Source organism: Bartonella sp. SL317 (genome assembly GCF_059687655.1).
Map to the genome: position 1 here is coordinate 490,343 of NZ_CM185144.1, position 115,343 is coordinate 605,685.

The window sequence follows — 115,343 nt, forward strand, 5'->3', positions numbered from 1 at the left end:
ATGATGCTTTGGTGTAAAAGCCTCTCAATCATGAGGCTTATGCTTTTTTTAACAAGCCTTACCTTCTTTTCACAACAATGCTTATTTTTTTAATAAGAGAGATTTTCTTCAACAAGTGCGTGAATTAATCAATTTTTATATCCATAAATGCAGGCTCACCATCTTTGATATAGGTAATATCAGGCGCATATTTTATCCCCTCTGCTTCTATGACGATTGGTTCATCACTGACAACATATCCTTGTTTTCTTAATTCTTGTTTTTTCTCCTCGACTATTTTTTTATGAAACGCTCGTTTTTTATGACATAAATTAAGATCGACCGCTCTAAAAAGTTGATAGCCATTCACTTCTATGGAAAAGATCTTTGCCACCTGTTCCAGCAGATCATAACTGAATTTTCCTGCCTTTTTCACCTCTTGAGCCATCACCATCGCGCGTTCCAAATGGACTTTTTCAATGGTTTCATCAAAGTCAAGCATCTTGCCTACCGAAAAACTTTCATCATAAGAAGCTAACGTCTCCACATCCCCCAGCAAGGCAAGAGCAGCAAGATGCAGCAAAGCATAAGGAGCAAACTCAGCGTTACCCTCAGACCACACTAAAGAATCTTTTTCCCAAGGTGGAATGCTATATTGAGAACGAAACATTTCATGCAAACAATCACCTTCCATTGCCCATTTTAAAGTTTTGTCCAGTTCTTTCTTGAAACGCTGGGCACGCACTTTTTCTTCAAAAATTTCTAATCCATTGGGCACAAAATTCATAAATACCATTGGTAAAACACCAGAATTATGAGGATTAATCGTCCAACAAGCCGCGGCAAAAATACCACTCATCACGACAAGTCCACGATCAAAGGGGGAAAATTCTTCGATGTGTTTCTCGTTATAGAGAAACTGCACTTCGCGATCCGGCAAAAAGAGTATGGCCACATGATCGCCTTTTTGCATCAATTCCACGGACCACCCCAAGCTTTTTAACAGCGCTGTTGCACTTTCCATCGTAAGAATTTCATCATCATTAACCAAGGGTTCTTTCATCTCCGTACTGCCTTTTTCCTTTTGTTGTCAACGCTTCTCGAGCACCTCAGCTTCATCTTTCCAAAACTGCTGCCTTGCCAGATCATTTTCGTAAAGCACTCGTTCCAGCGCACCTTTCACTTGGGAATTCATTTTCATCCGTTTAAAGACAGAGGCATAAAAAGCCAAAACCAGCATGATAATGATCAGGAAAACCGCAACCATCACCCAAAACTCTAGATCTAAGAAAAGTACGGCGATAGGATTGCTGTTCATTCTTCCCCCTTACCTTTTTATTAAAGCCCATGCGACATAGCGTTTATGTACTCTCGCATACGGATTGCTTCTTCTAGTTTCTGAATATTTTGTTGCAATTCATTCGTCAGGTTGCGACGTACTGGAAATATAAACGGAATAAAAAGAATGGCACCGACCATTATGATTAATGTTGTCCTAAACAGAACGAAATGCACGGCATATTGCCACCCTGTCAGCTGCCAATTTAAAACATCTGGTATTTCTAGAATCATTCTCCACATGATAATAAGAACAGCAAGAGCGAAAATAACGATATAATCCTTTGCTGAAAGCAACGCTTGCTGCAACGAAAAAGAATGTGCTGCTTGATGTGTTTCTTGCTCTGATGCCCAATTTTGTTCCTTCATTTTTCCCCTCTTAACTCTTTGACAAAGCCCGCATACTAGAGAGCTTATAAGCTCTCATACAGAAATTACTTTTTCTCGTTTTTGAATCTTTTTTTCAGTTTACGTCATAATGATAATGCGCGCCCCCCTCAATATCACCGGAATCAAGAAAAGTGCACAGACGGTTTATGGTTTTTGTCATTATAAAAATCATCATATTCTTTTTGTATCTGCCCCCTCTTGCCTTCCTCACACCTCAAATAAAAAAGACTTTCAAACCGCGTTAATCTATTGGCAATAGTCACAATTTCGCTTTTTTTCAAGCAGATTTCTTGACATCCTCGCCTTCTATAGAATTTACTTCCAAGCTTCGAGCAACAAGGCGTCTTAAAATACGAAGAAAACACCCTAAAGATTCTGTCTCCATATCCCCACATTGAAGCGGTCTTGAAAGCACGACAAGCGACGACTTCAAGAAGATAAAAACCTCAGAAGCCAAAGAGCTTCAAACAATCCCAAACGGCTCTCATTTACCTTCTTTACATTTCAAACGATAACGTCCAGTCAAAAGATGAAATCAAACACCAAGTTCTTCCTCTAGGCTCTAGAGGCTCTCAATTCCACGCTCTAGATCTCACATGGCTTTAATCCATAACAGTCCACAATTTTGCTGTTTTCCCCCAAATGCCTACCTTTTTTCCCACCTTTGAGAACAATATTTTAGAGCAAACCATAAAGCCCCCCAACATCTCAGAGATAAAATGTTATAAAGAGCAATCCCCATAGATGCTTATTGCCCCCATGATAAACCATTCGTTCCTTGCTTATGACTTCTCACACACGGTATCTTGTTTTTTTCACCAAGATTTTTAGTTCTTTTCTTAAACAGCAATATTTTCTTACCTGCTTAAAGACACCATAATAAAGTTCCAAAATCATCATGGGAACAACAGCAAACCACATCACCACGAAAACAAATATTAAGACAAGAAGCTCGTCTACTTTTATTTTCACGCCCTTTTTATAGCGATCTTTTTGGTGCGTGGTTATTGCACCCCGTTGCTGATTGATTTTGTTCAATTGGCGCGTATTTTTGACCAATAAATGCCAAAATATGATACAGAATATCACCATAATAGGGATCAAAACCAAAACACACACGGTAATAATTTTCCAGAACGCACACACGAAAGAGAAAAAGAAGGTATCCTGCCATCCTATCAACTTCCCTTTTTCCAAGGAGGAGAGAAAAAAAATTCTGTTCCACAACTCAATAAAGAGTGAAAGAAAACAAATGACAAAATATTCTCGCACAGAAAAATATTCTTTTTCAAAAAAAGAGCGTAGTCCGTTATAAAATGCTGATTTTTTCCCCTTCATGACTCTTGCCTACACGACAAGCGCTTTTCTTTTCTCATCCCCGCTCTTTTTAAGGACCACTCTTTTTCAGCAGCACGAAAAGTGCGATGCATAGCTCTTGCCTTGTTTTCGCGTAAACCACCCCGCTTAAAAAAAACACACTCTTACATGCCAAATGATCAAGAGCACCCTCCTTATCACAAACGACCATAGGCTTATTCCCCCCTCTTTGCCTAACGCAACCCTTTGCGCGTTCTTTGTCACGCAAACTGCTAAACATGAGCTTTTTCCCTCACGGCGTTTTCCCCTCACGATTACGATTCAAGCGCTTTGTTCGGCTTTTGTCTCACATGTTTCAATTCTCGTTTTACGCAACAATACAGTCTCACGCGCTTGAAAACAAAATAATAAAATTCTAAAATGAGCATAATAATCCCCGCTGTAAAAGACAGTGTCAATAAAACGATAAAGCAAAGGAAGGCTATAAAAAAAGGGCTTATTTGTTCTCTATCGTCCTTTGACCGATTATTTTGTCGGCCCGTTATTCTCCCCCGTTATTTGACCCCGTTGCCGTAGAATCTCATCCAACTGCTGAATCTGTTTTTTTAACAAATGCGTTAAGATGAGATAAAGCCCCCCTAACACAGGCATCAAGACCAACACACAAACCATGATGACTTCACGCAGTATAAAAAGTGCCAACAAAGTGCTATCTTGAGCTGCGGTCAACGGCCACTTGAATTTCAAGGGGATCAAAAGACTCGCATGACAAATTTCAATAAGCAGGGATATAAGACCAATAATAAGATGATCTTTATAAGAAAGGAATGACTCTTCAAGAACAAAAGAGCACAGTTCTTGATCCCTCGTTGAATTTTTCCCCTTCATTGGTTCTGCCTTTTACACAACTGTTTATTGCTCCTTTTATGAAAACAGGCATAATCTTTAAAATCCATTATCCCAAAACCCGTTATTCATTGTCATCAAAAAAAACGCTCCATAAATACAATCATTATCCATATCTGTAATCCCCTTCCAAGCACTGTTTTTTAAAAAACATCTCCCAAAATACGCTCGCCTCTTTTGCAAAGTCGCGCATGAAAAAGAATATAATCCCCCACCTGATGAATAGGCAGCCCCCTCTATAAAATCTATCACGCTTACGGCTTTAATCATTTAATAAAATATGTCAGCCACCACCCTTCCATATGCCTCAGCGAACAAACCTTGCCTTCACGACAAACCTACACGCATGGCCACAAACACCCTCTCCGCACCACCACAGATAACCTCACCCCTAAAGACGCGCCTATACGGGCTTCCTCTGCGGTATCCGCCCCACCCACGAAGCGCCCTTCCGCATCGCCACAGCCCCCCGTATCCACCTCCCTATGCACCCCCCTATCCGCATTGCCACAGACAGCCATACCTGCCTTCACCGATAAGCCTCACCACCACCACGAAAACAACCTTTTGGAAATATTCATGAAAAGATATTCTTGTTCCATTTATTCTTTCCTCAAAAATTTTCCCCTAACCCTGCTTCATAAAAGGCAAGAAAGGGATTGAGGCACTCTAAAAAGATTTGCAATAAAAAATCTTAAAAACACACTTATTCAAACGAATAATCTTGCGCCCACCTACAGCCAACCTCACCCCGTGCTCCTATCACCCCAGCCGAATAAAGCTCGTTCTTTTTCTGCTGTTTTTTAATGCAGTTTTACGACTTTCAAAAGCATCTAGAGCCATATATTGCATGACAATTATGCCTTGCCTCACACTTTTATTTATCACGTATCTTTTATGCAATGATATCCTCCACAGATAGCCTCACCTCTAAAGACGAGCCTACACGGGCTTCCTCTGCAGTAGCCTATCCGCACCACCCACGAAACGCCCTTCCGCATCGCCACAGCTCCCCGTATCCGCCCCCTATCCACATCCCACGCCCCCTCTCCGCATTGCCACAAACAGCCATACCAGCCTTCACGATAAGCCTCACCACCACCACCACGAAAACAACCTTTTGGAAATATTCATGAAAAGATATTCTTGTTCCATTTATTCTTTCCTCAAAAATTTTCCCCTAACCCCGCTTCATAAAAGGCAAGAAAGGGATTGAGGCGCTCTAAAAAGATTTGCAATAAAAAATCTTAAAAACACACTTATTCAAACGAATGATCTTGCGCCCACCTACAGCCAACCTCACCCCGCGCTCCTATCACCCCAGCCGAATAAAGCTCGTTCTTTTTCAGCTGCTTTTTAATCAATATCCAAGCCCAACGCATCTATATATTTGAGATAAATAAGGTCTTCGTCCATAACACGCTGTATCAGTTTTTATCTTCCAGACCGAAGCAAGCCTATTCGTGTCGTTCTGTTTGAACAATCTCTGAAACTGGAATCCAGCCTAGGGAATGAAGCTCATAAAAGAAACAACCAATGTCCCCAAAAAACAATATCCAATCTGCTATCTCTTTTTCTGCTGTTTTTTAATGCAGTTTTACGACTTTCAAAAGCATCTAGAGCCATATATTGCGTGACAATTATGCCTTACCTCACACTTTTATTTATCACGTATCTTTTATGCAATGATATCCTCCACGGATAGCCTCACCCCTAAAGACGCGCCTACACGGGCTTCCTCTGCGGTAGCCTATCCGCACCACCCACGAAGCGCCCTTCCGCATCGCCACAGCTCCCCGTATCCGCCCCCTATCCACATCCCACGCCCCCTCTCCGCATTGCCACAAACAGCCATACCTGCCTTCACCGACAAGCCTCACCACCATCACGAAAACAACCTTTTGGAAATATTCATGAAAAGATATTCTTGTTCCATTTATTCTTTCCTCAAAAATTTTCCCCTAACCCCGCTTCATAAAAGGCAAGAAAGGGATTGAGGCGCTCTAAAAAGATTTGCAATAAAAAAATCTTAAAAACATGCTTATTCAGCTTAAAAAGGATCAAGGGTTATTCAAAAGAAGGCTCTTCTATTTTTCAAGATTTTTACCAATAACAGAGCACCTTTTAAGACCACTGTTCTTTTTGAACTCAAAAGTTTTTAAACTCTAAAGTTTCAGCCTTCACGACAAGCCCTCAAACACCCTATCCACCACCACCACAAAAAAACATCCCTACAAGCCTTTTAACGCATAACCCAGCGCGCCCTATAGCCAACCCTCAGAAACCCTTCCAAGTTTTAGGTATTGTTTTATCAACAATCTTGTTAGTATCCATTGATTCTATGATCCCGTGGATACAATCCACCATGGCGATTATTGTAGCAGAGCGTATTGATAAGCGTCATTCATTATGACTGAATGACTGATAATCCTTCTATAAATTTTGCGTATCTTTCTTAAGTCTTGCGTGAAATTTATCGAAAACAAAAGGAGAATTCTGTTGAATATAGCGATTATTTTGGGGTCTGTGCGTCAACCTTCCTTCACAAGAACGCTAGCCCGTTATTTAGCCGATTGCCTTGCAAAGCGAGGGGCATCACTCCATTGGATTGATTTGCGTGAACACCCCTTGCCGATAGCAGATCCAGATTATCATCATCAAGTTGAGAATCATCCAAGCACAGCAGTCCGTCAATTTATAAAAACCATTGCAGCAGCAGATGGCATTATTCTTGCAAGTCCCCTTTATCAAGGCTCATATTCGGGGGTTTTAAAAAATGCTCTTGATCATTTAGCCTCTAATGCCTTTTTCCACAAACCAGTGGGTCTCATTTCTCATGGGAGTAGCATCAAAAAATGCACACAACCGTGCCAACATTTACTTTTAGTGGTGCAAACGCTTTATGGTTATGCACTCCAATGTCAAATCGCTTCTTCCAATGAAGATTTTGCCTTCAATAATGAAGGAAATACTTGGCAAGTGATCAGTAAAGAGGTACAAACACGTTGTGAACGGCTTTCTGATGAAATGTGCACATTTTTAAAGCAACACGTTTAAAGTAAAGAGGTAGGATTTAACACAAAGGGGCGGGGAGCATGAGACAACATAACGCACGCTATCGTTATTTAATCTTAGGGGGAACGGGGATGCTTGCTCCTTTGTGTCAATCACTAAAGCCCCAAGAAGCTATTATTGCAACACGCTTTCTTTCGCAAAAAGTCCAGCTTGAAGCACGCCAAAAAAAACAGTTGTGCGTATTATTGGATTATGATTGTACAGCTTCACGGAGCAAATTTTTAGCAGCCATGAAACAATGGCGTGATCTAAAATATTGCATATTATGGCTTCATTCATCCGCTCATGCATTTTCTTGCGCATTAATTGAACAATTGGCTCTTTTGCCTAAACCACCGTGTGTTCTTCATGTTTTTGGTTCCAACACACATGATCAAATGATTACTGAGTGTGCACGCAAAAATAAGATTGATTTCATCCCCATTCATTTAGAACAAAAAACAACATCAAAAGGTGCACACTGTCTGCCCCATAAGAAAATAAGCCAACAGATCCTAGACATCATAAAAAATCATATGAAAGAACAAAACTTATAACCAATCCCTTCTTTTGCTTTTTCTTTCTCCCCTTACCGAGACCTCATCCTCCTTACCTCTCAGCGCCCCCACAATTTCCTCACACCTCATCCTCCCTACACGGCTTTCCCATCACTCAACTCCCCACACGATTTTTCAACGTATTTACAGCTCTTTTCTAAACGCTCTTTATCTTTCATCCACGAACTCCTCTCTCAAATATGCAGTCTCCATTCACCTCTACACCTCTATTCACCCTCTTTATCCCCCTTCTCACACCCGTCATGTTCTAAGCCCATCGCCTTTACAGTTCCATGCTTTTAAGATTATCATTATTTACAGAAAACTGTAAAAAAATTGATAACCAACCCAAACCTATTGATTAGCATCTGTCTTCCCCTGTTTCCCCCACCATTTCAGTCTTTACGCACTTTACAGTTCAATCTTTGATGCCCCTTATACTGCTCTCTTCTCTCGACCATTCTCCTCACAACCATCATGCTCCACACCCCTCATCATTACAGTTCTATGTTTTTACGATTGCGCTTATTTAAAGAAAACTGTAGAGAAGTGATAACCAACTAACGCCTGTTAATAGGCATTAATACCTTTCAAACAAAAATACCCATGAAATAAAAAAACACCGTAGTGCACCATCCCCCTATGCATGCCTTAACGTCGTGAAACAACGGTATGATCTAAAATGATGCCTTCTATGACGTGGAAATCCTAACCGCGCTTTTTCTAACGCTGCGTTTAATTGCCGCATGACATTATGATAAAAAAACCTTTGATAAAAGAGGTATACAGCACCGTATATGCCCTTAATCTTCTTTATCTTTTCAACACCTTTCCCCCCCTCTTCTCCCATTCTCCACACACGACTTTTCTATCACTCACTTCTCCCACACTATTCCAGCATATTGCTCTTTCCCCAAATGCTCTTTATCGTTTCACTCGCAAACCTCTAGCCTATTTCTTAAATATCCTATCTCCATTCTATCTCTACACCTCTATTTACCCTCTTTATCCCCCTTCTCACACCGACCATGTTCTTACACACCTCCACGCCTTTGCTTTTACAGTTCAACGTTTTTACGATTACGCTTATTTGAAGAAAATAATTAGAGCGCTGAGAACCAACCTCATTGAAGCCATTGATTAGCAAAAGCTCCCTTTAAACAAATACCAACGTCATAGGAAAATCTTCCATTCATTGATATGAAAAGATACCCCTCTTCAAATCATGCTATTGCCAAAACAATCCCCAATGGTAATTTTGAGAAAAAATAAAGACAATCCCTTTAAAAATCAAACCTTTCAATAAATAAAGAACAAACGCCTCCCCACACTTCCAATCTCTGCCCCCATTCTCCATACACGACTTTTTCATCACTCACTTCTTCCACACTATTCCAGCATATTGCTCTTTCCCCAAATGCTCTTTATCGTTTCACTCGCAAATCTCTAGCCTATCTCTCAAATATGCGGTCTTCATTCACCTCTACACCTCTATTCACCTTCTTTACTCTCTTCTCCTTACAACCGTCATGTTCTAAGCCCATCGCTTTTACAGTTCCATGCTTTTAAGATTATCATTATTTACAGAAATCTATAAAAAAACTGATAACCAACCCAAGCTGGTTAATGGGCATCTGTCTTCAAACAAAGGAAGACGTCATTTGTGATAGGAAAAAAGGAACCCCCTATGCATGCCTTAACGTCGTGAAACAACGGTATGACCTAAAATGATACCTTCTATGACGTGGAAATCCTAACCACTCTTTTTCTAACGCGGTGTTTCATTGCCATATGATATTATGATAAAAAAACCTTTGATAAAAGAGGTATACAGCACCGTATATGTCCTGCATCTTCTTTATCTTTTCAACACCTTTTCCCCTCTTCTCCCATTCTCCACACACGACTTTTCTATCACTCACTTCTTCCACACTATTCCAGCATATTACGCTTTCCCCAAATGCTCTTTATCGTTTCACTCGCAAGCCTCTAGCCTATTTCTTAAATATCCTATCTCCATTCTATCTCTACACCTCTATTTACCCTCTTTATCCCCCTTCTCACACCGACCATGTTCTTACACACCTCCACGCCTTTGCTTTTAAAGTTCAACGTTTTTACGATTACGCTTATTTAAAGAAAATAATTAGAGCGCTGAGAACCAACCCAAGCTGGTTAATGGGCATCTGTCTTCCCCAGTTTCCCCCACCATTTCAGTCTTTACGCACTTTACAGTTCAATCTTTGATGCCCCTTATACTGCTCTCTTCTCTCGACCATTCTCCTCACAACCATCATGCTCCTCGCCTTTACAGTTTCACATTTTTACGATTATGCTTATTTACAGAAAACTGTAGAGAAGTGATAACCAACTAACGCCTGTTAATAGGCATTAATACCTTTCAAACAAAAATACCCATGAAATAAAAAAACACCGTAGTGCACCATCCCCCTATGCATGCCTTAACGTCGTGAAACAACGGTATGATCTAAAATGATGCCTTCTATGACGTGGAAATCCTAACCGCACTTTTTCTAACACTACGTCTCATCGCCGCAGACCTAATAATGGGATCGTCATGCTCCACACCCCTCATCATTACAGTTCTACGTTTTTACGATTGCGCTTATTTGCAGAAAACTGTAGAGAAATGATAACCAGCCTATTGGTCTCATCCCCTTCAAACAAAGGCAGACGTCATTTGTGATAGGAAAAACAATAGCCCCCTATTGCATGCCTTAAAGCCATGAAACAACGGTATGATTTAAAACAATGCCTTCACGACGTGGGAATCCTAACCGCGCTTTTTCTAACGCTGCGTTTAATTGCCGCGTGACCTTATAATAGGAGATCAAACGCTTGATAAAAGAAATATACAGTGCCACAATGGGGATTATTAAGAAAAAATCCAAAAGCCCTCTGAACAAAAGCCATCAAAACGATCGTAGAAGCTGCCGCTATTTCATCATGCATTTTCTCCCCTTCCTTTTATCAATCCCCTTCCTGTTATCAATCAATTGATTGGAGTACTTCAGGTACTTTTTCCAATTGCTGAATCTTCTTTTTCAACCGAGATGTTAAAATTTCACGAAGGATCACAATAACAGGAACCGTTGCCAAAAGACATGCCGATAAAACAACAAAAGAAAAAAGAAAATATTCATAGAGATAAATTTCTTCTCATCGATTGCAACACTCACACCTTTATAGAAAGTCATATAGACTTTAAAAATCATAAGGACGCAAGAGAGGCATGAAAGAATGAGCGAGAAGCATGCATGAATGACATAATCTTTAGTGGAAAAAAGAGCCATTTTTTAAACGCCATCTTTTAAACGCTATTTTTAAAATGAATGAGAACTTATGTCTGTGTTCAGGGGTAAGTTTTTCTGCACGCCCTCTTTGAGGCTTTTTGTAGAAAAATAAAAACGCTGCGGCTGTTCTTTTATCAAACGTCTTTGTTTTTTCACTTTGAAAATAAGCCTCAAACGCTTGATTAAACAATAATAAGGCGTCACAATAACCCTATTGACAAAAAGAGCAAAAACCGTCACAGCCTCGAGAAAAAACAGCCAAACGACAGAAAAAAGGGGTATAACCTCACGTTTCATGGCGATCATCGCATCAACTGATTTGTGACAGCTTTGTTTCTTCTTCCCGTTTTTCCTGTGTTTTTTTCAATTTACGTTCTTTGAAACTACGCAGCCCCCAAAGGATCGGAAGCGGAGTTAAAAGACAAAACCAAATCAACACCGGTAAGAGGAAAATAAGGGAACCCATTCCCTCCCATCTGGCCCATTGTTCTGGCTCTATCAGAGACTTTGCACCCGCAGGAACTTCTAGAGCTACCATGATAAGGCCCGCATAAAACATTGTGTATCTCCCCCTGAAAAAAAACCTGCAAAACCCCGCGCAAAATATTGTGCAAAACATGATAAACAAGCAGCGCCCGATCATTTTGCACTGTTCTCCCCCTTTACAGCTTACCCCTGAAGATACCGTAATTTTTTTGCATGAAAAGAAAGACTCTTCAAATATTACGTTTTTCTGCTGCATTGATCCCCTCTGCTTTTTTTATTTTTATGCGTTCTTTTACGCTTTAAGCTTTTGTTAAAGTTATCTAAACTTTTTACTTTTTTCAATAGTTTATTTCATCAATTCCAATTTTTACATCCATATATCTTACCTCCCCATCCTTAATGTAAAGAATATGGGGACGAGCGGTTTTTCCATCAACCTCACAAATCGTGTCCTTTTCGTAAACCGTATAGCCCTGTTGCCTTAATTCTTCTCTTTTTTCCTCGATCAAATTCTCGTAAACAAACCGCCTTCTATTGCACAAATCGGGATCTGTGGCTTTGAAATAATCATAGCTCTCCACCTCTAAAAAATAGGTTTTTGCTGTCTGTTTCAGCAAATCGTAACTGGGTTGCTTTGCCTTTTCTACCGCCTTAGCAATGGCTATCGCGTGTTCCAGATGCTCTTTTTTAATGCTTGTCTCAAAGCCTAACCGCTCACCTTCTATAAAGCTTTTGTGATAAGAATCTAAAGTTTCAACATCCCCCAACAAGGCTAAAGCCGCAAGATAACGCAGCGAATAAGGTGTTAACTGCGGGACCGAAATTTTGTTTTCCCAAGGAAGTGTGCTGTATTGAGAACGGAGTATGTTGCCAAGATCAACCTCACTCATTGCCTTGTCTAAGGCTTTCTCAAGCGCAGAGCGTAAACGCGAGGCACTCACCTTTTCTTCAAAAATTTCCAATCCCTTCACCTCAAAACTCAACTCAAGAGCAATCAAACCTCCAGAGTTATAAGGGTCTATCGTTTGGCAAGCCGCCGCATGAATACCAGAGCCCACCGCAATTGCACAATCAAATTGCGGATAGCCCTTTTCAGCATTATAAAGAAACTGCACTTCACGGTCTGGTAAAAAGAAGGTGGCCAAATGATCCCCTTTTCTCGTCATTTCCACCCTTCCCCCCAAACTTTTTAACAGTGCCGTTGCGCTTTCCATGGTGAGAATTTCCTCATCCACAACTTGAGAAAAATCTTTGGTTTCTTTTTCCGCAGATGATGCTTTCATCATCGGCGCTTCCCCACTGGATGGATCAAGGCTGCTCGGTTGTTTACGCACGCGCTTTAATTCTTTGATCACTTGGCAATACAGTTTCACCCGCTTGAAAGCAGAATAATACAAAGCCCAAATAAACATCATGACCACAGCAGAAAGCATTGTAAAAAACGTCAAGCCCACACCCCATGAAAATATGACAAGGATATCTTTCATTTTCCCCTTCCCCTTAGCGCTTGTTTTGTTGATAAGGAGCCGCTATCGGCTGCCCCATTTCTTGCTCTAACTGCTCGATCTTTTTTTTCAACAAATGCGTAAAAATAATACGGACCACAAAAGCAATAGGGATCAAGATAAAAGTTAAATCTAATATAAGCAGCATGAAAAAGAAGAGAAAAGCCATGACACCCGCTTCCCCTTCTGTCAGCTTCCACCCCAGCAACGCCGGTACAAAAAGACCTGTTCTCACAGCAGCAAGAGTCAAAGTAATGCAAAAGATAACTTTATAATTTTTGCGTGTTAGAAACGCTTCTTCCAAAGAAAAAGACCGTATTTGCCTATCCAATGGTGCATTTTTTCCATTACCCCGCATTTTTACCCCTCATTTGTTTAAAATTTTAAAGCTATTTTCGTGGAATAAAAGCTTTTATCCGCACAATCAATGTTTGTTTTAAATCAACATCTCACGATCAAACGCTTTTAGACCAAGTGCTTTTAGATTCATTTATTTTCAACCAAGCGCTTTTAAACCAATTGCCTTGTCTTTGTCCCCGCTTTTATGGAAGAGAGTATCTTTTCCCTTCACATCAAACAGCACCCCCATAACAACACCCCGATAACGCATAAAAAGATATAAAACCCCGTATATTCATATTTCCCTCTCCTTTACGCACTTTTTATTCATAAGGTATTTTTTCTCCGCTTACCCATTGCTTGCTCCAACTGCTCGATCTTTTTTTTCAACAAATGCGTAAAAATAACACGGACCACAAAGGCAATAGGGATCAAAATAAAAAGAAGCACAGATATAAGACCCAATATCAATGTGACAATGAAGAGGCTATAATTCCACCACCCCGTCAAATCCCACTCAAATAACACAACAAGTGTCATTTTAAAAACCTCAAGAATAAAGGCAAGGCAGAAGATGACTTTATAATTTTTACGTGTCAGAAACGCTTCTTCCAAAGAAAAAGTCCGTGGTTTCCACGCCGCTATTGAATGTTTCCCCCTCTCTGATATTGAACTCCCCCCATTGTGCCTCATTTTTTATCCCTCATTTATCTAAAGTTTTAAAGCCATTTTTATGAAATAAAAACTTTTGTCCCGCACAATCAATGCTTGTTTTATACCCATTCCGCATGATCAAGTGCGTTTTAAATCACTTTCTTTTAAATCACTTCCTTTTAGATCAGGCGCTTATCTTACCCCATCTTTTATGGGAGAGAACATCTTTTCCCTTAACGTCACAGATTATATCTTCTCTCCACATCATATATCTCTCTTGATATATCGCACTTTTTTCATGCTTGCTTTTGTCTCCTCACCCCATTTTTATAAAAGACCTTTTGTCTTACATATGTGTCAATCTCTGGCTCTCAAGTTCTAAGTGCTTTTTATTCCCTCGGTGATAAGCTTTTTTCATAAGCTGCTTTCAAAAAGAAAAATAAACCGATTGAAAAAAAATCGGCACTGGATCGTTTTATCTTTATGACGGTTTAAGCCCTCACCAAAGCGCGGTCAAAATACATTCAATGCTTTTTTTAAACCCACTTACCTTCTCGTCAAAGCTTTTATCATCAGAACGCTTTAACATCCCTCCTCCATGTAAAAGCCCATAAGATAACGCAGCCCATAAAAAGAAAACAAAGAGATCACAATATCCTTTTGCCAAGAGAATATCCGCTCTTACAAGAAAGTATCTCCCTCTCACAAGCCAAGCCTATTGCGAAGATCAACATTTTCTCTCACCGTTAACATCTCCCTACTTAAAACCTGCGAGGGCTTTGCCTTTCCTGCAAAAGTTTTTATCCCTTTTGCCTTTAAATCCCCCTTTTGCCTTAAAACTAAATTATAGAGCAAGAGATGCCCTAAAATGAGAACCGTCTATCGCCTGTCAGGCGACAGCATAGATAAGACCACCACAATTCTATTGATCAAGTCGCACACAATCTTTTTTATCTTTTTTAACGATGAGCTGCAAGATTGTATTGCGTTCATTCAGCACGCATTTCAGCTCTTTTTTTCACGCAGAAATAGACCAGCATCCGCTAAAAAAGTAATAGCGACTGCACCATTTTTTTCAATTAACAAAACACAATAAAAAGCCACCCTCTTACCTTGCCCCCATATCCATTGATGCAACCACAGCAACTTTTCTTAAAAACATTCTGCTTAGATAAAAACATAAAAACACACCAGCCCCCATATGCCCTTCATGAATATACCAAAGGCCATCCATTTCACTGCTCTCTTGCGCACAAGTCAAAGCCCACTTTTTCACTTTTCTCTTTCATTTTCATGAATAAGAATGAGTGGGGATTTTTTCTGCTCAATTTCTTCTTCCAATTGTCGGATTATTTTCTTCAATTGACGATTTACAATAAAAAGCACCGTCAAAAAGCCACCCTCTTACCTTGCCCCCATACCCATTGATGCAACCACAGCAACTTTTCTTAAAAACATTCTGCTTAGATAAAAGCATAAAAACACACCAGCCCCCATGTGCCCCCTGCATAAACATATCAAAGACCCCCATTTCACTGCTCTCTTGCGCACAAGTCAAAGCCCACTTTTTCACTTTTCTCTCTCATTTTCATGCGTAAGAATGAGTGGGGATTTTTTCTGCTCAATTTCTTCTTCCAATTGTCGGATCATTTTCTTCAATTGACGATTTACAATAAAAAGCAGAATAAAAACAATTTGTTAAGAATAAAAAAGCACAGGCAAGAATCCAAACCAGTGGCTCTAATACAGCCGCAGAAAAAAGTCTTTCCTTCTCCATACCTTAACGATAATCGTTATAATCGTCGGCAATGTCACCATGACAGTTGAAAGATAGAATATTCTTTTATAGTCGGCCCAAGTAAGCAAAAACCCAAGTAAGCGAAAGCTTTTTTATCTCAAAAAGCGAATGGGATTTTTTCATTTTTGGGTAATCTGTTTTAAGGCGCTATCGCGTTCATGCAGCACACATTTCAGCTCTTTTTTCACGCGACAATAGAGCCTTGCACGCTTGATAAACAGATAATAAATGGTAAAAATTGGCACCCATATTAAAACATTTAAAAACGTAAAAAACAGAAAAGAAAAGGCTATCAATGTTATCAGACTACTGGTCATTTAATCCCCTCCTGCTATTGTTCATTTTGCGCATTTTTCATACGGATTACCTGATCGCGCTGTTCTATCGCTTCATCTAATTGTTGAAGCATTTTCTTTAATTTTCGCGTTAATTTTATGCCCATTATGGCAATGATCGGAAAAATAAGAAAAATCCCTAGCCATATAAGGCTATAAATAATGCTCATCCTTGAAAACGGCGTTATAACGCTGATCACATGATATTTCCACCATACCAATTTTGCGATAGAAAAAGCAAATTGTAGAAGAGAAATAAGAATAAAGATACAAAGGATTATCTTACATTCTTTTGGATAAAGAGGCAGAGATTCTTTGAAATTAAGCAAGCGTATCTTGGCATCCAAGGTTTCACGCACAAGATTTTGTCTTTTCATTTCTTCCGGATCATTACGCAATTGTTGTATGGTACCCTTTTGTTGCGTTGTACTCTTTTTCAATTCTTGCGCAAGCTTAAAGGACAAGCCCATATGCTTGACCAACAGGTAAGGAAGCCTGATCATGACCATCAACATTAAAATGACAATAATGATGCCCCCTAAAACAGCCAAATATTCTATCATAACGCTCTCTTTGTCCCCTAATCATTTGGATATGAAATCATCATTTTTATTCTTCTTCTCAAACCAATGTTTCTAATCTCTTGACTGTTTTTTTCACGCCATAATGAAGGAAACTATGGAGAATTAAAATGACCGGTAAAGTGAAGACACTAAAAAGCAAAATAAGCGCAAACGGCAGCCCACCAATAGCAAGAAAAGCCAATGCACCATTCTGTGGAACCGTGGTATATTTTGTAAGAAGAGATAACAACAGCGCACCACATGCGAAAAGAGCAATCACAATGAAAGTTATCCAAGAGATTATTTTATACTCTTTTCTTGAGAGGAACAAAGATTCTTTAAAAGAAAGGGCATTAAACTGTGTTGCAAGAACGATATTGGCCCCCCTGTTCTCTGCCTGATAATGGCGCAAATTCTGCGTTGCACTTTTTTTGAGTTTTCGCCGCATCTTCCATAACAAGATTGTCCGTTTTATCAAAGAAAAATAAAGTGCCAAAATAACCTTCACGGTAGAAAAGAGCACCATGACCCATGCGGCATAAATAAAGAGACCTATCCCGAAGGAGATCAATAATAAAATTATTAAAAAATTGCTCACTTTTCCCCCCTATCGTATTTTGTCAAGAGATTGCTTGCCGGAGTGTTGTTTCTCTGAAACTGTTTCCCATTGCAGCATCATTTCCTTTACATCCCGTTTCAATATGGCGTAAAAGAAAGAAAAGAGTGGAAAGAGCACCAAAAGCCCCCCTAAAATGACCTGCGGTAAAAAACAGAAAAAAGCCCAAACACTGTTCCACCCAACATTACGAAGAAATTCGATCGCAGGATTGTTTTGAAAGGACCGCATAAGACTTTCTTGCATCAGCTCTTCAAAACTTTGTTGCTTCATTGCTTGCAGCTGTTCTTTGGATATAAAGTAAAAAGAATCCCAAACCTTCATATAGACAGTCGCCGCAACAATCACCAACAAAAGGATAGCCAAGCCACAAATGATGACATAATCTTTTGTTGAAAAAAACATTCCTTTTTTGAAAGCGGACAATTGATCCAACATTGACTGTGAGATAGTAGGCTGTGAAATAAAAGCCTTATTTCCCTCATGGGCAGATTGGCTTTGTGCTTTATCTTTGATCATATGAATACCCCCACTTAATTAAAACGCCCGTAAAATACCCGCTTGTCATATTTGATAACACGCAAACCAGCGCGACGAAATCGCTTAGCATTCTTTTCACCATGAAGCAAGCGCTAATAATCCCTTGAAATATTTTCTTAAATTCTTAAACACGTTCAAAACCCTTTCACGCTGACAAGCGACAAGGTGCCCCTTTTCCCCTCAAGGTCGATGACACGAACCTCAAGGAACTGGAGACTTTTTACATCATCCATAACAGCTTAAGAGTTTTCAAATAAAAAACATCTCATGCATACAATAAAATCATGCATAAAATTGTACCGGTCCACCTTCCCCAACTCTATAAGATAACCCCGATCATTTTCAACAATGCCGGTTTATCCTCACCTAATCCTTTAAAGAGACAGCATAACGACATAAAGAGAAGAGAAACGAAAAACCATCCCCAAAATAAACAGCCCCCATCACAAAATCCCCCCACATTGTTACCATTCCGCACAACAAAATTGCACCCCCAGCAAAGCTTTGACCTCAAAGCTTTGGCCACCACGTCCTTCCTCATGAAACAGAAGCTCTCCACACCGCTCTCATACGTCTCAAAACCACCCTCTTGCTTTTCTCAAAACAGATCAGAGCTGCCGCTCCCACCCCCTTTGCCGATGGGCTTGTTGCCATTCCACACAAAAAAATTTCACCCCCAGCAAAGCTTTGACCTCAAAGCTTTGGCCACCGCGTCCTTCCCCATGGAACAGAAGCTCTCCACACCGCTCTCATACGTCTCAAAAACACCCTCTCCTGCTTTTCTCAAAGCAGATCAGAGCTGCCGCTCCCACCCCCTTTGCCGATGGCCTTGATGCCATTCCGCACAACAAAATTGCACCACCAGCAAAGCTTTGACCTCAAAGCTTTGGCCACCGCGTCCTTCCCCATGGAACAGAAGCTCTCCACACCGCTCTCATACGTCTCAAAAACACCCTCTCCTGCTTTTCTCAAAGCAGATCAGAGCTGCCGCTCCCACCCCCTTTGTCGATGGGCTTGATGCCATTCCGCACAACAAAATTGCACCACCAGCAAAGCTTTGACCTCAAAGCTTTTGCCAGCACGTCCTTCCTCATGAAACAGAAGCTCTCCACACCGCTCTCATACGTCTCAAAAACACCCTCTCCTACTTTTCTCAAAGCAGATCAGAGCTGCTGCTCCCACCCCCTTTGCTGGTGGCCTTGATGCCATTCCGCACAACAAAATTGCACCCCCAGCAAAGCTTTGACCTCAAAGCTTTTGCCACCACATCCTTCCCATGGAACAGAGGATCTCCACACCGCTCTCATACGTCTCAAAACCACCCTCTCCTGCTTTTCTCAAAGCAGATCGCTATTCCATACCTCTTTGCTTATGGTTTTTATATTCTTCTCATGAAGCTTGTGATCAGCCCTTCCCACAGGGCATCTCCAAGGTGCAATGCATGAACGGCGACAGAAGACTTCTACAAGCAAGATAGGGCCTAAAGGTCCACCCCCATAGGCCCCACTAAAAAATATCTCATGTGGAAAATAAAGACATCTCATGGAATAAATATGAGAGAGGCTTATATCTCAGCGTCTTAAACGATACCTTTTTTCCAGCATATGTTTTACACTATTTACAGCATATGCTTTACGGCACAAGTTTTACTGCGTATTCTTTACCGCGCAAGTTTTACCGCGCAGGGGATTTTACCGCACATTTACCACACAGTAGAAATTTTATTTTATATTACCTTTCAAGCTCTTCTCTCAGTGTCTTATCCAAGCTGTAATAAGCTTTTACCCGTTTGTAAAAAAAGTAATAAACACCCACAAGAACCATACTGTTTAAAACAGCAATGATAATAAGTCCAAAAAAAGCAAGAATGCCTAATAATATTGTAAAAGCAATCATTTATTCCCCCTATTTTGTTTGTGTACGAACAAGTTCATCTTGCTGGTTCGGTGTTTTTTCCAAATTTTGGATTATTTTTTTTAAACGACGATCCAATAGGAAGTGCAAGACCAAAACGATCGGTAAAAATATGATCGAAAGTTCCCAAATAAAAGTTGGTAAGAACAGAATAAAATCTGTAAAATTATCTCCCCCGCCATAAATGCCGCCAGCAAACAAATACAAGATTGACATTGGCAAATAGGCTATACGAAAAGCACCTAAGATTAATAAAACGATAGAGATACAAAAAATGATTTTATAATCTCTTATACAAAGCACCATAGATTTTTTTAAGGAAAAGAGCTGCGATTTTTTATCGAAATCTAAATGAGATATAGTCTCTGTATCTTTCTGCATCTGCGCAGATTGGTGTTGTGAATTATCTGTTGTCATGCCAGCATTACCCCGCTTTCTTATTTAAAAAACTGCCCATCTTAAAAGGCACGCTTAAAGCGCCTCTTGTCTTTCACATATCATTCATGTATTAGAAAAAAACTCCCCCATAAAATCATATGCTTGTTACACAAACAAAAGGCTGCCCCAAAATGCATAGCCCTCTTCGCACTACCCCCTTTGTACTGCCCCCTTTGCCTTGATAAATCAACCAAATACGATTCACATGGGGACCTGATCTACTTTTAGTATTATAGAATACCTATAGTAATCTTTACAAAAATTTTCAACCTATTCTTTAAATTTTTTTAATAAAAAATGAATATATTATCTCTTAACCGAAATTCTCCCGCCTTGATACCTTCCTTTCCCCCTATCAAAATAACTTCTTTTGAGACAAAATCCCTTTGATTTTGGATAACATTTCAGCCTCTTTTCGTTTTACCTCTTTATCATTGATGAGATCCATAAAAACAGCAACAGAGTTTTTTTCTCTATATTTTATTCTCTATAAAGGAGAGATAAAGAAAGATTCCAAACCAGATCACCAAACAAAATCACCGCCCAAATCATTAACCCTATCACCAAGCAGATCAGCCTGATCGCTTCCCGTTTATTTTAAGTTAACACACGATATTTTATTTGAAAATAGAGCCTTTCTTATGTTACAATAAGGAAAGTGGATAAATTTGTTTTTTATAGCTCTCAACCACGCAACATGAAGATAAAATACCACGCAGCGCCTGCAGATAAAGTCCTTTTATAAAGGGATAAAATCCTCTATAAAGGATATAAATTACAAAAGAGACGTTATAAAAGAGAACGATATACTGAACAATATGATGTGGAACAGACTTCTTGCTCCAGCACACAAGAATTAGGAATAAGACAACAAAATTAAAACAACAAGAAGAAAAACAAGACAACAGGGAAAGGAGAGAAAAGAAGAAAAAACGAGAATAAAATTCCCCCTACAAGAAGATTTCCCCCACAAAAATATCCCCCACAAGAACATTCAAGAATAACCCCAAAGAACAAAACAATATCTTTTCAAAGGAGAAGTAAAAATCAAAGGAGAAGTTAAAAAGTTTTCACAAAGTGCGCGTAAAAAAGGCGCCTTTAAAAAAGGTGCATTTAAAAAAGGGCGCGTGTACAAAAGCCTCATGCTCCTCCTAATAAGCTCCCCAATCATTTCCCCTAATAATCTCCCCAATAACTCTATGAAAAAAAACACCTCAAAAGGTAAGGAAAGCTCCATGAAACTTTATTTTTTACATTTGACAAAAATTTCTTTTCACTTTTTCCAGCAAGGTGTGAGAATTTTTTAGAAAGCCAATAATCAGCGATCAATAAAAAACAAGCAGAATAGAGGAAAAATAATTCCAGATAACATCAAAAAAAGGAGGGCTTTTTAAAGATGATTTTTTACTCCACAGCGTTGCTGTTCCCAATAACCTTCTACTTGCCGATAACGTTTCACTTCCCATAATGTTTCACCTCATTGTGCTTAAAGACTTCATTTTTTGTGCTCTGCAACGGCTCACATCCCCCCAGTGTTTTCTCCTCCCTAGTATTTTTCCCCCAGTATTTACTCAAAGTGCTTTTTACAATTCCTGTCCCCCAACAACAGACAGTTTATTTTTCATTCAAATGGTTTAAGTTCATGAAAATAAGTAAAAAACGCGGTAGACCGAAAATAACAGGTAAACTCAGAGAACCCAATGGCCGTATTTCGCGTGCCAAAAGCCCTCGCAAATCTGCGTCTCAATCAGCCCATCAATCAGCCCTTGAAATGCGTGCAAAACACTTTGGTTTAAGCCTCGAAGAAGCCAAAAACCCGCTTGTGGGAACCTATATTGGGCGTCTTTGTTTGCTTGGTTATAAAGAAGATTCATCCGGCATTAGTAAAGAGCAATATGACACAGCACAACAATACTTACAAATCAGAAACGACTATTTATGTGCCAAAGGTTTACCAAACGGCTATTATGACGGCTTTAAGCACAGTAGCTGTGATGAGAAAGCCAAAAAGCAATGGGTTGAAAGAGCAACACAACACTATGAAGAGATGCAAGAAGCAATTAAAGAAGCACAATATCAGCATCGTCAACACAACTTGCATGCGGCATTACAATATCTTGTGATAGAAGATCAACCCCTGCCAACGCTTGTTGGTTCACTGCGCATTATTCTTGATGCCCTTTATAAACATTTTGACTGTTCTAACAAAAAAAGCCTTTCTAACAAAAAGAAGCTTCGCTAAAAACACGCACTGTCTCCCCCTTCAAAGGCTAGAACATCTCAAAACCACGCCCGTAAAAAAACAAATCTAGACACTTGAGATCCACAAAGAGCCTCCCTTCTCATCCATTTTACAAATAAAAAAAACCCACGCCACAAACAAGCCTAAACACTGAGCCCCCACGCTCTAAAACACACCGTCAATCGGTCAAAGCTTTCCCCTCAAAAGAAAAAAAGAAAACCCTTTATGGCATGAACAAGACGAGTTCCCTCTCTGCAAACAGCCAACATTTTCCCTACCCCCCTATTGTAACACATCAGCCCCCTCACACACATCGCACTCAATAGTAAGGGTGTGATAAAATGCCAATCTAACGTTATTCAAGTTGAATAAGAACATTGAATATCGTAAGTTTTTCTCAAATCTGTTGAACTTAAAACAAGCAAAATCATATCGCTTGCACACCACAAGTGGGGTTTATGTGTGAGTAAAAACTGTACAAGAAAGCTGTACCTTTTCATGAAAAGTCGAGCAGTTCTAGGAGAGCACAACATTGGAAGTGAAGATATGTAATGGTATCTGCTTGCTCTTTTTATGACGCGTAAAGATGGGGCACTCCATAGATTTCATAGTATTTCATGGAGGCATTACCGTCCGTTTATTTAGGTCGACACCATAAAACCCGTCCATTCATAGTCAGCGCCATGAAATAGATTTGGTGTCTCTTTAAACAAGCTCGTGAATGTGCAACATACCTATATTTCATGGGAGGCATTCTATTTTACATGCAGGGTGTGGTCACCCCCCCCAAAAGATACGTGAAAAAAAGTGTGAGACCATACACTCTCTTTATTGATGTAAAGGACATAGGCTCTAAAGACTTTTACAAACTGTAAAGCTAACTTTAAAAATGATCGTAAATTTGATCTTTAAAACTTTATATTCTTCCAAAATTCAAGCTTTCTGCCCGTTTCAGAAATTATCCAAACAGACCCTATCCCTCATCAAACATTCTCCCTATCGCCCCCGATTGTAACACACGACATCTATCATACATGTTTTCCCAATAATAAGGTTTCCACAACCTTAACATTTAAGGCAGTTCCTTATAGGCCTTTTGAATCTTTTCTTATACAATTTTAATATAGATTTCTTTCTCTTAAAGGACGGACAAAAAACATGGCTGTGATTACAGCATAGATTTTCAATGAAAAACTTTTACGATATTTGGATCTCTCATGATAAATGAAGAAAAAAGTTATTATAACACCCTGAAGTTTTTATAAAATGACAAGCATGATCTTTTAAACCAAAGAAAACACCATCACCTTACCCCCAGCAACACCGCCCCCATACCGCCATTGACAAATCATCAATCCCAACACACACCTCCCCTCACACAAGCCATCACAACCACCAGTTGCCAACACAACCGCATAATCCATGCCTTGGCAATCACCCCAACACCTATCATCCCCCCAATAGCTGCCAACCAAAGGTTTCATGTCCTCCATAAAAGGAAACCACCCAAGAGCGTTTCACCACCCTATATCATCTCCCGCTTCTTATGCCTCCCTCCTTTCGCAAAAGAAAAAACATATTTATGAAACTCAACACATCTTTATACAAAAACTGATACCCACAACCATGAATCACCACGTCCCTCACCGCCCCCCACGATATCCCTACTGGTCATTTACCTTACCCCCAGTCATACCGCCCCATACCGCCATTGACAAATCATCAACCCCATCACACACCTCCCCTCACACAAGCCATCACAACCACCAGTTGCCAACACAACCGCATAATCCATGCCTTGGCAATCACCCCAACACCTATCATCCCCCCAATAGCTGCCAACCAAAGGTTTCATGTCCTCCATAAAAGGAAACCACCCAAGAGCGTTTCACCACCCTATATCATCTCCCGCTTCTTATGCCTCCCTCCTTTCGCAAAAGAAAAAACATATTTATGAAACTCAACACATCTTTATACAAAAACTGATACCCACAACCATGAATCACCACGTCCCTCACCGCCCCCCACGATATCCCTACTGGTCATTTACCTTACCCCCAGCAACACCGCCCCCATACCGCCATTGACAAATCAACCACCCCAATACACACCTCCCCTCACACAAGCCACCACCACAACCACCAGTTGCCAACACAACCGCATAATCCATGCCTTGGCAATCACCCCAACATCTGTCATCCCCCCCAATACCTGCCAACCAAAGGTTTCATGCCCTCCATAAAAGGAAACCATCCAGTAGCGTTTCACCACCCTATATCATCTCCCGCCACTTGTGCTTCCCTCCTTTCACAAAAGAAAAAATGTCCTTTACCGCATTTAAAAAACATTCCCCTGTAAGACAGTATATTGTGCTGCACAGTCAATAAATGAGCTTTAAATGAGCTTTTTTCTATCAATTTTTTCCCGCGATAAGAAGGAAAAATTACTGTTTTTTGTTGACAGAATATGAAAAATCGTATTTAATAATAGGTGCGGTAAAGGGGTATTTGTGTCTTCATTTCATCATTAAATAAGCCTTAAGCTTGCCATCACAGAAATCTTAAATATATTCACGTAAATCTTAAGCGTATAATGTCTCCTAACGGCATTGCTTTTGCACTCAAAGCAATGCTCAAAAACGACATAAAATCTTTGAGATCAATCGTTGATGTAAAAGATAACTGTTTGGTATTGTTAATAAGTTTTTGTATTGTTACAGACTTAAGCAAAACCTGATATTGTGGTAAAATCTGTTATAAAACAGTGTGTTTTGCAAGAATATATGGAGTTGTACAACAATATATACCGTTATACAGCAATCAATACATGAGGTTGTATAGCAATATATGCGCATGTACGAAATATGAGGGTGTATGAAATTTTACTGTTTTAAGGGGCCTTTTGCTTGTTTTAAAGTGTTTTTCTTTTGTGTCACTAACCACCATATAATTGTAAAATATTCAATAGAAGCTCTCCATAAAATACCCCAGCACCACCATAAAATATCCCTATAAAATACTGTTACCATACATCACAGAGGCGATAAACAATACACGCTCAGAAATAAGATCGCTATCTCGTATTGACGCGTAGCATATTTGGGCCTGCACCCCATCCCTCTAAGGATAAGGATTTTTAACCGATATCATGAAGAAGGGATGTCTCAAGGTGCACTTGCAATCCACAAACTTTCCCTCTTAGCGTTTTCTCATGATGGCATTCACTAAAAAATTAAAGCACTAAAAACAAGCCAAACACGAAACCCCACGCTCTTAAAAACATAAGAATCTGTCAAAGAAAACAGCCCCTCAAAAGACAAAAAGACAACCCTAACATGAACAAGACGCGTGCCCTCTCTTCAGACAGCCAATATTCCCCCTATTGCTTCCTATCAAAAAACGCCCCATTCTTCCACTTTACCCTCTGCCACAACCTTAATACTTAAGGCAACATGGATATTTTAAACCTTTGCTTATACAATTAATACAGATTTCCTTCTCTTGTGATGAACAAAAGACATGGCTTTAATTGCAACATAGGTTTTATAGTATTTCATGGAGGCATTACCGTCCGTTTATTTAGGTCGGCACCATAAAACCCGTCCATTCATAGTCAGCGTCATGAAATAGGCTTGGGAGCAGATGTCACTTTAAAATAAGCCCGCGACAATGTAACATAGATTTTCAATGATTTTTGTTAATTTGAGTTTTTTATTATAAATGAAGAAAGAAAAGTTATTATAACACCTTGAAACTTTTACAAAATTACAAGCATGATTTTTTATCCCCCCAAAAATCATCATCAGTTCCCCCCCCAGCAACACCGGCATCGACAACCATCCACCCCAATACACACCTCCCCTCACACAAGCCACCGCCACAGCGCCAGTTGCCAACACAAGATCTCAAAACCAATCATCTCTCAAAGAAAAATGCTCCCACACGTGCCCCTTTTCTCTGCAAAACGCTTACTCTTTCGCACCACAGCTCCTTTTCTCAAAAGAGCAAAAGAATGATGACACACAACAAAACCTTTATGAGAAAAAATTTTATAGACAACAGCCCATCAACAGCCACGCGACAAACGACAACGCCTTTTAAAATATTAAAAACATTTTAAAGCAGCTTGCCTTATATCATAACGTAAAGGACAATGTTTTTACGATATAATAGGTTCATTTGATAGCCCATGATTCATCATATTTTTTCCCCAAAAAATCAAAAGAATCTTTGTAAAAAAGAGGCATCATTATATATCCCCCTATCATGTATGATGTTATTTTTCACGTGTCGATCTGTTGAAAATAGACTGTTACCTTACCATTGAAATGCGCCATGAGATAAAAATAACTTAAAACATCAAGATAAAGTCAATGCATCTAGACTTCTTGCCGCCTTTACAGATTCTATAGTTATAAAAAAACACACGGATTTTAAAAACTCAAAAATCTCTCCATCAGGTCTTCGTATAAACATGAAATCTTCTTATAAAAACAGCTTCAAAATGATTTTTTCTTTAATTTTCAAGAAACAAAGGCTTTTTTCAAAACATTATTTTATCAAAATGTAAGAGAATAATATTGTCTCTAGGTCATAAACACATAGGTTCATATCATGAAACCACAAGATTCATCCACTCCTCATTCATCACCAACACCTGAAAGTGCAAGTGATTCTACAGAAAATCTTGCGACACATTTAGAACAACCCGACGATGAAACAGAACAAAATATCCCCTTCGATCGTGAAAAGTTACAAGCTATTATCGCCGGTTTAGAAGACGACATTGAAACAGGCCGCTGGTTTACAGCTGATTATGCAAGTACAGATCTTAAACTGATGCCCGCTTTGGTAGAACAAGCAAATCGCAAATATCCTGACATGAATCTTCAATTGGTAGACTCATCTCATGAGTTTGCTCATGCCCTCAAAGAAAATATCGGAAATGGTGTTCAATCTTCCCGATTTATCCTTTCCACAAAGGATAAAGGAATCCATTTTTCAGTAATTGATCATCAAACTATCGAAGACAAAGCGTCTGTGATGTTTTTTGAACCGACAACACTCAACAGTATGAAAGCAGAGATGCTCGCGTTAAGGACACAATGGGCCGTTAAATTGCATAAATTGCCCAACTGTTCTTTTTCTATAGCAGAAATGGATATTCAACGAAGTTCCTCTGAATGTGGAATGTTTAGCTTAGCCCTTGCCAAAAAGCTTTATCTTGAATCGGATAAATTAAAAAGACTGCACCAAGATAATGTTAAGGGTGTCTTATGTGAACGAGATGCGCCCTTATCAGCTGAAAAGTTAGATCCCTATCTTCCCCCTACATTTTATAAACATACACAAGGAAGAAGACGTCTTGATCAATATCTAAAAGCCAATCCAGAAGCCAAGCATGAAAAAGTCAATAAAAAGCAAGAAACCCTCACCGAAAGATTTGAAAAAAACTTAAAGGAAAACGAAGGAAAAATGGTCTCTGTTTCCCCTCACAGAAAAAGAACAACGGAATACAAATCGCTGATGATGTAATTATCTTTGACGATATCGTTGACGTTATTTCCTCTTCATAAAGGATGAATCTCTGCGGCTTTACGGCTGAGTGTGATGTGTTTTATCAATCTTCATTTCTGTTTTTTAAGGTGCTCTTTTTGAAAGAAATCAAGACGCAAACCGTAAGCCGACAATCCTTTGAAAGACAAAAGATAAAACATTGTTATTTGATAAAAATCATTACATTTTAAAGCCCATATGCTATGACTTTAAAGAAACAAAAAAGCACAAGAATTTTTGAAAAGATCTGGCGTTTTCTTATGATTTTTTTTAAGCACGACGCTCTGCTTTCATCGCTTCATCTTTCAAGAGTCAAAGGCTCTCTTTCTAACCATTGTTTAGCCAAAATGAAAGAAAATAACATCGTCTCCTGACCATAAACCACACAGGTTCTTATCATGAAGCCAGAAGATTCATCCCCCCCTCGTTTATCCCCAACACAAGAAGGAGCAAGCGCACAAGAAGGAGCACCTGAAAATGAATCCTTAGAAAGCCTTATCGCCCGTTTAAAGCAACATTCTCTCCAAGAGGAAGAAAATGTTGCTCCTCATTCTGAAGAATTACAAACTATTATTGCAAACTTAGAAGATGATCTTGTCACAGATCGTTGGGTTTTTGCGGATTATGAAGATACAGATATTAGACTGATGCCCGCTTTGGTCAAACAAGCAAACCGTAAATATCCAGAGATGAATCTGAAATTGGCTCTTACAGCAGAAGAACTTACCTACGCGCTCAAAGAAACCGTTGAGAGCGGAACACAATCTTGCCGATTTGTCGTCAATCTAGGGAGCAGAATTCATTTTGCGGCCCTAGATTATAAAACAGTTGATGACAAAATCTCTTTGATCATGTTTGAACCGACAACATTTAATAATATCAGTGCTGGAAGACTCGGGATAAAAATCAATCAAACCCTTCAATGTCTTCAACTGCCTTCCTATTCTTTTGCTATGGCAGAAATGGATATTCAACGAAGCTTTTCTGAATGTGGAATCTTTAGTTTAGCGCTTGCCAAAAAACTTCATCTTGAATCTGATAAATTAACAAGACTGCACCAAGATAATGTTAAGGGTGTCTTATGTGAACCAAATACGCCCTTACCGGCTGAAAAGTTAGATCCCTATCTTCCCCCTACATTTTATAAACATACACAAGGAAGAAGACGTCTTGATCAATATCTAAAAGCCAATCCAGAAGCCGAACATGAAAAAGTCAACAAAAAGCAAGAAACCCTCACCGAAAGGTTTGAAAAAAACTTAAAGGAAAAAGAGGACAAAATGGTCTCTGTTTCCCCTCACAGAAAAAGGATAACAGAATACAAATCTCTAATGATGTAATTGTCTTTGATGATATCGTTGACGTTATTTCCTCTTCATAAAGGATGAATCTCTGCGGCTTTACGGCGTGACACGATGTGCTTTTGTCACGCTTCATTTTTGTTTTTTAAGGTGCTCTTTTTGAAAGAAATCAAGACGCAAACCGTAAGCCGACAATCCTTTAAAGACAAAGGCTCTCTTTCTAACCATTGTTTAGCCAAAATTAAACAAAATAATATTATCTCCTGACCATAAACCACACAGGTTCTTATCATGAAGCCAGAAGATTCATCCCCCCCTCGTTTATCCCCAACACAAGAAGGAGCAAGCGCACAAGAAGGAGCACCTGAAAATGAATCCTTAGAAAGCCTTCTAGCGCGTTTAGAACAACTCAACACGTCTCCTCTAAAAGAAGAAAATGTCGCCCCTAATTCTGAAGAGTTACAAACTATTATTGCCGGTTTAGAAGATGACATTGAAACGGGACGCTGGTTTAAAGCTGGTTATGCAGTTACAGATCTTAAACTGATGCCCGCTTTGGTTGAACAAGCAAACCGTAAATATCCAGAGATGAATCTCAAATTGGCTCTATCACCTGAAGAACTTGTTCAAACGCTCAAAGAAACAGTCGATAGCGGAATAAAAGATTCTAGATTTATATTAAACACGGGAAAAAACATCCATTTTTCAGTGCTTGATCATCGAACTGTCGGTGAACAAATGTCATTGATCATGTTTGAACCTACAACTTTCGACAACATTGGGGGGTTACTAGGGCTAAGACTCAATCAAGCTCTTCAAGATAGTCAACTGCCTTCCTATTCTTTTGCTATGGCAGAAATGGATATTCAACGAAGCTCTTCTGAATGTGGAATCTTTAGTTTAGCACTTGCCAAAAAGCTTCATCTTGAATCTGATAAATTAACAAGACTGCACACGGATAATGTTAAGGGTGTCTTATGTGAACCAAATACGCCCTTACCGGCTGAAAAGTTAGATCCCTATCTTCCCCCTACATTTTATAAACATACACAAGGAAAAAAACGTCTTGATCAATATCTAAAAGCCAATCCAGAAGCCGAGCATGAAAAAGTCAACAAAAAGCAAGAAACCCTCACCGAAAGGTTTGAAAAAAACTTAAAGGAAAAAGAGGACAAAATGGTCTCTGTTTCCCCTCACAGAAAAAGGATAACAGAATACAAATCTCTGATGATGTAATTGTCTTTGATGATATCGTTGACGTTATTTCCTCTTCATAAAGGATGAATCTCTGCGGCTTTACGGCGTGACACGATGTGCTTTTGTCACGCTTCATTTTTGTTTTTCTCAATACTCTGTTTGAAAGAAGGCAAGATGCAAACAGTAAACCTCTTAAAAACAAAACGCCATTGTCCCACCACAATCATTCTAATCTTACACCAATCTTACAATTGTCTCAAAACTCCAAAGCTCTTTTTAGGATACATATTTGACGATACAGAATGCTGGATTGATTAAAATATTTTATGCTTTCGTCTTCAAGAAAAGCCCATGCCTGTTTGAGTATCACTTTATCCCAAGCACCTCCATAACCATACTTTCCCTCCATAACCAGAACTTTTCTCATCACCCCCTCTCCGCCAGTTCTTCCCCAACAGCCACCCACCACCACAATGAACATGCACACCTCACCCGCACTTACAAAACCCTCTAAAATTTCATAAAGATCCCCTCTCACGTTACCCCCATACAAAACCCATGCTCCCACAAACACCCCTAACGATACACCAGCCCCTGCGCGACCAACTAGGCTCCATCAACAAACCAACACAAAGCCCCCTCACACAAGCTACCACCACAGCGCTGGTTACCAATAAAACCGCAATAATCCACGCCTTGGAAACCACCCCAACACCAATCTCCCTTCAGCATCAGCAAACCACAAATTTTCTAATCAATAAAGCATCACCAGTTTGAAAATCATAACTCTCCCCCTCCTCTTCAAAAAAAACATATTGATGAAACTCAACACATCTTTATACAAAAACTGATACCCACAGCCATGAGCCACCCCCTCACCCCACGATAACGATAACCATCACCACTCCCCCCCAGCAACATCTCTATCGGCAACCCTTCACCCAATACAAAGCCCCCCTCACACAAGCTACCCCACAGCGCTGGTTACCAATAAAACCGCAATAATCCACACCTTGGAAACCACCCCAACACCCAAGCCCACACCAATAAGACTCCATCAAAAAACCAACACACGGAAGAAATCTCCAAACCAAACTATTAAGCCAAGGGAAAATATCACCAACCATTCCCCCATTCTCTAGAAAAGATCATAACCAACATTTTGATTTCATTAAAGTTTTACGTCTCTTCTCAAAGAGATGAAAAACACATTTTTAATCGATCAACTCAGCCTCACTTTCAATGTGGGGCTTTATTTTATGGAGAAAAAAATGAGAAAAATATCATCAACAGGACTTGCACTTATTAAACAATGGGAAGGATTGCATTTACAAGCCTATCAAGATACCATCGGGGTATGGACAATCGGCTATGGGCATACCAGTAAGGCTGGCAAACCATTTATTCATAAGGGCATGATCATCACAGAAAAACAAGCCGAAGAAATTCTTTCTCAAGATTTGAAACAATTTGAAAATACCGTTGAAAAAAATGTAATAGTTTCCTTAACAGATGAACAATTCGCTGCACTCGTATCGTTTTGCTATAATGTAGGAACAGCAGCTTTTTGCAAGTCAACCTTGCTTAAAAAGCTTAATAATGGTGAATATGAAGCTGTCCCTGCTGAATTACAAAAATGGACCAAGGCAGGCGGAAAACGTCTTCACGGTCTTGTCCACCGTCGTGCAGCAGAAACGGGCTTATGGGCAAAAGGAGCTTATGTTTCTTCCAACTATCACACCGTGGAAACAAAAAATCCCATGGGATTTTTCAAAGCAGAAGCGTTAACCCCCATTATTGGTTCTTTTTCTGGACTTGGAGGCTTATTAGCCGGCAATGGTCCCATCCAATGGGCCTTGGCAACCATTATGGTTTTAGCCGCCGGTGTTGGCATTTTCTTTGTCGCAAAACGCTTTGAGGAGCAACGCTTATAATGGGATGGCTGAAAAAAAATCTGATGATGACAGGAGCGGTTCTGACCGCTTTTTTTATCGCTTTAGCAAAAGCTTTTAGACTTGGAAAAAAGATTGAACAGCAAAAGCAAATAAAAAAAATGCTAAAGTCATCAACAACACGGCTAAAGGTGGAAAATGAAATTAATCAAAAAAGTGATGCTGATGTGCGCGCTGCTCTTAACAACTGGTTGCGCCATAAAAACAATAAATGAGCCTTCATCTTGCGTTGGTTGGATGCCCATTTATTTAGACAAAACAGATCTCAAAAACATCAGCTCAAATCTCGCCAGAGATATTTTAAAACATAACAAACAAGGGGAAGGCTTGTGTGGGTGGAAACATGGCTAGAAAACAAACAGAGCTTACAGAAAAGGAAAAAGAAATTCTGCAAGAAATTATTATGGCTTATAAGAGTATAAAAGTGATGTCACGCTATACGAAATGGGTTATATTCATCATTTTCTTATTAGCACTTGATTTTTCACGTATTATGGATGCCTTAATCAATATTTTTACACAAAAATCAAATATTCAGATCTAAAACAACCAATGGAACATGAGACGTATTCAATCTTTTAAAAAAACAAAAAACCATCCATTATTTTTCGAAAATATGGAGATCTTATTGATGATTTTGCACGTCTCATGAACCATTTTACACGCTTCACAAATGCCATGGTGAAACAAAATTTGGACATTCTAATGGCATTAATTAATTTTAGCGGCATTAAAAGAAATTTTTTTCACAAACGCGTGAATATAAACACCTTTGCTCTGACATAAGGAAATGATGGCGCTGATACACACTTTTTAAATTACTGATTGAGACCCAAAGGATTTTATCCTCTTGCACACCATCCCGAAAAGTTTAATAATAATCATTATAAAGATATTTTTTAAAAGAAGCACATCCATAAACACCACCATACAATTATCTTGCATATAAAAATACGCCCCCTCTTTACGCTTAAAAAAAGATCAAGCAGCCTCCCTTTTGCCACCCCCAAATTAATTATAAAAAAGCCCGTTTATGACACCCCAATGCCTTAATGATTTGCCCCTATTCATGAACCTCTTCATAAGAGACCTTTTTTATTTTCTTTACATATTTCACACGCCCCCCTCTCACGTGTAAACCATAAGAAATTGCTTAACAGGATAAACAGAACTGATTATGTAAAACGATACAAAAAGGCGTGACTTTTATAAATCACCCCAAAGGCTTAAGAGCTATCGCAACATTTTAAAGCAGGTCAAAATGTAACAAACCAAAATGTGCATAATTATGCTCACTTATTTCTTTACAAGCATTAAAAAGAACAGTGCTCTATAAGTTTCATACAGGTCATGGGTGCATTATACCACACATCAACCTCGACACCACACATCAACCCCCAACACCATGCACCACCCCCCACACTACGCACCAACCCCCGTACCACACATCAATTCCACCGCGAAATGAATATGAAAGTGCAAGGGCTTTTTTCTACTTATTTCTGTAAATTTGTAAAATCGTAAAAACGTGGTGCTATAAAATGAACCATAACAATGGGCACTGTGTAGGAAAAAGACGCATCTAGGGACAGTCAGAAAAACGCGCAAATGGAAGGGATCAAATAGAGCATGCTATTCATAAAAATATCAGAGCCGTGATATATTAAGAGCTATAGGGGCCGTATATTTCTTATCTCATACGCTTGTCATGATTTGCAAGAAACTAAACCACCACCAGTTCTCGCACCATGAATCACTCGTACTATGCACTATCCGCGCACTCAGCACCACAACCCCCACACCATGCACCACACCCCAACCCCCGCACTACACACCACCCCCGTACTACACATCAATTCCATCACGAAATGGGCGTGAAAGCGCAAGGGCTTTTTTCTACTTATTTCTGTAAATTTGTAAAATCGTAAAAACGTGGTGCTATAAAATGAACCATAACAATGGGCACTGTATAGGAAAAAGACGCATTTAGGGACAGTCAGAAAAACGCGCAAATGGAAGGGATCAAATAGAGCATGCTATTCATGAGAATATCAGAGCCGTGATATATTAAGAGCTATAGGGGCCGTATATTTCTTATCTCATACACTTGTCATGATTTGCAAGAAACTAAACCACCACCAGTTCTCGCACCATGAACCACTCGTACTATGCACTATCCGCGCACTAAGCACCACAACCCCCACACCATGCACCACACCCCAACCCCCGCACTACACACCACCCCCGTACCACACATCAACCTCGACACCACACATCAACCCCCGTACTACACATCAATTCCATCACGAAATGGGCGTGAAAGCGCAAGGGCTTTTTTCTACTTATTTCTGTAAATATGTAAAATCGTAAAAACGTGGTGCTATAAAATGAACCATAACAATGAGCACCCTGTAGGATTAGTACGGACACCTGTAAGAATAAGAAAACGCAAAGCCAGTTGTGTTATGATTGATGTTTCGCACAGTGTTTTATAAAAAGCCGGTATATCTTTCCAATCCATGGCTGGTATATTTTGTGCTTTATGACGTTGTTTGCCTAACAGAGCGCGTGCTTTTTCTGTTGCTTGTAAATCAACATCCAAACCTAAGGCAGCCGCATGTTTGAGACATATATTAAGACGATTAAGAGCTCTATAAGCAACTCCAGCTTTTGAATGCCAAATAGGGGAAAGCGTATTGCGTATCTCTCTGTTTTGGTAATCTCTGAAACCGGCAGACAGCCTAATTTTGGTAAAATATGAAGTTTTAAAGGTGAAAACCAATCTCCATTTTTACCATCACCTTTTAATTCAGCTTTACGAGTTTCAAAAGTATCTAGTGCAATATCTTTTAAATAATGGAGATTGCTTATTGCCTCACGCTTTTGTTTTTCACGTTCTTTAATGGGATCACGACCTTCACGTAAAACAGAACACCATTGGTTTGCATATTCACGTACTTGTTTTAAAGAGACATCTCTTAAAGCCACCCAAACCCATTTCGCGGCGTCGACCATGAATGGTATAACGGTAAATCCATTGAGCACCTTCATCTTTACGCTTATGAAATAACAAGCCAGCACCATCGTTATATTTGCCAACCCCCAATGTTGCGACAGACCTTGCATTAAGACGGTTCATAAGGACTATTTTTACTCCTTTCTTATACAAATTTAATCCACACACTCATCCCGCTTGTGATGTGCAAATGAGTGATTTTAATTGATGCAACATACACAGATTTGAAATGAGAGAATCTTAGGTTATTCGGGACTCTCATTCAATATGCAAAACAGTAAATTATCATTATAAATCAATATATTGTTGAAATAAGACGCATCTATGGACAGTCAGAAAAACGCGTAAATGGAAGGGATCAAATAGAGCATGCTATTCATGAGAATATCAGAGCCGTGATATATTAAAAGCTATAGGGGCTCTATATTTCTTATCTCATACGCTTGTCATGATTTGCAAGAAACTAAACCACCACCAGTTCTCGCACCATGAACCACTCGTACTATGCACTATCCGCGCACTAAGCACCACCACCCCCGTACCACACATCAACCTCGACACCACACATCAACCCCCACACCATGCACCAACCCCCGTACTACACATCAATTCCACCGCAAAATGGTCTTGAAAGTGCAAGGGGTTTTTTCTACTTATTTCTGTAAATTTGTAAAATCGTAAAAACGTGGCACTATAAAATGAACCATAACAATGAGCACTGTGTAGGAAAAAGACGCATCTAGTGACAGTCAGAAAAACGCGCAAATGGAAGGGATCAAATAGAGTATGTTATTCATGAGAATATCAGAGCCGTGATATATTGGAAAACATGGGGATAAAAACCATGAGAGATAGGGAACAAAAAGAGCCTCTCAAAAATATGAGAAACAAAAAAATAGACAAAAAAACGGGTCGAAAAGACCCGTTTCTTTATTTTCTCTAGGGAAAAGAGCTTAGAAATCCATGCCGCCCATTCCACCCATACCGCCCATTCCACCAGCCGGCATTGAAGGCATTGGAGCTTCTTTCTTTGGAACTTCAGCAACCATTGCTTCTGTTGTAATCAAAAGGCTCGCAATTGAAGCTGCATTTTGAAGAGCAGAACGTACCACTTTCACAGGGTCAACAATTCCCAAAGCAATCAAATCACCAAATTCACCGGTTGCGGTATTGTAACCAAATGTGTCAGCATTATTTTCCAACACCTTGCCAACAATAATCGCTGCTTCTTCACCGGCATTGGTTGCAATTTGACGGGCTGGTGCTTGGAGAGCACGACGCACGATATTAATACCGGCTTCTTGGTCAGGATTGCTTCCCTTAACGGTCAACGCACTTGCAGCACGCAACAATGCGGTACCACCACCAGCAACAATACCTTCTTCTACAGCTGCCCGTGTTGCATTCAACGCATCATCGACACGGTCTTTCTTTTCTTTCACTTCAACTTCTGTTGCACCACCCACACGGATAACAGCAACACCACCAGCCAATTTAGCTAGTCTTTCTTGCAATTTTTCACGATCATAGTCAGAAGTTGTTTCTTCAATCTGCGCTTTAATCTGATTAACGCGTGCGCTAATTTCAGCCTTTTGTCCAGCACCATCAATAATGGTGGTGTTTTCTTTAGAAATATTCACTTTCTTTGCCCGTCCAAGCATATCCAAAGTGACATTTTCAAGCTTAATGCCCACATCTTCAGAAATAACTTGCCCAGATGTCAAGATAGCGATATCTTCAAGCATCGCTTTACGACGATCACCAAATCCAGGTGCTTTTACAGCCGCAATTTTCAAACCACCACGCAATTTGTTAACCACGAGCGTTGCCAAAGCTTCACCTTCCACATCTTCAGCAATAATAAGAAGGGGTTTTCCAGACTGAACCACCGCTTCCAAAACTGGAAGTAAGGATTGCAAATTAGACAGTTTCTTTTCGTGAATAAGAATGTAAGGATCATCAAGATCAGCAACCATTTTCTCCGCATTCGTGACAAAGTAAGGAGAAAGATAGCCACGGTCAAATTGCATTCCTTCCACGACTTCCAATTCCGTTTCAGCAGTTTTTGCTTCTTCCACGGTAATGACGCCTTCATTGCCTACTTTTTCCATGGCATCAGCAATCATTTTACCAACTTCAGCCGCACCGTTTGCGGAAATGGTTCCCACTTGTGCAATTTCTGCTGAAGTTTGGATTTTTTTAGCCTTTTTGAAAAGATTAGCCACCACTTCATCAACAGCAGCATCAATGCCGCGTTTAAGGTCCATTGGGTTCATACCGGCAGCAACAGCTTTAACCCCTTCTTGCACAATAGCATGTCCCAACACTGTTGCTGTTGTTGTTCCATCACCAGCAATATCATTGGTTTTAGACGCAACTTCGCGCAACATTTGCGCACCCATATTTTCAAACTTATCTTCCAGTTCGATTTCCTTTGCAACGGATACACCATCTTTTGTGATGCGCGGCGCACCAAATGATTTATCAATCACCACATTGCGTCCTTTAGGACCGAGTGTCACCTTAACCGCATTAGCAAGGATGTCGACACCACGCAACAAACGCTCACGCGCTTCACGGCCAAATTTGACTTCTTTAGCAGCCATTTAATTTCTCCTTGGAGTTTTTTTCACAATAGTACAAGAATGAAAAACTGAGCGCCTCTCAATTAGCCCATAATTCCCATAATGTCCGATTCTTTCATGATTAAGAGGTCTTCGCCATTAATCTTGACTTCAGTTCCAGACCATTTTCCAAATAAAATACGGTCTCCTGTTTTGACTTCTAAAGGCACGCGCTTTCCGTTATCATCCAGAGCACCATTGCCAACCGCAATAACTTCGCCTTCTTGTGGTTTTTCTTTTGCTGTATCAGGAATAATAATCCCACCAGCGGTTTTATTTTCAGATTCAACCCGACGGACAACGACACGATCGTGAAGCGGGCGGAATTGTATATTAGCCATGTTTTAAATCCTTAAAACTGAACATAATTGCATTAATCTTAAAAGTTCTTGCTAGCACTCTATACATGTGAGTGCTAACACCATCCAAGATATAAAATCGGCCTTTCTCAATGTCAAGGATAGCCATAAAATAATTTCTCTTAAATAAAGCTTCAACATCTTGCTTCTTCTTGCACTTTCGCGTTATTTAGCTTTTTTAAGAACCCGTGAACAAAAAAGGATCTTAATCATGGTTGAAACACGTCAGGAAACGGATAGCTTTGGAACGATTGCGGTACGCCAAGATCGTTATTGGGGTGCACAAACTGAACGTTCTCTGCATAATTTTAATATTGGCAGTGAAAAGCAGCCTCTTGCCATTATTTATGCCTTAAGCCTTATCAAAAAAGCCGCAGCTCTTGTCAATATGGACAAAGGCAAACTTCCGCAAAACATTGGAAAAGCCATTGTTACCGCCGCCGATGAAGTTCTTTCTGGCGCTTTTGATGAGCATTTTCCCCTTTCTGTTTGGCAAACAGGCTCTGGTACGCAAAGCAATATGAATGTCAATGAAGTGATTGCCAACCATGCCAGCATGCTTTTGGGGGGAAAGTTGGGAAGTAAAAAGCCCGTTCATCCCAATGACCATGTCAATATGAGTCAATCCTCCAACGATTCTTTTCCCACGGCACTTCACATTGCCACCACATTGCAGACGCGCCAACATCTCTTTCCCATTCTTGAAGCACTCATTTCCACTTTAAAGAAAAAGGAAGAAGAATTTGCCGATATCATTAAAATTGGCCGCACCCATACACAAGATGCAACGCCTTTAACGCTTGCACAAGAATTTTCAGGTTATCGGGTTGCTCTAGAAGCCAGTCTTCAGCGTATTGAAACAGCCCTTGCCGATGTTCAAATGCTGGCGCAAGGTGGAACGGCTGTTGGAACAGGGCTCAACGCCCCGAAAGGTTTTGATGTTGCCTTTGCTCAAACAATCAGCACCCTCACCGGAATATCCTTTAAGACGGCACCCAATAAATTTGAAGCACTTGCCCATCATGGCGCGCTTGCGCATTTCCATGGCAGCTTAAACGCTCTAGCCGCAGATCTATTTAAAATTGCCAATGACATTCGGTTTTTAGGCTCTGGTCCGCGTTCCGGCTTAGGTGAATTAAGCTTGCCTGAAAATGAACCCGGCTCTTCTATCATGCCTGGCAAGGTCAACCCCACCCAATGTGAAGCCATGACCATGGTTGCAGCCCAAGTTTTTGGCAATCACACCAGCGTTACCTTTGCTGCAAGTCAAGGGCATTTTGAACTCAATGTTTATAAACCTCTTATTGGCTATAATGTCTTGCAATCCATTACCCTTCTTGGGGATTGCATGCGCTCTTTTGATCTCCATTGCGTCCAAGGACTACGTGCCAATCGTGTTCATATTCACGCACTCATGGAGCGCTCACTGATGTTGGTCACAGCCCTTGCCCCAGAAATTGGTTATGAAAAAGCCGCTGAAATTGCCAAAGCTGCCCATAAAAATGATACAACTTTGCGCACCGAAGCCCTCAAAGCCGGTGTTTCTGGAGAAGATTATGACCGTCTGGTTGACCCCAAAAAGATGATCGCGCCCCAATAATAAAGAGCCCAATTAAAGAAGAGGAAAACCTCTCTAAACCTTGTTCATAAAAAACATCGGGGCACCACGCCCCGATGATGATAGCCCACAGTATTCATTTTTTAACTCTCCTCTTAAACACTCCCCATCACCCCACTTGAAAATAATTGCATGCGTTCTTTTGATCTCCATTGCGTCCCAAAGAATTGTCTAAGGACTTGCATGCCAATCGTGTTCATATTCACGCACTCATAGGAATGCTCACGCACGTAAGGAGCAACTCTTGCCCCAGAAAGCAGCTCTTGCCCCCAAAATTGCTCCAGAAATTGGTTATGAAAAAGCCGCTGAAATTGCCAAAGCTGCCCATAAAAATGAGACAACTTTGCGCACGCAAGCCCTCAAAGCCGGTGTTTTTAGGAGAAGATTATGACCGTCTGGTTGACCCTAAAAAGATGATCGCTCCCCAATAATAAAGAGCCCAATTAAAGAAGAGGAAAACCTCTCTAACCTTGTTCATAAAAAACATCGGGGCACCACGCCCCGATGATGATGATAACCCGCAGTATTCATTTTTTAACTCTCCTCTTAAACACTCCCCATCACCCCACTTGAAAATAATTGCATGCGTTCTTTTGATCTCCATTGCGTCCCAAAGAATTGTCTAAGGACTTGCATGCCAATCGTGTTCATATTCACGCACTCATAGGAATGCTCACGCACGTAAGGAGCAACTCTTGCCCCAGAAAGCAGCTCTTGCCCCCAAAATTGCCCCAGAAATTGGTTATGAAAAAGCCGCTGAAATTGCCAAAGCTGCCCATAAAAATGATACAACTTTGCGCACCGAAGCCCTCAAAGCCGGTGTTTTTAGGAGAAGATTATGACCGTCTGGTTGACCTTAAAAAAGATGATCGCGCCCCAATAATAAAGCCCAATTAAAGAAGAGGAAAACCTCTCTAACCTTGTTCATAAAAAACATCGGGGCACCACGCCCCGATGATGATAGCCCACAGTATTCATTTTTTAACTCTCCTCTTAAACACTCCCCATCACCCCACTTGAAAATAATTGCATGCGTTCTTTTGATCTCCATTGCGTCCCAAAGACTTGGCTAAGGACTTGCATGCCAATCGTGTTCATATTCACGCACTCATAGGAATGCTCACGCACGTAAGGAGCAACCCTTGCCCCAGAAAGCAGCTCTTTCCCCCAAAATTTCCCCAGAAATTGGTTATGAAAAAGCCGCTGAAATTGCCAAAGCTGCCCATAAAAATGAGACAACTTTGCGCACACAAGCCCTAAAAGCCGGTGTTTTTAGGAGAAGATTATGACCGTCTGGTTGACCTTAAAAAAGATGATCGCGCCCCAATAATAAAGAGCCCAATTAAAGAAGAGGAAAACCTCTCTAACCTTGTTCATAAAAAACATCGGGGTATGAGCGCTCCTATGGTACTCTTATAATGCCCTGATGAGCCCCCAATAATAATAACCCACAATGTTCATTTTAAACACTCATCTCCATCCCACCAATATTTCACCCAAGAAGCAACAGCTATTCGAATAGGACTCAACGCTCGAACAAGCTTTGATATTGCCTTTGCTAAAAACAATTTGCTAAAAACAATCAGTGCCCTCACAAAAATATCCTTTAAGACGGCGCACAATAAATTTTAAAGCGCTTGGCCCCATCATGGTGCTCTTGCGCATTGCCACGCAAGCTTAAATGCTTGAGCCGCGAATCTGTTTAAATTTGCCAATGATATTCGGCCTTTAGGCTCCGGTCCCCATTCCAGCTTAGGTGAATTAAGCCTGCCTGAAAATGAGCTCGGCTCTTCTATCATGCCTGACATTGATTTATAATGATAATATCGCATTTAATTTGAATAAGACACCAAGACACCGTAAGATTTTCTCATTTTAAATCTCTCTCATATAGCTTTATAACTTCGAGAAGGAGACTTTTGCTTCGGTTTGTTCAAGCTGAGGCTTGTGAAGGAAGGTGTATTGAAAAAAACGACACCATTACGCATCTTAGCCTCCAGTTTTGCGGACCAACGGTTGATTATAGGCATTTTATTGGATATTTTTACGCCACGCAGCTCATTTAGCTTGTCGTAACGCACAAGAGACATGGTGTTGGTTGATTGACGATAAACAGATTAAAAAATGAGAGAATCTCATGTTATCTGGGGACTTCCTTCAAAAGGAAAAACAGTGAACATTCCTTATAGACCAACATTTTATAAATCCCCATGTTTTATAAATTAATCGTGTGCGTCATAATAAGATAAAAGTATACATGAAAATGATATGGTTTTAATAAGCCATAGTCTGCTTTATCGGCATATTTACCTTGTCTACCTTGAGGCAAATTTTTTAAGACAAATAAGCTATCATGCGTTCTTTTTTTCCTACTCACTTTTTAAATCACCTTTTGCATTGTACTTTTGGCAGATATCATCAGATATCAAGGTTGTATATAAAAAGCAGTTAAGTAAATAAAAAAATGACTTATAAAGGAAACGAGATAAGCAACGACATCACGCTATATTGTAGAAAATTGATAAGTGGTGCGGGTGGTCGGACTCGAACCGACACTCCTCTCGGAACCAGATTTTGAGTTTGGCGCGTCTACCAGTTCCACCACACCCGCACATAACTATAAAAGACTAAAGCTATAAAAGACACACTTGTCGATTATTTCTCTGCACTATATGAAGAAGAACAGATTCGTCAACAGTAGACTTCTCATTTTTTAAGAATTTCTCTCTTTTTCTTCTCTGTTTTATGGAATATTTTCTTTATCGAACTTATAGAAAACACATTTGTAAAGTTTTTACCTCTTAAATTTATAAAAAACGCATGATATTAAATAAATTAAAGCTTTGGACGATTTCTTTAGCAAATCGACGTACAGCGCCACATTGGCTTGGTTTCATTGCTTTTATTGAAAGTTCTATTTTTCCAATTCCCGTTGATGTTTTATACATCCCGCTGCTGCTTATCCGTCAAAAGCAGGTTTATCGCTATGCTTTGATTGCAACGACCTGTTCTGTTTTAGGAGGCATTGCAGGTTGGTTTATCGGACATTTTGCCTATGACACCCTTGCAAAACCCATTTTGGAAATTTACGGTAAAGTTGAAAGTTTTGAATCTCTGAAAAATAGTGCAACTTTACAATTTCTGATTCTTTTACTGATAACATCCGGTTTTTTTCATCTTCCCCCCATCAAAATTGTCACAATTTTGGCCGGTGTGATGAGTGTACATCTTGAACTTTTCATTCTCATTTGTATTTTTTCTCGTGGTGCTCGTTTTTATCTTCTCGCGTGGTTTATTAAACATTTTGGACAAAGTGCAATGAATTTTTTAAAACAACATTTCAAATGGATTATTCTCTTTGGTTTTGTTAGCCTTCTTTTGATTTATGGGATTTTCATCACTTTTTTTAACAAACAGCTTTTGTAAGGAACAAACTCAATGGCATGTGTTTTGTCTTCCCATCCACTTTTAAATAAGCATCTTCATTTTGAACCCAGCAGAAAAGAACAAAGTTTATGGGCTTTTTTTCTTGCTTTTTGCTTGTCTACCACGGTAGGTCTTGCTCTTGGTTTTGAACATATTGGCGGCTATATGCCTTGCGATTTATGTCTCATAGAGCGTTTTCCCTATTACGGTGCTATACCATTTTTGCTCTTAGCAGGTTTTGGTGCATGGTTTTTTCGTATGCCTTCTTGGATACAACTTTTATTTTTATGTGTTTTTGTTTTAATGAGCATCAGCCTTGTTTTAGCCATTTATCATGCCGGTATTGAATATGGCTTTTGGGAAGCGCCGCTTAGTTGTGGTTTAAACGCCGTGCGAAAAACCTCAAACATTAATCAACTGCTTAACCAATTAAACAACATTCATCCTCCTTCTTGTTCTGAAGCCTCTATGCGTTTTCTTTTTCTCTCATTTGCTGGTTGGAATGTTATTGCCAGTCTCTTGTTCACCCTTATGAGCCTCTATATTGCTTCAAAAGGCATTCTTTCAGTGTACAAGACATAAACTAATCATCCCCACACAGCATCCTTGCTTTTAGGTATCCATAGTCTCCACAAGCAAAAGATACTCAGCATAAAGCCCTCAAAATACAAAAATATCAAATATAAAAATTATCTCCTTAACACGCCTCCATGAACATCATCGACACATCAAAATTCCCCCCACTTTACAACGAATGCAACAACTTTATCCCTATATTTTTCTTTTCATGCATTTGCAGATTGAATGATTTTTATTAATAGCTTCCTCTCCAAAGGAAGGAAAAACAATAAAAACAACGAATATCTGTATTTTATTGTTTTGCTTCTTTGTACTTATCAGCAATATTTTGAGAGAAGCCGGCGGTGAAAAAGCGATCAAATAAGTAAGTGAGAAGACCGATAAAGACCGATAAATATTAAATGATCAACCATACCTAAGCATAAAAAGCCAACGCCTCTCCCTCCCTTGCTCACGCCTTTAGATATCTATCACCTTGAAGCCCCACATACTGTGATGGAACATGATCATGCCGCATAGCGAGAACATGGAAAATTAGGAGATTTAAAGGTTCCTTACACCACCCCCTCATATAAAACCTTAACTCAAATCAGCCCCACACATTAGATACGTTTTTTTTGATGCGATCTTCCTCATAATTCAATGTTACCTGAATTTTAGAAAAACATCCTGTTTTAGAGCTCTCCTAAGAATGCAAAACTCTATGGTAACGTGACGGTTTTGCCATTTTCGACAAAATCTCAACCGAACAATCCTTATGCCTTAAAAGCTCTGATAAAACATAAAAAAGCATGGATTACCTGCAATGATGTAACAACAGTTTAAGTTGTCTTAGTTGCTCACGTGGCGCCCCAAGCTTATCAGAGGAAGAATTTCATCAAGTTGTTGCTTTTATGCTTAAACATTTATGCCGTTTACACCATTGGCTTTTTAAAGAAATAAGCGTATATAAATAAGCATATACGGCATCGATAATGGTTCCCGCTTCCCCGTAAAGAAATATAGGAACAAAGGAGTGGTTTCCCACTCTTTTTGTCACTTAAGTGCTCCTAGCTCTCCCTCATTTAAACGCCCCCATTTAAGTTCTCCTCCCCGTTTAAGCACTCCTAAACATGCCCTTTAATTTAAGATATCCAATAATATCACAACCCTCATCACACAAAAGGAACGATAAACAAACTGAAGTCTTATCCGATAGCAAGAATTATAATTCTCCCTCAATTGTTCCTCTAGAGAACGATAATAAACAGCTCGCAGAGTATATGTTTTTTCTCTATCCCCTTGAAAGCCTCAATTATTCTTCAAGTATCACGCTTCAAGTGTCGTTCCTCAACATGTGACCACCATCACCATAGAACAAAAGCTTATTCATCACTTCCGTTGGCCAGAGATCAATTGACAAGAGATAAACTGGAATATCGATCATCATCTAGACAGTCATGTATTCTTTCAGTGTGCCAACGCCATACAAGCATTTTTATTTTTGTATTTTCATCATGATAAAACATGAAAATATTCTTTTCCTATTGTAGCATCTCCTATTGTAGCATCGAGCAGATTTTTCTATGACGCAAATTTTTCAAGAGAAATCATTAACCCAGCAATAGAGAACAAGGTTTCTTTAGGGAGAGCGAGCATGGTGCGGCGCTTTGACCTTTTCCACCACAATGATAAGTTCAAGCTTTAACCAAAACGATAATACCCCTATTCTCAATGATTTTCGCACCACCTCATCCGCAACAGGCTGCTCCAATATCGATCGATTTATCGGCGCATCTCCTTGAGAGTTTTTTGCGCTTTCGCGCCTTGTCAAAAAAGAAAATATGTTTTTCATATTGAATACCTTTTTTAATGCCTTTGCATTTTCAACTTCATTTCAGTTGATTCGAATGATTTGAATTAAACAATGCCCAAAAAAATCCAATAAAAATAGAGGGTTAAGTTACGAGAAAGAGAGGGTAAGTTATACTGCCCAACAATATCTATTTTTCCCCCTCTGAATAATCATTGAAACTCGATAAAATATTTTCTTATTTAAAAACAATAAGTTATAACCTAGGGGAGAAAGGTAAAAAACTTCCCCCTAAATAGGAAAGCATCCTCAAAATAACCCAAAAAACGACGTAATTTCATTGATTTTTTTTGTTTTTTTCTGATAGAATTAATCGTCAGCTACCTTAGGAGGTGCCCCTCCGGTAGGTTCCCAATGAGCGACAGCCGCTAATTCCTCAATAAGCTTCTGTCTTGGTCGATTATCCTTATCGACCAACTTGTATTGAGCGGCGTGTTCACGAAGCCACTTTATAAGCGCTTTTTTAACAGTTTTACCTGGTCCAGACTTGCTCACCGCCTCCCATGCTGCCACAACAGCCGCAAGTTTTGGAACATAGTGTGGATGATTTGGATCTTGAAACGCATATTTTTGATCCTTCACTTCACCAGAATCATTCTTAGGGAAAAAATTCAGGATAAAAATGGCGCAAGAAAAGCCAACAAAAAATAAGGGGGTAAGTTATGAAAACTATAGGGGAGGTTTCAGTCTTATGTGCGGTTTTTTCACCCTAACTTATTGTTACAAAAAACGTTTTTAAAAAGATAAAGAATATTTTCTTATGTAAAAACAATTACTTATAACCTAGGGGGGAGTTTAATCTATCCTCCCCCCTAGAAAGGCATTTCTGAATCATTAAAAGGAACAGAACAAATAGAATGATCACTTTTTTTAGTGTCTTTTTTTTCTGATAAAGAAACGCTAGCTTTTTTCGCAGGAGCGCCTCCTTCAGGTTTCCAGTTAGCAACACTTGAAACCTGCTCAATGAAATCCTTTGTTAATTCACCATTTTTCTTTACATATTTTTTAGCATTCTCTTGCAGCCATTCTGCAAGCGTTGCTTTAACGCTTGTACCACTCTCAGCCTCACTCACCGCTTCCCACGCCGCAACAGCTGCAGCAAGCTTTGGAGCATAACGCGGATGATTTGGATCTTGAAACGCATATTTTTGATCTTTAATTTCATCAGAATCATTCTTAGGGAAAAAAAATTCAGGGCGCTGCCCCCGTGATAAAAGCCATTTTTTTAAATCTTCAACGAGAACAAGTGAGGAAGGTTCATCTATATCCTCTGGAAAACCCGCCTGCCATTCTATCATTAACCGATGGTTTTTTCCTGCTTGAATGATGGCATGATAAGCTGCTCGAAAATCAGCAGAACCCTTTGAAGATAACCAATCTTCATCTTTGTAAATAATACTACTTTGTAGTTTTCTTAAGTCAGCAACTCTACACCTTTCAGGATTCAAACCAGCTATTAAAAACGCTGCCTGCACTATTGTTAATTTTTCATAAAGCCCCCATAATGTCAAATCGTCATCAATTTCCATATATTCCCCGCCTTTCTCTACGAAATTTAACCATTTTTTAAAACGCTAAAATAATCATCTATAAAGATTATGCACTTCTCATATTGCAACTCATCCCATTCATCAAAATGAAGACATCCCCCCTTCCCTTGATCCACAAGCAAATGATTGTGATTGATTCAATATAAGAAGTTTTGAAGTAAGAGAATCCTACTGAATTTGGGGCTTTCGTGCAAGATATTAAGGTAAGGGACAAAGCGAACAATGCCCCCTTCATAAAGCGTAAATTTTCCTGCTGCATTCCACAATTTAATAGAGAGTATCTCTTCTCTCGTTTATGCATTCCAACCTTTAAAACCAGTCCCAATTACAATACAAAAGATAATTTGTTAGACACAAATAAATCCACTTCAATGCCCATAATATCCTGAGAGGACAAACTTGCACTTAAAGCGAGATGCAAGACGTGAAAACTATCCAATAAAAATGCCTTCTCATGAACCATGTTAAAAACTGTCGCAAACATTGAGAACTAAGATTAAATGATGACATTGGCATGTTCTTTTATGAAGCATCAAGATGTGAAGACTCAAAGTATTTCATGGGGAGAACTTATATGATTTCATGGAGGGAGTTTATAGTCTTTCACGGAATGGCGTTTATATCATTTCTTTCATGGGGGCTTTAGCGCTATACCCCTTCACGCGCGCCCTTGCGAAAAGGAATTTTGAAGTATTGAAAAAGATTTTTTAAAAAATTCTCTCAATTTCCAAGAATTGTTATCGTCTTTTTGAACACGTCAAATAAATGATCGTGTGAATGATACGCTGGCTTATTTCTTTTCATACATATCTTGGAATATCAATACATGAGAATGCTCCATTGCAACGCCTCTTTAGCAAAATCAAAGCCTATTTTCTTTTCAATTCTTATCACGCACCTCTCTCAACACCCCTTGATAAATCTCTTTTGTTTTCTTGCTTTGCCTGATTTACTTTCATGACCTCTCCGCATTCTTTTTTTCAGTGCAACCTTTTTGCCATTTTGAAGTTTGTAACTTTTAGGTTGACTTTCAGTTTATTTTTTATATTTTAGAATTATTCTAAAGTGCAAAGGAACAGGGAATGTTTAAATCGTTTTTTTCATTTGTACAACGTAAAGCTCTGTTCTTTCGTTCAGCACAAAAAATGATGCTTCAAGCGCTCAAAGCGAAAGAGCAGCATGCTGCACTCTATTTAGGATATGCAAAAGCTCTAGAACCTTATTCCTCTAAGGACGCCGCGGTTTTTACGGCCATGGGTCTTCAAGAGCTTGAAAATTATAAACAACTTTTATGTCTTTCCTGCCATAATCGTGCACACACAGCCGATGGATTGTGTGAGCAAACTTCTTTTATGAAAAGGCAAAGGCTTATAAACAATAAAGGCAGCCATTCCACCGCAAAAACAACAGCAGCCAATCAGACAAAAAAGCCTTCGAAAGCGGAAAAGCAAACATTATTGACATGGATTCAACCCGGTCTTGCAGGGTTAATGGATGGCTCTGTCTCCACCCTTGCCCCCATTTTTGCCGCCGCTTTTGCCACGGGAGAAACGCATCAAACGTTTTTGATCGGGCTTTCGGCTTCCATTGGTGCAGGACTTTCAATGGGATTTACAGAAGCAGCCCATGATGATGGAAAATTATCGGGACGTGGTTCACCCTTGAAAAGAGGTCTTGCCAGCGGCACTATGACAACATTAGGGGGACTAGGTCATACGCTTCCCTATTTGATCAATTCTTTTTATGTCGCAACATTCATTGCCTGTATCATTGTTTTTTTCGAACTCGGTGCCATCGTCTGGATTCAGAATAAATTCATGTCGACTCCTTTTTGGCGCGCCTCTTTACAAGTCATCATTGGGGGAGCTTTGGTTTTTGCCACAGGGATTATTATCGGCAGTATTTGAAAAAAAACGCAAATCCGTACAAATCCGTCATTGAGCTCTCTCTTAAGATCCTCCTTTTGTACAAGAACATCGTAGAGGAGCATCATATAAAGGCATAAAACCATCGTTGACAGTACCCTTATTGAAAGAAATAATGCTTTTGTCTGGATTCAGAACAAATTCATGTCGACCCCTTTTTGGCGCGCCTCTTTACAAGTCATCATTGGGGGAGCTTTGGTTTTTGCCACAGGGATTATTATCGGCAGTATTTGAAAAAAACGCAAATCCGTACAAATCCGTCATTGAGCTCTCTCTTAAGATCCTCCTTTTGTAAAAGAACATCGTAGAGGAGCATCATATAAAGGCATAAAACCATCGTTGACAGTACCCTTATTGAAAGAAATAATGCTTTTGTCTGGATTCAGAACAAATTCATGTCGACCCCTTTTTGGCGCGCCTCTTTACAAGTCATCATTGGGGGAGCTTTGGTTTTTGCCACAGGGATTATTATCGGCAGTATTTGAAAAAAACGCAAATCCGTACAAATCCGTCATTGAGCTCTCTCTTAAGATCCTCCTTTTGTACAAGAACATCATAGAGGAGCATCATATAAAGGCATAAAACCATCGTTGACAGTACCCTTATTGAAAGAAATAATGCTTTTGTCTGGATTCAGAACAAATTCATGTCGACCCCTTTTTGGCGCGCCTCTTTACAAGTCATCATTGGGGGAGCTTTGGTTTTTGCCACAGGGATTATTAAGAGATTATTATCGGCAGTATTTTAAAAAAATACCGCGTCCCTCATAATTGAAAAACAACATATTGATTGAGATAATCTAGCGTTATTCAACTTGAATGAGAAACCCGAATACCGTAAGATTTTCTCATTTCAACTCTCTCACATTGCATCAACCAAAACTATGTCTCTATGCACGTTGCAAACGGGAAAAAGCCTTATGGATAAGACTGTATCATAAAAATGTTTTTTCATGAATTGTCGAGAAATGCCAAGGTCAGTCGGCAACACTCAAAGGCTGGTACAAGTATATGATAATGCCGGCTTATTACTTCATAAGCGTAAAATTAGGGGGGAAGCGCGATAAATTTATCGTTATACCATTCACAAACCACCGCCGTAAAATGGGTGTGACGTGCACTTTGAGAGATGTTTTTTTAACAAGTGCATAAATGTGCAGCGCTCTCTCTTAAGATCCTCCCTTTGTACAAGAACATCGTACAGGGACCGTGTATAGAGGCATCGTATAGAGAGCATCAAATCATCGTTGACAATGCTCAAAGGGCTCTTAGAACCTAAAGAGCTCTTAGAATGTTTCGGCATGCTTTGAAGTCTTGTGGATCAACAAAAGAAGATAGCCAAGCTCTGGGGACAACCTATATCAAAAAACCTTTATCGGCTTGTTTTATGGATATCTTTTGTTAAAGTATTATTTTTCTAGCCTTCATATTTTGGAAATACCTTGATCATGCCGCATACACAAACCAACGCACCGCAAAACAACCAAGAAAATTGTGTTTCTTCAAAAACTGCACAATCCATAACTTTATCCGTCGAGATTCTTGAACACGGACAAGGTTTAGAGCTTCCTCACTACGCGACAGAAGGTTCTGCCGGTCTTGATCTACGTGCCGCTCTTGGCGAAGAAGAAACGCTCACCCTTGCACCAGGGCAGCGTGCTCTTATTCCAACAGGTCTCATTTTTCATTTATCACCAGGGTATGAAGCACAAATACGTCCACGCTCTGGTTTAGCTTTAAAACACGGTATTACATGCCTCAACACCCCAGGAACGATTGATAGTGATTACCGTGGCGAAGTCAAAGTGCTTCTCATCAATTGTGGTCAGGAAGACTTTTCGATTGAACGAGGTATGCGCATTGCTCAAACAGTCATTGCCCCTGTAACAAAAGTTAATGTTTGCGCCATTGAACCAGAGCAAAAAGACAGCCAAAGCCATACGAAAAGTCGTGGTACAGGAGGTTTTGGTTCAACAGGGCATACTTAAAGAGCTCTCAAAAAAATCTTTACCCTTGAAAATCGTTCCCTTATTCCAACAAACCTTTCCCTGATCATTTGATTTTTTTTGGGAGGTGTAAAGCACAAATACGTCCACACGTCTCACAAAACTTTAAAACATGGTATTACATGCCTCAACACCCCAGGAACGATTGATAGTGATTACCGTGGCGAAGTCAAAGTCCTTCTCATCAATTGTGGTCAGGAAGACTTTTCGATTGAACGAGGTATGGCGCTTGCCCAAACAGTCATTGCCCCTGTAATAAAAGTTAATGTTTGTGCCATTGAACCAGAGCCAAACAGACAACCAAAGCCATACCCAAAGCCGTGGTACAGGAGGTTTTGGTTCAACAGGGCATACTTAAAGAGCTCTCAAAAAAATCTTTACCCTTGAAAATCGTTCCCTTATTCCAACAGACCTTTCCTTGATCATTTGATTTTTTTGGGGTTCCTTTGGGGGGGTGTGAATCATAAATACGTCCACGCTCTGGTTTAGCTTTAAAACACGGGCATCACATGCCTCAACACACCAGACACGATTGAGTATAATGATCCGGAAGACACATCATCTTAATTGGATTAAGAAGAATTCATGATCTTAATTAAAATTAAGCAATCCAAAGGTCATAAAATTTTCTCACTGCCGATCTGTTTTTTCATCAATCAAAACCACCTAGATATTACAAGCGGAGCTAGCCAAATAGATAAAAACGAAAAATGCTTCTACAGATATGCCAAGAATAAGCGCATTGAGAAAAACAGCAAAGCGTATAGTGACGCCTCCCTTACTCTTTTATGAGACAAAAAGATGATAAAGCATCAAGATTGTAGCGCTCAATAGATTTATCCTTATTTTATAAGAATATTACACCCTTCATGAGCACCGTTGCAACAGCTTTAAAGTCATGAAAACACATAAAACAATGACAGTGATTGTTTTATGATTGATCTCACCTCTTACAGCAATTATGAAAAAATTTTACAAATCCGATAAGACCTATTTACCATATCCAGACAGGCATATTTGGTTTAATCAATCGATGATAATCTCATCATCAATTTCACTCTATGACTTTGATATGACTTTGATGAAAGTGCTTTATTTCCTTCAAAAAAGGCTATTTTTTTCTCACGGGGCAGAAGCTGTTCCAGAAATATGAGCGTTTCTTGGCTCATTTACCGTCATCGTCTGCCCCACCACATTAGCCCCCCCGCCTTCAACAGCACCGTTTGTCACAACAGGTCCATTTATTCCATCAACTGTTTTATGATTACCCCCACCCCTTGCAGCAAGATTAGGAGAATTTTGTAATCCAACAAGACCGATTTTACCGTATCCCGATAAACGTATTTGGTTTAATAAATCGATGACAATGCCATAATCAATTTCACTATCGGCTTTAATTAAAATTTTTGTCTCTAAATTTTGCTTGGTTTCTTTCAACAAGTTTTCTCTTAAAGCGGCTTGTTCTATCAGACGATCACCAATGTAAAGAGAACGGTCTTTTTGCAAAGTCACATACAAAGGCTCCTCCGGCTGAACCACTGAAGGCGCTTGAGTTATCGAAGGAAGCTGAACAGGAATAACAGATGTTGCCAAGGGTGCAGCAACCATAAAAACAATCAGCAACACCAACACAACATCAATAAAGGGCGTTACATTGATTTCACTGTGTAACCCACTCTCATCTGTCTCCAAATCATCATTAAAGCTTGCTTTCATTATTTATGACTTTTCTGTTGTCTTTGTCGATCAAGTTCACGGCTCAAAAGCCTTTCAAGAGCTGCAGCAATATCACCCAAATCACTGCGATAACCATTCAAAGCACGCATAAGGCTATTATACATAACAACGGCAGGAATCGCTACAAAAAGCCCAATCGCCGTTGCAAATAAAGCTTCAGCAATTCCAGGAGCCACCACATCAAGGCGCGTTGTTTGCGATTGTGCAATCCCAATAAAAGAATTCATAATTCCCCAAACCGTTGCAAAAAGACCTACAAAGGGCGCAATGGCACCAATGGTTGCCAGAACAGCGCTTCCACACGCAATACGTCGTGTTGCAGAAAGCAAGCAGCGCGACAAAAGCGAATGAACCCTTTCTTTTAAACCCTCATGCACATCGCGAACATAAACATCGCGAGAAACATCTCCATATTGATCATTTTCCTCATAAAAGAGAATATCTTCAAGCGTTTGTGAACTTTTTCTTGGATTGCTTCTCTCACCAGCGCTTTCACTTGTCCCTTCAGAAGCAATAAAATGAACCTGTTGTGTCGAAAGATAGACCTCTTTTAGAACTTCTTTGAGAAAAAACACCCCTGCCCCTTTGCTTTCTTTCAAACTAGCAGCCAAACGCGTAAGAGTCTGAGCATTAAGAACAAGCTGGTGTTCTTGACGCACGCGTCGTTTTGCCAAAGTGATCTCAATAATTTTTACAAAAGCAATGGTCCAAGACATCAAAGAAGCAAGCAACAAAAGAATGATAACAGCTTTCACCACAAAATCAGCAGCCATAAACATCGAAAAAGGAGAAAAATCATGTACGGCCAATACAGCAGAACTATTCTCTAAAGGGACTGTTTCAGATTCCATTTTTATCTCACACTTTCGTGGTCTTATGTTTATTTATATTTTATGCATTCAACCGTCATCCCGCAGAGCATCACTCTTCCACAATGCTACTTCCTTTGTAACGTTACTTTCGCATTTCTTAAGAAAGAAAACTTGATAAATCAAGTATAGTTTTATTGCCCAAGCCCTCTCTGTATTCTTCAAAGAGATCCCTCAAGATTTTTTTACACGCCTTCAACAAGTTCATCTGACTTAAACGCAATTTATTCCGTAAATTTGGCAAAATAATAGACTTGTGAGAAATATTTCATATAATATTTTAATAAGCAAGAATAATGCCTCATCTTTCTACTTACAAGCCATTGACTTATAAGAATAATTTATCATCCTTCCTGTTGAATAAAACTCTTCATATCGCAAGCTTTTCTCATTTCCACTTCTCTTTATACATCCAACAAAACATTGGCTAACATGAGATAATTTGTACGCGATCCGCAACCAAGATCAAAGATGGCGCTCTTAAGAATATTCACCTCTTTAAAAATCAATGTTCTAAAAATCAGAATTCTAAAACTTTCCTCTCACCATTTAAAATATGCTATGAATATTTTAAAAAAACAAGGAATATAAATAGATTGATTTATAATGATATTTCACTTTTTTCATGTTGAATGAGAACCTTGAATACCGCAAAATTCTTTCATTTCAAATTTCTTGATATTTCATCAATCAAAATCATATCTCTTGCACATCAAAAGTAGCGCTAGCGCGTGAAGTAAAATTGGATAAGAAAAACGTGCTTTTTCATGGGAACCCTTTTAAATGCCAAGGGGGCGGTCCACAACACTCAAAGGCTCGCACAAGTATGTGAAGATATCGGCTTACTTCTTCACAAGCGTAAAAATGGGGGAGAACAATAGATTTTATACTCTTTCTAAAGAGGCCTTATCGTTATACCCTTGCCCAAAACACCACCGTAAAATGGCTATAACAAGCGTTAGCGAAATGTTACTTTAAAACAAGCCGGTAACTGATAGGCCGCACCTCCTTAAAGACACATGAAAAACAAAAGCGTAAGACAAGTAAGCAATCTTTATTTTTTAAAGGACATTGCTTTAGATGCTTTTAAAAGCCGTAAAAACGAAAAGAAAGGCGTAAGGCGAGCCATTGTTTTTCAGCTTAAATCATATTTTTCCTAAATTAGGCTGTATACCCGTTTCAGAGATGATACAAATGAAAGCTACGCGATACCCTTTTTTTCAAAAAAAAACTAACGTTGCTCATAAAGCTCTTCTTCGTTTCAATTTTTGTCTCAAACATGCTATTATGTTAAGGTTGGATGTTGCCTGTAAGGCAATAAAAAAAGCACAAACTATTTTGAGAAAACGAGGCAAAACAAAGCCATAAAATTAAAAACTGACCAGCAGACCAGCAATAGATTGGAAAAATATCTCAGATTTTTGATAAAACACTTTGCCAAACAGCAGCCATAACACATTTTTCTTTGCATCTTCTTATTCTTAAAGGGATTCTGTGTGATTTTTCCTTAATAAAAGCGCTCATTTAAGACCTCAAATGCATAAGAGAGACGCATATTTTTTGCTACAAAAGCCTCAAAATAACTTCACTTTTCTTTCAAAATTTCTTCTGCAAAAATCTCACTACAATGGTGTTTTTTTACTGACATACATCTTACAAATAAATCTCAATGGACCTTTTTTTCAAGAAAATCTTGTGACGAAATCACACCCCGTTTCACAGCATCAATCCGCCCCATTTCATAGCATCGAGCATGAGTGATATAATGGAAAAAAGCACGCATTTATCGTCTTTTAAGCCTTCAACCACCATCCAACCCCGTCATAATAATTATCCCTCATCACAATATTTACCTTGCGCAGCAATGCCTTATGAAGACGGCTTATACTTTATGAATCGTCCTCGTTGGCCTTTTCATATCTCTTTTAGAAAACCTTTGGATATGGATTTTTTTATTAAATCATAAAAAGCTATAAGCACCTCTACATCTTGAGAGGCTTTGCTTCTCATGGCTCAAGCCTCAAGATATCTTTGAGAAACCTTTTATAAAAAAAACGGCACCATGAGAAGCTGAAAAATGGTACTCCTATTCAAGTGCCTAAAACAATTTCAATAGATGCGATTCTTTAAAGGACAGAGCTCCTCTTTATAGGCCGAGTGATCGATAAAATTTATTTTATAAAAAAACAGTTTTAAATTGCCCAAAACGAAGGGAACCAAAAAAAACTTTTGGCGTTACCCCAGCAGTAAATTTTTTACTCCAATGCAAATAATTACGCTGAACACACCAACACAAATATATCCAGAGAGGGAAAGAATATCATGAATAATAACAAAAAAACACAAAACAATAAAACAGACGCAGAAAAAGACCTACAAAAAGATCTACAGGGACAATTAGAAACGTTACGCCATGAAATTTCAGGGATGGCTTCAACACTGACAGATCTTGGTTCAAAAAAATTCAATGTAGCCAAAGACAAAGCAGAAAAACTGTATCACTCAGCCAAAGAAAGCAGTGAAGACATCATGTCTCAAGCAAAAGATAAAATCAGTGATCTTGAACAAACGATGAATGAATGCGTTCGCAAAAATCCTGGCAAAAGTGTTTTGTTTGCCGCAGGCGTTGGTTTTATTCTTTCTCAATTACTGCGTCGTTAAGCAATGCATAAGTTTATTGCTCCTCTTTTAAACCATCTTGTCGGTGGAGGGCTTAAAAGCACTGTTAAACAAGTGCGCCTTCAAGCCATTTGCTGTGGGGTTATTGGCATTTCATTTTTCATGGCTTTACTTTTTTTATGTATCATCGGTTTTATTGCCTTATGTTCTGTTATGACACCCCTTGCCGCCGCCAGTATCATGTTTTTAATTTGGCTTTTTCTTGCAGGATTAGCGTTTATCATCAACCGTGTTCTCAAGGCTTATCAACGCTATAACCAACAAAAAAAGACCGAAGAACAACGCCATAAACTCATGACAGATGCGACCGTTTCCAGCCTTGCTGTTCTCAGTCAACATCTCCCTTTTGCCAAGTTGAGTGTTCCCATTCTCGGACTTGCAACTTATTTTTTGTGGAAAAAAGATAAAAAAGACCGCTTTTTAGAGTAAAATATGTGATGTTATGTGTGTAATCCCCCCCGAAGTGCTTTCTTTTACAATAAAAGAAAGCACTTCTTTCGTTTTTTTTAAGCTTCCTTAAACTCTTGAGAAAAAATCCCCTTCATTTGAGCTAAAAATTCCATAAAACCGCTTCAATACTTTTCACACAGCAACCCATGTTTCATAAACATAGCAACATTAGGCCATGCCTCAGCTAAAAATTCTGGGTTTATTTGAAGCAATTTAGTGTGTTTTGAAGGTAAGGTATCTTCAGTTTTGCCATGTTCTATTTTTTCATAAGCTATTTTTTTATGACCGTAGGTCATGTTGTTGATTTGATTGTGTTCAAATTTTTCTGAACACTCATTTTTATTACAATTACAATTGAGCCTAGGGATTGTATATTCTATGTGCATTTTTTCGGCGAAATGCCTGTATCTTGTTTTTGATGTTTTTTGCTTTAAAAATCTCTCTAAAATCCACTGAAAAAGACGAATTTCTTTGTGCAGTTTTTCCACCGAAGCTTTGGCCGGCCAGCCAACAATTGCAATAATCTTTTGCATTCTAGAAAAAAGCAATGATGTAAATGGTGTAGCTGCAATTAAAGCATAAGAGGCTTTGATTTGCCGGACCAATCCTTGAAAACAAGGCAAAGCATCCTTTTGTTTTTCCTGAGCCTCTAAGACTTCATCAACTTTTTTGTTGAAGTTCATGATACCCGCGCAACAAGAATACGCAAATCAACACCGCAAGCTGCTATAATTCCATAACCCACGGCTTCGCGACGAAATAGCATTTAAAGTTACCAAAATCCCGCATGACAATACCCCCAATACCCCCTTGCATAACAATAAAAGCAAAAGTCATAAGGGTCATGAAGGCAATCGATGAACACACGCCTTTCACTGCGTTTAATTTCAATCCCGATAACGTCAAATCCTAATCATTTATTCCTGTAAAAAAAAGATAAGAACGCCACCTTTTATAAATAAATGTACTGTTCCCAACAAAGTAAAAAGAAGTTTACCTTCTGTCTCTCGTATAAAACCGGCCCTCTCTAATTTTTTAGCCAATCCAATGAGTTGTCCCCGACTTCTCAAACCCATTTCAACCGTTTCTGCTAATTTTCTATATTCTATATGATGCTCATCGATCCATCTTTCAGAGCCTTTCTTAATCTTGATCATCTCATCTCAAAAAACCCAGCTTCTCTTCCTCATCTGTTTGTAAACAAGTCTCAACTGCTCTTAGTATATTGCACCTGCCGATCATTTATGGGATTGATTTACATAAGGTTGCACAAGTAAATCCTGCCTTGTCTATTTTTTACTATATTAAAAGACTGAACGTGTAAAAAGATTATATGACCTTATATCACCACCTTCAATGACGGTGTTTAGGGCATAAGAGGATCATTATTATACCTTCTTTCTTAAAGGCAAAAAAACACCCCTTTTCTACAAAATGTTTCTTGCAGAATTAGCAACGATAAATTAAATTAGGGAGCATTAAGGAATTTAACTCGCCGTATAGGTATTTTAGAAACCCTTCTGTTCTAGAAGTTGGTTTTTTTGCCATTATATTTCCCTCACTTTGAAAAAAGCATGTCAAGGCGACAGGTTATATTAAAAAAAGTTTTTCAATATGGTAACGATTTCAAATAACTGCTTTTTATAGCAATACAACCTATCATAACAGCGAAGCAAAACAACCTATAGAGAAGGGAACGCGCGCGCATAGAGCGCTGTAGTAAACAACCTATACACGTAAGCAAACTTTAAACACAAATAATTTTCCAAACACAACAATTTTCCATGACGAGGGTTGTCCATCAAGATTTATGGGGCTTGTGGTCAACTTTTACCTGTTAAGGCTCCCGTTGAAAATCATTGTGGAATATTGTCTTCATTTTGAATGCTCTTTGAGAGGATTCTTAATCAATTATGATCAATGGGATTATAGCTCCCGTGATCTCTTCTCCACTCTTCTGGTTGTTGAAATTGGCTCGACCACAAGCCAATTTGTTCTTTTTGAGCCGTTAATTGTAAGTTTTTATAATCTGCTGGGGATGGAAAATTATGCTGATCTTTTGTCAAAACCATCAACCCTTCTGCCAGCCCTAAACGTGCAAGATCAACCCCATCGACAAAACATTGTGCATAATGAATTTGTTGAATGACACGGGATTGCCGGCACGTAACATTTTTATCGATCGTTTTTGAGACAAGCCACGCCGTGACAAAAGCCCCACAGGGCCACTTAATCCCATTGCGGGTGGCAAATTGCCGCATTTCACAAGTTTCCACACCATAGAGGCGGATATCACGGATGATCCTTTTTCTCCACTCATCATCTGTTGGGGTAATCATTTTAAAGGTAACACCACTTGTGACCTGTATAGCACCGGAATAAACGGGAACATTTTCTTCATAAAACTGTGCTGCCAATTGTGCTGCCAATGGTTCCTGATTCAATGGCCCTTGGTGCAATGGCTCTTGGTGCAACGTGACATCCTGTTGGTTTTTGTTGTCTATAAATTTTGACTTCGAACTTTGAACAGATTTTTCCAATCCTTGAAAGAAATAATTTTGAACAATGTTTTCAAAATTTTTGCTAAAATAAAAGTATCCTAAAATAATAATAGAGATTAAGAGCAAATATTTCAGTACTGATTGACGATATTTAAAAATTATCATTTTGAATATTACTGTATTTTATTGTTTGTTTACTGAAAAAAGATTAAATATTGTTAATTTATTAATAGAAAAAAATATTTTTTTCGTTTATATGATTCCCAATTAATATTTTAACGATTAATTTTATAATTAACTTAAACATAGAGCGGGGGCTTTTCATAAAAAACATAAATAATTCGTTCATCAATGAACGCATCTTACAAAGCAATTTTTTACTTTAACACGCGGGGAAATTTCCATGCTAAAAATAAATCATCATTTTACGAAGAATCGTACTTTATCAAAATTAGCCTTTTCCAACACACAAAAGAAATGGTTAACAACAGCCTTAATGCTTTTTATTGCCTTCATGGCACTCAGTGAGCCAGCATTTGCCGATGGTTTTGGCAAAATCGACGATGCGCTTAAAAAAGTAATCTCAGCTTTAACAGGATCAATTGCAAGATCGATAGCGACCATTGCGGTTGCGGGTATTGGTCTTGCATGGATTGCTGGTTATGTTGAAATGCGCAAAGCATTTTTTGTTTGTGTTGGCATCGGCATTGTTATGGGTGCATCGCAAATTGTATCAATGATTTCCAATTAAAATTTAGCCTTTCAAAGCCATGAAAGAGCAAGACAAGCTAACAGAGGATACGTTATTTCTTGCTTGCACGCGCCCTGCCATGATTGCGGGTGTAACGGTGGAAGCAATGGGGTTAAATGGGATGGGGTCGATGATATTGTTTATTATGTCAGGCAATATTTTTCTTCTCACCGTTGGTGTAGCGATACATTTTATTTTTAAGGAAATTCTTAAAAACGACCACAATAAATTTCGTATTCTTCTGACATGGCAAAAGACTCATCTTTTTGCCAGGAATTCTAAGTTATGGGGTGGGGGAAGTATTTCTCCATTACGATTACTTCGTAATTATGAGGAATTATAATGAAAACGATAGAGCGCAAACGTGAAAAGCAGCCAGAGGCGATTATTCCTTATGTTCGTCATGTAAACAAACATATCATTGCGCTTGATTCGCGTGCTCTCATGAGCGTCGTTGCTCTTGAGGGCATTAACTTTGAAACAGCGGATATTATTGATCTAAATGTTCTTCACGAACAGCTTAATAATCTTTTTAAAAACGTTGCGGATGAGCGTATTGCTCTTTACAGCCATATTATCCGAAAGCGTGAGACTGTTTATCCGGATGGCACTTTTCGCTCGGCATTTGCCAAGCAATTGGATGATAAATACCGTGACCGGATGGTTTCTCAAGAATTATATCGCAATGATCTTTATCTTTCGGTTTTGTGGAATCCGCATGTTGATAAGACGGATAAATTAGCGGAATTTTTCAAGCGTTTAGGCAAAGCCAAACGAGAAAAGACAGAAGTTGATGCGGAATCGATTCGCAAGCTTGAAGATATTACGACAGATCTTATTCAAAATTTAGAGCGTTATGGCGCCAGAAGGCTTAGTCTTTATGAGCATGAAGGCACTATTTATTCGCAACAAAATGAGTTTATCCACCAATTGGTAGGGGGTCGTCGTGAACGTGTCCCGCTGACATGGGGGACGATAGCGTCGACTGTTTATTCAGATCGTCTTATTTTTGGGAAAGAGATCATAGAAATACGCACCGAGGCGGGACAGCGTTTTGCCGGCATGTTTGGCTGGAAAGAATATCCAGCCAAGACGAGGATAGGCATGGCGGATGGTCTTTTAACGCTTCCCTTTGAGTTTATTTTTACGCAATCTTTTATTTTCAAGAGCAAGAATGCAGCCAAGCAGATTATGGGTCGCAAACAAAATCAAATGGTCAACGCTGGCGACCGTGCGGGTTCACAAATTGTGGAATTAGATGATGCGCTTGATGATCTTGAATCGAATCGTTTTGTTTTAGGGGAGCATCATTTATCGTTGGCTGTTTTTGCTGATGAACCGCAAGAATTGGCTGACAATCTTGCCAAAGCGCGTTCTCGTCTAACAGATGGTGGTGCTGTCATTGCGCGGGAAGATTTGGGATTAGCGGCGGCTTGGTGGGCACAATTACCGGGCAATTATGCTTATCGCACCCGCTCTGGCGCGATAACCAGCCGCAATTATGCGGCGCTTTCACCTTTTCATTCTTTTCCGGTTGGCAAAATAGATGGCAATGTGTGGGGACCAGCGGTTGCCTTAATGAAGACCTCTGCGGGTTCGCCCTTTTATTTTAACTTTCACTTTGGTGATTTAGGCAACACGTTTGTTTGTGGTCCGTCTGGTTCTGGTAAAACGGTTATTGTTAATTTTCTTTTAGCGCAACTTCAAAAGCATGATCCGAATATGGTGTTTTTTGATAAGGACCGTGGTGCAGAGCTTTTTGTCAGAGCGGGTGGTGGCACCTATATGCCCTTGAAAAATGGGAAGCCAACGGGCATAGCGCCGTTGAAAGGTTTAGATTATAACAATCCCGCTGATAGGGTATTTTTACGCCAATGGATTACCAAGCTTGTTTCTTCTGAGGGTCAAAATATTAGTGAATCGGAAAGGCAAGATATTTCTGCTGCGGTTGACCAACTTGCTCTATTACCAAAAGAGCAACGGACCATATCGGCGCTACAGATGTTTTTTGACACGACGCACAGGGAGGGGATATCGGGTCGTTTAGAGCGATGGTGTAAAGGCAATGCCTTGGGGTGGGTATTTGACAATCCAGATGATGACATAGGCATTGAAGCCAAATTTATTGGTTATGATATGACGGATTTTTTGGACAATGATGAAATTCGTCCACCGTTAATGATGTATTTATTTCATCGAATTTTGTCTCTGATTGACGGTCGTCGTATTATCATTGTCATTGACGAGTTTTGGAAAGCGCTAGAGGATGATTCCTTTAAAGCCTTTGCGCAAGATAGGCTAAAGACCATTCGGAAACAGAATGGGCTGATGTTGTTTGCCACGCAATCTCCCAAAGATGCGCTTAATTCGACGATAGCACACACCATTATAGAGCAATGCCCTACTCAGATTTATTTTCCCAATCAAAAGGGCAATCATGGGGATTATGTAGAAGGTTTTAAATTATCAGACAGGGAATTTAACCTCATACAAACAGAATTAAGCCGGGAGTCGCGGCGTTTTCTCATCAAGCAGGGACAAAGTTCTGTTGTAGCAGAGCTGAATTTACGGGGTTTTGATGATGAAATTGCCATTTTAAGTGGCACCACGAAAAACATTGAACTGTTAGAGACCATTATGGATGAAGTTGGTGACTCTCCAGAAAAATGGCTTCCAATTTTTCAAGAAAGGTCAAAACAATGAAGAAACTTTTATTAGCAACAGCGCTTTGCGCCATTTCTTTAGGCTTAAAAACGGATTCTTTCGCCCTTGTGGTTTTTGATCCTACAGCAGCGGCAAAATTGGCTGAACAATATCAACAAGCATTAAAGCAGTTTGAGCAAGGAAAACAACAGCTTGAACAATTAAAAGGTCAACTAGACCAAATGAAGAATCTTCACAATTCTTTAAATGTCAGGCCTGACATTTCGGGTTTAAAAGAAATGTTTAACCAGCAAGGGAGCAATGGCGCCCTTCCTTCAGACTTTAACAACTTTCAACACTCAATGGGCAGCGGGGGGGGCGGCGGAGGTGGCGGCAGCAGCAGCAAAAACGCGCAAAAATGGCAAGAAGAGCTTAAATACAAAGAGCCCGCGGGGGGTGCGGGCTCCAAAGAAGCCGTGGATGCTTTTTACGCAGAGGAAGTAAAAAAAGCTGAACAGCGCGTGGTAGGACAAGCGGCCAAAGGCCAAGATGTCTATGAAGAAGCCAGTGAAACACAAAAAGAGATTAGCAAGCTTCTTGATGAACTTGGAAACACTGAAGATGCTGGTAAGATTCAAGGCATTCAAGCACAATTATCAGCCATACAAGCCAAGCTGCAAACACAAGTCCTTCAAATGCAAGCCGCCGCCATGATTCAACAAGCAGAAGATAGAGCGGCAGAACAACGTGCCTACGAAGAATTTGCAGCGCGATATGCAGATTATGCCAGACAACTGCGTGGACAATAAAGGGAAAAAGAGAGGGGTTTAATCATGAACAAGATCATCATAACAACATTACTGCTTTGCACAGGGCTTATCGCTGCTGGATGTGAAAAAACCTATAGCGTCGCAGAATTTAAAAAAGATGAAAAATTATTTGATGAATGGGTCGTGAGGTGTGGAGGGTTAGGGACTTCAAAAAATTGTGAAAACCTAAGAGTAGCAGGCGCTGAACTTGAGAAAGAACGTCAGGCAAAAATTGACGAACATAACCGCAAAATAGATGAAGAGTTTAAAGCTAAAATGAAAGCTAAACTTGAAAGAATTGAAGCTGACACTAATAGATTACGAGCCGAACGAGAAGCAAGAGAACGCGCTAAAAAAGAAGCTGAACAACAAGGGGGCAATCATTAATTATGAACAAGATCACCATAACAACATTACTGCTTTGCACAGGGCTTATCGCTGCTGGCTGTGAAAAAACCTATAGCGTCGCAGAATTTAAAAAAAATCCAAAGTTGATGGAAGAATGGGGAGCAAAATGTGGATTCACAGGTACTTCAAAAAACTGTGAAAACCTAAGATTAGCAGCTTTAGAACTTCAGAAAGAATATGAAGCAAAATCTGCAGAGAGAATTAGGGAACAGAACAAAAGTTTTCATGATGCTATGGAAAAAACTAAAGCCGAAATGGAAGCTGAACTTCAAAAAAGAAGAGCCGAACGAGAAGCAAGAGAACGCGCGGAAGAGGAACGAAGAGCAAAAGAGCGCGCTAAAAGAGAAGCTGAACAACAAGGGGGCAATCATTAATTATGAACAAGATCACCATAACAACATTACTGCTTTGCACGGGACTTATTGCTGCTGGATGTGAAAAAACCTATAGCGTTGCAGAATTTAAAAAAAATCCAAAGTTGATGGACGAATGGGGAGCAAGATGTGGCTTCACAGGGACTTCAAAAAATTGTGAAAACCTAAGAGTAGCAGCATTAGAACTTGAAAAAGAACGTCGAAAAAAAGCCGAAGAAGCAAATCGTAAACGTAGAGAAGAATGGGAGAAAAAACTAAAGGAAGATAAAGCGAAATGGGAAGCTGAAGCTGGAAAACGTGCAGCTGAATATGAAAAACGGAGAGCTGAAAACGAAGCAAGAGGACGGGCTTATCTTGAAAAACTACAACGAGAAATAGATGAGAATCTCCGTAAATCAGCTGAAGCTGAAAAACAAGCTGAGAAGAAAGCAAAAGAACAAGCCGAACAAGAAGCAAAAGAGCGCGCTAAAAGAGAAGCTGAACAACAAGGGGACAATCATTAATCATGAACAAGATCACCATAACAACATTACTGCTTTGCACAGGGCTTATTGCTGCTGGCTGTGAAAAAACCTATAGCGTAGAAGAATTAAAAAAAGACAAAAAACTGATGGAAGAAGTACTCGTGAAATGCTTGACATCAGGGGATCTTAAATCGAAAAATTGTAAAAACGCAGAGCAAGCTGAATTTGAAACCCGTACAAAATGGGGAGGCTTTGGCTCTACAAATGATGATAAGAAAAAAACGAAAGAACAAGGGGGCAATCATTAATCATGAACAAGATCACCATAACAACATTACTGCTTTGCACAGGGCTTATCGCTGCTGGATGTGAAAAAACCTATAGCGTTGCAGAATTTAAAAAAAATCCAAAGTTGATGGACGAATGGGGAGCAAGATGTGGCTTCACAGGGACTTCAAAAAATTGTGAAAACCTAAGGTTAGCAGCTTTAGAACTTCAGAAGGAATATAAAGCAAAAGCAGAAGAAAGATGGCGTGAAGCAGAAGAAGAATCTCGTAAAGCAATGAAAAAAGCTATAGCTGAACGAGATGCTAAACTTAAAAAACGAGAAGCTGAATCTGCAAAATGGAGAGCTGCAATAGAAAAAAGAAACGCTGAGGAAAAAGCAAAAGAACAAGCCGAACAAGAAGAAAAAGAGCGCGCTAAAAAAGAAGCTGAAAAACAAGGGGGCAATCATTAATCATGAACAAGATCACCATAACAACATTACTGCTTTGCACGGGACTTATCGCTGCGGGATGTGAAAAAACCTATAGCGTCGCAGAATTTAAAAAAGATAAAAAATTGATGGAAGAATGGGTTGTGAAATGTGGTGTCTCAGGTAACTCAAAAAATTGTGAAAATGCACGATTAGCAGCAGCTGAACTTCGTAAAGAATATTACCATAACCTTGCAAATGAACTTCTTGAAGATAATCAAAAACAAAAATAAACTATAGAAAAAAAGGAAAGTTCTTCCAAGAAATTGGAGTACTGCATATTATAAAGGAATTAGCAATGGCAATTAGCGCACTATCTTTCTTTACTCGAATGGATAAAGCTGTCATGGATCCACTTGTAAAGCTGATGGATCAAAGTATTGGCGGTCTTTCAGCTGGTTTGCATACTCCAATTAAACTCTCTGCCACAATTTATCATCACCGGTTATGAAAAACCGATAACCAGCACAATTTAAAAATTGTGCTCAAACCTCGTAAAACTGAAAGGAAAAAGGGGAAATATCAATGAATAAACTTCTCATAACAACATTACTACTTTGCACAGGGCTTATCGCTGCTGGCTGTGAAAAAACCTATAGCGTCGCAGAATTTAAAAAAAATCCAAAGTTGATGGAAGAATGGGGAGCAAAATGTGGATTCACAGGTACTTCAAAAAACTGTGAAAACCTAAGATTAGCAGCTTTAGAACTTCAGAAAGAATATGAAGCAAAATCTGCAGAGAGAATTAGGGAACAGAACAAAAGTTTTCATGATGCTATGGAAAAAACTAAAGCCGAAATGGAAGCTGAACATCAAAGAATGCAAGCTGAAATAAAAAAAAGAAAAGCTGAACTAGAAAAAAGAAAAGCTGAAGAAAAAGCAAGAGAACAAGCCGAACAAGAAGAAGAGCGCGCTAAAAGAGAAGCTGAACAACAATAGAATAATAATTAAGACACAATAAATAGCGGAGCATCTAAATGGCTGTAGAAACCAAAGGCGTATTCACTAAGATAGACACTATGTTAATGGAACCCCTTACAGAGGAAATGGATAAAACCATGACGCATTTCTATTGCGCTTTAGCTGCTCAACTTAAAGAGCTTTTTGCACTTTATAGTAGATTTATGGCAATATTATGTCACTGCCCTAGATTGATCATCATTGGTTATGAAAAGCCGATAACCAGCACAATTTAAAAATTGTGCTCAAACCGCGTAAAACTGAAAGGAAAAAGGGGAAATAGCAATGAATAAAGTTCTCATAACAACATTACTGCTTTGCACAGGACTTATCGCTGCTGGATGTGAAAAAACCTATAGCGTCGCAGAATTTAAAAAAGATGAAAAATTACGCGATGAGTGGCTACGTAAGTGTGGGTGGACAGGAACTTCACAAAATTGTGAAAACTTAAAAGAAGCAGCAAAAGAACTTCAGGATGAAAATCTTGATAACTATCTCAAACAATTTCATAAAAATGATGATAAGAAAAAATGAACGAACAGTCTGAAAGTCAACAGGACAGTAATTAAAGCATAAAAATTCGATTTTGTATGGAACGCGAACCCATATGATAAATAGCGGAGCATCTAAATGGCTGTAGAAACCAAAGGCATATTCACTGATATAGACACTATGTTAATGAAGCCCCTTACTAAAACAATGGATAAAACCATGACGCACTTCTATTGCGCTTTAGCTGCTCAACTTAAAGAGCCTTTTGTACTCTATAATAGATTTATGGCAAGATTATGTCACTGCCCTAAATTTATCATCACCGGTTATGAAAAACCGATAACCAGCACAATTTAAAAATTGTGCTCAAACCTCGTAAAACTGAAAGGAAAAAGGGGAAAGATTGATGAATAAAGTTCTCATAACAACATTACTGCTTTGCACAGGGCTTATCGCTGCTGGATGTGAAAAAACCTATAGCGTCGCAGAATTTAAAAAAGATAAAAATTTACGCGATGAATGGAGACGTAAGTGTGGATGGACAGGAACTTCACAAAATTGTAAAAATTTAGACAAAGCAATAGAGCAAGTGCGTCAAGAAAATTTTGATAACTATCTAAATAAATATCGTAAAAATGATGATAAGAAAAAAATGAAAGAACAGTCTGAAAATCAACAGAACAGTAATTAAAGCATAAAAATTCGATTTTGTATGGAACGCGAACCCATATGATAAATAGCGGAGCATCTAAATGGCTGTAGAAAGCAAAGGCATATTCACTGATATAGACACTATGTTAATGAAGCCCCTTACTAAAACAATGGATAAAACCATGACGCACTTCTATTGCGCTTTAGCTGCTCAACTTAAAGAGCTTTTTGTACTCTATAATAGATTTATGGCAAGATTATGTCTCTGCCCTAAATTTATCATCACCGGTTATGAAAAACCGATAACCAGCACAATTTTTAAATTGTGCTCAAACCGCGTAAAACTGAAAGGAAAAAGGGGAAAGATTGATGAATAAAGTTCTCATAACAACATTACTGCTTTGCACAGGGCTTATTGCTGCGGGTTGTGAAAAAACCTATAGCATCGCAGAATTTAAAAAAGATAAAAATTTACGCGATGAATGGAGACGTAAATGTGGGTGGACAGGAACTTCAAAAAATTGTGAAAACTTAACAAAAGCAATATTAGAACTTCAGGATGAAGATCTTGATGACTATCTAAAGCAATTTCATAAAAATGATGATAAGAAAAAAATGAAAGAACAGTCTGAAAGTCAACAGGACAGTAATTAAAGCATAAAAAATGGAATTCGTATAGAACACGAAACCCACATATTGCAAAGGGATGGGGAAAATAATGGCAGACTATAAAATATTTACCACTATAGACAAAGGATTAATGGATCCTCTTACAGAGGTAATGAATAAAACCATTACCCATCTTTCATCAAGCTTAGGTACTCCGCTTAAGCTGTCTTGTACCATTTACATTATATTTATAGGGTACAACATCATCTATGGGCGTTCTTCCATGCCTTTGTGGGAATTTATAGTGACAACTTTCAAACTGGGCATCATTGTTGCACTGGCCACAAATGCTGCTCTTTATAATGAGTGGGTTAGGGATATATTTTTCAATGATCTGCCGAATGCCATTGCCAATGTCACACAAGGAGCAGCAAACTCAGATAAAAATGTATGGGATAATATGCTAGGCCAAGCTGCTGCACACGTTTTTGAGGCAGCCAACAAAGAACATACATTTACATTTGCTGTCTATTGGCTTGCGGGTCTTTTCTGCTTAGGCATTTCTGCTCTTTTTTGTGGCGTTGGTTTTTTCGTCTCCATATTTGCGAAGATTGGTTTATTTCTTGTTCTATCAGTAGGACCCCTCTTTATAAGCCTCTATATGTTTTCAGCAACACGAAGATTTACAGAAGCATGGTTAAATCAAACAGCAAACTTCATCATACTTCAGGTATTAGTCGTCATACTCGGTGGTTTATATATCCATCTTGCAACAAACCTCCTTTCAAAAAGTGTTCCGGATATGATCGTTTCCTTAGTTCAATTTTTAGGTATTAGCTGTTGTGGTATTCTTCTCTTTTACAAATTGCCAGAAATCGCATCGGCTTTAGCTTCTGGGGGAGCAGCTCTTACAGGCTCAACCAAAGCAGGTGTCGACGCAGTCAAAGCTCCCTTCAAAGCATATCAAAGGGCAAAACAGCGTGCACAAGAACGTAGGGAGAAGATGGAACAGAAAGCCCTAGCAATATTAAGTCTAATAAAATAAAGGAAACGGAAAAATGTTTAAAAAAATTGGGGTCATTTTACCATTTCTCTTTCTCAGTGGCTGTATGTCTTCATCACACACAATGAAGTCACTTCCAAAGTGTGATGGCTATTCTAAACGCCCACTCAACCGGTCCATGTGGAATTGGGAAGGGAAAAAACCCACACCCACCCCCATCATCATCAGTCACAACACACCCTTAAAAGAGGGCACACTTGAAACGCTTCTGGCACAAAAACTAACCGATGAAGAACTCAAATCCTATAAAGACTGCGGGCAAAAAGCATGAAAGAAAAAGACCTCGAACAATACATCGCTGAAGCACGCTCCTTTGATCAAGACCGCATGCTCGCAGCACGGCGCACCACCCGCGCCTCACTCACCATTGCCGGCATTGCCGTCATCGTTGCGCTCATGTCCTCGCTGGCGGTCATCACCCTCACACCCCTTAAAACCGTGGAGCCCTTTGTCATCCGTGTCGACAATTCAACCGGCATTACAGAGGTCGTAGAAGCCTTAAAAGAAGCTCCCACCAATGTGGACGAAGCCATCACACGCTATTTTGCCGCAAAATATGTCCGCTCACGTGAAGGTTTCACCGCAGAAGAAATACAAAACAACTACGAAACCGTCTCTCTGCTCTCTTCTCCCGAAGAGCAACAAAGATTTGCCAGCTGGTATGGCGCAAAAAACCCTCAAAGCCCACAAATCATCTACAAACATGCCAACGTTACAATCTCTATAAAATCAATCTCCTTTATCAATCAAGATGTTGCTCAAGTACGTTACTACAAAACCGTGCGTGATGACGAAACCAATAAAGAACGCATCACCCACTGGGTTTCAACCCTCACCTTTGAATATATCAACGCCCCTATCTCTGTGCAAAACCGCCTGATAAACCCTCTTGGCTTTATTGTTAGTGAATATAGAACAGATCCAGAAGTGGTCAACTAATCCATGAAAAAAAATTTCCTTTGTCTTTTCTTAAGCATCATCGCCCTTTCTCCTGCTCATTTGGGAAATGCCAGTGTTTTTCCCACTCGCGCCCCCAATGACAGCCGCATTCGCTTTATCAATTATGATGCTTATAATGTCACAAAAATTATTGGCTCCATTCGCTCCTCTGTCCAAATAGAATTTTCTGCCAATGAAGAAATTGCCCATGTCGCCATTGGCAACAGCATTGCATGGGAAGTCGCCCCAGCCGGAAACATTCTGTTCCTCAAAGCACGGGAAGTCCAACCCATGACCAACCTGCAAGTCGTCACCACAAAGCTTGATGGCTCAAAACGCTCTTATCAATTCGAACTTATCATCAAAGATGGCGAAATCTCCACCGCACACGAAACCTATTTCCTCGTGAAATTTCGCTACCCCCAAGACGAAGCCGCACAAAGAAGGCTCGCCGCCCTGATGCGACAACAAAAAAAACAAGCCAGACAAATCGATAATATCTTCAACGCCACCGAGACCTATGGACCACGCAATTGGGCTTACACCGCACAAGGCTCAAACGCCCTTGAACCCGCCTCCGTTTACGACAATGGCAAAACCACAACCTTTACCTTTCCAGACAACCAAGAAATCCCTGCCATTTACATTGTAAACAGTGACGGTACAGAATCCCTTGTCCCCAAAACCACCAAAGGCAATATGGTCATCATCCATGCCATTAGCGCCCGATTTACCCTAAGAAATGGCAAAAATGTCCTCTGCATCTTTAACGAAGCCTATCAACAAAAAGGCATCAATCCAGAAACCGGAACAACCTCACCATCTGTTGAACGCAAAGTCGCATCAGATCTTTAAACATCAACATCTTTAAACAAAGCGGGAATCAAAGGGGGCTCAGTTATGAGTGATAAAACAACCATCGAAGATCGAAGCGCCATTAGCGATAAACGCAACAATATCTCCCAAAGCCTTGGCAAAAAAATCGTCATCGCTCTAGCCTGCATAGGATTTTGCATCTATGCACTCTGGAACATCCTCTCCTCCCCCGAAGAAAAAAAAGACACCGCAAAAGCCCAGAAAAAACAAGCCCAAAGCTTTCACAACGCCCTCGCACCTCTCGAGCTCGCCCCCTCCACCCCGCGCGCAAAAATTGGCTCAATCACCCTGCCCCCTCCCCAACCACTCACACCAGAACCCAAAAAAGACGACCCCTTACTGGATGCCGCAAGACGCGCCCCTGTGCTCGCCTTTGCCAGAGGCTCTAAATCTGACTTAAAAGACGTGGTCAACAATGCTTTCAACCCCCTTGAGAAATTGAATGCCCTTGAAAACCTCGAGCATATGCAAAATTCTCCTGCCGCTCAAAACACACAAAATTTTGCCACCCTCTTAAAACCAACCACAACAGAAGAAACAAAAGCAAAACTCATCGGCAACAGAAACTTTATCATCGCCATGGGAACCTCTATCCCCTGTATCCTAGAAACCGCCTTAAACAGCGACCAACCAGGCTTTGCCAGCTGTATCATTAACCGCGATATCCTCTCTGACAATGGACGCGTTGTTCTGCTTGATAAAGGAACCCAAGTCATCGGTGAATACCGCGGCGGCATCAAACAAGGACAATCCCGCCTCTTTGTCCTCTGGACCAGAGCCAAAACCCCCAACGGTGTCATCATTCCCCTTGCCTCACCCGCAACTGACAGTTTAGGACGCGCCGGCTTTGACGGCAACATCAACACCCATTGGTGGGAACGCTTTGGCTCTTCCCTTTTACTCAGCGTTATTGATAGCGCCACAACCACCCTCGTCAACAAAATGCAAAAAAAATCCAATTCAGCAGGTGCCAACAACGCTGGAGGCGGCAACAATTTCGAAGGCATAAGCAACACTGGAAAAGAAGCAGCCTCCATTGCCCTTGAAAACCAAATCAACATCCCCCCTACCTTAGAAAAATACCAAGGCGAACTCGTCAACATCTTCGTCGCCAGAGATCTCGACTTTTCATCCGTCTATAAACTCACCATCACCCACAAAAAAAACAACGCTTACTCTCGCCACACACCAGGCTATTCCTTCTTTCATTAACCACCCCCCACCCATAACCCTACCTCCAACCCCATACAACCCTAACCCACACAAACCCACCACCCCTACCCCCACACACAAATCACAAACCCACACACAAACACAAAGTTTCATTATGCCAACAGCAAAAAATTCAGAACGCGCCTCTATCGTTTTAACAAAATTAAAAATCCTAGATGACTTTCTCAATAACGAAAACCTATTCGAAATTGTCATCAACCGCCCTGGCGAAGTAATCGTCGAAGGTCAAAATGGTTGGCAAACCCACACCATACCAGAACTCACCTACAGCGAGCTAGAAGGCATTGCAAAAGTTGTTGCTGCCTATACAACACAAAAAATCAATGTCGAAAACCCCGTTCTCTCTGCAACACTGCCCAATAACGAACGCATACAAATTGTCATGCCCCCTGCCGTTGCTCCCAACACCATCAGCATGACAATCCGCAAACCTTCATCTCGCACCTTCTCCCTTGAAAGTTTACATGAAAACAAACTGTTCTCCGTCACACAAGGCGTCAGTTTCACCCCCCTTGAACAAATGACACAACGGGAAAAAGAACTCTCTGACACAGAAAAAGAACTCACAGACCTCTTTATCGCCAAAGATTTTTGCACCTTTTTAGAACGCGCCGTGACAACCCAACAAAACATCTTAATCTCTGGCAAAACCGGTTCTGGTAAAACCACCCTCTCCAAAGCTTTAATTGCCAAAATCCCCGAATACGAACGCATTCTCACCATTGAAGACACACCAGAACTGGTCGTTCCCCATTCAAACAAAGTCCAACTCTTTTATTCAAAAGACAACCAAGGCTTAGCAAAAGCAGGCGCAAAAGAACTCCTTGAATCAGGCTTGCGCATGCGCCCTGACAGAATCCTCCTACAAGAGCTGCGTGATGGCACAGCCTTTTACTATATCCGCAATGTCAACTCTGGTCACCCTGGCTCAATTACCACCGTCCACGCCTCCACAGCCCTTGCCGCCTTTGAACAAATGACCCTCCTTGTCAAAGAAAGTGACGGCGGCGGTAACTTAGCGCGAGAAGATATCCGCGGCTTATTAATCTCCATGATAGACGTCATCATCCAATGCAAACGCCTCGAAGGCAAATTCCGCGTCACAGAAATTTACTACGACCCCTTCAAACGCCGCGACGCTTTTTAGAAAAAACTTTAAAAAAACGATCCCCCGCTACTGCTTTGCAAAAACGATCCCCATAACGATACCAACAAAGCTTTTAAAAAAGCACAATTGACCACTTCGGATTCATTTCCAATAATTACAAACACAAACGGAAAGACGAACTCTCCGATACAAAGCAAGAACGAACAAACCTCTTTATCGCCAAAGATTTTTGCACCTTTTTAGAACGCGCCGTGACAACCCAACAAAACATCTTAATCTCTGGCAAAACCGGTTCTGGTAAAACCACCCTCTCCAAAGCTTTAATTACCAAAATCCCCGAATACGAACGCATTCTCACCATTGAAGACACACCAGAACTGGTCGTTCCCCATTCAAACAAAGTCCAACTCTTTTATTCAAAAGACAACCAAGGCTTAGCAAAAGCAGGTGCAAAAGAACTCCTTGAATCAGGCTTGCGCATGCGCCCTGACAGAATCCTCCTACAAGAGCTGCGTGATGGCACAGCCTTTTACTATATCCGCAATGTCAACTCTGGTCACCCTGGCTCAATTACCACCGTCCACGCCTCCACAGCCCTTGCCGCCTTTGAACAAATGACCCTCCTTGTCAAAGAAAGTGACGGCGGCGGTAACCTAGCGCGAGAAGATATCCGCGGCTTATTAATCTCCATGATAGACGTCATCATCCAATGCAAACGCCTCGAAGGCAAATTCCGCGTCACAGAAATTTACTACGACCCCTTCAAACGCCGCGACGCTTTTTAGAAAAAACTTTAAAAAAACGATCCCCCGCTACTGCTTTGCAAAAACGATCCCCATAACGATACCAATAAAGCTTTTAAAAAAGCACAATTGACCACTTCGGATTCATTTCCAACAATTACAAACACAAACGGAAAGACGAACTCTCCGATACAAAGCAAGAACGAACAAACCTCTTTATCGCCAAAGATTTTTGCACCTTTTTAGAACGCGCCGTGACAACCCAACAAAACATCTTAATCTCTGGCAAAACCGGTTCTGGTAAAACCACCCTCTCCAAAGCTTTAATTGCCAAAATCCCCGAATACGAACGCATTCTCACCATTGAAGACACACCAGAACTGGCCGTTCCCCATTCAAACAAAGTCCAACTCTTTTATTCAAAAGACAACCAAGGCTTAGCAAAAGCAGGCGCAAAAGAACTCCTTGCATCAGGCTTACGCATGCGTCCCGACAGAAAAACTAAAACGCTTTGCAAATAATATCTATAACTCAATATTTTTTCTAGTTTTTTTCACATCAACATTTGCAGGAATATAGACACCAAATTTGCTGACATCCGCTTCACCTTTTTAGCTTCAGGCAAGAGCTTCACGAGCCCCTTGTAATATACGAGATCCTGCTTTACTTGTTTTATCCATTATTTTTCCTTTCGATATTCATTAAGAAACGCAGTTAAATTTTTTTCAACACATTCCTCTCTGATTTTGTCAAATTTCCTTGAGATGATTGACTATAAATATCTTCGATCAACACCGGAATATTTTGACTTCCCCAAAAGATAAGGCCCCTCCCCTACTTTTGCCCTTATGCTTTAAAAACTAATTTTCCTTAGTTTCCCCTCATAACCTATGCATAAGATTAGCAACATCTAAATTAACAGCCAAAAAACAATTGCTACATACCTTCTTTTGCAGAAATTCGATAAGCGATTATTTCTGTTTGCATATATTATTCAACATAAAAACATCCCCTCAACGATCAAAAAAACACACAATCCCCATAACGATAATCCTCTCACCCCCCTCTCGCTCAACATGTATATTCCTAAAACCACGTCCATTTTTTTACAATATCAAGCAAATAACATTGTTTCTAACGGCAACATTCCGTTTTTAGCCAATTCTTTTTTAGACATTATAGCGACTTTAAGATCGCATTTTTTAAGATCGCATTTATTGTCTTTAAGCCAATGATCAAAAATCCCAACAACCAAATAACAAAATAAATCTTCCATTCATCATATGCCAAATAATAAAAGCATAACAGCTGTTGTTGATTATACTGATACAAGAAAATCCTCTTTATTAAAAACAGCCAATATTGCTTAAAATAATCACATGTATTTGGTGCAGCACATAAAGCCGCAGCAAATCTTGAAAAAACCTCAAAGATAAAAAAGTAAGACTCTTGCCACTTGGAAATTGTCTTTTTAAAACAGATACGATGCGTATGTTTTTTGTTATTAATAAAGCAGAAAGGATCTCTTCAAAACAACTTTTCCACCCGCCCTTATCCATGCCATGAAAAAGCCCAACATGCTCCAAAGCACACACAACGCATAAATCTTTTCCATCCTTAACACCCCCGCCTTTTTTTGCGACTCCACATTTTTACGCTTTTACATTTTTACAGAAATCAGCAAATAAAATGTCCAACCACCTCCCCATACCGCTCAATATACGACAATCCCTCTTTAAAAAAACAGAGTCCCCAAAGGACAGACTTCCCACACACATCACTCAATAAACAAAGATCTGTAAACGACACTCTAGCCTTTTACCCAACGTGCCCCCTACCTTCAGATCACCGTCCCCTCAAATGGTAATTCCTTTTCATTGACACCTTTTGTCAAAGCAATCCAGATAAAATCAGACACGGCAAGCCCTAAACTTGCTTATATTTTCATGGGCTTCTTTTTTTAAGTCCTAACATACATATACAACAACTTTTACATCTCTTGTCATATTCATATTACTCCCCTTTTGTTACTTTCTTGCCATATGATTCAAAATAGACCTACAGACATAAGATTTATTCCTTGCCTTACCGTATCATAGCTTTTGATCTTGCACGCGCTATCGCATTGATTTGCTCTTGTTGTCTCTGTTGCAAAAATTTAACAGCCATTTGAAACTCTTCTATGCGCTCTTTGTCATAAGATTGTTGTTGTGGGATCGCTTTTAACAAATCAAAATCTTTTTTATGAATGGCATCTTGTCCAAAACGTTTATCTAAAGCATTTTGTAGCTTTGAAATTTCCTTGTTAATCTTCTCTGGGATTTCTAAATAACGATCACGATCAACTTCAGCATTTTTCATATATTGAACGGCTTCTTTTGAGAGTGATGGAACCTCTACTTTTAATTGCTCACGCTCTCGTGTAACCCTATCCATATGGATTTCATAGGAATTTTTATAAAAGGATTGAAGTTTTTTAATAGAAGAAAGCGCAAGAGGAACATGAGCAAGCGCTGCTTTACGCTCTTTTCCTATAGATTTGAATTTATCGATTAAACGATCTGATCCTCGCAATTCACCCGCTCTATCGGGGGATTTACGCAAAATATCAGGAAGTTTATCGCCCTTCCCCGCTAAAATTGTTTGCTCAATCTTGAGTGCGGCCGTTTGCGGATCTTTATAAATAGATGCTAAACGATTGTTCAATTCTTTAAACATATTAACGTAAGATTTTTCATTTCTAAGAGCGCTTAGCACCTTTTGTTCTAAATTAGAGTTATCCGTATAAGCCGCAAGGTATAGCGCTTGTTCTGATGCTCTTGCAGCAACATTCAAATCTTTTTGTGATTGTTCTACTTCAAGTTCTTCCTGTTGAAGTTTAGTAAAATCTGTTTTTTCTTTTTGTTTTTCGGATAATTCTTTATTGATCTCAATAGAAAAAACTGTCTTCCCAGTATCTTGTAAAGCACCAAAACTTTCATTTCCTGTCAATTCAGTAAGACTCTTACGAAGGAGTACAGACAAATGTTCAAAATGACCAAAATGTGCTGCAATTGATGCTTCTATCATTTCTTGTCGCTCAATACCCTTCCAGTTGATATGATGACCAGCGGCAAGAGCAAGTTGTCCGATAAATTCACGTTGAGTACGCCCATTTCCCTCTCGAAACGGATGCAACGCATTCAACTCCCCCATGTAATATCCAGCTCTCTGGCTAAATTCATCCCTATCAAGACCACGCAAATACTGTTCTTTTTCAAGCTGTTGCATAATTTTGGGTGCATAATTTTCAATCTGATTATAATGAGCAAATATACTACTACCTTTGGCAATATCCACTGAACGAATTTGTCCTGCCCATTCATATACATCACCAAACAGCCTTCTATGAATCTCTTTCATGTGACCCAGATCAAATTTACCACCCATAGGAGTATGTACAAATTCGAAAGATCTTACATAAGCGAAAGTAGATTCTACGCGTTCTAGTGTGGCTTTGTCTTTAATACCAAACCGATTATACAAAACACCCGTTTCAGGATCAGTATAAGGATCACCACCCCCTTTATACTTCTCCACGTTTTACCCGCTCTATATAATCTTTGATGACATCGCTTATTTCAAGCTCTCCAATAATAACGCGCTCCATTTGCTCAACAACTTGTGGATCTGGTTCCAACCCCTCTAAACGTTGGCTTGCCAATGCATTTTCAGCATAGAGACGACGCAGCTTCATTTCCTCTTCACGCAACATATAAAACCCTCCTTTGTTGATATTTATTCTAGCTCAAAATGAACCACAGACACAAGATGTTATCCCTTGCTCTAACGTATCACATCTTTTGATCCTGCACGCACTATTGTGTTATTTTGTTCCTGTTGTCTCTGAAGTAAAAATGTAACAGCCATTTGAAACTCTTTTATGCGCTCTTTATTGGAAAATTATTATTTTGAGAGCACTTTTGATAAATCAAAACCTTGCTTATGAATGGCATCTTGTCCAAAACATTTATCTAAAGCCGGTTTAACAAAAATAAAATATTACAGACAAACAATGGAAAAATATCTTTGACGAGATTAAACAGCGATTTAAAAATCAACAAAACACATCTGAATAATCTTGAGAAAATCTTTAAAACAATTAAGACGCATTGAAAAAAGGAGACAATACTTGACAAACGAAATAAGACGAAAATAAGATGTAAAGATGCGCGTGAAAAATTACCCCCTAGGGTGGCGCTTGTTATATAAGGAGGGGCTCATCGTACAAAGCAGGTCTTAGAAACGCTGATTAAGTCTTTCATTTTAGGATGTTTAATTCATACTGCGAAACTTAATAAAAATTCAAACGAATATAAAATTTTTCAAAAAATAGGACAGCATGCTTTTGCTGATAAGCGGGGTCAACATGATAAATAATTTAGATCGTAAACAAATCATATTTTTAATATGCCCTTTTCTCTTTGCAATCATCATTCCTTTTCTTGTAAACATAACCATAAATGAAATTACAGAAAACGGCACAACATCAGATGCTTATTGGTTCGTTCGTTCAAAACCTTTAGACATTCTCATCCTTATTGCAATGTCATGTTCTGCATTTATCCTTCTGCAAAAAAGACATATTAGAAAAAATATCACTATAGCATCATTCATTGCCTTTTGTCTTTTTGCGGCTTATTACAATATCAGTGAATATATCAGATTAAAGCCCTATGTAGGACAAAATGACATGACATGGGCTGATGTTTTTCCTTTCTTTGATAGAATGGTTTTAGCTGGTTCCCTCATTGGCATTGTTATTCTTGGTTTCACAGTAAATCTATCATTGCCTAAAAAATCACCTTTGAAACAATCAAAAAATATGATCTTCGGTGGTTCTCAATGGATGAATATGAAAAAACTAGAAAACATCTTTCCAAGCAATGGAGAAATTATCATAGGGGAACGTTACCGCGTAGACGAAGATATTGTAAAAGATGTTCCTTTTGATCCTCAAGACAAAACAACATGGGGAAAAGGAGGTACCCAACCCTTACTAACCTATAAACAAAATTTTGATTCAACCCACATGTTGTTTTTTGCGGGTTCTGGTGGTTATAAAACAACCAGTAATGTTATTCCTACTTGCCTCAAATACAGTGGTCCACTGGTCGTTTTTGACCCTTCAACTGAAATTGCTCCAATAGTAAAAGAAACTCGACAGAAATCAAAAAAAAATACCGTATATGTTCTTGATCCCCATGGAGCATCAACAAAAACTTTTAATCCCTTAGATTGGTTATTAGATGAAAATATCCCTCTTTATGAAAGGGAAGCAGGGCTTGTAGAAGTCGCAAGACTTCTCCTTGCCGAAGATCATAAATCAACATCAACCGATCAATTCTTTACCTTTCATGCCCACAATTTATTAACCGGTCTACTAGCCCATATCGTCTTTTCTGATGCGTACAAAAAAGAGGAAAAAAATTTAAAAACGCTTCGTATGATTATATCAGAGCCAGAACCATCGGTTATGGAAAAATTGCAATCGATACAATCCAATTCTCCATCACAATTCATTCGTGAAACTCTCAGTGTCTTTACTAATATGGCAGCGCAAACTTTCTCTGGGGTCTATGCAACTGCTTCGAAAGACACCCAATGGCTTTCTCTTGCTAATTATGCCGATCTTATAAGTGGTCATGACTTTAAAACAACGGATATCACAAAAGGAAATATCGATATCTTTTTGAATATTCCATCAAAAATTCTAACATCATATCCAGGGGTAGGACGCATTCTCGTAGGCTCTTTGCTCAAAGTTATGGAAAACGCAAATGGAAACTATGAAAAAAGAGTCCTCTTTGTTTTAGATGGGATTGATCTTTTAGGATATATGAACATCTTAGAAGAAGCACGTGACCATGGTCGTAAATATGGAATTTCACTCATGCTCTTTTACCAATCTGTAGGACAAATTGAACGTCACTTTGGTTCAGAAGGGGCTGTGGCATGGTTTGAAAATTGTGCCTTTGTAAGCTATGCTGCTATTAAAGATATTAAAACCGCTGAAGATATATCAAAGTCATGCGGAAAAATGACAATTGAAGTACAAGAAAAAAGCAAAATGCTAGGAACGTCCGGAGTAAAAGGCACTGAGAGTCTCTCTGTTCAGCAAAGACCTTTAATTTATCCTCACGAAATTACCCAAGAAATGCGAAAAGACGAACAAATTATTCTCGTGCAAGGGCAGCCCCCTATCCGTTGCGGCCGCTCTATCTATTTTAGACGTAAGGATCTAAAGGCTATGGCTCAAGAAAATCGATTTGCTCCTCAATAGAACGCACTTCGTTCGTCCTTACATCAATAACATGAGAGGCTATCACCTCTCAAATTCTTGTGAACGCTCACCAAAATCATGAGATCAGACCCGCGTTTATCGAAGAGATAACAATCCTAGGTTCTTAAGGTCAAAGAAACCCCTACAGGGCGCCTTACGGCGTCCTTGACTTGAGACACCATAGAGGATTGTTTTATCTTTCTCACGCGGCTTTAAAATCATGATTAAAGGGCAGCTTATTGGGGGTGCATAAAATACACCTTTTAAAAACATTACAAAATGCGAGAGATGCTAATATGAACGCACTGAAAGCGGCTGTATTTTAGGTTGCTTACGTTTTAAAGCTTTTGATAAATCATAATTTGTTTGTAGTGCAAGCCAAGCCCGTGCTGTACTCACACCAGCCATTTCAAGCCTAATAGCAAGATTAGCACTAATCGCAGCTTTTCCATTTAAAACTCTAGAAAGTGCTACACGAAATATACCAAGCCGCTTGGCTACTTCATTAACAGACGAATCAAGTTCTTTGATAACATCTTCACGCAGTAATTCACCGGGATATGGAGGATTTTTCATTATTCTTTTAGCACTCCTTAGTGATAATCTAGATAATTAACTATTTAGACATCTACACCTTCAAAGCGAAAGATGACACGACAATTTCCATTGACAGTAATTGACCAATATCCCTTGAGATCACCCTTTAGCGGATGCAATCGAAAAGACGGAAAACTTAAATCATTTTGGGATATAGCGACTTCAAGGGCACCTAGAATACGCTTCAGTTTTGAGCATGATCAGCTCTAATCCCTTTTGTAGTACCACTCTTATAGAATGCTTCTAGCCCTTTATGTTTAAATTCTAAATCGTAACTGAATATAGTGTGTAAAGCTATACGATACAAAAAAATCATTATCTTTGCATCATTCCGCTCATTACTTGAAAAGCATAAAATTATAATTAGAAGGTGCTAAACGCAATAGGAGTGAATCATATCCCCAATTGGCAGCTAAACTTAAAAATATCAAGATAATATAGCCAATAACCATTGCTGTTTGGTGTTCATAGGGTGCAGCACCCGCCACATATCCAGCAAAAAGAAAGAATAACACTAATACACTCCCTCCTGCTATAAACTGTGTTAAAATAAGAACCGGTTTACGAATAAGCAAAAGGAAAAGAAAAATAAAAAAATGAGTGTTTTAAATATCTTAGATAAGATTTTACGAAATATAAAGAACACTCTATGAATTATAGAAACTGGATTTTTTTCTTTTTTATTTAATTGATTTGTAGATAAAGTATCCATGCCCCCCTCCCATATTTATATATAGAGAACGCTTTAAGCTGTAGAATACGTTCATTTATTTATGACGACTTATACACCTATATAAGTCATTATCTCAATTTTATGATTTCTTTTAGGATTTAAACAGTTTCCTTTATTTTTAAAAGCAGGCGTGGTCCCTTAGCCCCTCTCCGCGCCTGTTATTTATGCTACTCTATCCAACTTACTGACAATATCATCGCCTTCATAAACTTCACAATTTATAGGAACCAAACTAAAAGGGCTCCGGTGTTTTATTCTTGCATTGCCATAGACCTTACCTCTAATCACAAAATAACCAGATACCTTAGCATTTCCATAAACAGAGCCATAAACATCAGTATGGCTTCCTACGATAGCATTTCCATAAACCTTGCCATAAATTTTAGAAGCACCACTAACAGCAGCATAATCATACACCTCAGCATTTCTGTGAATACGTGCACACCCAGATAATCTCGCATTCCCATAAACCTGTGCGCAATGATAAACCCAAGCTTTATAGGAAATATGAGCATTATCATAAACATGCGCATTCCCATAAACTTTAGCCTTTCCACTTACGATAGCATTGCCATAAATTTTTGCTTCACTATGAACCATAGCAGCACCATCAACATAAGTATTATCACGAACTATAGCATTATGAAAAATTACAGTATCTTCACAGTTCTGCGCATTCCCATAAATTTTATTATTTCCTAACACACGTGCTTTACCGTAAACTTCGGCGTTGCCATAAATTCTAGTTTTATTTAAAAATTTTCCATAGGTTTGTTCATAAATCGTAGCCTGTCCATAAACTTTAGCACATCCAGAAACCTCACCATAAATCAAAGCATCGTCATATACTTGCGCATATCCATAAACCTCAGCTTCTATATGTACATTTGCATTTCCATAAACCCGTGCATTATCATAAATCTTAGCCCAACCTTTAACTTCTGCTTTATCATAAACCAAAGCATTATCGGAAACATAAGCATCTCTATAAACCATGGCGTCACCACGAACACAGCAATTACCGTCATACGATAAGAAAGAGGCGATAAGTTAGTTTCCTTTTCAATAAAACCACCAAGGTCACCAGCTTTAACATCACCAAAATCTCTTAATGAACGAATGCGATAAAGAGGAGTGTTGTCAACTTGTTTAGTTTCATTGGTAAATTCATACTTTTTTGAGATTGTGTTCATAATGAACTTCTTTAGGATAATATTTTGAATTGACACCCTCTAAAGGCGCCGGGTGCTCAAAACACGGCCGTAAGTCCGTTGTTACGTTTTCCCCCTAAGGGTATTTTATGACATAACGACACCCGACAAAATCATTATACGTTTTTTAAACATAAAAGACAGTCAGTTTTTTTAAAAAGGAAAGATTACTTTCTCTCCACGCTCTAGTGTTTTGATCACTTAAGTATTTATATAACAAAATACCCATTTATTCTATTTACTTTTTTGATATTTTTTATAATATTTTCAAATATATAGAACTTAAAATACCTTATATTTTTATCTCTTTCTTTTGACTATAGCGCCCTTATTAACTCTACCCTTTAATCATGATTTCGGAGCCGCGTGAGAAGGATAAAATAATCCGTTTGGTTCTTGGTCAAGGACGCCTTAAGGCGCTCTGTGAGGGTTTCCTTGACCTTAAGAACCTAGGATTGTTATCTCTTCGATAAACGCGGGTCTGATCTCATGATTTTGGTGAGCGTTCACAAGAATTTGAGAGGCGGTAGCCTTTCATTAAAAAACAAAGTTTATCAGTAAAAAACTATTTTTATTGCTAATCTTCCAAGATTATCTTATCAAGAAAAGTTATTGGTTATCTACGCAACGGTCAATCAGGGAATGAAAGACCCGAAACTTGAAACATATATTTATCCCACTTTGGGGATATCTCGGATTTCTGGGAGCTTTTGTTATGTCCAAGTGCAATAGCACTAAAAGCAAAAGGCTGAGTCAAGTTTCAGCGCTTTCAACTCCCGGAATACTTCTGCGAGGGCGCTCGCAACCGGAGGGGGTGCAAAGTGCAAACCAAAAATCAACATTTAAATGATATTTCCGTAGGCAAAAAAATTCGCTTCAGAAGAGAAGTGTTAAAAATGTCTCAAAAACAATTAGGGGACCTCTTAGGAGTAACCTTTCAACAAATCAAAAAATATGAAAAAGCTACAAACCGCATAGGAGCTGGACGTTCACAAGAATTTGAGAGGCTATCACCTCTCATTAAAAAACAAAGTTTATCAGTAAAAAACTATTTTTATTGCTAATCTTCTAAGATTATCTTATCAAGAAAAGTTATTGGTTATCTACGCAACGGTCAATCAGGGAATGAAAGACCCGAAACTTGAAACATATATTTATCCCACTTTGGGGATCTCTCGGATTTCCGGGAGCTTTTGTTATGTCCAAGTGCAATAGTACTAAAAGCAAAATGCTGATGAAAACTCAGTACTTTACTACTCCCGGAATACTAATGCGAGGGCGCTCGCAACCGGAGGGGGTGCAAAGTGCAAACCAAAAATCAACATTTAAATGATATTTCCGTAGGCAAAAAAATCCGCTTCAGAAGAGAAGTGTTAAAAATGTCTCAAAAACAATTAGGGGACCTCTTAGGAGTAACCTTTCAACAAATCCAAAAATATGAAAAAGCTACAAACCGCATAGGAGCTGGACGTTCACAAGAATTTGAGAGGCTATCACCTCTCATTAAAAAACAAAGTTTATCAGTAAAAAACTATTTTTATTGCTAATCTTTTAAGATTATCTTATGAAGAGTTATTGGTTATCTACGCAATGATCAATAAGGGATAGTAAACCCTAAGTTCTAAAAAAAATTAACTCACTATGTGAGTCCTCCCAATTCCGGGAGATTTTGTTATGTCCAAGTGCAATAGCACTAAAAGCAAAATGCTGATTAGAACTCAGTACTTTACTACTCCCGGAATACTAATGCGAGGGCGCTCGCAACCGGAGGGGGTGCAAAGTGCAAACCAAAAATCAACATTTAAATGATATTTCTGTAGGCAAAAAAATCCGCTTCAGAAGAGAAGTGTTAAAAATGTCTCAAAAACAATTAGGGGACCTCTTAGGAGTAACCTTTCAACAAATCCAAAAATATGAAAAAGCTACAAACCGCATAGGAGCTGGACGTTTGCAGGAAATTGCTGACATCCTCGATGTTGATATCTCCTTTTTTTATAGCGATATTTCCCAAAAAAGAAATGTTGCATACCCTTATGATGAAGGCATTTCCAACAAAGAAGAATACTTTCTTTTAAAAGGTTTTAGACAACTCAAGCCTAAAAAACAAAAAGCAATTTTGTGGTTGATTGCCGAATAGAATGAAAGTTTTTATAGAGTGTACGGCGCTTTAACCATTTGATAAATAAGTGCTTAATTGCAAATAATTTAAATATTTATTACGTATTCTGTACGGACAGAATAAATATTTATTATGTCATGTTTCATGAATTACAATTGGGTATAATCATGCATATATTCTGGTATGCAAACAGATATTTTAAAATTCCTCACGTTCTAGATCAGCCCTATAGCTCTTTGGCAAATTTAAAAAAGTAATTGAATTTTTCATTATTTTTTATATATACTCAATAACGATATCTGTACTAAGAGGATTTTTCTATGCCTTCACTAACGGTTACAGCAAAAGGACAAGTGACGCTGAAGCGGGATTTACTCCAGCATCTTGGTGTTAAACCAGGTGAGCGAGTTGAATTTGACAAGTTACCAGGGGGTGAACTTCGTATAAAGGCAGCACAACCTACAAACACAATTGATAGTTTTATCGGACGATTTGCTGGAAAAGTTAAAAAACCACTGACTATTGAAGAAATGAATGAAATTTCTGCCTCTGGTTGGGCGGGGGAAAAGTGAAGATTACTGTCGATACAAATGTTCTAGCGCGTGCTGTTTTACAAGATGATAAAAAGCAAGGTGAAGCAGCAAGCAAAATCTTAAGAGAAGCTTCACTCATCGCTATTTCTTTACCTTGTTTATGTGAACTTGTTTGGATACTTCGTCGAGGTGCAAAATTATCAAAAGAAGATATTGCTGGAATGTTACGTGATTTACTTGCAACCAGTAATATAGTCATGAATCGACCAGCGGTTGAAGCAGGGCTTACTATCCTTGAATCTGGTGGAGATTTTGCTGATGGAATTATATCTTATGAGGGGAATTGGCTGGGTGGTAAAACTTTTGTTTCATTTGATAAGTTAGCAATAGACCTATTAACGCAAAACGGACAGTCCACAAAACTTCTTTCTTAAAGAGTAAACGAAGACTGTAATGTGAAAAGTTCTTTATTTTCATGGGATTTATAGAAAAATAATTGATAATCCGGTATAATCGGGTATATAATCCGGTATGCAAACAGATACACTCAAAATCACACAAGAATTATTAGCTCTTATTACTGAGATTGATGAATTCAAAGGTGCGTGGCGCGCTTTTGGAACTCTTGCTCCAGAACGTTTGAATGCTCTGCGCCATATTGCAACTGTTGAAAGTATTGGATCTTCTACGCGTATTGAAGGAAATAAATTAACAGACCGTGAGATTGAAAAGCTTTTATTAAACTTAGACGTTAAAAGTTTTAAGAGCCATGATGAACAGGAAGTTATTGGTTATGCAAAAGTTATGGAAACAATCTTTCAATCTTGGAAAGATATTCCTATTACAGAAAATCATATTAAACAGTTGCACCGTGATCTTTTATATGAGAGCGATAAGGATGAACGTCATAGAGGGGAATATAAGACATTACGTAATGATGTAGCAGCCTTCAATTCTAAAGAGGAAATGGTTGGCATTGTTTTTGAAACAGCAACACCATTTGACACACCATACCGAATGCAAGAACTTATTGATTGGTTTAATAAAACCAATGAATTAAACAATCTTCATCCTTTACTTATGATTGCTATTTTTAATGTTACTTTTCTAGCTATTCATCCTTTCCAAGATGGAAATGGACGCTTAAGCCGTATCTTAACAACCTTGCTTTTGTTACAAAAAGGCTATGTTTATGTACCATATTCGTCACTTGAAAGCATCATAGAGAATAATAAAGAAAGTTACTACTTAGCTTTGAATCAAACGCAAAAGACAATTTATACGAAGACGCCTAATTGGGAACCTTGGGTACTCTTCTTTTTACGTGCTCTACAAAAACAAAAACGCCAATTAGAAATGAAAATAGAAAGTGAAAAAAATGCCCTTTTGGTTTTATCTGAATTGGCTCTTAATATTCTTGACTATGTTCGTGCTCATGGGCGTGTTACAACCCGCGATATGGTCCGTGAAATTGGAGCAAGTCCCAATACACTTAAAGCAACCTTTACATCACTCGTTGAAAAAGGTCTTTTGATACGTCATGGAGGAGGGCGATCAACTTGGTATAGCTTGCCTTAATTTTCCTATGCTCTTGGCATGGTAATGATCGGCCTAACTTTTGTAGGTTTGATATTTTTTCGTCCAATAAATAAGCGCAAGGTATTTACACTAACGCCTAGTGTCTTAGCAATACGGCTTTGTGACAACCCAACATTTATAAATGCTTGAATTTCATCAATGTGATTGTCTAGCTTTAATTGCATAGCAATACTTCCCTGTGGACGCCCTAGTTTTATCCCTCGTTGACGAGCAACATTTAAAGCTTCTTTTGTGCGCTCTTGAATGAAATGTCTTTCAATTTGCACTACCATACCCAATACAGTTGCGATGATATCGCTCTGTAAACTCCCATCCATGATGAGATTTTGTCTTGTCACATGAACAATCAACCCCCGTTCACTAGCTAACTTTGAGAATTTCTCAAACAGATAAGAGAAGAACCAGCAATACGAGAAAACTCAGGTGTGAGTAATACATCACCCCGTTCTGCTTTTTCAATTAATATTCCAAGTTTACGCTTGCGCCAGTCTTGTCCCCTACTTACAACTTCCTCTTCAATATGGAGTGGTGCAAAGCCATGTCTGTTAGCATATTCTAACAAGCCAAATTTTTTATTTTCTGTATCTTGTCCATCACGAGAAACGCGCAAATAAGCGTAAAATTTTGCCATATTTAATAAAAACGTCAATTTAGATTTAAAATGATATATTTTTATTCAAAAAAAAATGTCAAATAAATAGATGATTTCATATCAGAAAAAACCATTGTTTTCATTGATAAAAAATAAAATTTATCAATGATAAAATAGGAAATTTGATTGATCAGATTTAATCATTCGATTGAATATTTCAAGACAAATTACAAAAAGGAATTTCTCATGCAAAAGAAATTACCCAAAAGTTATATGACCGATGCTGAACGTGAAAAATGACGAGCAGAAGGCTTAGATCAAAACTGTATTTATACTGCTGAATCAGAAGCAGCGGCTAAAACAAATGACAACCGAGCAGTATGGGAATGGTTAGCAATGGTTGAACTACCTGCTCACACACTTTTATTTCTTAAAAATCGACGTGGAGCATAATTTATTCGTGATATGGGTTTTCTACCCAAGAATGCTGATGAAGAATATGGTCCAGACTGGTTAGAGAAAGGCGTTGTGATAGGAGGTCATCATTTCTAAAAAATTCGAAAAATCAGATTGGATCTTATCACAAGAAGATAGCTATGTGCAAAGTCTTGAAAAAATATTGATCACCAAGAAATTACATAGTGTACGGAATGATTTATGTAATCATATTCGTAATATTGGAAAAAGTGATGGTCTTTCGTTACTTCTTGATACGGAGCGGAGTCTTGCAGAAAATGATTTTTAAGATACGCTAACAGCAAAGCTATGGCCAGTAGTCTCAAAACAGCATTAACTGAAATAGATGTTGTCAAGAGGCACGTGGTGCTTGTTGGTGAACCTGTACAATATAAGGTGATAAACAAGGCTTATAGTTTATCCAAAAATCGGAAAGGTGGTTTACCTTATGACGAAGCGCGACAAGCAATGGCATCTCACTATGCACGATTGAGGAATCTTGACAAGGCGCGTTTAACTGATATTGAAAAATCGATTATTGATATGCGAAGAGAAAATATCAAAGCAATGCAAAAACTCTACGAAAAGATGCAAGCAAAAGCTATTGGTACAGATTTCTAACCCAATCAACCCAATAAAGTACGCATAACAAAATTTTTTACATTAATTTATCTCCATACTCTTTAAAAGTAATTGCCAAATGAAAATCTCTCGTATATATTCTTTCTTGGGGAGAGAGGTTATGCATTAAGACCCCCGCAGGATTTTGTATCCAATCTCTTTCTCCATTCAATTAAAAAACTTGATTTTTTATCTTCCTCGTTTTGTTTATATTGCTTCATAGCAATGATCAGCTAAATTTAAGATGGTCTTTGTAGATGCCAAATTCGTATTTGAAATGCGATTATGGATCACTTAACTTAATTAAAAATACATTGTCTCTTTTTTAAAAATCATCATCATCCCTAAAAGAAAAACTAAAAAGCCGTTCTTTCAGTGTTTTAAATCTGAAGTGATTAATGTTATATCTTTTTTTCATTTTAAGAGAAAATCATGCAGTCTCGATTGCTTCAATCTCGATTGTTTCAATATTGCTTATCATGTGAATGATTAAGAATAAAGAGAGTACAATCTCAAACAAGTCCATCACATCGATGGCTGATATATTAATAACATTTCTTCCGTTTATTTCATCTTCCGTTTGTTTCATTGGGCATTTCATTCCCCTTTTTCAGTTTTATATCAAATTCATGATACAACTTACTTAGGATTTTTGAGCATTTCTAAAGCTTTTAAAAACTTCATTCAGTTCTGATTTGAACAAAGATTTTTTTTGATCATTTGATTTTATTGGCTGGTTTTTTCTCGCTTTTTGCAAACACCAATCCTTCATTTTTCCTCAGAAGCTTCATTGAAGCTAAAGCGTAGAAAGAACGTTCGAGATACTACAGTTTTCCTCTATTTTCTTTAGCCATCATCGCCCGTCAATATCCAGCAGATGATTGAATCAATTTCTCGCAATATTTTTTGAAAATGATAGCGATAACCAGAGCAGCTTTTTGAATTCCCCCCGAAATGCTTCCTTTTACAATAAAAGAAAGCACTTTTTTCGTTTTTTGGCTTCTTCAAGCGCCTGAAGAAAAATCCCCTTCATTTGAGCTAAAAATTCCATAAAACCACTTCAATACTTTTCACACAGCAACCCATGTAAAACAACACCCCATGTAAACATGAAACAATACTTCATCTAAAAGTTTTAATTTGAAGTGATTGATTGTTTTTTTAGAAAAAAGCTGTTTTGCTTTTCTCTACATTTTCATCAGCCCTTTTACCACAACCGAAGATCATCTGACTAATTTGAATGTGGTCAGATTATTCTGAACACGCATATTTTCCTTATATACACTTCAAGAATCTTGTGTATAATTCAAAAAATTTTTCCCCTCTCTCAAGAGGCTTGAGAAAGCACACACCAAAATCCTCTTACCGCCCCCCCCCCAAGCAAAAAACATCCCCAAAGATCAATCGCTTCTACTTAATTAACTTTCCTCCAACAGATCATTCCAAAAACTCCCTTCTGTTTCTTTTAAAAATGACCTAATCGCTTACCTTTAAAAGAATTCAAGTTTCCTCAAGCGTAGTCCCCATGCTTGCATCATCCCACACTTGCATCATGATGGGTGATCACATCCATCAACTCTGTCACAACTGTGTCCAATATGTCTCGTGCATCCCCTTCAGCCATAAGGCGGATCACCGGCTCAGTTCCAGAAGCACGGATCACCAACCGTGCTTCTTTTCCCAGCCGCTTTTCTGCTTGATCAATGGCCGTTTTGACGGGATTTTTTTTCAAGACATTTTTATTTTTAATCGTTACATTTTTTAGAATTTGCGGTACAGGTTCAAACCGTTTACACAATTGGCTCATAGGACTTTGACTTTCCTTCATACAAGCTAAAATCTGCAAAGCCGCCACCAACCCATCACCCGTTGTCCCAAAATCACTAAGTACAATATGCCCCGAAGCCTCACCTCCAACATTATATCCCTTTTGACGCATAGCATCGACAACATAACGATCTCCAACTTTTGTTCTGATAAGATCCAAGCCTTTGCCGTTCAAAAACCGCTCCAACCCTAAATTGGACATAATCGTTGTGACAACGCCATTGCACCGTAATCGTCCCATTTTATGCCAATTTTCAGCAATCACAGCAATCAACTGATCCCCATCAACCGTTTGTGCTTTTTCATCAACAATGAGAACACGATCGCCATCTCCATCAAGCGCAATCCCTACATCAGCACGCACTTCATGTACTTTACGTTTTAAAGAGCTTAAATCCGTTGAGCCACATTTTTGATTAATGTTGGTCCCATTAGGTTCATCGTGAATAGCAAAAACCTCAGCCCCCAACTCCCATAAAGCACGAGGCGCTGCTTTATAGGCAGCCCCATTGGCACAATCCACCACAATACGCACAGCATCTAAGCGAACATCACGCGGCAAAGTTCGTTTGGCATATTCAATATAACGATAAATATCTCCCTCAACCCGTTTTGCATAACCAATTTCAGCAGAACTTGCTAAAGATTTCGAAAGATCGGTATCGATTAATTGTTCAATTTTCGCTTCCATATCATCTGAAAGTTTAAAACCATCCGGACCAAAAAGCTTAATTCCATTATCATAAAAAGGATTATGAGAAGCAGAAATCATCACCCCAAGATCCGCGCGCAGTGAACGACAAAGCATGGCAACAGCAGGGGTCGGCACAGGGCCCAATAAAAAAGCTTCCATCCCCGCAGCCGTCAACCCTGAAACCAAAGCATTTTCCAACATATAGCCAGATAATCGGGTATCCTTGCCAATCACCACACGACGCGATTGATGTTGTGAACGGAATAAAATCCCCACAGCCATCCCTACCTTCATGGCAAAATCAGCTGTCATAGGAAATGAATTGGCTTTCCCGCGAATTCCATCTGTACCAAAATATTTTTGTACCATGCCTCTTTCCTTATTCTTTCTTCCCTTGGCTTTTTTAAAAACTCAAACAGCCCCCTTGGTACAATAGATCCCCTCACCATATTCCCTTCCCCCTATAAGTAAGACCATTGAACGCGTCTCTCATCTTTTATAGATCATCAAAAAACTCTTCAGCATCTACATAACCTAAACCATGCTCAACCAATAATGTTTCTACACCGCACATATAAAACAATATTATCTCCTAAAAAGCTTTACATATCCCTTAAACAGCAACCAAAGAATATTTCATGGCTTGAACCAAATTTGCATAGCAATCCATTGTAAACCTCCCGCCCTTGACCAAAATCCACACACGCTACCCCATCACAAAACCTCTCATCTTTGCAAAATAGATAACCAACACTCCATCATCTCACCTCAAACCCTGCTAAACTCGCAAAGAGTACTCCATTGTAAACCTCCCACCCTTGACCAAAATCTGCACACGCTACCCCCACCATCAAACCTCTCATCTTTGCAAAATAGATAACCAACACTCCATCATCTCACCTCAAACCCTGCTAAATACGAAAAGAGTACTCCATCGCCAAACCTCCCACCCTTGACCAAAATCTGCACACGCTACCCCCACCACCAAACCTCTCATCTTTGCAAAATAGATAACCAACACTCCATCATCTCACCTCAAGCCCTGCTAAACTCGCAAAGAGTACTCCATCGCCAAGTCTCACAACCCTTTTTCCAACGCCTCAAAGTAATCTATTGCTTCCCCTCAAACGCTTTTTGCCAAATCCGCAAGGCAATAGACCACCTTATCCGCTACGAAGCCATCATAATACAATGGTTTTATACAATAGCTTTGCTTAATTTTTTGCTTCCATATTTTGATAAATGTTACAATCAAAGGCGCAAGCAAAGCTTGCGCCTTTTTCAAAAAATTTAAAAGTTTTTTTCAAAACATAGCTACTCAAGCGTTATTAAAAAGCTCTTATTTTTCTTTATCAGATTGCGCAGGTTTAGGCTTTTTTTCAGCGCTGCTTTTACTTTGAGAACGATTAACTGATTTTGTGGAACCTTTTGCGCTTTGCGATTTTTTCTGAGCCTCATCCGGTTGCGCCTTTTTAGACTCAGTCTCCTTGGACTTAGGATCACTGGATTTTGCTGTTTTCTTTCCACCAGCGCCCTCTACTTTGTCGTCCTCACCTTTAATGGTCTCTGCTTTATGGGCTGCTGTTTTAGGCGCTGTTTTAGCATCTTTTTCATCGACCACAGAGTCCCCTGCCTTCACTGTTCCAGTTTTTGGAACAGAAGAAGTTCGTGGAGCAGCATTTTCATCTTTCTGTGTCCGTGACGGCGGCTTTCCTGCAATGACTTCGTTAATTTCAGCGCCTGTTAAAGTTTCATATTCCAACAAGCCTTGTGCCAAAGAAAACCATTCTTTTCTTTTTGTTTTCAAAATTTCTGTAGCACTTTTATAAGCATCATCAATAAGCTTACGCACTTCCATATCAATCATACGGGCTGTTTCTTCAGAGACGTTTTGTGTTCGCGCAACAGAATGACCCAAAAAAACCTCATCTTGGTTATCGCCATAAGCGACATTCCCAAGCAGATCAGAAAATCCCCACCGTGTGATCATGGCACGCGCTAATTTGGTTGCTTGCTCAATATCAGAAGAAGCCCCCGATGTGATATTTTCCTTTCCAAATTTCAATTCTTCAGCCACACGTCCCCCCATCATAATGGCCAAACGAGAAATCATCCAGCGATAACTCATGGAATAGCGATCACCTTCTGGCAATTGCATCACCATTCCCAATGCTCTTCCCCTTGGAACGATTGTTGCTTTGTGGACAGGATCAGCAACCGGCACATTGAGAGCGACAATAGCATGTCCGGCTTCATGATAAGCCGTGAGCTCTTTTTCCTCTTGTGTCATAGCGGTTGAACGGCGCTCAGCCCCCATCATCACCTTATCTTTTGCATCTTCGAATTCTTGCATCGTCACCACTCTTTTATTACGGCTTGCAGCCATAAGAGCAGCTTCATTGACAAGATTCATCAAATCTGCACCGGAAAACCCTGGAGTTCCCCTTGCTAAAACTTTCAGATCAACATTAGGCGCTAAAGGAACATTGCGCACATGCACTTTCAAAATTTGCTCACGTCCAGAAACATCTGGGTTTGGCACAACAACTTGTCGATCAAAGCGCCCTGGTCTCAATAAAGCAGGATCCAGCACATCCGGACGGTTTGTTGCAGCAATCAGAATAATACTTTCATTGGGCTCAAACCCATCCATTTCGACCAGCAACTGATTTAAAGTTTGCTCGCGTTCATCGTTTCCACCACCCAGTCCAGCCCCCCGATGGCGTCCAACAGCATCGATTTCATCGATAAAAATAATACAAGGCGCATTTTTTTTAGCCTGTTCAAACATATCCCTTACACGGCTTGCCCCAACACCAACAAACATTTCAACAAAATCAGACCCTGAAATGGTAAAGAAAGGCACATTAGCTTCACCCGCCACCGAGCGCGCTAACAGCGTTTTACCGGTTCCTGGAGGACCAACAAGCAAAACACCACGTGGAATACGCCCTCCTAAGCGTTGAAATTTTTGTGGTTCGCGTAAAAATTCAACAATTTCTTGCAGGTCATGCTTTGCTTCTTCAACGCCTGCAACATCCTTAAAGGTAACACGTCCTTGTGCTTCATTAAGCAATCTTGCTTTCGATTTGCCAAACCCCATTGCGCCGCGTGATCCATTTTGCATTTGTCGCATAAAAAAGACCCACGCCCCAACGATAATAAAAACAGGCAGTAAGGAAAAAAGAAGATTAAGGAATATACTATTTCCAGAGCTTTCAGGAATAGCTTTAACATTGACGTTTTTGCTTTCCAATTTTTGTATCAAACTAGGATCACGTGGTGCAAAAGTTGAAACAGTTCTACGTTCGACAGTTTGTCCTGTTAATTTTTGACCTTGAATGGTCACCGATTTTAGCTCGTTATTCTCAACTTTTTGCAAAAATTCAGAATAGGAGACTTCTCCACCACCAGAACGTTGACTATCTCCATTAAAGAAAGAAAACGACACAATCAAAATCAAGGCAATAACTCCCCAAATGAGGAGAGAGCGGTAATTGGAATTCATATTCAGCCCACTTAATCAAATATAGATTTCAAATAGTTCCCCTTAACATATAACCTTGTCAGCCCCTTGCCAAGGGATGAGAAGCTGTTTATTCTCTTTTAGCGTTATTTTTCTTTATCTTTTCACCTCAAGATTAAAAAAAGGTTCCACAACATTCACCAATGCAGCATCTTCACGTGAGGAAAGCCAATCGAAAGGTGCCATAATTCGCTTGATGATAACATTTTTATAAATAACCGCTTGAGAAAGCAACTCTGGAATATCATATCCTTTATCATGTGAAATCATCAGCAGCGATTGTAAAGAGGGAAAATGAGGTTTTTTAAGATAAAAATCGCTGTTTTTCAATAAAGATTTCAGCTGTTCTAAATGAGCCGCTCCAACCTTTATCGCTTCAGATCCATGATTGATAACCTGATAGCGTCCATCCCATATGAGCGTTTTATTGGGCTCAACAAGAGCCTCTTTCATATTGCGCCCTTCACGCCAAAAAGCGATTCCCCTTTTATTATATTCAATCACACAGCCAGCATAAGTAAAACGCTTCTTTTCTGAAGAATGAAAACAGATTTTTTGAACAATCGTGCTCAATTTTTGCTTAGGGAGCAAATAAAATCCCCCTCCCATGAGCACCGCAAAAAGCCCGATGACGAAAGGAAAACAGGAATGTTTCTGTAAAAATGGTGCAGGCTTTGCAATGAAACAACGCCCATGTTGAACCGTAATATCCAGCGCTGAGATCAAATCGGCCATATTTTGCGCTTGTTGACGACGTTGTAATGCGGCTTCATTTATTTTTTGAGCAATATCAACAAGCTTTTGCGAAGAAAGAGATTGACGCACCCGCACACGTTCAAAATTGCGATCTTCGTTTGTGGGATCCTCAATCCATGTTTTTCCTTGTGAGCGTAAATAATGCCGCAATGTTTGACGTTTGACCCCAAGAAGCGGCCGAATCAAACGCACTTTTCTATGCAACAATGCCTCACGCGGAATACAAGATAAACCACGCGCATAGAGGGCTCCATAACTTTTTTCGGCAATATCGTTTCTCGTTTCTCTGGCATGACCTTCATCATGCAACGCACCAGCAGAACCGCCCGCAGAAACGCCCTCACACAGAGCACCCGCTTTATCACCCAACGCACCAGCAGAACCGCCCGCAGGAACACCCTCACGCACAGCACCAGTTTCACCGTGCAAAGTAGCGCGACTCTTTTGGAGACGTTGATACCGCATTTGATAGGTTTCAACCTGATCATTGAGTGTATGGCCCGTCATAATAAGGGAGGCACCTTGTTTTTGCGCTTCTTTAACCAAAAGATTATAGCGTGCAACACGAGCGCTGGAAGCAATATGCGTCTTTGGTTTTTCGCCTTCCCACCGCACAGTGACATGTTTAATGTGATGAGCACGACAAATTTCCGCAACAATTTCTGCTTCACGTGCTGATTCTTCACGCAATTGATGATCAACCGTGACAGCAATTATTTCTGGGGAAACAGAGAGGGTTTCCAAATGTTCTTTGACCAAAAACATCAAAGCCAAGGAATCACTTCCCCCTGAGACGGCAAGAATCACGCGTCGACATTGAATAAAATCCGATGTTTTAAAGAGGTTTCTTGCCAGTCTAACGCACACCAAACATGACCTCGCTGCTTATTTTGTAGATTTACAAAACACTGACTCTAACATTTGATGATGTTTTGATTTTTTCATAAAATGCGCACAATCCCCCTTATTGGGCTCAAGAGCGATCATACTTCTTGCTAATTTTAGCAAAATCTCGGAAGTATAGAGTTTCTTTTTATCGGCATACCATGCGCTTAAATAAACTTGTGCTGCTTCATGATAACGTTTTTGTCCCAACAAAGATTCAGCCAACCAAAATAAAGCATCATCACTCAAAGGGTCTTTTTTGTAGCGATTTTGAAAAGCACAAAAGCTTTTTTCAGCATCAACATAATTGGCAGAACGAATAAAATCATACCCTTCCTTATACAAAGCTTTTGAAGAAGAAAGAGCGTCATTCTGATGTGATTCGACATGAGCACTTACATCATGATCCTTTACATCAGCAACCTTTGTCTGATCATCAGCGCTATGTTCCTGCCCCATCTTTTCTTCTACAGTTTGGGATTTTTCATCCAAAGCAGCATTTTCAGAGGAACAAGAATAAACAGAAGTGTCTTTTTTATCAAAAAGCTCATGAAACTGCTTGCTAACATCTTTTAGATTATTATGCTCAAGCACCGTTCGTATCTTATGCAAAAGCTTATCTAAATCATAATCTTTAAATAAAGCCTGCTGATTCTCTAATATAATCCCTTGATGCTCCGAAATACCAGAAGCTTTTTCTATCCTCTCAGAAGCAGCTTTATCAACAGCATCAGTGGCTTTTTTCACTGCATCGGAAGCTGCCTTATCAGCAGCATCAGTGGCTTTTTTCACCGCATCAGAAGCCGCCTTATCAGTAACATCAGAAGCTTTTTCTACTGCATCAGAAGCCGCTTTATCAGCAGCATCAGTGGCTTTTTTCACTGCATCGGAAGCTGCCTTATCAGCAGCATCAGTGGCTTTTTTCACCGCATCAGAAGCCGCCTTATCAGTAACATCAGAAGCTTTTTCTATCTTCTCAGAAGCCGCTTTATCAGCAGCATCAGTGGCTTTTTTCACTGCATCGGAAGCCGCTTGATCAGCAGCGTCAGATGCGTTTTTCTCTGTATCGGAAGCAGCCTTATCAGCGGCGTCAGTGGCTTTTTCTATCTTCTCAGAAGCCGCTTTATCAGCAGCGTCAGAAGCTTTTTCTACTGTATCGGAAGCAGCCTTATCAGCAGCATCAGTAGCTTTTTCTATCTTCTCAGAAGCCGCTTTATCAGCAGCGTCAGAAGCTTTTTCTACTGCATCGGAAGCTTGATCAGCAGCATCAGTGGCTTTTTTTACCGCATCGGAAGCAGCCTTATCAGCAGCATCAGTAGCTTTTTCTACTGCATCAGAAGCCGCTTTATCAGCAGCGTCAGTAGCTTTTTCTATCTTCTCAGAAGCAGCCTTATCAACAGCGTCAGTGGCTTTTTCTATCTTCTCAGAAGCGGCTTTATCAGCAGCGTCAGATGCGTTTTTCTCTGCATCAGAAGCAGCCTTATCAGCAGCATCAGTGGCTTTTTCTACCGCATCGGAAGCCTTATCAGCGGCATCAGTGGCTTTTTCTATCTTCTCAGAAGCAGCCTTATCAGCGGCATCAGGTGCGTTTTTCTCTGTATCGGAAGCTGCTTTATCAGCGGTACCAGCTTTATCCGTATCATGTGCAGGATATTCCGAAGCCTTTCGAGCCGCACTTTCAGCAAATGAAAGTGAACAAGCTACGAAAACCGCCATATAAAAAATCGTTTTCCAATTTATTTTACGATACATTCTTTTCTCCCCTTAAGAGCTTATTGAATGGTTGAAATAAACAATTTTCTTTCTTTAACGACTATTCATGTCATTCAGCGTTGTCACAGCACGTCGATTTTTATTCCAACAGGAAATATCATCACACACTGCTACAGGCCTTTCTTTTCCGTAAGAAATTGTTTGAATCCGTTGTGCAGACACACCAAGAGATACCAAATAGTTTCGCACAGCAACAGCACGGCGCTGCCCCAGTGCCAAGTTATATTCACGTGTTCCCCTCTCATCGGCATGACCTTCGATCATGATAGAATAATAAGGATAATGAAGCAACCATTCTGCTTGGCGCGTTAAAGTACGTTCAGCGTCTGCATTAAGTGAAGAAGAATCGAGACTAAAAAACACGCGATCTCCCACATTAACAGTAAATTCTTGTCCTGAACCTGGTGACAGTTGATTGAAACCAGCATTATTCATATAGGCGCCATTCATACCGTTCAATGCCCCGATATTTTTTTTATCACACCCACTCAAACATAGAGAGAAAAAAAGAGAAAAGCGAAAGAATGAAAAAAGGTATTTTGGGTAAAGCGCATAGTCCGTTTCTCCTTGAATTTCGTAAAGAAGGGTAAATTCTTAAAAATATTTCTTAAGAATAACTGTATAATTCCTAATGAAGACGATTTTTCTTACTTTTGTCATCATTTTTTAGTCTCTGCTCATTTTTCTTCTCTCCGGTTATTTCTCTTGCATTTTTATGAGAAATGTTACCCTTATACCATGCTATTTATACATCCTCTTGATCTTGATGATTTTTTTGTAACGCATTCAACTTTGCAAAAACTTTATCAGCATCAAAAGTCTTGTTTTGATTTTCTGCACTCTCATGTTCCTCTAGAGCAGCATTTTCCGTTACAGAAGCAGGAAGCAACGACCTATCTTCTTCTGCAGCAACAAGACGATTTTTTGCCGCACGTTGGAGTTCAAAGTCTAAATCGATTTGTGAACACAAGCCAAGTCCTACAGGATCAAGAGGAGATAAATTGGCACTATTCCAATGGGTCCGAAGGCGGATTTGTTCAATCGTTGCTTTTGTTGTTCCAATCAATCGTGCAATTTGTGCATCTTTCAACTCGGGATGGTTTGTGACCAACCATAAGATACCATTGGGACGATCTTGACGTCGAGAAAGAGGGATATAGCGCGCACCTTTCCGTTTTTTTTCAGGAATGTGCACCCTCGATTGAGAAATTTTCAAGCGTGCATTTTGATCGGCCTCCACCCGTGCAATTTCACTGCGCGTCAACTGCCCAGAACTAATCGGATCAAGACCTTTAATACCATAAGCTGCCTCTCCATCGGCAATAGCTTTGACTTCCAAGACATGTAATTTACAAAATTCTGCAATCTGCTCAAAAGAAAGAGCTGTATTATCAACCAACCAAACAGCTGTCGCTTTGGGCATCAAAAGTTGCGTTGCCATTTTTATAAATCCTCTTCTGCGCCTCTTCTATTCTATGAGGCAGGTTATATCGCCCACTCAAGAGCACTGGAACTTTGTTATATATCAGTTTTTCCCACCCACTCTTAAAAACAAAGCGAGACATGGAATAAACCATTTTGCCGTGAGATTATATTTTGTTATAGCGTGATTTTTGCTCAACGACAAGAGACCTCTCTTATCATGATCCTTAAGCAAGGGGATCTTTACCTTTAAGATGAATTTTCTTATAAAGGGTTTATTCGATTATTTCACCCCATGCTGTGGCACATTTATTCTGGTGGGATGCGTGGTTTTATCGCTTTGAAATTCTAAAGAATATCCAACTGGAAGAACAGCCCTTGAAACAGGAAGGAAAACTATGGCAGGTCACTCACAATTTAAAAATATTATGCACCGTAAAGGGCGTCAAGATGCAATGCGCTCGAAAATATTTTCTAAGCTTGCGCGCGAAATTACCGTAGCAGCAAAACAAGGTGCGCCTGATCCGGCCATGAATCCACGTTTAAGGCTGGCTGTCCAAAATGCCAAAGCACAGTCGATGCCAAAAGATAATATCGAACGCGCGATTAAAAAAGCTTCCGGCTCTGATGTCGAAAATTATGATGAAGTCCGCTATGAGGGCTATGGACCAGGCGGTGTTGCCGTCATTGTTGAAGCATTAACAGACAACCGTAACCGCACCGCTTCAAACGTACGCGCCGCCTTCACCAAATCCGGAGGAGCCTTAGGAGAAACAGGGTCTGTAAGTTTCATGTTTAATCGGATTGGGGAAATAATTTACAAGCCAGAAGCAGGAACAGCAGACAACATCATGGAGGCAGCAATTGAAGCCGGTGCTGAAGATGTACAATCAGAAGCAACGGGACATCATATTACCTGCGCATTTGAAGATATTGGTGAAGTTTCAAAAACACTTGAAGCAAAACTGGGTGAAGCAGAATCGATTAAAACAATTTGGAAAGCCACCACCCTTGCTCCAATAGATGAAGAAAAAGCTTTATCCGTTTTACGACTGATTTCAACATTAGAAGAAGATGATGATGTGCAAAATGTTTATGCTAATTTCGATGTCAGCGATGAGATTTTAGCAAAACTATCTGTATAATTTTCATCGAGGGCCCCTTGCTTCACCCCCTTGCTTCACCTATGAGAGATTGAAAAAACATCTCTCACCTCTTCTCTTTAGTCACATATATAAAAGCCCCGCATCAATAGCAGGGTTTATTATTGACAACGAATTGATTGATAATGATACAGTACTGTTTTACCTATTGAATGAGAGCCCTTAAAGAGCATCAAATTCTTTCTTTTTAAATCTCTTTCATGTTGAATCAATTAAACCACTTGGGCTTGCACATAAAAAGCAGAGAGAACCGTGTGGATAAAACTATAAAAAATGCCATTTCATGAACCGCCTTCAAAGCCAAGGTTTGGTCCACAACACTCAAAGGCTAGCAAAATGTGTGATAGTGCTGCATTCTTCATAAACTTCAAAGATAGGGCAGCTTACTGAATTTGTCTTATACCATTCATAGTCGACGTCGTGAAATGGGTGTGACGAGCGTTGCAAAATGTTTCTTAAAAAAACCCGCGAGTGTATTAATCAAAACCCGCGAATGCGCAAATCAGTAGTGTTCTGTTTTTATATGATGGTCGTAATCCCATAAAAAAACGTGAGAAACAAAAGGCAATGCGTAATCTTTATTATTAAAAGACATTGCTCTAGAGAGTTTTAAAAGCCGTAAAGCTGAATTAAAAGATAATAGTAAGGCTGGGAACTGGTTTTTACCGTTCGCCTTTATGTTCTCCCTAAATTAGGTTATCTGACCGTTTCAGAAGTTACACAAACTAAAGATACGCAATATCCTTGCCCTCCATCTGCTATAACAAAAGCTGGAGTGGTTTGCAGAGCTTTCATCCACCTTAATCTTTGTTTCAAACATGCGGCTGCATTAGAGCTGGATGTTGATTGATAAGCAACAGAAAAAGCACACTCTCTCTTAAGGTAAGTGAAACCTTCTATGATGATTTATTTTGTTTTTTTGTAATCGAGAGTATAATCTCATTAAACAGGAAGCTGAAATTCTATTGAGAGGAGAACAATAATAGCTTGAGGCTATGCGTGATTTTTCATGATGTTCCCCTATTGAGGGGGCATGATCGTTCATTGTATTTTCACTTTCAGATAATCTTGAGGTTTGTAAGATTTTCCTATTTCAAGCTTTTGTGTGCATTCATCAAAATCATTTTTTGGCATGTCACAAGTAGGATTGGGGCGTGAGGAAGAAAAATAATTGAGAAAGGAATAAAATGCCTTTTCATGAACTTTTTTAAATGCCAAGACTTATTACAATATTTCGAGCTGGAAACGTTAATGGTTTAGCTGCTTTTTTATAAATGTCACAGAAGGTGGAATAGATTTAATATCACTTAGTAGAGAGGGCTTGTACTCTTGTTCATAGATGCTGTTTGGGATGCTGTTTAGGGATAAGGTATATTGTGGGATGCCTTTGATGATCATTTTTAAAAGAAATTTAAAAAACGGGTCTTGTTTTAACGTGTGAATTTATGTGAGACTAAGGTTTTTTTATTAAATTTAGAAACTATAAAATAATCTGTTTTATAGAATTTTAAGAAATGCACCTTTCATTTAGAGGGATAAAAATTATGCTGCATGGTGAACTAACAAATCCAGAAACAATGGGAATGTTGCATTTGTTTATGCAAGCGAGTTTCGTCGTTAAATCTGTTATGATTGGGTTGCTGCTCGCTTCCATTTGGAGTTGGGCCATTATTTTTGATAAAATTTTTACGTATCGCAGAATACGACGTGAAATAAAGCAATTTGAACGTACATTTTGGTCAGGAAAAGCGTTAGAAGATCTTTATGCTGCGTGTAAAAATCAACGCATCAATAGCATATCTGCTGTTTTTATGGCAGCAATGAGTGAATGGAAAAAATCTCTTGAAAAAGGGACCCATACATCGGCAAGTTTGCAGAGCAGAATTGATAAGGCGATGGATTTGACGTTGGGACGTGAAAGTGAAAAAATAGAATCAAAATTAAGTTTTCTTGCAACCCTTGGATCCGCAGGACCTTTCATCGGACTTTTTGGAACAGTGGTTGGTATTATGGAGTCTTTTCTTTCTATTTCAGCTTCTCAAAATACATCTCTTGCCATTGTAGCGCCAGGGATTGCAGAAGCACTTTTGGCAACCGCTATTGGTTTGTTTGCAGCAATTCCAGCCGTTATTGCCTATAATAAGTTGATCCATGAAAGTGCCCGCATCATTGCACAAATAGAAAACTTTGCTGATGAATTTTCAACAATTGTATCGCGGCGTATTGATGAAACACACGCAGCAACTTCCTCTTTATAAAAAGGAGCTTGTCCCATGGGTATTTCTGTTGCTTCTTCTTCTCGAAAAAATACACGTAGACGGAATCGTTCACAAAACCAGTTGATGAGTGAGATCAATATCACCCCTTTTGTGGATGTCATGCTGGTGTTGCTTATTATTTTTATGGTCTCTGCGCCCCTTTTGGTGAATGGAGTTCCTTTAGATTTGCCACGGAGTCAAGCAGGGCCCGTACATGCACAAAAAACGCCTCTTACAGTTTCACTTGACGCTCAAGGGCGCTTTGCTATTCATCAAGATTATTATGAAACTTCACAAGAGCTAATTGCACAACTTAAAACTCTTCTGGAAGCGGATGCGACACAAAAAGATCAACGGATTTTTGTGCGCGTTGCTAAAACTGTTGAATATCAACAAGTCTTAAAATTGCTCGCAGATATTCAAAAAGCAGGGTTTTCTCAAGTTGCGTTAGCAAGTCTTGCGCAATAATAAAACGTTTCATAAGCTATTGTTTTTAGTGTTTTTTAAATAGCACAGAGTGATTAAAAATAAAAAAATGTAAGGTATAAATTAAGGCATAAAGAATGAACAAAGACTCCTATCATAGCATGAAACGAGGCTTGGCTTTATCCCTTATAGTCCATGTCATTTTTCTCAGTTGGGGCGCTGTTCAGTTTACAAGCTCTGTTTCTTTACCACAACCCTTGGAAGCAATTCCTATCACTCTTGCTCCTTTGATGGAAGAGTTTTCTTCTCAACAAGGCGCTCTAAAAGCACCACTTCGTGCAATCCCTGCCGTTAAACCAACGACTGCCCCCCAAGAAACAGAAGATGCACGTCATGTTGGAGAGGGAAAAATAGATAGTCTTGCGCCTTTTCAACCAAAAGAAAAGCCGCGTCCTGTTGAAACCACATCGTCGCCGTCAAGCAACACGTCAGAAACCTCCAAACTTACAGAACCAGTTGAAACAAAAACAGAAGAAACATCCAAGCTTGTACCTGAGGAGCCTTTGACAACACCAGAAGAGATGTCTAAGCTTGTACCTGAGGAGCCTTTAGAAACACCAGAAGAGGCGTCTAAGCTTACACCTGAGGAGCCTTTGACAACACCGGCAGAGATGCCTAAGCTTGTACCTGAGGAGCCTTTAGAAACACCAGAAGAGGCGTCTAAGCTTACACCTGAAAAGCCTTTAGAAGCACCAGAAGAGATATCTAAGCTTGTGCCTGAAAAGCCTTTAGAAACACCAGAAGAGATATCTAAGCTTACACCTGAGAAGCCTTTGACAACACCAGAAGAGGCGTCTAAGCTTGTACCTGAAAAGCGTTTAGAAGCACCAGAAGAGATATCTAAGCTTACACCTGAGGAGCCTTTAGAAGCACCAGAAGAGATGTCTAAGCTTGTACCTGAAAAGCCTTTAGAAGCACCAGAAGAGGCGTCTAAGCTTACACCTGAAAAGCCTTTAGAAGCACCAGAAGAGGCGTCTAAGCTTGTACCTGAGGAGCCTTTGACAACACCAGAAGAGATGTCTAAGCTTACACCTGAGAAGCCTTTGACAGCGCCAGAAGATGTTCTCAAGATAGCACCAAAGCTTGTGCACAAGAATGAAGAGATGATATTGCCAAAAGAATTGGCTCCTGGGGTACGAAAGGCACCAGCAGAACAGGTTGTTCATCAAGAACCCAAAATTGCACTTCCAGAAAAACCTCTTCTTCCACAATTTAAGCCAAAATTTGACGAAGAATCTCCAATGAAGAATGGGGCTATATTGAATAAAAAGATGCAAAATCCTAACAAAAAAAACCAAGAAAAACAAACCATTGAAGATATTTTAGCACTGGAAGAAAATAATTTGCTCAATCGTGTACGAACACAAGGAGGGGGAGCAAAACATTCTGATACACCAGAAGCTTTAGGGGTAAGAAAAAACATGAATGATACCACAAAAATGGCACAAACATTGGTCAATATTGCGGGGGGATGTATTCAACAGAAGCTTAAACTTGTGGCGCTTGGTGGCGATTTAAAAGATCGTCCTGTTGTGCGGTTGCGCTTTTACTTAGACCGTGAAGGAATGGTTATAGGCGATCCTATCATTGATCCTATAAGCGGTCTTAAGAGTCAACAAGCGATTATGATAAGGCAGGTATATGCGGCTGTCTTTTCATGCCAACCTTATGCGGATCTTCCCCGTGATCAATATGACCTGTGGGGGCAAGGTTTTGATTTTAATGTTGATCCCCTCCAAGAAATAAGATGACAAAAGAAAAGAGAAATCGGCTATGAAAGGATAAATTCCATGATAAGTACAACGAGACATAAAGTTTTTACGTGGTGTATTATCACTTGTGGTTTGTGGCTTTTCAGTTCCTCATCAGTTTATGCGCAATTGAAAGGAACAATTTCGAGTGCTGATTTTAATCCCATTCCTATTGCCATTACAGATTTTATTTCCAATGATTCGATTGGATTGAAAATATCGGCTGTGATGTCAGCTGATCTTGAACGGTCGGGGCTTTTTTTACCGCTTAATAAGGAAAAATTTTTTGAAAGAATTTTGAACCCTAATAAACAACCGCATTTTGCTTCTTGGCAGAAAATAAAAGCGCAAGGCTTGGTGACGGGGCAAGTCATGAGAGAAAGCGACGGGCGCTTGAGGGTCGATTTTCGTTTATGGGATGTTTTTGGGCAGCGACAACTGAAAGGGCGGCGTTTTTATACCGCGACAGAACATTGGAGACGTGTAGCTCATATGATTGCAGATGAAATCTATAGTGAGATGACTGGGGAAAGTGGTTATTTTGATACACGAATTGTTTTTATCGATGAGACAGGTCCCCAAAATGCACGTATTAAACGTTTAGCAATGATGGATCAAGATGGTGCAAATTTGGTTTATATGTCTGATGGAAGTGAACTGGTTTTGACGCCACGTTTTTCACCCAAAAAACAAGAAATGACCTATATGGCTTATGAGAAAAATAAAGTGCCACATGTTTATCTCCAACAAATTGAAATGGGTCAAAGAGAGTTGATCGGAACATTTAATAACATGTCAATTGCTCCCCGTTTTTCTTCTGATGGACAAAAAGTCATTATGAGTTTGTTGCAAAATGATGGAAGTGCAAATCTTTATACCATGGACTTGCGAACCCGTACAATGACACGGCTGACAACAACTTCTGCTATTGATACTTCTGCTTCTTATTCTCCGGATGGGAAACAAATCGTCTTTTCTTCAGATCGTAGCGGAAAGCCGCAAATCTATAAAATGAATGCGGATGGGAGTAATATTGAGCAGATTTCTTCAAACGAGGGGAGTTATTCAACACCCATTTGGTCGCCACGGGGTGATTATATCGCCTTTACCAAACAATTAGCCGGACAATTTTCTATCGGTGTTATGCACCCTGATGGGCAAGGAGAACGAATTTTAACCACAGGATTTCACAATGAAGGACCAACTTGGGCCCCCAATGGTCGTGTGTTGATGTTCTTTCGCAAAAATCCCGATATGGGACCTAAAATTTATACCATTGACATTACGGGACGCAATGAACGTCAACTCCCCACACCCAATGATGCTTCTGATCCAGCATGGTCGCCATTGCTCAATATGCAATAAAAAAAATGCTTGATGAAAATACAGAATATAAGGGGAATGTATACACTCTCAAATCTACACAATTTCAATGGCCTTTGATCATTAACTTTAAGCATTGAAAGGTGGCACTTATTATTAGTTATTAAGAAGCATAGGGGATTTTATAAATTTTATTCAGCATTGACTGCGTGGTCATGAAACTTCTTTGGGAGAACAGTATTTTTTCAAAAAACAAATTTCTTCCGCTTTTATGTGTAAGCTCAAGCGGTTTTAATTGATTCAATATAAAGAGATTTAAAAAGAGAGAATTTGAGGGCATTTAAGGGTTCTCATTCAATCGGTGAAACAGTGATTTATCATTAAAAAAAGAGCTGTTTTGAAATTTTTAGACTGCCTGTATTCTTCAAACTGTCGCTATCGATATTTTTGACGTTCCCTCTGATCTGGTTTGCTTAGAGTTCAGATTGTTGTCAAGCAGGCTCTCTTTACTTTTCTCCTGATGTGTTTTCCTTAACAAAAGAAAACCCTTGGGGAAAATCCTATCTTAAAGACTATGGAGCAGCCCTTTTAAAAAATATCGAATATTTTTAGAAGCTTTTGAGGTTTCATAAAAGTGCAAGACAGCATCATACAAGCCCTAGAATTTTGCAATAGCTTTACAGCTTTTAAGATGGTTCATGAAATGACATTTTTAGCCCTTTAAGTTTTACGGCACACGGATTTTCTCTTGCTTAATAATAGAATATGCAAACGTATGATTTTGATTGTTGCAATACACACAAAGATTTGAAATGAGAAAATCTGAGAGCATTTAAGGGATCCCATTCAATTTTAATAACGCTAACGATCTATATAAATCAATGTATTATTCTTCCAACACCCGCCGTTTTATGAAAAACTATTTAAGTCTCATGCGATCTTTCCCATGGTTGTCCCCACACAACCCGCCCTATACGGTCTCATTAATTGCTGTAAACTCTATCGATGGAAAAATCCTTTAATGCGCATTATCTCTCTAGCAATGGGATAATACCAAAGCTTCTGTGACATGAACAAAATTTTCCCCTCTTCATTTAATAAAAACTGCCCCCTTATTCTCTTGGGCTCATTTATAAGATTTGATTGTGATCGTGAAAAATGGCAGTTTTACATTTTTTCAACGGCTTATATATTGTTCTCTTATGAGAGTGTAAGCGTATGATTTTAAGTGTTTCAATAGGAACAGATTTGAAATGAAAATCTTTTCACTGTCTTGACTTTTCTCCACGTGAGAAATGATATCATTCTCAGTCAATAAATTATTCTTTTGATGCTACAAAACACCATCATTTGAGATTTTTGTGCCTCCTTGGCACATTAAATGTTTTTTAAGTGCACACTAAATATCGAGTATAGAATAATACATAGATTCAAACCAATACCATGTATGTAAATCTCTTTAGAGTTTTCTCAACAAAATCTGAAAAGTTTACGACCCAATTGCGTTAAAAATTTTTGTCCCTTTGAAGGAAAAATAGAAGTCAAATAAAATAATATGCTTTTAAAACTCTAAATAAAAAAGACATTTTAGCCATGCGTTTCAGCTATGTTTTGACCTCGTTCTCATTTCTTGCATTTAAAAAGCACATAAAACCATGCATTAGAAATAAGTGCTCTTTCTTGTCATATCAAATGACAATGCAGTCATAAGAATAGCTTCAAACAGTCTTTAAGTGTTTTGAAAAAAGCTCCAACCTTACGGCTTATACTGGCTTGCAGTATTTTGTTGCATTGCTTATTTACACACTGATTTTAAAGAGATATTGCGTATCCAAGCTCATTTCGCGACCGTCCCCATAAAGAACATAACGCTATCCCCCCTTAAATATAAAATCTACTCCAGCCTCCTTACATTTCATAAAAGAGCACACCAGCCCCCTTAACACAGATCCTCCAATATTATGACAACTTCTTAATACTCTAAGACATTTTATGAAGAGGTATTTTTATGGTATAGCTTTTTCGCCATGCAAGCTTCCCCATTTCATCAGATTTTCCCATTTCATCATGTGATAAGAAAATAATTTTGATAAAAATGCGTCCAGATTTTACATGAGAAAATCTTAAGGAAAATTCTTATTCAACTTGAATAAGTCTCGATTATTATTGTTATAAATGAATATATTCTTTATCATAAGTATTATAATCATAAAAATAAATTTCAATCTGTTTTGTTATTTCTTTGCCAACAAAATCTCTCTTCAAAAGAGAATGGTGCATTGTTTTATAATGATAATTTACTGTTTTCTATATTGAATGAGGGTCCAAAATAACGTAAGATTCTCTCATTTCAAATCTCTCTCTCATGTTGTATCAATCAAAACCATCCACTTACACATAACAAGCGCAAAGAGCCATGTGGATCAAACTGTATAAGAAAGAAATAAAAAGGGCTTTTCATGAACCGCCTTACAAGCCAAAGGTTTAGTCCGCAACACTCAAAGGCTGGCAAAGCGTATGATGGTGCCGGCTTGCTTTTTCATAAGCGTAAAGATGGCAATACTCAATGGATTTATCGCTACACCATTCACAAAGCGCCATCGCGAAATGGGTGTGACGTGTTTTAAGAGATATCTCTTAAAAAAAGAATATCTTGAACTTATGGACACAATGGACGATAAAACATTAATCTAAACAATAACGCAGACTGAGACATGATAGATTGTATAAGGCATCATCTCCCATTTTTTGTAGCCAAGTAGCAGAAATGCTTTCTTTGCTAGATCCTATGATTTATCTGCCCTGTGTCGGCGAAACAAAGCCCTTAGATTTTAGATTCATAGATGTCCCATAGAGCTTTTATGAAGCGTATAGGCAAAAACACTTTTAAACCAGCATTTTTGCAAAAAGCTCTTTGGGTAAACGTCGTGGTTTTGCTTCCTCATTAATCAAAGCAATTTCAACTTTTGCTGTTACCAACGTGATTGCCTCATGCATAATAGATTGCTCCATAAAAAAGCGCGCCCCTTGGATATGATCAACACGCGTTTTAACCACTAAAAGGTTATCAATTTTGGCTGGTTTAAAAAAACTAATTTCCATATGACGCACAACAAAAAATAGTTTTTCCCCCTCAACCCCTGCAGCTAACATCTTATTATTAAAACCGGTATCCCTTAAAAACTCTGAACGTCCCCGTTCAAAAAATTCTAAATAACGGGCATGATAAACCACCCCGGAAAAATCTGTATCAGCCACATAAACGCGCACCTGAAAATTATGAAAAGCACTTGTATGATTGCTCTTTAAAGGCGTTATTTCTGTCATTAACTTTATGTCCCATAAAATCACTTAAGATAGCAAATTGTTTATCAATAAAAATATTGAACACATTTTTGTGTTGAAGTTATGAAAAGCAAAAAATACAAAAACCTCACGCGTTCTAAACCCTTTCGATCAGAACACAAGGACAAGAAAAATGCCTCTTGTATTTTATGACCTTGCTATTTTGCTATAAAATATTCACACAGTTTCTTTAAAAAGATGCCTTAGTCCTCTTCCCCATCCCATAAAGACGTCTGAAGTGATGCATTATCTTGAGCATCAGAAAGTTGAGCACGCTTTTGTATAGAGGTTGAAGCAGGCGCGACAAGTCCTAAATGGCTCCAAGCCTTTTCCGTGAGAATGCGTCCACGCGCCGTTCTTTGAATAAAGCCTTGTTGGAGAAGATACGGTTCAACGATATCTTCAATCGCATCACGCGGCTCTGATAAAGCAGCAGCAATCGTTTCAATGCCTACTGGTCCCCCTAAAAAAGTTTCGGCAATCAGGAGTAAATAACGCCGGTCCAGCGGATCAAGGCCTAAATGATCCACCTCAAGGCGAGAAAGCGCTTCATCAGCGATTTTCCGGTCAATTTGTTTTGCCTGTTTTACCAAAGCAAAATCACAAACGCGCCGTAAAAGCCGTCCAGCGATGCGCGGTGTCCCGCGGGCGCGGCGTGCAATTTCATGCGCACCATCATCACTAATATTAACGGCAAAAAGCCGTGCATTGCGCTGCACAATATATTCTAATTCTTCTATCGTATAAAAATTAAGACGAATGGGGATACCAAAACGGTCTCTCAGTGGTGTGGTCAAAAGCCCCAACCGTGTGGTTGCTGCCACCAAAGTAAATTTAGCCAGATCAATTTTAACCGAGCGCGCCGCCGGCCCCTCTCCAATGATCAAATCGAGTTGATAATCTTCCATGGCGGGATAAAGAATTTCTTCAATGGCTGGATTTAAGCGATGAATTTCATCAATAAACAACACATCACGTTCTTCAAGATTGGTCAAGAGAGCGGCTAAATCGCCTGCTTTAGCAATAACTGGCCCTGAAGTAGAGCGAAAATTAACGCCTAATTCTTTGGCCATAATCTGTGAAAGCGTTGTTTTTCCCAGCCCTGGTGGTCCCACAAACAAAACATGATCCAGCGCTTCTTGCCGCGTTTTTGCAGCTTCAATAAATATTTTTAAATTAGCCCGTGCCGCTTCTTGGCCAATAAAGTCATCGAGAACTTGAGGTCTTAAGGAACGATCGGGGTCGTTTGGAAGGGGTGCTGCCCCCAAAAGGCGTTGATCTTCATCTTTATGCATTGTGACCTTTTATTCAAGTAGGAGAAGAAAGCAATTTGAGACTATGGCGGATAAGCAGAGCAGAAGAAACGGTTTCCCCTTCAAGAGTATTCATCGCAAGAGCAAGAGCCCGCGCGGCTTTCTCACGTTCAAAGCCTAGCGTCATCAATGCGGAAAGCGCATCTTGTGCAGGTTGATTAACCCTCTCGTTCTGAGAAACCGAAACCGTCTTGACCGCCTGTTCAAAGGGAAGTGTTTTACTTTTTAACTCACCCACAATTCTTTCACTGACTTTTTTACCAACGCCTGGTGCTCGACTAATCATCGCCCCATCGTTTAAAGCAATGGCTTGTGCAAGTTCATCAGGTGATAAAGTTCCCAAGATTGCCAAAGCAACCTTTGCCCCTACCCCTGGAACATTTTGAAGCATACAAAACCACTCCTGTTCAGCTCTTGTGGCAAAACCAAAAAGACGGATTGCCTCTTCACGCACATGGGTTTCAATAAAGAGACTTAATGTCTCCCCAACTTCAGGTAAAGAAGGACGCAACCGATTGGAGATAAAAACAACATACCCCACACCATGAACATCCAGAACGATATGGTCCTCAAAGATATGCTCAAGCGTGCCCTTTAATTTGCCAATCATGTTTTTACCCCGATCATATCACCACCCTTGCCTGATAAGACCAGCCCATTCTTTCACATTGTATAAAACCAATTTGACACAACAATCTACCCCACACCGTCAATATCCAAAAGGCTATGATCCTCAAAGATAAAGATATGGAAATGTTCTTTAATTTGTTTATCATGTTGCCATCCCAATCATATCGCCACCCTTGCCTGATAAGATTGGTTAACACTCTTACGATGCATACTATGACAAAGAGCAAGCGCAAGAGCATCAGCCGCATCACTGCTATCAAATTCAGCCCGTGGGAGCAAAACTTTTACCATCATATGGATTTGTTCTTTAGCGCCATGCCCAACACCAATAACTGATTTTTTCACTTTGTTAGGAGCATATTCAAAAACAGGGAGATTGGCTTGCGCAGGAACCAACAGCGCGATTGCACGTGCTTGCCCAAGTTTTAAAGTTGCCGTAGCATCCTTATTGACAAACACATGTTCCACCGCCGCTTCATGGGGCATAAATTGATGTACAACCTCTGAAAGACCTTTATGGATCTGACAGAGTCTGGAAGCTAAATCACACTGCACATCAGAAGAAACCGTCCCTGCAGCAACAAACTGAAGACGATTACCCGCAAGATCGATAACGCCCCATCCAGTATAACGTAATCCGGGATCAATGCCTATAATACGAATCGTCTCTGCCATAAATTCCAGTTTATACACATTTCCCTCTTTTGAATAAAGGCTCACCCCCAAAGAAAACAGCAGCAAAACATAAAACCAGTAATCAAGACAGCCACGCATCATGCATTTATACAGTATGATACACGAACAAACAGCACCTTTATAGAACAAGATCACAAATGGACTCGAACAAAACCATTCGCACCCTATAAGATAAGCCAAATAAAGAATAAAACTTTTCCTTTTATTTCATCTTCACCTTCTATCTCATCTTCAATGTCATAACGCTTAAGCCATCACCAGTAAGCAAAGAGAAGATACCTACATTCATAAGTATTAAAAATGCTTCTCTATGGATGATATATATTTCCCACGGGGTTTTCATCATCTCAAGTACAAGCAGCAGCAGCTTCCCACCCCGCACACATATATTTTATGCGCGCCTCTCAAACGAGAGTGAATGCGCAACAAATTGACAGAAAATTTCTGGGTACTCATTCCAATGCGGGGTTTCAAGTTCCAATGTCAGTGTCTGAAGAGAAGCTTTTACGATTTCTTTTTTTATTTGTTCCACTAACATTTCCCCTTCGCGCAAAACAGAGAAAATATTTCCCCCGAAAGGCCGTTTTCAGTCATTCTATTTGTTTTCCCAGCCAATTATCATCATCCAAGATAAAAGCTGCCCTATCTTGACCAAAACACATAAACCGCAACATCAAGCGCATAAACCGCAGCCACATATCCTAAACGAAAAATGCGCATGCCTCTAAAATAAGAGCGAATGAACAAAAACTAAAGGAATATTTTTAAGAACGTCCAAAGGCTGTTTTCAGCAATTCAATTTGTTTTGCCCTCGGATTTTCATCATCTCAAGTACAAGCAGCAGCAGCTTCCCACCCTGCGCACATATATTTTATGCGCGCCTCTAAACGAGAGTGAATGCGCAACAAATTGACGGAAAATTTCTGAGTGTTCATTCCAATGCAAGGTTTCAAGTTCCAATGTCGGTGTCTGAAGAGAAACTTTTACAATTTCTTTTTTTATTTGTTCTGGTGACATTTCCCCTTCGCGCAAAACAAAGAAAATATTTCCCCCGAAAGGCTCTTTTCAGTCATTCAATTTGCCTTCCCAGCCAATTATCATTGTTCAAGATAAAAGCTGCCCTATCTTGACCAAAACACATCAACCGCAACATCAAGCGCATAAACCACAGCCACATATCCTAAACGAAAAATATGGGTGCCTCTAAAATAAGAGCGAATGAACAAAAACTAAAGGAATATTTTTTAAGAACGTCCAAAGGCTGTTTTCAGCAATTCAATTTGTTTTGCCCTCGGATTTTCATCATCTCAAGTACAAGCAGCAGCAGCTTCCCACCCTGCGCACATATATTTTATGCGCGCCTCTCAAACGAGAGTGAATGCGCAACAAATTGACGGAAAATTTCTGAGTGTTCATTCCAATGCGAGGTTTCAAGTTCCAATGTCGGTGTCTGAAGAGAAACTTTTGCGATTTCCTTTTGTATGTGTTCCACTAACATTTCCTCTTCGCGCAAAACAAAGAAAATATTTCCCCCGAAAAGCTCTTTTCAGTCATTCGATTTGCCTTCCCAGCCAATTATCATCATCCAAGATAAAAGCTGCCCTATCTTGACCAAAACACATAAACCGCAGCATCAAGCGCATAAACCGCAGCCACATATCCTAAACGAAAAATGCGCATGCCTCTAAAATAAGAGCGAATGAACAAAAACTAAAGGAATATTTTTAAGAACGTCCAAAGGCTGTCTTCAGCAATTCAATTTGTTTTGCTCTCGGATTTTCATCATCTCAAGTACAAGCAGCAGCAGCTTCCCACCCCGCACACATGTATTTTATGCGCGCCTCTCAAACGAGAGTGAATGCGCAACAAATTGACAGAAAATTTCTGGGTACTCATTCCAATGCGGGGTTTCAAGTTCCAATGTCGGTGTCTGAAGAGAAGCTTTTGCGATTTCTTTTTGTATGTGTTCCGCTGACATTTCCCCTTCGCGCAAAACAAAGAACATATCTCCCCCGAAAGGCTGTTTTCAGCAATTCAATTTGCCTTCCCAGCCAATTATCATTGTTCAAGATAAAAGCTGCCCTATCTTGACCAAAACACATCAACCGCAACATCAAGCGCATAAACCACAGCCACATATCCTAAACGAAAAATATGGGTGCCTCTAAAATAAGAGCGAATGAACAAAAACTAAAGGAATATTTTTTAAGAACGTCCAAAGGCTGTTTTCAGCAATTCAATTTGTTTTGCCCTCGGATTTTCATCATCTCAAGTACAAGCAGCAGCAGCTTCCCACCCCGCACACATGTATTTTATGCGCGCCTCTCAAACGAGAGTGAATGCGCAACAAAT

General features: G+C 39.4%; 113 protein-coding genes, 1 tRNA gene and 15 pseudogenes. 68 read left to right on the top strand and 61 right to left on the bottom strand.

From position 1 onward, the window contains the following. Positions 1–124: 124 nt before the first annotated feature. From AC6ER9_RS02325 to AC6ER9_RS02360, 8 genes are all read right to left on the bottom strand, one after another. Positions 125–1,042 carry a DUF6990 domain-containing protein gene (locus AC6ER9_RS02325; protein WP_497074824.1) on the bottom strand — a complete coding sequence of 306 codons (918 nt, stop codon included), beginning with the start codon at positions 1,040–1,042 and terminating at the stop codon, positions 125–127. 27 nt (positions 1,043–1,069) lie between these two features. Then, on the bottom strand, positions 1,070–1,297 hold the full coding sequence (locus tag AC6ER9_RS02330; protein ID WP_497074825.1) for a hypothetical protein: 228 nt from the start codon (positions 1,295–1,297) through the stop codon (positions 1,070–1,072). Between the two features lie 20 nt (positions 1,298–1,317). Beyond that, positions 1,318–1,686 (bottom strand): hypothetical protein, encoded by a 369-nt coding sequence (locus AC6ER9_RS02335; protein WP_497074826.1) that lies wholly within the window; start codon positions 1,684–1,686, stop codon positions 1,318–1,320. A gap of 1,000 nt (positions 1,687–2,686) precedes the next feature. Then, complete coding sequence (locus AC6ER9_RS02340; protein WP_497074827.1) at positions 2,687–2,881, bottom strand: hypothetical protein; 195 nt, start codon at positions 2,879–2,881, stop codon at positions 2,687–2,689. Positions 2,882–3,549: 668 nt separating this feature from the next. Beyond that, positions 3,550–3,912: a hypothetical protein gene (locus tag AC6ER9_RS02345; protein WP_497074828.1), complete on the bottom strand. Its 363-nt coding sequence runs from the start codon at positions 3,910–3,912 to the stop codon at positions 3,550–3,552. A 356-nt stretch (positions 3,913–4,268) separates the two neighbouring features. Further along, a complete protein-coding gene (locus tag AC6ER9_RS02350; RefSeq protein ID WP_497074829.1) occupies positions 4,269–4,463 on the bottom strand; it encodes a hypothetical protein in 195 nt (64 codons plus the stop codon). A 351-nt stretch (positions 4,464–4,814) separates the two neighbouring features. Next, complete coding sequence (locus AC6ER9_RS02355; RefSeq protein ID WP_497074830.1) at positions 4,815–4,994, bottom strand: hypothetical protein; 180 nt, start codon at positions 4,992–4,994, stop codon at positions 4,815–4,817. A gap of 603 nt (positions 4,995–5,597) precedes the next feature. Next, complete coding sequence (locus tag AC6ER9_RS02360; RefSeq protein ID WP_497074831.1) at positions 5,598–5,819, bottom strand: hypothetical protein; 222 nt, start codon at positions 5,817–5,819, stop codon at positions 5,598–5,600. Between the two features lie 610 nt (positions 5,820–6,429). Here AC6ER9_RS02360 and AC6ER9_RS02365 point away from each other — a divergent pair. Continuing rightward, positions 6,430–6,987: an NADPH-dependent FMN reductase gene (locus AC6ER9_RS02365; protein ID WP_497074832.1), complete on the top strand. Its 558-nt coding sequence runs from the start codon at positions 6,430–6,432 to the stop codon at positions 6,985–6,987. A 38-nt stretch (positions 6,988–7,025) separates the two neighbouring features. Continuing rightward, positions 7,026–7,541, top strand: a complete 516-nt coding sequence (locus AC6ER9_RS02370) for a Rossmann-fold NAD(P)-binding domain-containing protein (RefSeq protein WP_497074833.1) — start codon at positions 7,026–7,028, stop codon at positions 7,539–7,541. A gap of 2,738 nt (positions 7,542–10,279) precedes the next feature. On the opposite strand, the gene AC6ER9_RS02375 is transcribed toward AC6ER9_RS02370, so the two are convergent. The 13 genes from AC6ER9_RS02375 to AC6ER9_RS02435 all read right to left on the bottom strand — a co-directional run bounded on the left by AC6ER9_RS02375 (position 10,280) and on the right by AC6ER9_RS02435 (position 21,509). Further along, complete coding sequence (locus AC6ER9_RS02375) at positions 10,280–10,426, bottom strand: hypothetical protein (RefSeq protein ID WP_497074834.1); 147 nt, start codon at positions 10,424–10,426, stop codon at positions 10,280–10,282. 739 nt (positions 10,427–11,165) lie between these two features. Next, the gene (locus tag AC6ER9_RS02380; protein WP_497074835.1) at positions 11,166–11,414 is read right to left on the bottom strand and encodes a hypothetical protein; all 249 of its coding nucleotides are present in this window, start codon (positions 11,412–11,414) and stop codon (positions 11,166–11,168) included. Positions 11,415–11,679: 265 nt separating this feature from the next. Then, on the bottom strand, positions 11,680–12,828 hold the full coding sequence (locus AC6ER9_RS02385; protein WP_497074836.1) for a DUF6990 domain-containing protein: 1,149 nt from the start codon (positions 12,826–12,828) through the stop codon (positions 11,680–11,682). Between the two features lie 13 nt (positions 12,829–12,841). Continuing rightward, positions 12,842–13,204 carry a hypothetical protein gene (locus AC6ER9_RS02390; protein WP_497074837.1) on the bottom strand — a complete coding sequence of 121 codons (363 nt, stop codon included), beginning with the start codon at positions 13,202–13,204 and terminating at the stop codon, positions 12,842–12,844. A 308-nt stretch (positions 13,205–13,512) separates the two neighbouring features. Beyond that, positions 13,513–13,878 (bottom strand): hypothetical protein, encoded by a 366-nt coding sequence (locus tag AC6ER9_RS02395; protein ID WP_497074838.1) that lies wholly within the window; start codon positions 13,876–13,878, stop codon positions 13,513–13,515. A 1,069-nt stretch (positions 13,879–14,947) separates the two neighbouring features. Then, complete coding sequence (locus AC6ER9_RS02400) at positions 14,948–15,115, bottom strand: hypothetical protein (RefSeq protein ID WP_497074839.1); 168 nt, start codon at positions 15,113–15,115, stop codon at positions 14,948–14,950. Between the two features lie 48 nt (positions 15,116–15,163). Then, entirely contained in the window at positions 15,164–15,412 is a 249-nt protein-coding gene (locus tag AC6ER9_RS02405) for a hypothetical protein (RefSeq protein ID WP_497074840.1), read from the bottom strand. Positions 15,413–15,968: 556 nt separating this feature from the next. Then, positions 15,969–16,535, bottom strand: a complete 567-nt coding sequence (locus tag AC6ER9_RS02410; RefSeq protein ID WP_497074841.1) for a hypothetical protein — start codon at positions 16,533–16,535, stop codon at positions 15,969–15,971. 58 nt (positions 16,536–16,593) lie between these two features. Next, entirely contained in the window at positions 16,594–17,133 is a 540-nt protein-coding gene (locus tag AC6ER9_RS02415) for a hypothetical protein (protein WP_497074842.1), read from the bottom strand. A 9-nt stretch (positions 17,134–17,142) separates the two neighbouring features. Then, complete coding sequence (locus tag AC6ER9_RS02420; RefSeq protein ID WP_497074843.1) at positions 17,143–17,670, bottom strand: hypothetical protein; 528 nt, start codon at positions 17,668–17,670, stop codon at positions 17,143–17,145. A gap of 1,752 nt (positions 17,671–19,422) precedes the next feature. Then, on the bottom strand, positions 19,423–19,587 hold the full coding sequence (locus AC6ER9_RS02425) for a hypothetical protein (protein ID WP_497074844.1): 165 nt from the start codon (positions 19,585–19,587) through the stop codon (positions 19,423–19,425). 9 nt (positions 19,588–19,596) lie between these two features. Then, on the bottom strand, positions 19,597–20,022 hold the full coding sequence (locus tag AC6ER9_RS02430) for a hypothetical protein (protein ID WP_497074845.1): 426 nt from the start codon (positions 20,020–20,022) through the stop codon (positions 19,597–19,599). A gap of 1,346 nt (positions 20,023–21,368) precedes the next feature. Then, positions 21,369–21,509, bottom strand: a complete 141-nt coding sequence (locus AC6ER9_RS02435) for a hypothetical protein (RefSeq protein WP_497074846.1) — start codon at positions 21,507–21,509, stop codon at positions 21,369–21,371. Between the two features lie 176 nt (positions 21,510–21,685). Here AC6ER9_RS02435 and AC6ER9_RS02440 point away from each other — a divergent pair, with 176 nt between their 5' ends. Next, on the top strand, positions 21,686–22,285 hold the full coding sequence (locus AC6ER9_RS02440; protein ID WP_497074847.1) for a hypothetical protein: 600 nt from the start codon (positions 21,686–21,688) through the stop codon (positions 22,283–22,285). Between the two features lie 1,283 nt (positions 22,286–23,568). Here AC6ER9_RS02440 and AC6ER9_RS02445 read toward each other — a convergent pair. From AC6ER9_RS02445 to AC6ER9_RS02460, 4 genes are all read right to left on the bottom strand, one after another. Beyond that, complete coding sequence (locus AC6ER9_RS02445; protein WP_497074848.1) at positions 23,569–23,769, bottom strand: hypothetical protein; 201 nt, start codon at positions 23,767–23,769, stop codon at positions 23,569–23,571. A gap of 206 nt (positions 23,770–23,975) precedes the next feature. Beyond that, on the bottom strand, positions 23,976–24,140 hold the full coding sequence (locus tag AC6ER9_RS02450; protein WP_497074849.1) for a hypothetical protein: 165 nt from the start codon (positions 24,138–24,140) through the stop codon (positions 23,976–23,978). Positions 24,141–24,376: 236 nt separating this feature from the next. Then, positions 24,377–24,553, bottom strand: coding sequence for a hypothetical protein (locus tag AC6ER9_RS02455; protein WP_497074850.1), 177 nt, complete (start codon positions 24,551–24,553; stop codon positions 24,377–24,379). 1,496 nt (positions 24,554–26,049) lie between these two features. Next, entirely contained in the window at positions 26,050–26,199 is a 150-nt protein-coding gene (locus AC6ER9_RS02460; RefSeq protein WP_497074851.1) for a hypothetical protein, read from the bottom strand. Positions 26,200–26,898: 699 nt separating this feature from the next. On the opposite strand from AC6ER9_RS02460, the gene AC6ER9_RS02465 reads away from it, so the two are divergent. The 3 genes from AC6ER9_RS02465 (at position 26,899) to AC6ER9_RS02475 (ending at position 30,377) form a co-directional block, all read left to right on the top strand. After that, positions 26,899–27,819, top strand: coding sequence for a YopJ/AvrA family T3SS effector serine/threonine acetyltransferase (locus AC6ER9_RS02465; RefSeq protein WP_497074852.1), 921 nt, complete (start codon positions 26,899–26,901; stop codon positions 27,817–27,819). A gap of 419 nt (positions 27,820–28,238) precedes the next feature. Next, positions 28,239–29,180 carry a YopJ/AvrA family T3SS effector serine/threonine acetyltransferase gene (locus AC6ER9_RS02470; RefSeq protein WP_497074853.1) on the top strand — a complete coding sequence of 314 codons (942 nt, stop codon included), beginning with the start codon at positions 28,239–28,241 and terminating at the stop codon, positions 29,178–29,180. 252 nt (positions 29,181–29,432) lie between these two features. Beyond that, positions 29,433–30,377, top strand: coding sequence for a YopJ/AvrA family T3SS effector serine/threonine acetyltransferase (locus AC6ER9_RS02475; RefSeq protein WP_497074854.1), 945 nt, complete (start codon positions 29,433–29,435; stop codon positions 30,375–30,377). A gap of 217 nt (positions 30,378–30,594) precedes the next feature. Here AC6ER9_RS02475 and AC6ER9_RS02480 read toward each other — a convergent pair whose 3' ends face one another. Together AC6ER9_RS02480 and AC6ER9_RS02485 are read right to left on the bottom strand one after the other, a co-directional pair. Next, a complete protein-coding gene (locus AC6ER9_RS02480; RefSeq protein ID WP_497074855.1) occupies positions 30,595–30,876 on the bottom strand; it encodes a hypothetical protein in 282 nt (93 codons plus the stop codon). A 68-nt stretch (positions 30,877–30,944) separates the two neighbouring features. Beyond that, positions 30,945–31,070 (bottom strand): hypothetical protein, encoded by a 126-nt coding sequence (locus AC6ER9_RS02485; RefSeq protein ID WP_497074856.1) that lies wholly within the window; start codon positions 31,068–31,070, stop codon positions 30,945–30,947. A gap of 539 nt (positions 31,071–31,609) precedes the next feature. Here AC6ER9_RS02485 and bgtA point away from each other — a divergent pair. The 4 genes from bgtA to AC6ER9_RS02505 are packed head-to-tail and all read left to right on the top strand — an operon-like array spanning position 31,610 to position 32,834. After that, positions 31,610–32,272, top strand: coding sequence for a gene transfer agent endolysin BgtA (bgtA, locus tag AC6ER9_RS02490; RefSeq protein WP_497074857.1), 663 nt, complete (start codon positions 31,610–31,612; stop codon positions 32,270–32,272). Next, complete coding sequence (locus AC6ER9_RS02495) at positions 32,272–32,505, top strand: hypothetical protein (RefSeq protein ID WP_497074858.1); 234 nt, start codon at positions 32,272–32,274, stop codon at positions 32,503–32,505. Before bgtA ends, AC6ER9_RS02495 begins: the two co-directional genes overlap by 1 nt. Then, positions 32,429–32,641 (top strand): hypothetical protein, encoded by a 213-nt coding sequence (locus AC6ER9_RS02500; protein WP_497074859.1) that lies wholly within the window; start codon positions 32,429–32,431, stop codon positions 32,639–32,641. The genes AC6ER9_RS02495 and AC6ER9_RS02500 overlap by 77 nt, the downstream gene beginning before the upstream one ends. After that, positions 32,634–32,834 carry a hypothetical protein gene (locus AC6ER9_RS02505; RefSeq protein ID WP_497074860.1) on the top strand — a complete coding sequence of 67 codons (201 nt, stop codon included), beginning with the start codon at positions 32,634–32,636 and terminating at the stop codon, positions 32,832–32,834. Before AC6ER9_RS02500 ends, AC6ER9_RS02505 begins: the two co-directional genes overlap by 8 nt. Positions 32,835–33,603: 769 nt before the next feature. Here the strand turns inward: AC6ER9_RS02505 and AC6ER9_RS02510 are convergent. The 4 genes and pseudogenes from AC6ER9_RS02510 to groES all read right to left on the bottom strand — a co-directional run bounded on the left by AC6ER9_RS02510 (position 33,604) and on the right by groES (position 38,271). Next, positions 33,604–33,735: a hypothetical protein gene (locus tag AC6ER9_RS02510; RefSeq protein ID WP_497074861.1), complete on the bottom strand. Its 132-nt coding sequence runs from the start codon at positions 33,733–33,735 to the stop codon at positions 33,604–33,606. A 968-nt stretch (positions 33,736–34,703) separates the two neighbouring features. After that, positions 34,704–35,438: pseudogene (locus tag AC6ER9_RS02515) on the bottom strand (tyrosine-type recombinase/integrase); the annotation flags it as partial. Between the two features lie 821 nt (positions 35,439–36,259). Then, positions 36,260–37,912 carry a chaperonin GroEL gene (groL, locus tag AC6ER9_RS02520; RefSeq protein ID WP_497074862.1) on the bottom strand — a complete coding sequence of 551 codons (1,653 nt, stop codon included), beginning with the start codon at positions 37,910–37,912 and terminating at the stop codon, positions 36,260–36,262. A gap of 62 nt (positions 37,913–37,974) precedes the next feature. Continuing rightward, entirely contained in the window at positions 37,975–38,271 is a 297-nt protein-coding gene (groES, locus tag AC6ER9_RS02525; protein WP_005774667.1) for a co-chaperone GroES, read from the bottom strand. Positions 38,272–38,500: 229 nt separating this feature from the next. On the opposite strand from groES, the gene fumC reads away from it, so the two are divergent. From fumC to AC6ER9_RS02550, 5 genes and pseudogenes are all read left to right on the top strand, one after another. Continuing rightward, the gene (fumC, locus tag AC6ER9_RS02530; RefSeq protein WP_497074863.1) at positions 38,501–39,889 is read left to right on the top strand and encodes a class II fumarate hydratase; all 1,389 of its coding nucleotides are present in this window, start codon (positions 38,501–38,503) and stop codon (positions 39,887–39,889) included. Between the two features lie 262 nt (positions 39,890–40,151). Then, positions 40,152–40,298, top strand: a complete 147-nt coding sequence (locus AC6ER9_RS02535; RefSeq protein WP_497074864.1) for a hypothetical protein — start codon at positions 40,152–40,154, stop codon at positions 40,296–40,298. A 177-nt stretch (positions 40,299–40,475) separates the two neighbouring features. Then, a pseudogene (locus tag AC6ER9_RS02540) lies at positions 40,476–40,790 on the top strand (hypothetical protein); the annotation flags it as partial. Positions 40,791–40,922: 132 nt separating this feature from the next. Continuing rightward, a pseudogene (locus AC6ER9_RS02545) lies at positions 40,923–41,178 on the top strand (hypothetical protein); the annotation flags it as partial. A 226-nt stretch (positions 41,179–41,404) separates the two neighbouring features. Beyond that, positions 41,405–41,710, top strand: a pseudogene (locus tag AC6ER9_RS02550) (lyase family protein); the annotation flags it as partial. 723 nt (positions 41,711–42,433) lie between these two features. Here AC6ER9_RS02550 and AC6ER9_RS02555 read toward each other — a convergent pair. Beyond that, positions 42,434–42,518, bottom strand: a tRNA-Leu gene (locus AC6ER9_RS02555). A gap of 209 nt (positions 42,519–42,727) precedes the next feature. Between AC6ER9_RS02555 and AC6ER9_RS02560 the strand changes: the two genes are divergently transcribed. The 3 genes and pseudogenes from AC6ER9_RS02560 to AC6ER9_RS02570 all read left to right on the top strand — a co-directional run bounded on the left by AC6ER9_RS02560 (position 42,728) and on the right by AC6ER9_RS02570 (position 44,868). After that, positions 42,728–43,333, top strand: coding sequence for a YqaA family protein (locus tag AC6ER9_RS02560; protein WP_497074865.1), 606 nt, complete (start codon positions 42,728–42,730; stop codon positions 43,331–43,333). Between the two features lie 12 nt (positions 43,334–43,345). Continuing rightward, positions 43,346–43,915 (top strand): disulfide bond formation protein B, encoded by a 570-nt coding sequence (locus tag AC6ER9_RS02565; RefSeq protein ID WP_497074866.1) that lies wholly within the window; start codon positions 43,346–43,348, stop codon positions 43,913–43,915. Between the two features lie 408 nt (positions 43,916–44,323). Continuing rightward, positions 44,324–44,868, top strand: a pseudogene (locus AC6ER9_RS02570) (type II toxin-antitoxin system PemK/MazF family toxin). 665 nt (positions 44,869–45,533) lie between these two features. Here AC6ER9_RS02570 and AC6ER9_RS02575 read toward each other — a convergent pair. The 3 genes from AC6ER9_RS02575 to AC6ER9_RS02585 all read right to left on the bottom strand — a co-directional run bounded on the left by AC6ER9_RS02575 (position 45,534) and on the right by AC6ER9_RS02585 (position 47,293). After that, a complete protein-coding gene (locus AC6ER9_RS02575) occupies positions 45,534–45,746 on the bottom strand; it encodes a hypothetical protein (RefSeq protein ID WP_497074867.1) in 213 nt (70 codons plus the stop codon). A gap of 327 nt (positions 45,747–46,073) precedes the next feature. Continuing rightward, positions 46,074–46,346 carry a hypothetical protein gene (locus AC6ER9_RS02580; RefSeq protein WP_497074868.1) on the bottom strand — a complete coding sequence of 91 codons (273 nt, stop codon included), beginning with the start codon at positions 46,344–46,346 and terminating at the stop codon, positions 46,074–46,076. 230 nt (positions 46,347–46,576) lie between these two features. Next, positions 46,577–47,293 carry a hypothetical protein gene (locus tag AC6ER9_RS02585; RefSeq protein ID WP_497074869.1) on the bottom strand — a complete coding sequence of 239 codons (717 nt, stop codon included), beginning with the start codon at positions 47,291–47,293 and terminating at the stop codon, positions 46,577–46,579. A 1,103-nt stretch (positions 47,294–48,396) separates the two neighbouring features. Between AC6ER9_RS02585 and AC6ER9_RS02590 the strand changes: the two genes are divergently transcribed. From AC6ER9_RS02590 to dut (AC6ER9_RS02610), 5 genes and pseudogenes are all read left to right on the top strand, one after another. Further along, positions 48,397–49,221 (top strand): VIT1/CCC1 transporter family protein, encoded by an 825-nt coding sequence (locus tag AC6ER9_RS02590; protein WP_497074870.1) that lies wholly within the window; start codon positions 48,397–48,399, stop codon positions 49,219–49,221. A 135-nt stretch (positions 49,222–49,356) separates the two neighbouring features. Further along, positions 49,357–49,473 (top strand): annotated as a pseudogene (locus tag AC6ER9_RS02595) (VIT1/CCC1 transporter family protein); the annotation flags it as partial. 134 nt (positions 49,474–49,607) lie between these two features. Next, positions 49,608–49,724 (top strand): annotated as a pseudogene (locus AC6ER9_RS02600) (VIT1/CCC1 transporter family protein); the annotation flags it as partial. A 962-nt stretch (positions 49,725–50,686) separates the two neighbouring features. After that, positions 50,687–51,226 carry a dUTP diphosphatase gene (dut, locus tag AC6ER9_RS02605; protein ID WP_497074871.1) on the top strand — a complete coding sequence of 180 codons (540 nt, stop codon included), beginning with the start codon at positions 50,687–50,689 and terminating at the stop codon, positions 51,224–51,226. A gap of 89 nt (positions 51,227–51,315) precedes the next feature. Further along, a pseudogene (gene dut / locus AC6ER9_RS02610) lies at positions 51,316–51,602 on the top strand (dUTP diphosphatase); the annotation flags it as partial. Positions 51,603–52,366: 764 nt separating this feature from the next. On the opposite strand, the gene AC6ER9_RS02615 reads toward dut (AC6ER9_RS02610), so the two are convergent. Both AC6ER9_RS02615 and AC6ER9_RS02620 read right to left on the bottom strand, forming a co-directional pair. Continuing rightward, positions 52,367–52,960 (bottom strand): biopolymer transporter ExbD, encoded by a 594-nt coding sequence (locus AC6ER9_RS02615; protein WP_497074872.1) that lies wholly within the window; start codon positions 52,958–52,960, stop codon positions 52,367–52,369. Next, on the bottom strand, positions 52,960–53,832 hold the full coding sequence (locus AC6ER9_RS02620; RefSeq protein WP_497074873.1) for a MotA/TolQ/ExbB proton channel family protein: 873 nt from the start codon (positions 53,830–53,832) through the stop codon (positions 52,960–52,962). Before AC6ER9_RS02620 ends, AC6ER9_RS02615 begins: the two co-directional genes overlap by 1 nt. 2,340 nt (positions 53,833–56,172) lie before the next feature. Here AC6ER9_RS02620 and AC6ER9_RS02625 point away from each other — a divergent pair. Both AC6ER9_RS02625 and AC6ER9_RS02630 read left to right on the top strand, forming a co-directional pair. Next, positions 56,173–56,511 carry an ElaB/YgaM/YqjD family protein gene (locus AC6ER9_RS02625; protein WP_497074874.1) on the top strand — a complete coding sequence of 113 codons (339 nt, stop codon included), beginning with the start codon at positions 56,173–56,175 and terminating at the stop codon, positions 56,509–56,511. 3 nt (positions 56,512–56,514) lie between these two features. Beyond that, positions 56,515–56,958 carry a hypothetical protein gene (locus tag AC6ER9_RS02630; RefSeq protein WP_497074875.1) on the top strand — a complete coding sequence of 148 codons (444 nt, stop codon included), beginning with the start codon at positions 56,515–56,517 and terminating at the stop codon, positions 56,956–56,958. Between the two features lie 143 nt (positions 56,959–57,101). Here AC6ER9_RS02630 and AC6ER9_RS02635 read toward each other — a convergent pair whose 3' ends face one another. The 3 genes from AC6ER9_RS02635 to AC6ER9_RS02645 form a co-directional block, all read right to left on the bottom strand. Further along, entirely contained in the window at positions 57,102–57,662 is a 561-nt protein-coding gene (locus AC6ER9_RS02635; RefSeq protein ID WP_497074876.1) for a hypothetical protein, read from the bottom strand. A 234-nt stretch (positions 57,663–57,896) separates the two neighbouring features. Continuing rightward, on the bottom strand, positions 57,897–58,136 hold the full coding sequence (locus AC6ER9_RS02640) for a hypothetical protein (RefSeq protein ID WP_497074877.1): 240 nt from the start codon (positions 58,134–58,136) through the stop codon (positions 57,897–57,899). Positions 58,137–58,886: 750 nt separating this feature from the next. Then, complete coding sequence (locus AC6ER9_RS02645) at positions 58,887–59,645, bottom strand: nuclease (protein ID WP_497074878.1); 759 nt, start codon at positions 59,643–59,645, stop codon at positions 58,887–58,889. Between the two features lie 238 nt (positions 59,646–59,883). On the opposite strand from AC6ER9_RS02645, the gene AC6ER9_RS02650 reads away from it, so the two are divergent. The 26 genes and pseudogenes from AC6ER9_RS02650 to AC6ER9_RS02775 all read left to right on the top strand — a co-directional run. Then, on the top strand, positions 59,884–60,231 hold the full coding sequence (locus tag AC6ER9_RS02650) for a TrbC/VirB2 family protein (RefSeq protein ID WP_497074879.1): 348 nt from the start codon (positions 59,884–59,886) through the stop codon (positions 60,229–60,231). Between the two features lie 19 nt (positions 60,232–60,250). Beyond that, on the top strand, positions 60,251–60,574 hold the full coding sequence (locus tag AC6ER9_RS02655; RefSeq protein WP_497074880.1) for a VirB3 family type IV secretion system protein: 324 nt from the start codon (positions 60,251–60,253) through the stop codon (positions 60,572–60,574). Beyond that, the gene (locus AC6ER9_RS02660; RefSeq protein ID WP_497074881.1) at positions 60,574–62,934 is read left to right on the top strand and encodes a VirB4 family type IV secretion/conjugal transfer ATPase; all 2,361 of its coding nucleotides are present in this window, start codon (positions 60,574–60,576) and stop codon (positions 62,932–62,934) included. Before AC6ER9_RS02655 ends, AC6ER9_RS02660 begins: the two co-directional genes overlap by 1 nt. Next, positions 62,931–63,683 (top strand): TrbJ/VirB5 family protein, encoded by a 753-nt coding sequence (locus AC6ER9_RS02665; RefSeq protein ID WP_497074882.1) that lies wholly within the window; start codon positions 62,931–62,933, stop codon positions 63,681–63,683. The genes AC6ER9_RS02660 and AC6ER9_RS02665 overlap by 4 nt, the downstream gene beginning before the upstream one ends. 24 nt (positions 63,684–63,707) lie before the next feature. Next, positions 63,708–64,070, top strand: a complete 363-nt coding sequence (locus AC6ER9_RS02670) for an EexN family lipoprotein (RefSeq protein ID WP_497074883.1) — start codon at positions 63,708–63,710, stop codon at positions 64,068–64,070. 2 nt (positions 64,071–64,072) lie between these two features. Continuing rightward, entirely contained in the window at positions 64,073–64,465 is a 393-nt protein-coding gene (locus AC6ER9_RS02675) for an EexN family lipoprotein (protein WP_497074884.1), read from the top strand. Between the two features lie 2 nt (positions 64,466–64,467). Continuing rightward, positions 64,468–64,968: an EexN family lipoprotein gene (locus AC6ER9_RS02680; protein ID WP_497074885.1), complete on the top strand. Its 501-nt coding sequence runs from the start codon at positions 64,468–64,470 to the stop codon at positions 64,966–64,968. A 2-nt stretch (positions 64,969–64,970) separates the two neighbouring features. Further along, positions 64,971–65,237 carry an EexN family lipoprotein gene (locus AC6ER9_RS02685; RefSeq protein WP_497074886.1) on the top strand — a complete coding sequence of 89 codons (267 nt, stop codon included), beginning with the start codon at positions 64,971–64,973 and terminating at the stop codon, positions 65,235–65,237. 2 nt (positions 65,238–65,239) lie between these two features. Beyond that, positions 65,240–65,668, top strand: coding sequence for an EexN family lipoprotein (locus AC6ER9_RS02690; protein WP_497074887.1), 429 nt, complete (start codon positions 65,240–65,242; stop codon positions 65,666–65,668). A 2-nt stretch (positions 65,669–65,670) separates the two neighbouring features. Next, positions 65,671–65,910: pseudogene (locus AC6ER9_RS02695) on the top strand (EexN family lipoprotein); the annotation flags it as partial. Positions 65,911–65,984: 74 nt separating this feature from the next. After that, positions 65,985–66,137 (top strand): hypothetical protein, encoded by a 153-nt coding sequence (locus tag AC6ER9_RS02700; RefSeq protein ID WP_497074888.1) that lies wholly within the window; start codon positions 65,985–65,987, stop codon positions 66,135–66,137. Positions 66,138–66,211: 74 nt separating this feature from the next. Next, the gene (locus AC6ER9_RS02705) at positions 66,212–66,625 is read left to right on the top strand and encodes an EexN family lipoprotein (RefSeq protein ID WP_497074889.1); all 414 of its coding nucleotides are present in this window, start codon (positions 66,212–66,214) and stop codon (positions 66,623–66,625) included. A gap of 38 nt (positions 66,626–66,663) precedes the next feature. Continuing rightward, positions 66,664–66,882, top strand: coding sequence for a hypothetical protein (locus tag AC6ER9_RS02710; RefSeq protein ID WP_497074890.1), 219 nt, complete (start codon positions 66,664–66,666; stop codon positions 66,880–66,882). Between the two features lie 49 nt (positions 66,883–66,931). Further along, the gene (locus AC6ER9_RS02715) at positions 66,932–67,180 is read left to right on the top strand and encodes an EexN family lipoprotein (RefSeq protein ID WP_497074891.1); all 249 of its coding nucleotides are present in this window, start codon (positions 66,932–66,934) and stop codon (positions 67,178–67,180) included. A 96-nt stretch (positions 67,181–67,276) separates the two neighbouring features. Continuing rightward, positions 67,277–67,495, top strand: coding sequence for a hypothetical protein (locus tag AC6ER9_RS02720; RefSeq protein ID WP_497074892.1), 219 nt, complete (start codon positions 67,277–67,279; stop codon positions 67,493–67,495). Between the two features lie 49 nt (positions 67,496–67,544). Further along, on the top strand, positions 67,545–67,829 hold the full coding sequence (locus AC6ER9_RS02725; protein WP_497074893.1) for an EexN family lipoprotein: 285 nt from the start codon (positions 67,545–67,547) through the stop codon (positions 67,827–67,829). Between the two features lie 61 nt (positions 67,830–67,890). Further along, the gene (locus AC6ER9_RS02730; RefSeq protein WP_497074894.1) at positions 67,891–68,166 is read left to right on the top strand and encodes a hypothetical protein; all 276 of its coding nucleotides are present in this window, start codon (positions 67,891–67,893) and stop codon (positions 68,164–68,166) included. Beyond that, positions 68,159–68,443 (top strand): EexN family lipoprotein, encoded by a 285-nt coding sequence (locus AC6ER9_RS02735; protein WP_497074895.1) that lies wholly within the window; start codon positions 68,159–68,161, stop codon positions 68,441–68,443. Before AC6ER9_RS02730 ends, AC6ER9_RS02735 begins: the two co-directional genes overlap by 8 nt. Positions 68,444–68,507: 64 nt before the next feature. After that, positions 68,508–69,443, top strand: a complete 936-nt coding sequence (locus AC6ER9_RS02740; RefSeq protein ID WP_497074896.1) for a TrbL/VirB6 family protein — start codon at positions 68,508–68,510, stop codon at positions 69,441–69,443. Between the two features lie 13 nt (positions 69,444–69,456). After that, positions 69,457–69,732 carry a type IV secretion protein VblB7 gene (locus AC6ER9_RS02745; RefSeq protein ID WP_497074897.1) on the top strand — a complete coding sequence of 92 codons (276 nt, stop codon included), beginning with the start codon at positions 69,457–69,459 and terminating at the stop codon, positions 69,730–69,732. Beyond that, a complete protein-coding gene (locus AC6ER9_RS02750) occupies positions 69,729–70,400 on the top strand; it encodes a VirB8 family type IV secretion system protein (RefSeq protein WP_497074898.1) in 672 nt (223 codons plus the stop codon). Before AC6ER9_RS02745 ends, AC6ER9_RS02750 begins: the two co-directional genes overlap by 4 nt. Positions 70,401–70,403: 3 nt before the next feature. Next, positions 70,404–71,255 (top strand): P-type conjugative transfer protein VirB9, encoded by an 852-nt coding sequence (gene virB9, locus AC6ER9_RS02755; protein ID WP_497074899.1) that lies wholly within the window; start codon positions 70,404–70,406, stop codon positions 71,253–71,255. A gap of 45 nt (positions 71,256–71,300) precedes the next feature. Then, entirely contained in the window at positions 71,301–72,488 is a 1,188-nt protein-coding gene (gene virB10 / locus AC6ER9_RS02760; RefSeq protein ID WP_497074900.1) for a type IV secretion system protein VirB10, read from the top strand. A 115-nt stretch (positions 72,489–72,603) separates the two neighbouring features. Next, positions 72,604–73,656: a P-type DNA transfer ATPase VirB11 gene (gene virB11 / locus AC6ER9_RS02765; RefSeq protein WP_497074901.1), complete on the top strand. Its 1,053-nt coding sequence runs from the start codon at positions 72,604–72,606 to the stop codon at positions 73,654–73,656. A 128-nt stretch (positions 73,657–73,784) separates the two neighbouring features. After that, positions 73,785–74,402 (top strand): annotated as a pseudogene (locus AC6ER9_RS02770) (ATPase, T2SS/T4P/T4SS family); the annotation flags it as partial. 128 nt (positions 74,403–74,530) lie between these two features. Beyond that, a pseudogene (locus AC6ER9_RS02775) lies at positions 74,531–74,857 on the top strand (ATPase, T2SS/T4P/T4SS family); the annotation flags it as partial. A gap of 617 nt (positions 74,858–75,474) precedes the next feature. Here AC6ER9_RS02775 and AC6ER9_RS02780 read toward each other — a convergent pair. The 3 genes from AC6ER9_RS02780 to AC6ER9_RS02790 form a co-directional block, all read right to left on the bottom strand. Continuing rightward, positions 75,475–75,636 carry a hypothetical protein gene (locus AC6ER9_RS02780; protein WP_497074902.1) on the bottom strand — a complete coding sequence of 54 codons (162 nt, stop codon included), beginning with the start codon at positions 75,634–75,636 and terminating at the stop codon, positions 75,475–75,477. 809 nt (positions 75,637–76,445) lie between these two features. Then, the gene (locus AC6ER9_RS02785) at positions 76,446–77,939 is read right to left on the bottom strand and encodes a Fic/DOC family protein (protein WP_497074903.1); all 1,494 of its coding nucleotides are present in this window, start codon (positions 77,937–77,939) and stop codon (positions 76,446–76,448) included. Next, on the bottom strand, positions 77,926–78,114 hold the full coding sequence (locus AC6ER9_RS02790; protein ID WP_497074904.1) for an antitoxin VbhA family protein: 189 nt from the start codon (positions 78,112–78,114) through the stop codon (positions 77,926–77,928). Before AC6ER9_RS02790 ends, AC6ER9_RS02785 begins: the two co-directional genes overlap by 14 nt. 563 nt (positions 78,115–78,677) lie before the next feature. Between AC6ER9_RS02790 and AC6ER9_RS02795 the strand changes: the two genes are divergently transcribed. Both AC6ER9_RS02795 and traG read left to right on the top strand, forming a co-directional pair. Beyond that, the gene (locus tag AC6ER9_RS02795) at positions 78,678–78,779 is read left to right on the top strand and encodes a hypothetical protein (RefSeq protein WP_497075256.1); all 102 of its coding nucleotides are present in this window, start codon (positions 78,678–78,680) and stop codon (positions 78,777–78,779) included. Then, entirely contained in the window at positions 78,769–80,682 is a 1,914-nt protein-coding gene (gene traG / locus AC6ER9_RS02800) for a Ti-type conjugative transfer system protein TraG (RefSeq protein ID WP_497074905.1), read from the top strand. The genes AC6ER9_RS02795 and traG overlap by 11 nt, the downstream gene beginning before the upstream one ends. 291 nt (positions 80,683–80,973) lie before the next feature. Here traG and AC6ER9_RS02805 read toward each other — a convergent pair whose 3' ends face one another. The 4 genes from AC6ER9_RS02805 to AC6ER9_RS02820 all read right to left on the bottom strand — a co-directional run bounded on the left by AC6ER9_RS02805 (position 80,974) and on the right by AC6ER9_RS02820 (position 83,008). Then, positions 80,974–81,261 carry a HigA family addiction module antitoxin gene (locus AC6ER9_RS02805; protein WP_497075257.1) on the bottom strand — a complete coding sequence of 96 codons (288 nt, stop codon included), beginning with the start codon at positions 81,259–81,261 and terminating at the stop codon, positions 80,974–80,976. Positions 81,262–81,302: 41 nt separating this feature from the next. Further along, positions 81,303–81,467, bottom strand: a complete 165-nt coding sequence (locus AC6ER9_RS02810; protein WP_497075258.1) for a type II toxin-antitoxin system RelE/ParE family toxin — start codon at positions 81,465–81,467, stop codon at positions 81,303–81,305. Positions 81,468–81,617: 150 nt separating this feature from the next. Further along, the gene (locus AC6ER9_RS02815) at positions 81,618–81,794 is read right to left on the bottom strand and encodes a hypothetical protein (protein ID WP_497074906.1); all 177 of its coding nucleotides are present in this window, start codon (positions 81,792–81,794) and stop codon (positions 81,618–81,620) included. A 380-nt stretch (positions 81,795–82,174) separates the two neighbouring features. Further along, positions 82,175–83,008: a hypothetical protein gene (locus AC6ER9_RS02820; RefSeq protein WP_497074907.1), complete on the bottom strand. Its 834-nt coding sequence runs from the start codon at positions 83,006–83,008 to the stop codon at positions 82,175–82,177. Between the two features lie 1,036 nt (positions 83,009–84,044). On the opposite strand from AC6ER9_RS02820, the gene AC6ER9_RS02825 reads away from it, so the two are divergent. The 6 genes from AC6ER9_RS02825 (at position 84,045) to AC6ER9_RS02850 (ending at position 87,453) form a co-directional block, all read left to right on the top strand. Next, entirely contained in the window at positions 84,045–84,287 is a 243-nt protein-coding gene (locus AC6ER9_RS02825) for a helix-turn-helix domain-containing protein (RefSeq protein WP_497074908.1), read from the top strand. Positions 84,288–84,527: 240 nt separating this feature from the next. Next, a complete protein-coding gene (locus tag AC6ER9_RS02830) occupies positions 84,528–84,770 on the top strand; it encodes a helix-turn-helix domain-containing protein (RefSeq protein ID WP_497074909.1) in 243 nt (80 codons plus the stop codon). Between the two features lie 233 nt (positions 84,771–85,003). Beyond that, positions 85,004–85,360, top strand: coding sequence for a helix-turn-helix domain-containing protein (locus tag AC6ER9_RS02835; protein WP_497074910.1), 357 nt, complete (start codon positions 85,004–85,006; stop codon positions 85,358–85,360). Positions 85,361–85,662: 302 nt separating this feature from the next. Beyond that, a complete protein-coding gene (locus AC6ER9_RS02840; RefSeq protein WP_497074911.1) occupies positions 85,663–85,914 on the top strand; it encodes an AbrB/MazE/SpoVT family DNA-binding domain-containing protein in 252 nt (83 codons plus the stop codon). After that, positions 85,911–86,309: a type II toxin-antitoxin system VapC family toxin gene (locus AC6ER9_RS02845; RefSeq protein WP_497074912.1), complete on the top strand. Its 399-nt coding sequence runs from the start codon at positions 85,911–85,913 to the stop codon at positions 86,307–86,309. Before AC6ER9_RS02840 ends, AC6ER9_RS02845 begins: the two co-directional genes overlap by 4 nt. A 97-nt stretch (positions 86,310–86,406) precedes the next feature. After that, positions 86,407–87,453: a Fic family protein gene (locus tag AC6ER9_RS02850; RefSeq protein WP_497074913.1), complete on the top strand. Its 1,047-nt coding sequence runs from the start codon at positions 86,407–86,409 to the stop codon at positions 87,451–87,453. Positions 87,454–87,458: 5 nt separating this feature from the next. On the opposite strand, the pseudogene AC6ER9_RS02855 reads toward AC6ER9_RS02850, so the two are convergent. Then, positions 87,459–88,105, bottom strand: a pseudogene (locus AC6ER9_RS02855) (recombinase family protein). 288 nt (positions 88,106–88,393) lie between these two features. On the opposite strand from AC6ER9_RS02855, the pseudogene AC6ER9_RS02860 reads away from it, so the two are divergent. From AC6ER9_RS02860 to AC6ER9_RS02870, 3 genes and pseudogenes are all read left to right on the top strand, one after another. Further along, positions 88,394–88,618, top strand: a pseudogene (locus AC6ER9_RS02860) (hypothetical protein). Positions 88,619–88,664: 46 nt separating this feature from the next. Next, a complete protein-coding gene (locus tag AC6ER9_RS02865; protein ID WP_497074914.1) occupies positions 88,665–88,811 on the top strand; it encodes a hypothetical protein in 147 nt (48 codons plus the stop codon). Positions 88,812–88,831: 20 nt separating this feature from the next. Beyond that, complete coding sequence (locus tag AC6ER9_RS02870; RefSeq protein WP_497074915.1) at positions 88,832–89,143, top strand: hypothetical protein; 312 nt, start codon at positions 88,832–88,834, stop codon at positions 89,141–89,143. Positions 89,144–89,573: 430 nt separating this feature from the next. On the opposite strand, the gene AC6ER9_RS02875 is transcribed toward AC6ER9_RS02870, so the two are convergent. The 7 genes and pseudogenes from AC6ER9_RS02875 to AC6ER9_RS02905 all read right to left on the bottom strand — a co-directional run bounded on the left by AC6ER9_RS02875 (position 89,574) and on the right by AC6ER9_RS02905 (position 100,045). Further along, complete coding sequence (locus AC6ER9_RS02875) at positions 89,574–89,732, bottom strand: hypothetical protein (protein ID WP_497074916.1); 159 nt, start codon at positions 89,730–89,732, stop codon at positions 89,574–89,576. A gap of 945 nt (positions 89,733–90,677) precedes the next feature. Beyond that, entirely contained in the window at positions 90,678–92,033 is a 1,356-nt protein-coding gene (glmM, locus tag AC6ER9_RS02880; protein ID WP_497074917.1) for a phosphoglucosamine mutase, read from the bottom strand. 970 nt (positions 92,034–93,003) lie between these two features. Then, entirely contained in the window at positions 93,004–95,172 is a 2,169-nt protein-coding gene (gene ftsH / locus AC6ER9_RS02885) for an ATP-dependent zinc metalloprotease FtsH (protein WP_497074918.1), read from the bottom strand. Positions 95,173–95,286: 114 nt separating this feature from the next. Continuing rightward, the gene (gene tilS, locus AC6ER9_RS02890; protein WP_497074919.1) at positions 95,287–96,813 is read right to left on the bottom strand and encodes a tRNA lysidine(34) synthetase TilS; all 1,527 of its coding nucleotides are present in this window, start codon (positions 96,811–96,813) and stop codon (positions 95,287–95,289) included. 18 nt (positions 96,814–96,831) lie between these two features. Then, positions 96,832–98,583 carry a tol-pal system YbgF family protein gene (locus AC6ER9_RS02895; RefSeq protein WP_497074920.1) on the bottom strand — a complete coding sequence of 584 codons (1,752 nt, stop codon included), beginning with the start codon at positions 98,581–98,583 and terminating at the stop codon, positions 96,832–96,834. A 54-nt stretch (positions 98,584–98,637) separates the two neighbouring features. Further along, positions 98,638–99,158 (bottom strand): annotated as a pseudogene (gene pal / locus AC6ER9_RS02900) (peptidoglycan-associated lipoprotein Pal). A 191-nt stretch (positions 99,159–99,349) separates the two neighbouring features. Continuing rightward, complete coding sequence (locus tag AC6ER9_RS02905) at positions 99,350–100,045, bottom strand: DUF1013 domain-containing protein (protein ID WP_497074921.1); 696 nt, start codon at positions 100,043–100,045, stop codon at positions 99,350–99,352. A gap of 379 nt (positions 100,046–100,424) precedes the next feature. On the opposite strand from AC6ER9_RS02905, the gene AC6ER9_RS02910 reads away from it, so the two are divergent. The 6 genes from AC6ER9_RS02910 (at position 100,425) to AC6ER9_RS02935 (ending at position 109,634) form a co-directional block, all read left to right on the top strand. Continuing rightward, on the top strand, positions 100,425–101,171 hold the full coding sequence (locus AC6ER9_RS02910; RefSeq protein ID WP_497074922.1) for a YebC/PmpR family DNA-binding transcriptional regulator: 747 nt from the start codon (positions 100,425–100,427) through the stop codon (positions 101,169–101,171). A 1,562-nt stretch (positions 101,172–102,733) separates the two neighbouring features. Next, complete coding sequence (tolQ, locus tag AC6ER9_RS02915; protein ID WP_497074923.1) at positions 102,734–103,447, top strand: protein TolQ; 714 nt, start codon at positions 102,734–102,736, stop codon at positions 103,445–103,447. Between the two features lie 15 nt (positions 103,448–103,462). Further along, positions 103,463–103,915, top strand: coding sequence for a protein TolR (tolR, locus tag AC6ER9_RS02920; protein WP_497074924.1), 453 nt, complete (start codon positions 103,463–103,465; stop codon positions 103,913–103,915). A 95-nt stretch (positions 103,916–104,010) separates the two neighbouring features. Next, the gene (gene tolA, locus AC6ER9_RS02925; protein ID WP_497074925.1) at positions 104,011–105,684 is read left to right on the top strand and encodes a cell envelope integrity protein TolA; all 1,674 of its coding nucleotides are present in this window, start codon (positions 104,011–104,013) and stop codon (positions 105,682–105,684) included. A 39-nt stretch (positions 105,685–105,723) separates the two neighbouring features. Continuing rightward, positions 105,724–107,049 (top strand): Tol-Pal system beta propeller repeat protein TolB, encoded by a 1,326-nt coding sequence (gene tolB, locus AC6ER9_RS02930; protein ID WP_497074926.1) that lies wholly within the window; start codon positions 105,724–105,726, stop codon positions 107,047–107,049. A 2,417-nt stretch (positions 107,050–109,466) separates the two neighbouring features. Then, the gene (locus AC6ER9_RS02935; RefSeq protein ID WP_497074927.1) at positions 109,467–109,634 is read left to right on the top strand and encodes a DUF4102 domain-containing protein; all 168 of its coding nucleotides are present in this window, start codon (positions 109,467–109,469) and stop codon (positions 109,632–109,634) included. A 259-nt stretch (positions 109,635–109,893) separates the two neighbouring features. Here AC6ER9_RS02935 and ybgC read toward each other — a convergent pair whose 3' ends face one another. From ybgC to AC6ER9_RS02965, 6 genes and pseudogenes are all read right to left on the bottom strand, one after another. After that, the gene (gene ybgC, locus AC6ER9_RS02940) at positions 109,894–110,334 is read right to left on the bottom strand and encodes a tol-pal system-associated acyl-CoA thioesterase (RefSeq protein ID WP_497074928.1); all 441 of its coding nucleotides are present in this window, start codon (positions 110,332–110,334) and stop codon (positions 109,894–109,896) included. 221 nt (positions 110,335–110,555) lie between these two features. Next, complete coding sequence (gene ruvB, locus AC6ER9_RS02945) at positions 110,556–111,647, bottom strand: Holliday junction branch migration DNA helicase RuvB (RefSeq protein WP_497074929.1); 1,092 nt, start codon at positions 111,645–111,647, stop codon at positions 110,556–110,558. 13 nt (positions 111,648–111,660) lie between these two features. After that, positions 111,661–112,275, bottom strand: a complete 615-nt coding sequence (gene ruvA / locus AC6ER9_RS02950; protein ID WP_497074930.1) for a Holliday junction branch migration protein RuvA — start codon at positions 112,273–112,275, stop codon at positions 111,661–111,663. 179 nt (positions 112,276–112,454) lie between these two features. Next, positions 112,455–112,970 (bottom strand): crossover junction endodeoxyribonuclease RuvC, encoded by a 516-nt coding sequence (ruvC, locus tag AC6ER9_RS02955; protein WP_497075259.1) that lies wholly within the window; start codon positions 112,968–112,970, stop codon positions 112,455–112,457. A 785-nt stretch (positions 112,971–113,755) separates the two neighbouring features. Beyond that, positions 113,756–114,020: pseudogene (locus AC6ER9_RS02960) on the bottom strand (DUF1465 family protein); the annotation flags it as partial. A 322-nt stretch (positions 114,021–114,342) separates the two neighbouring features. Beyond that, the gene (locus tag AC6ER9_RS02965; protein WP_497074931.1) at positions 114,343–114,483 is read right to left on the bottom strand and encodes a hypothetical protein; all 141 of its coding nucleotides are present in this window, start codon (positions 114,481–114,483) and stop codon (positions 114,343–114,345) included. Positions 114,484–115,343: the final 860 nt, after the last annotated feature.

Coding starts and splice junctions, on each gene's coding strand:
- virB11 (WP_497074901.1), top strand. CDS start 72,604: ATGCCAACAGCAAAAAATTCAGAACGCGCCTCTATCGTTTTAACAAAA.
- groL (WP_497074862.1), bottom strand. CDS start 37,912: ATGGCTGCTAAAGAAGTCAAATTTGGCCGTGAAGCGCGTGAGCGTTTG.
- ftsH (WP_497074918.1), bottom strand. CDS start 95,172: ATGAATTCCAATTACCGCTCTCTCCTCATTTGGGGAGTTATTGCCTTG.
- AC6ER9_RS02495 (WP_497074858.1), top strand. CDS start 32,272: ATGGGATGGCTGAAAAAAAATCTGATGATGACAGGAGCGGTTCTGACC.
- AC6ER9_RS02780 (WP_497074902.1), bottom strand. CDS start 75,636: ATGGAAGATTTATTTTGTTATTTGGTTGTTGGGATTTTTGATCATTGG.
- AC6ER9_RS02685 (WP_497074886.1), top strand. CDS start 64,971: ATGAACAAGATCACCATAACAACATTACTGCTTTGCACAGGGCTTATT.
- traG (WP_497074905.1), top strand. CDS start 78,769: ATGATAAATAATTTAGATCGTAAACAAATCATATTTTTAATATGCCCT.
- ruvA (WP_497074930.1), bottom strand. CDS start 112,275: ATGATTGGCAAATTAAAGGGCACGCTTGAGCATATCTTTGAGGACCAT.
- AC6ER9_RS02370 (WP_497074833.1), top strand. CDS start 7,026: ATGAGACAACATAACGCACGCTATCGTTATTTAATCTTAGGGGGAACG.
- AC6ER9_RS02585 (WP_497074869.1), bottom strand. CDS start 47,293: ATGGAAATTGATGACGATTTGACATTATGGGGGCTTTATGAAAAATTA.
- AC6ER9_RS02875 (WP_497074916.1), bottom strand. CDS start 89,732: ATGAAACAAACGGAAGATGAAATAAACGGAAGAAATGTTATTAATATA.
- AC6ER9_RS02340 (WP_497074827.1), bottom strand. CDS start 2,881: ATGGCAGGATACCTTCTTTTTCTCTTTCGTGTGTGCGTTCTGGAAAAT.
- AC6ER9_RS02700 (WP_497074888.1), top strand. CDS start 65,985: ATGGCAATTAGCGCACTATCTTTCTTTACTCGAATGGATAAAGCTGTC.
- AC6ER9_RS02410 (WP_497074841.1), bottom strand. CDS start 16,535: ATGATAGAATATTTGGCTGTTTTAGGGGGCATCATTATTGTCATTTTA.
- AC6ER9_RS02895 (WP_497074920.1), bottom strand. CDS start 98,583: ATGTATCGTAAAATAAATTGGAAAACGATTTTTTATATGGCGGTTTTC.
- AC6ER9_RS02735 (WP_497074895.1), top strand. CDS start 68,159: ATGAATAAAGTTCTCATAACAACATTACTGCTTTGCACAGGGCTTATT.
- AC6ER9_RS02330 (WP_497074825.1), bottom strand. CDS start 1,297: ATGAACAGCAATCCTATCGCCGTACTTTTCTTAGATCTAGAGTTTTGG.
- AC6ER9_RS02395 (WP_497074838.1), bottom strand. CDS start 13,878: ATGAGGCACAATGGGGGGAGTTCAATATCAGAGAGGGGGAAACATTCA.
- AC6ER9_RS02670 (WP_497074883.1), top strand. CDS start 63,708: ATGAACAAGATCATCATAACAACATTACTGCTTTGCACAGGGCTTATC.
- AC6ER9_RS02625 (WP_497074874.1), top strand. CDS start 56,173: ATGAATAATAACAAAAAAACACAAAACAATAAAACAGACGCAGAAAAA.
- AC6ER9_RS02325 (WP_497074824.1), bottom strand. CDS start 1,042: ATGAAAGAACCCTTGGTTAATGATGATGAAATTCTTACGATGGAAAGT.
- AC6ER9_RS02820 (WP_497074907.1), bottom strand. CDS start 83,008: ATGGTTTATAGAGATGCTTATGTTTCCGATAATGCTTTGGTTTATGAT.
- AC6ER9_RS02715 (WP_497074891.1), top strand. CDS start 66,932: ATGAATAAAGTTCTCATAACAACATTACTGCTTTGCACAGGACTTATC.
- AC6ER9_RS02635 (WP_497074876.1), bottom strand. CDS start 57,662: ATGAACTTCAACAAAAAAGTTGATGAAGTCTTAGAGGCTCAGGAAAAA.
- AC6ER9_RS02790 (WP_497074904.1), bottom strand. CDS start 78,114: ATGTTGCGTGAAGAGGAAATGAAGCTGCGTCGTCTCTATGCTGAAAAT.
- AC6ER9_RS02420 (WP_497074843.1), bottom strand. CDS start 17,670: ATGATCAAAGATAAAGCACAAAGCCAATCTGCCCATGAGGGAAATAAG.
- AC6ER9_RS02470 (WP_497074853.1), top strand. CDS start 28,239: ATGAAGCCAGAAGATTCATCCCCCCCTCGTTTATCCCCAACACAAGAA.
- AC6ER9_RS02750 (WP_497074898.1), top strand. CDS start 69,729: ATGAAAGAAAAAGACCTCGAACAATACATCGCTGAAGCACGCTCCTTT.
- AC6ER9_RS02705 (WP_497074889.1), top strand. CDS start 66,212: ATGAATAAACTTCTCATAACAACATTACTACTTTGCACAGGGCTTATC.
- AC6ER9_RS02730 (WP_497074894.1), top strand. CDS start 67,891: ATGGCTGTAGAAAGCAAAGGCATATTCACTGATATAGACACTATGTTA.
- tolB (WP_497074926.1), top strand. CDS start 105,724: ATGATAAGTACAACGAGACATAAAGTTTTTACGTGGTGTATTATCACT.
- AC6ER9_RS02720 (WP_497074892.1), top strand. CDS start 67,277: ATGGCTGTAGAAACCAAAGGCATATTCACTGATATAGACACTATGTTA.
- AC6ER9_RS02650 (WP_497074879.1), top strand. CDS start 59,884: ATGCTAAAAATAAATCATCATTTTACGAAGAATCGTACTTTATCAAAA.
- ruvB (WP_497074929.1), bottom strand. CDS start 111,647: ATGCATAAAGATGAAGATCAACGCCTTTTGGGGGCAGCACCCCTTCCA.
- AC6ER9_RS02590 (WP_497074870.1), top strand. CDS start 48,397: ATGTTTAAATCGTTTTTTTCATTTGTACAACGTAAAGCTCTGTTCTTT.
- tolQ (WP_497074923.1), top strand. CDS start 102,734: ATGCTGCATGGTGAACTAACAAATCCAGAAACAATGGGAATGTTGCAT.
- AC6ER9_RS02690 (WP_497074887.1), top strand. CDS start 65,240: ATGAACAAGATCACCATAACAACATTACTGCTTTGCACAGGGCTTATC.
- AC6ER9_RS02380 (WP_497074835.1), bottom strand. CDS start 11,414: ATGTTTTATGCGGGCCTTATCATGGTAGCTCTAGAAGTTCCTGCGGGT.
- AC6ER9_RS02660 (WP_497074881.1), top strand. CDS start 60,574: ATGAAAACGATAGAGCGCAAACGTGAAAAGCAGCCAGAGGCGATTATT.
- AC6ER9_RS02870 (WP_497074915.1), top strand. CDS start 88,832: ATGGCCAGTAGTCTCAAAACAGCATTAACTGAAATAGATGTTGTCAAG.
- AC6ER9_RS02630 (WP_497074875.1), top strand. CDS start 56,515: ATGCATAAGTTTATTGCTCCTCTTTTAAACCATCTTGTCGGTGGAGGG.
- glmM (WP_497074917.1), bottom strand. CDS start 92,033: ATGGTACAAAAATATTTTGGTACAGATGGAATTCGCGGGAAAGCCAAT.
- ruvC (WP_497075259.1), bottom strand. CDS start 112,970: ATGGCAGAGACGATTCGTATTATAGGCATTGATCCCGGATTACGTTAT.
- AC6ER9_RS02430 (WP_497074845.1), bottom strand. CDS start 20,022: ATGACAACAGATAATTCACAACACCAATCTGCGCAGATGCAGAAAGAT.
- AC6ER9_RS02475 (WP_497074854.1), top strand. CDS start 29,433: ATGAAGCCAGAAGATTCATCCCCCCCTCGTTTATCCCCAACACAAGAA.
- AC6ER9_RS02385 (WP_497074836.1), bottom strand. CDS start 12,828: ATGAAAGATATCCTTGTCATATTTTCATGGGGTGTGGGCTTGACGTTT.
- AC6ER9_RS02665 (WP_497074882.1), top strand. CDS start 62,931: ATGAAGAAACTTTTATTAGCAACAGCGCTTTGCGCCATTTCTTTAGGC.
- AC6ER9_RS02500 (WP_497074859.1), top strand. CDS start 32,429: ATGAAATTAATCAAAAAAGTGATGCTGATGTGCGCGCTGCTCTTAACA.
- AC6ER9_RS02345 (WP_497074828.1), bottom strand. CDS start 3,912: ATGAAGGGGAAAAATTCAACGAGGGATCAAGAACTGTGCTCTTTTGTT.
- AC6ER9_RS02615 (WP_497074872.1), bottom strand. CDS start 52,960: ATGAAAGCAAGCTTTAATGATGATTTGGAGACAGATGAGAGTGGGTTA.
- AC6ER9_RS02740 (WP_497074896.1), top strand. CDS start 68,508: ATGGCAGACTATAAAATATTTACCACTATAGACAAAGGATTAATGGAT.
- AC6ER9_RS02745 (WP_497074897.1), top strand. CDS start 69,457: ATGTTTAAAAAAATTGGGGTCATTTTACCATTTCTCTTTCTCAGTGGC.
- AC6ER9_RS02560 (WP_497074865.1), top strand. CDS start 42,728: ATGATATTAAATAAATTAAAGCTTTGGACGATTTCTTTAGCAAATCGA.
- virB10 (WP_497074900.1), top strand. CDS start 71,301: ATGAGTGATAAAACAACCATCGAAGATCGAAGCGCCATTAGCGATAAA.
- AC6ER9_RS02935 (WP_497074927.1), top strand. CDS start 109,467: ATGAACCGCCTTACAAGCCAAAGGTTTAGTCCGCAACACTCAAAGGCT.
- AC6ER9_RS02675 (WP_497074884.1), top strand. CDS start 64,073: ATGAACAAGATCACCATAACAACATTACTGCTTTGCACAGGGCTTATC.
- AC6ER9_RS02465 (WP_497074852.1), top strand. CDS start 26,899: ATGAAACCACAAGATTCATCCACTCCTCATTCATCACCAACACCTGAA.
- AC6ER9_RS02680 (WP_497074885.1), top strand. CDS start 64,468: ATGAACAAGATCACCATAACAACATTACTGCTTTGCACGGGACTTATT.
- AC6ER9_RS02390 (WP_497074837.1), bottom strand. CDS start 13,204: ATGCGGGGTAATGGAAAAAATGCACCATTGGATAGGCAAATACGGTCT.
- AC6ER9_RS02905 (WP_497074921.1), bottom strand. CDS start 100,045: ATGGCAACGCAACTTTTGATGCCCAAAGCGACAGCTGTTTGGTTGGTT.
- AC6ER9_RS02425 (WP_497074844.1), bottom strand. CDS start 19,587: ATGATTGCTTTTACAATATTATTAGGCATTCTTGCTTTTTTTGGACTT.
- AC6ER9_RS02640 (WP_497074877.1), bottom strand. CDS start 58,136: ATGATCAAGATTAAGAAAGGCTCTGAAAGATGGATCGATGAGCATCAT.
- AC6ER9_RS02840 (WP_497074911.1), top strand. CDS start 85,663: ATGCCTTCACTAACGGTTACAGCAAAAGGACAAGTGACGCTGAAGCGG.
- AC6ER9_RS02435 (WP_497074846.1), bottom strand. CDS start 21,509: ATGGGAAGTGAAACGTTATCGGCAAGTAGAAGGTTATTGGGAACAGCA.
- bgtA (WP_497074857.1), top strand. CDS start 31,610: ATGAGAAAAATATCATCAACAGGACTTGCACTTATTAAACAATGGGAA.
- AC6ER9_RS02565 (WP_497074866.1), top strand. CDS start 43,346: ATGGCATGTGTTTTGTCTTCCCATCCACTTTTAAATAAGCATCTTCAT.
- AC6ER9_RS02910 (WP_497074922.1), top strand. CDS start 100,425: ATGGCAGGTCACTCACAATTTAAAAATATTATGCACCGTAAAGGGCGT.
- AC6ER9_RS02725 (WP_497074893.1), top strand. CDS start 67,545: ATGAATAAAGTTCTCATAACAACATTACTGCTTTGCACAGGGCTTATC.
- AC6ER9_RS02645 (WP_497074878.1), bottom strand. CDS start 59,645: ATGATAATTTTTAAATATCGTCAATCAGTACTGAAATATTTGCTCTTA.
- AC6ER9_RS02620 (WP_497074873.1), bottom strand. CDS start 53,832: ATGGAATCTGAAACAGTCCCTTTAGAGAATAGTTCTGCTGTATTGGCC.
- AC6ER9_RS02440 (WP_497074847.1), top strand. CDS start 21,686: ATGAAAATAAGTAAAAAACGCGGTAGACCGAAAATAACAGGTAAACTC.
- AC6ER9_RS02505 (WP_497074860.1), top strand. CDS start 32,634: ATGGCTAGAAAACAAACAGAGCTTACAGAAAAGGAAAAAGAAATTCTG.
- AC6ER9_RS02655 (WP_497074880.1), top strand. CDS start 60,251: ATGAAAGAGCAAGACAAGCTAACAGAGGATACGTTATTTCTTGCTTGC.
- virB9 (WP_497074899.1), top strand. CDS start 70,404: ATGAAAAAAAATTTCCTTTGTCTTTTCTTAAGCATCATCGCCCTTTCT.
- dut (WP_497074871.1), top strand. CDS start 50,687: ATGCCGCATACACAAACCAACGCACCGCAAAACAACCAAGAAAATTGT.
- AC6ER9_RS02575 (WP_497074867.1), bottom strand. CDS start 45,746: ATGAAAAACATATTTTCTTTTTTGACAAGGCGCGAAAGCGCAAAAAAC.
- AC6ER9_RS02485 (WP_497074856.1), bottom strand. CDS start 31,070: ATGCTGAAGGGAGATTGGTGTTGGGGTGGTTTCCAAGGCGTGGATTAT.
- tolR (WP_497074924.1), top strand. CDS start 103,463: ATGGGTATTTCTGTTGCTTCTTCTTCTCGAAAAAATACACGTAGACGG.
- ybgC (WP_497074928.1), bottom strand. CDS start 110,334: ATGACAGAAATAACGCCTTTAAAGAGCAATCATACAAGTGCTTTTCAT.
- AC6ER9_RS02335 (WP_497074826.1), bottom strand. CDS start 1,686: ATGAAGGAACAAAATTGGGCATCAGAGCAAGAAACACATCAAGCAGCA.
- tolA (WP_497074925.1), top strand. CDS start 104,011: ATGAACAAAGACTCCTATCATAGCATGAAACGAGGCTTGGCTTTATCC.
- fumC (WP_497074863.1), top strand. CDS start 38,501: ATGGTTGAAACACGTCAGGAAACGGATAGCTTTGGAACGATTGCGGTA.
- groES (WP_005774667.1), bottom strand. CDS start 38,271: ATGGCTAATATACAATTCCGCCCGCTTCACGATCGTGTCGTTGTCCGT.
- AC6ER9_RS02850 (WP_497074913.1), top strand. CDS start 86,407: ATGCAAACAGATACACTCAAAATCACACAAGAATTATTAGCTCTTATT.
- AC6ER9_RS02450 (WP_497074849.1), bottom strand. CDS start 24,140: ATGAAACCTTTGGTTGGCAGCTATTGGGGGGATGATAGGTGTTGGGGT.
- AC6ER9_RS02445 (WP_497074848.1), bottom strand. CDS start 23,769: ATGAAACCTTTGGTTGGCAGCTATTGGGGGGATGATAGGTGTTGGGGT.
- AC6ER9_RS02710 (WP_497074890.1), top strand. CDS start 66,664: ATGGCTGTAGAAACCAAAGGCGTATTCACTAAGATAGACACTATGTTA.